Raw genomic sequence first — 115,343 nt, forward strand, 5'->3', positions numbered from 1 at the left:
ATCTACAAATCGTATAGATCCGATTACTTCTTCCTCTAACAGCTTCTTTACTTTTATAAAAGCTGGTAATCTTCTTCTATAATGGGCAAGTGTCAGTTTAACTGAACTATTTTTAAGGGCTTCTAAAATAATTTTGGCTTCATCCTGATTAAGAGCCATAGGCTTTTCTAAATAAATATTCTTACCTGCTTTTATTGCCTTAAGAGTAAGTTCAAGATGAGAAGCTGGAGGACTGGCTATGTAAACCGCATTGATCTTTGGATCCTTTAAAAGATCCTCAGCTTTATCATACCAAAATGGAACGTGATGTCTTTTAGCAAAATCTTTTGCTTTTTTCGAATTCCTTCGCATTACCGCTCTTAATTCCGAACATGTAGTTGTTTGAAAAGCAGGTCCACTTTTTATTTCCGCAACATTTCCACAGCCTAATATCCCCCAGATAACTTTTGACATCTGACCCATATTACATAGTCCGAATTATCCCAACTTCTAAGCCCCTTAATTCTGCAAGCCCCCTCAATCTGCCAATTGCAGAATAGCCTGGATTTGTTTTTTTTTTGAGATCATCCAACATTTGATGCCCATGATCTGGTCGCATTGGCAATCTATGATGCTTGACCCCTTTTGAAATTCGTTTTCTTTGTTCAAGAACCAAAGCTTTCATGACAGAATACATATCAACATCTCCATCTAAATGATCAGCTTCATGAAAATTACCTTTTTCATCGCGTTTTGTACTCCGAAGGTGAATAAAATTAATACGATCTCCTAACCTTTCCACCATGCCAGGCAAGTCATTTTTTTCTAAAACCCCATAGGAACCTGTACAAAAACACAACCCATTATAAGGACTATCTACAGCGTCTAATAGTTGCTTTGCATCTTCTTCTGTACTTACAACCCTTGGCAAACCCAAAATTGGATACGGAGGATCATCTGGGTGAATGGCCATTAGAACTTCTGCCTGTTCTGCAGCTGGAATTATTTCTTTTAAAAATGAATAGAGATTATTTCTAAGCTCGTGCTCTCCAATGTTTTTGTACTCATCCAAAACTGTCTGAAATTGATCTACCGTATAACCTTCTTCTGCCCCAGGTAAACCAGCAATGATGTTATTGACAAGCAACTCTTTTCCTTCATCTGATAGGTTTTCCAAAGCCGCTTTCGCTGCCTGTTTTTGTTCTCTAGAATAAGCATTTTCTGCTCCAGGTCTTTTCAAGAGATACAATTCAAAAGCAGCAAATTGATCTGCATCAAATCGCAAGGCTTTCGAACCATCGGGCATTTCAAAAGCAAGATCTGTACGTGTCCAATCTAGCACAGGCATAAAATTATAACAGATTGTATCTATACCGCAACTACCTAAATTAGCAATACTTTTTTTGTAATTGTTTATATATTCTTTATAATTTCCTGTGTGTTTCTTGATATCCTCATGAACAGGAATACTTTCTACCACAGACCACGTTAAACCTAAAGATTCTACGTCTTGTTTTCGTTTTTGTATTTCTTCTACACTCCATACGTCCCCATTTGGAATATGATGTAATGCTGAAACTACTCCTGTAGCACCTGCTTGTTTTATATCTTGAAGACTGACTGGGTCTTTAGGCCCGTACCATCTCCATGTTTGCTCTAATGCCATTGATTTTATTTTTTTAAATTATACACCGCTAAAACTACTAAAGCCACCATCTATAGGTACTACAACTCCAGTAACAAATTTGGAACCGTTGCTGCAAAGCCATAGTAAAGTACCTTCTAAGTCTTCGGGCTCTCCAAATCTTCCCATAGGAGTATGGTCAATAATCACATTGCCTCTAGCGGTTAATTCGCCATTTTCGTTGGTTAATAAACTTCTGTTTTGTTCTGTGAGAAAAAATCCAGGTGCCAGGGCGTTCACTCTAATATCTACCTTGGAAAAATGAACGGCTAACCATTGGGTAAAATTGCTTACTGCAGCTTTTGCTCCACTGTAAGCTGGAATTTTAGTTAAAGGTGTAAAGGCATTCATAGATGAAATATTAATTATAGAACAGCCTTTTTTTCCTATCATATCTTTCGCGAAAATCTGTGTAGGTAGCAATGTACCAAGAAAGTTAAGGTTAAATACGAATTGAATACTGTCGTAATCCAAATCAAAAAAAGTTTTTAGGTCCTCTCCTGCTTTTAAATCTTCTTCAAATAGATGGGTCTTAGATGTTGTACCTTTAGGATGATTCCCACCAGCACCGTTAATCAATATATCGCAAGAGCCAAGTTTTTCAAAAATCTCTCGGTGTGCTTCCTGCAAACTTTCTTTTTTTAGAACATTGGCTTTTACACCTATTGCGTTTCCACCATTTTCAATAATTTTAGTCGCTACAGCTTTTGCAGCATCTAAATTAAGGTCCATTATGGCTAGTTTTGCCCCTTGTCTTGCAAGGGATTCAGCAAGTGCACTGCATAGTACACCGCCGCCGCCAGTCACAACGATAACCTTATCTTTTAATTCTGTAAATTTAGGTTCCATAATTTCACGTTTATATATGTCTTTTTGAAATTAAAATTATAATTCTCCTTCCTTATCGAGTTTTTGAAGTTTGGTATTTAAATCTTTTACAAACTCTTCTTTTGAAGTTATTCCGTTTATCTCCTGCTCCCAGGCCGCCAAAAAATAATAGGTTATACTCTCAATAGGATTAAAAATGACCAAGTGGTCGTGAGGGCCCTTAAAAGTTTTTTCTACTTCTGATATCTTATAAAAGATTGCCATACCCAGTTTATCATCATCCTTAACTAGAGTTTGGTTTCCGTAGGTAGCGATATAACCCCAAGATCCATCCTGGGTTTCTTTCTGAATTAAAGGAATATCTTCAAACTTTACAATCCCAGTACTTAATCCCGAGATTTTAACAGATGGCGATAATTCGACTTTGGTAAATCTATCTTCAGGATAAATACTCAAGATGGCAGAAAGATCAATAGTTTCATCTCTAGTGGTCCATCCAGTGTATTCAATTTTAACGGCTGAGGATGAGTTTGAATTATTAATTTTTACTAAAGTATTATCGACTTCACGAAAATGAACAACGGAATCATTAATATATCTTCCAAAACCTCCCAATCCAAGAGATTTTCCAGCCTTGAGGATATCTAAACCCCAACCTGCTTCGTCATGATAAGATCCTGAATAAGGTTGACCAACATTTGCTAAAACCAATGTGTCTACTTTTTTCCCGAAAACATCTATAGCATTTCTCCAATCAAGATAAAGCCTATAACCAACTTGGGAATTCTCCCATCCAGGTCCCTCATATCTTATGTAACCTGAATGATCAGTATGATTTTCTGGGACTTCAAGCTTAGGTACGTTTATAAAACTTCCATCTTTATAAGTGTTCTCCACCCACTGCCCTCCTTCTTTAACAGAAATTTCTGCATAAGTCTGAGGTTTCGGAACTTCTTTCTCATATTGTAATCCCTCTTGCTGATCTTTCTTACTTTCTCCGCAAGAAATCAGAGAAATAGTTGCGAACGTTCCTAAAATAATATAACGGTATAAATTCATTTTATATTTTTTATCGATAACAGTAAAATAACCAAATCACTATTTCCATAGAAGATAATATTGATTTATAATCAAAGTGAACTGTATTTTCTTAAATATCTCTTCTGTGTAAAGCTTCTAGGTAATAATAATCAGCATAATTTAGTGGTACATCCACCTCGCTATTATGAGGCTTATGTCCTGTACTATTTTGTAGAATAAAACCTTTGTTATCACCTTTTGGCGAAGTATATTTTGTGGAAAGACTAGAAAGAATACGGTCTGCAGCTTGTCTGTATTTTTTCTTGCCACTGCTAAAAGTGCTTAATTCATATAAAGCTGAAGCAATAATTGCAGCGGCCGAAACATCACGTGGCTCGTTCTCAAGATCAGGAGCATCAAAATCCCAGTACGGCACCATATCTTTTGGCAATTTTGGATGATTAAGAATAAAATCTGCAATATTCTCTGCCTGTGCCAGATACCTTTTATTATGAGTTTCCCGGTAGCTAAAGACGTAACCATACAATCCCCAGGCCTGACCTCTGGCCCATGCCGATTCATCACTGTATCCCTGGTGAGTATTTCTATTTTCTACCTCCCCTGTTTCGGGGTTGTAGTCTATTACATGAAATGAACTATAATCCTTCCTGAAATGATTTTTAAGTGTTGTATTAGCATGATCAACTGCGATATCATAATACGTAGAATCTCCGCTAAATCTAGTTGCAGCGAAAAGCAACTCCAGGTTCATCATGTTATCTATAATTACCGGATAATCCCATTTGTCTGTATTATGATCCCAAGAACGAATTGCGCCCACTTCCGGATTATATCGTTTGCTAAGAGTCTTTGCTGTTTGAACAATAACCTTCTTATATTCTTCTTTATTGGTGATCCTATAACCATTCCCGAAGCTACAGTAGATCTTGAATCCTGTATCATGGGTGCCCACATCAAATTTTTCCTGCTCAATTTTAGCGGTATATTTCTGAGCTTGTTCTAGCCAATACTGATCTCCGGTATTTTCATATATATACCATAGGGTGCCGGGAAAAAATCCACTGGTCCAATCTTTTGATTTTACCAGATGGAGATCTCCCGATTCGGTAAGTGTTCGAGGAACAACAGCTTCTTCAGGAGCGGTTTTTTTTGCCTTTCCAATTTCCTTCAACATTATACGCGTTTGTTCTTCAGCATGTTGAAACGCCATCGGTTTATCAACATTCTGAGCAGCAGTGCCACAGGAAAATATCGACCAGGCTATTGTTAATAACAAGAAAGATGCTTTTTTCATATTTAATTTGTTTAAGTTAATAAAGAGTTGCTTCCAGATATTTTGATTCACCAGACTATAACCAAATTATTGGATTTCGTATGGGTAAGTTTCGTATGACTTCTCTTGTTGAAGGATAATGTTCAAGCTCTTTCCAAGTATTGAACCATTGAAAATTTTCATACTTTTCAGCTCCAAATAAGAGAAAAGGTTGAGCGACAGGCCAATTGTTCCAATACATTACATCTTGCCGATATGGCCACTTTCCTTTGTCAGCCACGTATGGATAAAGAAACTTAATACCTTTTCTGATGGATTTTCCAGATTCGGTCTCATATTCCCATAAATTATGATCATCGTCTGATAGAATATGAACTACAGCAGTCATAGCATCAAGGTTGAATAACGAATATCCATACGGTTTAGTTCTTTCCAGTTCCAGAGGGAAACTTCCATCCATCGCCATTTGTTTAGGAAGTAGAACATCCCTATACCTGTCTCGACAAAATTCTAACAAGTCTTCATTCTCTGTGAGTCGGGAAAAACTGGCCACCTGCATAACCCAAGAAGTGCTATGATTATTTTTCCAATTCATTTCTTCTATTCCATAAGGATGAGTTGTCAACCATTCCAAATAATCTCTAAACCACTTTTTAACACCGGAAACAATTAAAGGATCTGCTTCAGAAAAATTTCGCATAACAAGAAGCCCCTGAGCCACCTCCATGAGGTGAATGGTATCAATTATTCCTATCCCCCTTCCTGTGACTCTGCCTTTTATGGCTTGAGCATAGTTCAGGGAAGGATTCATCTTAGTTTCATTGTTCATAAACCAGGCCTGTAGATGTTTAAAAGCGTGTTCAACATACTTCGCTTCTCCCGTGACTTCATAAGCTGAAGCAAGTGCACCTATAATCTGACTAAACCTAATCATCGCCTTCCTATGCGCAGTAAAATTTTCAGGATTTGTTTCTCCGTCTCTTTGAATATAAGGTCCATCAGGATCTTTCGGATCAGGCCACCAATAATCTCCTTCAGAATAAAAATCATGAATACCTCCTGCGCTTCTCTCAGCCTTACTTGTAGTAATCGTAATCGGCTCTTGCTCTAGTGCCCAAGCTGCCTTGGATAAAACTTTATCCCGGAGCACCTCTATTACTTCCTGCTTATAAGTTTCTGATTGATTCACCTGAGCCCAGGAAAAAGTATTTCCAAATGATAAAGCAAGAAAAAGTAGAATATTTACTGTTATTAATTTCATTTCAGGAATTGTATATTTTATCAACTTTAATACTAATCACATTAATCTATGTTTGCACCGGTTTTAATATTCAGGAAGACGCTAGGTATACCATCAGAACTCACTCCCACAATGTTTTTTCCATTTTTTGTTTCTAGACGGATGATGGCCCTACCATTATAGAGCTGCACCAAGCTCGAACCGGTCGAGGTGCCCAGGTTTTCAAGAAGTTTTCCGTCTCCTACATGAGAAAACCTTACATAATTTACAGCATCCAAAACCTGCACCTCATTTTTATCATACATTTTAACTTCCACGGTTGCAATGCCATTTTCTTCTTTAATTTTTTCCAGCTCCATTTTGGCTGGTTCACCCCATTTTTCAGTCTGGTATTTAAAGTTAATGTTATCCCGCACTTGCTTTCCGTCTTTGTAGGCTACTACCTCAACGGTATTGTTTCCGGCGTTAGGCGTAACCATCCATCTGAGTCCTGCCGCTGGGAAATTCTGGCTATCTCTTTTTTTCACGCCCAAACTTTTTCCGTTGAAAAACAATTCCGCTCGGTCTGCATTTGAATAGACCTTAATCATTTTTTGCTCTCCCTTATCACCCCATCTTACAGGCCAGGAGCGACCATAAATATGAGCCATAAGATCTTCTGTCCAATAAGATTTGAACACATAAAAGGATTCTTTACGAGTAAAATCTCTTTCCACAATTCCTTTTTGGTTAACATATGGCACTGGATTCTCAGGTCTCAATGGAGTAGAAAAATCTTTAAACGGCCAATAAGCCGTTCCGGTAAGCCAGTCCATGGTTTCCTGTTCTTTTAAATGCCAGTCTATTAAATTCACTATATAACTCTCACTCCAATCTCCATCTTTAGACACTCTGGTAGAGCCTCCGTAGAGAGAAGCATCTCCTGTTCTTTCATCCGCACCTTCTCCGGTTTCCACCTGGGCCAGAATTTTATCAGGATTTTCTGAATGCCGTCTCGCATGACTATCTCCTCCCCATTCCACATGAAGAAAATGATCTACATCTTCAAATTCAGCTTTTGAAACCTGTTTATATTCCTTGTAATTTCCTCGATACCAGCCTGCCCATATCGAGGGAGAATAAACATCTATAATATCTTTACAAAAATCACAGCGACGAATAGCAGTCTTACGGTTGGGATCCAATTCATGGGAAAGATCATTAAGTTCGGACATGAATGTCCGGATCTTTTCCCGATCAAATTCCGCAAAATCTCCAGGCCAGTCATTTTCGTTTCCCATTCCCCATATAATAATAGAGGGATGATTATAATGCTGTTCAATCATATTGGTAAGCATACGTCGCGCCTGGTCCTTATAAACATCTCCTCCAAGACCTCCCCGATTCCATGGAATTTCTTCCCAAACCAATATACCCAGTTTATCACAGAGATCCAGCACTATTCTCGACTGCTGGTAATGTCCCAGTCTTATGAAATTGACACCGATCTCCTTCATCATTTTAATTTCAGTGATGATCTGCTCCTCGGTCATAGCACTACCTACCCCGGCATGATCCTCATGTCGGTGTGTTCCTCTTAACATTAGGCGCTCCCCGTTCAAATGAAAGGGGCCTTTTTTCACAAATTCAAAATGCCTGAAACCTATCTTCTGATCAATTTGATGAGTACCTGCAGCGGAGGTAATTTTAACCTTTAAAGTATATAAAGCAGGATCATCCGGAGACCATAAGCTTGGCTGTCTGATATCCATATTCCACATATTCTGATCCTCTGTTAGAACTTCAACTTCCTTTTTATGATTTTTTACAACTTCACCCTCGGGATCGATTAAGGTCATTTCTACCTCAGACTTTTCTACTTCACCAGGGTTATACCATCTCAGGTCTACAGAAAGGTTTCCTTTACGTCCGGTCTGGTCAACTTCAGGAGTCACAAAGACCTTATCCACAGAAAGTTCTGGTACATAAACTAGGTTAAGATAACGATGAATTCCCCCGTAAATATTATGATCAGCCATATCTGAAGGAATCATCTCAAGATCCCTGGAATTATCAGTCCGAATCGAAAGCGGCACCTCACCATTAAATCTCTTAACTAATTCTTCCTTCTTTTTAAATTCCCTTACTGCTTCGGTAATATCCACAGTCCATTCGTCATAACCACCAACGTGACTTCCGACAAGAGTGGTGTCTATATAAACCTGTGTTTTCTGTGCTGATCCTTCAAAATGAAGTAAAGTTCTACCTCCATCAAATGGATTTTCTATTTCAATTGCTCTACGGTACCATGCAGGGCCTTGATAATAATTTTTGGCAGGATCCACAGCGTCATAACGGTTATAGGTATGAGGTAAGGTCACTTCCTCCCAAAGAGGAACACTTTCAGGACGCCCTAATTCAGTAGGACGTAAAGCTTCCCAAATTCCACCAAGGTCACTTTTAAGAAATTCCCAATTCTCATTGAGCCTAGTAGAATTTTCTTGAGAATAACTATTTGGTAAATTAAGAACTAAGAAATAAAAAATAATTAGATAAAAATTATGTCGCATTCTTTAAAATTTAATTTTACGATTTTCTTGATTAAATTAAATCCAGCAAAGGTTAAAACACTTTGCTGGATCAACTTAATGGTGCTAACTATCACCATATTAAACAGCTAATCAATATCCATCATTTTGTGTAAGATTAGGGCTTCTACTAATTTCCTCTTGAGGAATCGGCAGTAAGGTATGGTAGGGTTGAATATCAGGATGAGGCTCAAATGAATCCGGTTCTGTGAATGCTTCCTCAACAATACCCCAACGTTTCAAATCATACCAACGTTTCCATTCAAACGCAAGTTCTAAAGTTCGTTCTTTACGTACAGCTTCACGAAACTCTTCCTGGGATAAGCCCTCTTGTACATCCTCAGGAAACTCACTTACTTCTCCACCCTGATTTCGGGCTCTTTCCCTTACTTTATTGATATATTCATATGCTTTAGCAGTAGGCCCACCGTTGGCTTCATTAAGGGCCTCTGCGGCAATTAATAATACTTCCGCGTAACGAAAAATCACAAGATTATGATCAGAGTTTGCAGCATTTGAATCTGCATTCTGCCCAGCATTAATATTCCATTTTCCAATATGAATTCGAGGCCAAAGCCATTCATTAAACGAAGTTAATTCACCTCCTACTAGCGCTTCTGTTAAAAAACTAACCTCTTTTCGATAATCAGTGTCAGGAAAATAAGGATACATTCCAGGAGAAGCTACCATTACACTCCATCCTTGCATATCAGCACCTCGAACCCCTGTCATTGGTCCAATATAATCCACATTAGTACTATTCCCATTGGAATAATCCGAAACTCCACCAAGAAAATCGACAGTCCATATATGTTCCTCTTGATCACCTAAGTCAGCATCCCATAACTGTTTATAATCAGACACCAAATCATATCCGTAATTTCCAGCATTATTAATAACTAATTCTGCTTGTTCAGCTGCTAAATCCCATTCTCCGAGAATAAGATATACTTTAGATAACATTGTATGGGCTGTTCCTTTTGTAACTCGGGACCGAGCATTGTTAGGCTGAACTTCCGGTAATACTGTAACAGCAAATTTCAAATCTTCAATAATATTGTTATACACCTCATTAACAGGAGTCCGCGTTACGTCTTCAAGTGAATTCGGGTCTGTGACAAATTCATCAACATACGGTACTGCCCCGAACAACTGAACTAAATGATAATAGGACAAGGCTCTAATCATAGAAGCTTCTCCAATTAAGCTATTCTTACGATCTTCTTCCATTTCAATCCCTGGTATACCATCTATTGCCGAATTAGCGGATCCGATAGCAAGATAAGCCGAATTCCATATAGAGGAATAATCATCATTAAATGGATCCATTTGAAAATCGTTCGTTTGTACTCGTGTAGATCGAGTGCCAATATCCCCTATATCTACTTGATCACCCAATAATTGTAAAGTCATAGTAAGCCTTCTACCGTAAAAGAGATTTCGAGCGAGCATACTATAGCCGCCCATTACAGCAGCTTCTGCATCTGAGGAAGTGTTAAAAAAGGACTCTGGTGCCAAAAGACCTACGGGTTCTTCTTCAAGATTAGTACACGATTGAAAAAAGCATACCATGAAGAAAAAAATTACTATTTTATTTATTTTTGTTGTCATTTTATATAATTTTTAGTAAAAATTAAAATATAATTATTTCTTTTTCACTTCTAAATCAAAAACTAATATCAAGTCCACATGTAATAGATTTGATATTGGGATAACTTGCATAATCTAATCCAATGTTTCTATTTGAATCTTGATAGCTAACTTCAGGGTCATATCCCGTATAATCAGTTATAGTAAAAACATTTTGAGCACTCACATATAATCTTAAATTATTAATTTTCAACATTTCAGAAGTAGATTCAGGTAAATTATATCCAAGAACTATATTTTTAAGACGAACATAACTACCGTCCTCCACGAACCTAGTGGAGACCTGGGGTGAATGACTCCCGCTGGCTCGTGGAATATCTGTAGAGGTATTGTTCGGCGTCCATCGATTTAAAGCATCTGTGGTTGCATTACTTTTGCCTGCCATCCAGTCCAATTCCATTCTAGTAAAATTCATCATATCATTTCCCTCACTACCCTGAATAAAAACTGTTAGATCAAAATTTTTGTAAGCAAAATCATTATTAAACCCATATACAAAATCAGGATGAGGATTTCCAATTATTGTTCTATCTTCTCCATTTACAGTTCCATCATTATTTATATCTACAAACTTAACATCTCCAGGAACTTTATCGGGTTCAGCGCTAAAATCATCACCCTCTTGATAGATTCCGTCGAAAATTCTACCATAAAAAGCTCCAACTACTTCACCCTCTCGCAGCAATTGTGATTCTGGACCTAAAAGATGTGCTGGAACATTACTATATCTTATTTCTCCACCAGGCAAACTAATTATCTCATTTCTGTTAAAAGAAATATTGAAATCTGTTCTCCAAGAAAAATCTCCATCCCAGTTTATTGTGTTCAGTGCGAACTCCCATCCCTTATTTTCAAGACTTCCCACATTTTGGAGCGAAGAAGAATAACCCGAGTATTGAGGAAGAGGAACTGAATATAGAAGATCTTCGGTAAGTTTGTAATAATAATCAGCAGTAAAATTTAATCTATTATTCCAAAAGCCAATATCTAAACCGATATTTGTTTGTTGAGTACTTTCCCAACTAAGGTTTTGGTTTGCTACAGCTGTAGGTCTAACGGCATTAACTTGGTTTCCACCAATAACTGCTAGAGTTGGTGAAAATCTTGCCAATGATTGGTATGATCCTATCTCTGTGTTACCCGTAACACCGTAACTTGTTCTGATTTTGAATTGACTCAAATCATCCCAGTTTTCCATGAAAGATTCCCTACCAATATTCCAAGCAAAGGCACCAGAAGGAAAGAAAGCCCATTTGTTATTCGCTCCAAAGCGCGAAGAGCCATCATTACGTCCTGTAAAAGTGAGAAGGTAGCGATCCATCAAACTATAATTAATCCTACCATAAAAAGAGGATAAAGCCCATTCATTTAAAGCAGAGGAGGGGCTTTGGAAGTTAGAACCACCTCCAAGATTCCAAAATGAAAATCCATCTGAAATAAATTGCCTATTAGATGCAGTCCAAGATTCAGCCCGATAAGCCTGATAAGAATACCCCCCCATTAAGTTAAATGAATGTATTTCATTAAATTCCTTACTATATGTTAAGTAATTTTCTGTTATTGCATTAGTATATTTACCAGAAGCTATGGAGCCACTACCTCCTGTATTTCTACCCGCTACCAGGGTAGTTGGCACATAGTTACCATTTCTACTATTATTTATTTGAACACCCAGTGAGGTGCGGAATTGAAAATCATTTAACAAATCAATTTCTACGAAGGAATTTCCTTGAAACAAATCATTTATTGTATTATTTTCCCGTTCACGAGCAACAGCTATTGGATTATCATGTGGATCTCCAATCTGAGAAATAGTATAATTACCATTCTCATCAAAGATTCCCTGAGTGGGTTCAAATTTTAGGGCCGCGCCAATAACTCCCGCATCTGCAGTTCCGCCAGAAGACTCTTGAGTTCTGATTCCATCCCTCTCTGTACGAGTTACAAGCATCTTTGCACCAGCTCGAATATTCTCATTAATATCAAAACTAAGATTTAAAAGACCTGAAATTCGTTCATATTCCGAATTAATAACAACTCCTTCTTGACCAAAATAATTCAGTGAGGTATAAAAGCGCATATTCTCCATTCCACCTGAAGCCGAAAGCTGATAATTTTGCAACTTACCTGATCTAAAAATTTCATTTTGCCAATCAGTTCCTTGACCATATGAAGATGGATTTTCAAATGGAATATTAGAAGAACCATCATTTTGATAAACCTCGTTAATATATTCTGCAAATTGTTCTCCATTTAACATATCCAATCGATTTCCAACCTCCTGAAAGGAGTAAGATGTATTCAATTCAATTTGAGTTTTTCCAGAACTACCTCTCTTTGTGGTAACGAGAACAACACCATTTGCACCACGAGAACCATAAATAGCTGTAGCAGAAGCATCCTTTAGTACTTCTATAGAAGCGATATCTCCAGGTTGCGGAGGAGTTGCTCCAGCAAAACCATCTACAACATATAGTGGATCACTACTAGCATTTATTGAGGTACCTCCTCTAATACGAATTCGCGCAGCCGCTCCTGGTTCTCCGTTGCTCGAAGTAACCGAAACACCGGGGGCGCGTCCCTGTAATGCCTGAGTAGCATCAATAGCAGGATATTGATTTAACTCATCAGTAGATACTGAGGATACTGATCCAGTTAAATCACTTTTTTTCTGAGTTCCATATCCAACAACAACTATTTCGTTCAATGCGGAAGCATCAGGAGCCATTTCCACATCAAGATTAGCCCTACCATCGACAGGAAATTCTACCGTGGCATATCCTATAAAACTAAATTGAAGATAGGCATCTGTAGGAACGTCTATTGAGAATTGTCCGTCAAAATTAGTTACTGTACCATTATCTGTTCCTTTTTCAATAACATTTACTCCAGGTATCGGCATCCCGCTATTATCTGTGACTGTACCCCTTACTAAAGCTGTACTACCCTGAGCAAAAATGCCACCTTGGTAAATGAGAATTATTAGCAAAAAAAATAATGTTTTTTTCATAATTAGTTAATTAAACTGGTTAGATATTTATTTAATCTTAATTGAAAACGTTTAAGAATAACAATAGTAACAAAATATTATTATATATACAATCGATTGTATATATATTTTATTTTTTTAATTATTCAAATAAGGCCGGTAACCATAAACTGATTGCCGGGATAAAAGTGATTAGTAAAAGGACAATCGCCATTACAACATAAAGAGGCATTAACGGTTTTATAATTTTCTGAATTGATGTTTTGGCTACACTAACTCCAATAAACAGAACCGATCCAACCGGTGGGGTACAAAGGCCTACACAAAGATTCATTACCATTATAATCCCAAAATGTACCGGATCTATACCAAGACTTTCCATTACCGGTAAGAATATTGGGGTGAAAATTAGAATTGCAGGGGTCATATCCATAAAAGTTCCTACAAATAATAGCAACAGGTTTATTATTAATAAAATCACAAATTTATTATCGCTTAAACCAAGTAATACCTCGCTAACCGATTGAGGAATATTTTCAAAAGACATCACCCAGGACATACTCATAGAAGTCGCAATTAGCAACATTACAATAGCTGTTGTTCCTACTGAACTGAGAAATATATTATAAAGCTTTTTTAAATTCAATTGTCGATAAATTCCTGAAAGGATTAGAGTATACAGCACAGCTATAGCTGAAGCTTCTGTAGCTGTAAATATTCCGGAAACAATTCCTCCAATTACTACTATGAGCAAGAATAAACTTGGGAAAGCATCTAAAAAAGTAAATAAGATTCTTTTTAAACTACTGGTTTCACCTGCAGGATATTTCTTCTTTTTAATCCAAAAGGCAGCAGTAAGCATAAGAGCCAATCCCATTAAAATACCGGGAATATAACCTGCAAGGAAAAGCGAAGCTATAGAAACCCCTCCACTTGCCAAAGAATATACAATCAGTACATTGGAAGGCGGAATTACCAAACCGGTAGTAGATGCCGTAACGTTAATAGCTGCACCAAATTCTTTGGAATAATTTTCTTTTTCCATTCTTGGTCCCAAAATTCCACCAATTGCTGAAGTAGCAGCCACAGCAGAACCTGAAATCGCACCAAAAAGCATTGCTGCAATTACATTTACATAGATCAAGCCACCAGGCAGTGAACCAATTAGAGCTTTGGCAAAATCTATGAGTTTTGTTGCGATACCACCCTGATTCATGATTTGTCCCGCGAGAATAAAAAAGGGAATTGCCAATAGGGAGAAACTATCTAATCCCGTTGCCATTCTTTGGGCTACCGTGGTATAGGCTGCCATAGAATCTATAGAAACCAACATAGTTAGTACACAAGATATACCTATAGACCAGGCTACCGGTACTCCAATACTTAGTAGGATTATAAAAGAAATAACCAGTATTAATACTTCTAACATCATACTAAATACTGTTTAGGGTTTAGTAGTTCATTTACCTTGTAAATAATTACCAGCACGCCACTTATAGGAATAACAGTATATACTGCTCCTAATGGAATATTAAGTGCCGCAGATGTTTGCCCCAGTAAATAATTTAAATACACCAGGTTACTACCTCCAATTACAAGCACTAAAAGACAAAAAAGGATAATAAGCAGATTAATCCCCATTCGGAGTTTTATCCGGTTTTTCTCACTTAGCTTAGGCGCTAAAATATCTATGGAAAGGTGTTGTTGTTGCCCAGCGATATACGCAGCACCTAAAATTCCAATCCATATTAATAAATACCGAGCAATCTCTTCAGTAAACGAACTGGAAGCCTGCAATATATACCTGGAAAATACCTGCCAGGAAACCGCGGTTACCATCCCTGCCATTAAAAACACCAGCAGCGAGCCTAGGATTTTATCTAGAATAAGTTTCATAATTTTTACTTTACTGCCTGTATGGCGTCAATAATTTTTTTCATTTCCGGATCTTTTGAAAATTCTTCATACATAGGCTGAACCATCTCTCTGAAATTTTCCTTATCAGGATAAGTTACTTTTACCCCTGCTTTTTGAATTTCTTCCAAAGCTTCTAATTCGGCTTCCCGCCATAATTTCTTTTCATATTCCGAAGATTCCATAGCAGCTTCTTTTAGCCATATTTGTTCTTCTTCCGAAAGCTTATCCCAAACCATAGTACTAATAAGCAACTCGTCCGGAAGTGCGGTATGCTCATCAACCATATAATATTTACACACTTCGTAATGTCGGGATAAATAAAAACTGGGCAGATTGTTTTCGGCTCCATCCACAATTCCTTGTTGCAAGGCGGTATACAGTTCGCCCCACGAAATTGGAGTTGGTGATCCGCCAAGCATTTTAACCATATTCATTGCCGTATTACTCTCCATAACCCGCAATTTAAGCCCTTCCAGGTCTTCAGGGCTTTCCATAGGTTCTTTACCATAGAAACTTCTACTTCCTGCGTCATAAAAGGTTAAACCCTTTAAACGTTTCCCTAAACCATCATTAAGAAGTTTTTCACCTAATTCACTTTCTAAAACTTCAAAACGATGTTCTCGATCCCTAAATAGAAATGGCAGTCCAAAAACCTTTAAACTGGGAACAAAATTTTCCAAAACTCCAGTGGAAACCTTCGTCATTCCCAGGCTGCCAATTTGCAAAAGTTCTAAAGATTCCCGCTCTGAGCCAAGTTGTTGATTTGGATAAATATCAATTTCTATACTACCGTTAGATTTTTCTTTAACACGTTCCCCCATATAAAGCATGGCTTCATGGACGGGATGTGAAGTATCCAGGCCGTGTCCAAGTTTGATAACAGTAACATCACGCTTTATTGCATCACATCCGCTAAGACTGAAAATCAGTACAAAACAGAAACTAGTTTTTAAAGCACGAAAAAATTGTAAATTTCTCATGCTTTCAGTTTTTTAATGATTTCCAGAGCCGACTTTACCTTGTTGGTTATTTCTGTATAATCAAAAGTTCCATCAGTATGCTGTTGAAATAATTTTGATCCTATTCCCACACAATGCACTCCGGAGTCGAACCACTCTTTTAAATTTTCCTTAGAAGGACTAACCCCACCCGTGGGCATAATGCTACTCCAGGGCAATGGACCTTTAACAGCTTTTACAAACGAAGGGCCGCCAACTTGAGCGCCGGGAAAGATTTTTACTACTTCTGCACCCAATTCCTGGGCGAAAGATATTTCGGTAACGCTGCCGCAACCCGGCATCCAGGCTACTTTTCTACGGTTACAGGTTCTGGCCATTTCTACGTGCACAATTGGAGATACTATAAAATTAGCCCCCAGCTGAAGGTATAAAGAAGTAGTTCCTGCATCGATTACTGAGCCTACCCCAAGGATCATCCCGTCCAATTCCTGAGAAACATATTTATTTAATTCTCCAAAAACCTCGTGCGCGAAATCGCCCCGGTTGGTGAATTCAAAAACACGGGCGCCACCATCATAACAAGCTTTTATCACTTCTTTACAAACCTCCAGGTTCTTATGATAGAAAACGGGGACAATACCCGTTTCTTTCATCACCTGTACTGTATCTATTCTTGTATATTTTGCCATATTTTTTCTGAATATTATCTTTTTATTCTTCCGCCGGTATTTCCACGGGTAACTTCCATTACTTCTTCTACACTAACCAGGTTCGCATCGCCTAAAATAGTATGTTTGAGTGCACAGGCCGCATTGGCAAACTCCAGTGTTTTTTGATCATCAAAATGTTGCAAACCATATAAAATTCCGGCAGCATAAGCATCTCCTGTACCAATTCTATCTACAACATCCGTAATTTCCAGTTCCCCCGTAGTAAGGTATTGGGTGCCCGTCCAGGCCTGCCCATAGATTTTCTGCCAGGATGCACTAAGACCCGTACGAACCTTATCGAAAACCTTATCGATTGAAGGATACGTTTGCATTAGCTTCTTACTTGCGCTGATAAAGCCTTCTTCGTTAAATTCAAAATCGGTTTTTAGAATTTCATTGATCTCGTTTACGCCACCAATAAAAATATTAGAAAGCCCGGTAAGTTCTGCAAGAACTTCGCGGCCTTCTCTTCCGTACTTCCAAAGGTTACTGCGATATGCGGGATCTGCCGTAACGATAACGCCTTGTCTTTTTGCTTCCTTAAGTCCAGCTTTTAAAGTTTCATAGGCACTTTGCGAAATACCGGGAGTAATGCCCGTCCAATGAAAATAAGCGGCATCTTTAAAAATGTTCGCCCAATCTACATCCTCAGGAGTGATATTGGCAAATGCGGCATGTAAACGGTTATAGGCAATTTGGCTTGCCCGCATTGCTGCCCCAACTTCTAAAAAATAAAGGCCTAAGGGATGCTCTACTTTATTTATCGAAGAAACATCAATTCCAAACTGACGGATAAAAGCCAAAGCTGCATCACCAACCACATCATTGGATACATTGGAAACATGGCTTACGTTCAATCCAAAATAAGAAAGAGATTCTGCTACATTGAGTTCAGTACCACCAAAGAAAAAATCCAGACTGTTAGATTGTTGCAATTTTCTATTGCCCGAGGGAGATAAACGCATCAGCACTTCCCCAAACGTTACTACCTTCCCTTTATTTTCGGCTGATCCTCCCATTAAAAATTGAAATATTCTTTAGCATTATGATAACTAATATCGGCTACTGTTTTACCAACAAGCTCGATATCACCCGGTAATTCTCCGCTTGCCATTTCCTGACCAAATAAATTACAAACCACCCTTCTAAAATATTCGTGTCTCGGGTAAGAAAGAAAACTTCTGGAATCTGTAAGCATTCCTATAAAACAACTTACCATTCCCATATTTGAAAGCGCATTAAGTTGCTTAATAATTCCATCCTTTTGGTCTAAAAACCACCAACCAGAGCCAAGTTGTACTTTACCTTTTATGCTACCATCGTTGAAATTTCCTATCATTGTGGCGAAAATTTCATTATCTGCAGGGTTTAGATTGTACAGAATAGTTTTTGTCAATTTATCTTTTCCATCCAGGGTATCAAGGAATGCAGATAGATTTTCGGCCTGCTTATAATCACCAATAGAATCCCAGCCGGTATCCGGGCCAAGCTGGCGTAGCATTCTTTTGTTGTTATTACGTAAAGCACCTAAGTGGAACTGTTGCACCCAACCAAACTCGTGATAGGTTTCCCCCAGGAACAATAAAATTGCACTTTTGAATTTTTCGGCTTCTAATTCAGAAATATCTTCACCTTCCCGCTTTTTACTGAAAATTTGGTTTACTTCCTTTTCAGTAAAACGCTCTGAAGAAATGAAATTCAAACCGTGGTCACATAATTTACATCCATTTTCATCAAAATGTTCAATACGTTTTCTAAGTGCATTTCTTAGATCTTCATAAGAATCTATTGAAATTTCAGCTACCTGGCCCAGTTTATCAAGGTAATCGTTATATCCATCGGCATCAATAAGTATAGATTTATCAGGACGAAATGCCGTACTCACCTTTATTTCAAAATCACTTTCTGCTAACTGTTGGTGATACTTTAAAGTATCTATAGGGTCTTCAGTAGTACAAACAGTTTCAACATTCATTTGCTTTAAAAGTCCGCGACATGAGTTTTTGGGCTGTTGCAATTGCTTGTTTACTTCTTCATAAATTCGCTCGGCAGAGTCTTCATTTAACAATTCATCTATTCCGAAGTATCGTTTCAACTCTAAATGCGTCCAATGGTATAAAGGATTTCTTAAGGTGTGGGGAACAGTTTTGGCCCAGGCCATAAATTTTTCCTTATCAGAAGCATCGCCTGTAATATATTTCTCATCTATCCCAAGAGTTCTCATTGCTCGCCATTTGTAATGGTCTCCGGCAATCCATACCTGGGTTATATTTTCATACACCCTGTCTTCCGCGATTTCTTTGGGCGGCAAATGGCAGTGATAATCTATAATTGGCTGCTTTGAAGCATAATTTGTATAAAGCTCTTCTGCATATTTATTATCCAGGAGAAAATTGTCTTTAATGTATTCTTTTGAAATCATATAAAATTATTAATTAGATGATGAATATTTATCGAAATCCTTATTCCATTTCACTACTTTTCCAGAATTCAAAGTATCTAAGCCCATCTGAACTGCGATTGCAGTTTTTGAGCCAGTTACAATATCTGAACTAGGGTTACGGTTATTTAAAATATTTTCAGCAAAATCTACTAAAGCCTGTTCTGATGGTTCAGTATGAGGAATAGTTATTGGAATTCCTTTTCCTTCTTCCCATTGGACTGTTGCTCCAGAAACTCCATCAACATTACCAAATTCTTTTAAGTCGTTATTCTCTAGGGGATAAAACCAGGCTCTTTGGAAATCCAAGATAATAGTTCCTTTATCCCCCATTACTTTAATCTGATAGTTATTATAAGCATTACTAGTTAAACAAGTAAATTTAGCCTCTACGCCATTCGGATAGCTATATATGAGATGAATATTATCATATGTTTCACGACCATCTTTCCAATAATCTATACCCCCAGTACCCATTACCTGGTTGGGAGAAGCTTCCAATACCCAGTTTACGAAATCAATTTGATGAGAGCACAATTCGGCTACCAAACCTCCAGAATATTCTTTGTACATTCTCCAGTTTACAAGACGCTCCAGCTCCTCACTTGGCACCTCTCTTCTCCAATCTCCATACCGGTTCCATTGGCACTCAAAAGCTGTTATATTACCTATTTTCCCTTTTTTAATCAGATCTACCACATGGGTATATAATCGCGAACTATGATATTGATGACCAGTTTGAAAAATTTTAGAACTCTGACACGTCCGTTTATAAAGCGCCTTAATTTCCTCATATCCTTTTGCCAGGGTTTTTTCTCCATACACATGTTTCCCGGCATCAAGAGCATCTATTGCTATTGATGAGTGAGTACTAAACGGTGTGGCTATAATAACGGCATCGATATCACTATCATCTAACAATTTCCTGTAATCGCTATAACCAATTACCTTATTCTCAGCTTCGTTCAATCCACTTTTCAATCTAAACGGAAGAATATCGCAACAACCAGAGAGTCTTAGGTTTGGAATTTTATCAATGAGGGGGATTAATCCTGATCCACGATTACCTGTTCCAATCACACCAATGTTAACAATATCATTTTTAGAAAATGAGATATTACTAAATGAAGATAACGAAACTAATGAAGCAATAGCTCCAGCACTCCCTTTTAATACAAAACTTCTTCTGTTCATACTCAAAACTTTAAACCTTTAGTTCCCATCCCGGGGCATATTCACGACCCCAAAGTTTCATGGCATCCCTGTCAAAAATTCTTCCTGTTTTATCGTCTATATCAAAGCCTCTACCCAATTGATCGGCAATATTGGTGTAATGAACCATGGTCATACTTATATTTGCATCATCTATGGGCGCATTTAGTTTAGCTGTGCCGCGTATTCCATCTAAGAAATTAAGCATATGCGCTGTAGACATATCTCCTCCACCCCCTAAAGCTGTCCCGGCTTCATCAGATGCTGAATTGTATTCTTTAATTACTTCTCCATTTCTGTTGGTAAGTATATATTTCTCACGGTCTACAAATACGCCACCATCAGTGCCATAAATTATGGTGCCGCGGCCACCACCGTAGGTATCGTAGGCATTTCGGCTTTTACCATCCCACTGAATAACCTTATTGTCTGCAAACTTAAAAGTAGCCTCCATGGTATCGTACATTTCCCAGCCGTCATCTTTAAAATGTCGTTTTCCTGATTGTACATCGGTGCGTAGCGGGATTCCAACCTGTAATGCCCAACGTGCTACATCCATTTCGTGGGTTCCGTTATTCCCGGATTCGGCTGTACCATAATTATAACCATACCAGTGCCAGTTATAATCCCAGGTCTCTTCGGTGTATTCTCTTCTTGGTGCCGGTCCCTGCCATAAATCCCAATCTAATCCCTGCGGAACAGGTGCTTTTTTCTGATTTGGAACTTCACCACGTGCATTAGTATAAAATGCCACTGCTTTATAAACTTCACCAATCGCCCCGTCGTGAATATCCTTTATAATTTCAATCGTATGATTTGAAGAGCGTTGCTGATTCCCCATTTGCACCACTTTTCCATATTTCTTAGTAGCTTCTACCAGCAGTTCATTTTCAAACATATTATGGCTGGAAGGTTTTTCAACATACACATGCTTCCCAGCTTTCATCGCCATAATAGAGCCCGGAGTGTGCCAATGATCTGGTGTAGCGTTAATAATGGCATCTACTTTTTTATCTTCAAAAACCTTACGAATATCGTTTTCAAGTTTTGGTTTGTAATCTATATGTTCTGAAAAGCGCTCTAATGCATTTACCCGCTGACTTTCCATCACGTCGCATAAATACAGAAGTTCTACATTGGACTCCTTGCGCGCAATGGGATCAAAATAAGCACCTAACCTTCTTCCCAAGCCTGCTATAGCTACATTAATCCTATCGTTAGAACCTATAATTTTGCGATAGCTTTTAGCGCTCATTGCCATTGCCGAACTTCCAACTGCAAGAGCAGTTCCGCCTAAAGCTGTTTTTTTTATAAAATCTCTTCTTGAATTCATATTTATTCTGCTTTGATCTTAATGTTTTTAAAACTCACTTTATTACCATGATCCTGAAGCAGAATATGACCCTCCTCGGCTTCTCCAAAATTTGGCCAGTCTACATACTTGCTTTCAGAAACCAGCTGGCGGTACTCTTCACTTTTTCGTTCATATTCCAGCACTTTCTCGCCATTTAACCAATGTTCTACTTTATTATCTTTTGAAACAATACGGGCGGTGTTCCATTCTCCTATTGGATTAACCGGTTTATCCGGATCGGCTTGAATTAAATCATATAAAGAAGCCATTGTTCTGCTTCCCTCGTGGTTACCCAATTTGGCATCAGGATGACGTTCATCGTCAAGAATCTGGTATTCCAAACCTATTGAAGAACCGGGACCTTTATTGAGATCGGTATCTACAAAATATTTAATGCCCGAGTTGGCACCTTCGGTAATTTTAAAATCAACTTTTAATTCAAAATCGCCATAAAGTTCTTTGGTAACGATATCACCACCGGCTTCAGATTCTCCGCCACCGCTTGCAAACACTGTAAGTACTCCATCTTCTATTTTCCATCCTTCTTCCGGAAATTCATCTAAACGTGCACCACGCCAACCTTCGGTGGTTTCACCATCCCATAACATTTCCCAGCCGTTATCTTTTTCAGCTGTAGTTAAACTGTTTTTAGTTTTTACAGGTTCCAGAGGAGTTTCTTTGCTATATTTCTCTAAATCTTCGGTAAGAATTTTAATATTTTTCCACATTATTTCGGTACCTGCTTCTGCATCTTCACCAATACTGTGTACCTGTAGGGCGATAAACCCTTCTGAAGTTTTATCATCTATTAAATGCGAAGCGGGAACCCCGTTTATCCAGGTTTTAATAGTGTCGCCAATGGCCTCAATTCTATAGGTATTCCATTCGTTTTGTTTAAAAGCCTGCTGAGCTTTAGAATTTTTGCCTAAGTCTACCAACCAGCCACGGCGCGCTTCATCATAAATTCCACCGCTCCATGCACGGTCTGAGGGATCAATTTCTACCTGATACCCATGCACCCGGCCATCCATATAATTGCCTAAACTATTGCTTCTAATTTGAATCCCGGAATTCATACTGGGATGGACTTTAAAATCCAGCTCCAGAATAAAATCTTCATAATCTTTATTGGTGGCAAGAAAAGTATTGGGCGTGTTATGTTGGGTAGTACCAATTACTGCTGAATTTTCAACCCGGTATTCGGCATCACCACCTTTTTTAGTCCATCCATCCAGATTTTTTTCGTTAAATAATTGAGTCCATGGTGTCTCATTATCATCTGTATGCTCCCCGCAGGAAACGATTAGAAAAATTAGGAAGATTGAAAATAAAAATTGTATAATATTTTTGTACATGAAGACTTATATTTAATTAATTAATAAACTTTTTAATAGCGTTTACCTTCCCATCCAGCCACCATCAACTAACATAACCGATCCGTTCATATAATTTCCAGCGGCTGAAGCCAGTAAGAGCGTTGGCCCTTTAAAATCTTCTGGCTTTCCCCAACGTCCGGCAGGAATGCGGGAAAGTATAGATTCGCTACGATCTTCATCTTCTCTTAAAGCCTGAGTATTATCTGTAGCAATATATCCGGGTGCTATAGCATTTACCTGAATACCTTTTGAGGCCCATTCGTTGGCAAAAGCTTTTGTTAGCTGACCAATAGCGCCTTTTGAAGCCGCATAGCCAGGCACAGTAATACCGCCCTGAAATGTTAGTAATGATGCGGTAAAAATCACCTTTCCACTTCCACGCTTTAACATTTCTTTTCCGATTTCCCGGGTAAGGATAAACTGTGCATTTTGATTAACTTCTATCACCTTATCCCAATATTCATCGGGATGTTCTGCAGCGGGTTTTCGCATAATCGTCCCTGCATTATTTACTAAAATATCAATCTGACTATTCTCTGATTTGACTTTTTCAATAAACTTGTAGAGAGATTTTCTATCAGAAAAATCACACTGGTAGCCTTTAAAACTTCTACCTATTTCTTTAATTCGTTTCTCTATTTTAGAACCTTCCGGATCTAAGGAAGCCGAAACTCCTAAAATATCTGCGCCTGCTTCAGCCAAAGCCTCCGCCATTGCAAATCCAATTCCGCGCTTACAACCTGTTACTAAAGCTGTTTTTCCTTTTAAACTAAATAATTCTTCTATCATCTCGCCTTATTTTAATTCTTCAGGAGTCACTTTATCCATATCTCCATAATCCAGGTTTTCCCCGGCCATTCCCCAAATAAAAGTATAGTTAGAAGTTCCTGCTCCTGCGTGAATAGACCATTCTGGAGAAATTATCGCCTGATGATTCTTCATAAAAATGTGACGGGTCTCGTGCGGTTGTCCCATAAAATGACTGATGGTTTGTCCTTCTTCCAAATTGAAGTAGAAGTACACTTCCATTCTACGGGTGTGCGTATGGGGTGGCATGGTATTCCATACACTTCCTTCTTTAAGCTCAGTCATCCCCATTTGCAACTGGCAGGTGTCTACGATACTATTCACCAATAATTTATTGATTCTTCGCTTATTGGAAGTTTTACTATCGCCAAGTTCCACCACCTCAGCTTCGGCCAGGGTAACTTTCTTTGAAGGATATTCCTTGTGTGCCGGGGCAGAGTTTAAATAGAAATAAGGTTGCTCCCCGTCGGCTGCCTCAAAGAAAACTTCTTTATTTCCACGGCCTACGTAAAGAGCTTCTTTGTGCCCCAGTTCATAAACTTCACCATCTACGGTCACTTTTCCTTTTCCTCCTACATTGATCACTCCCAGTTCACGGCGTTCCAGAAAGTAATCAGCCTTAAGGTCGTCTATTGTATCTAGTTTTATCTTTTTACTTACTGGAAAAGCACCTCCCGCAATATAACGGTCATACATAGTATAAGTGAGATTGATCTCATCTTTTTTAAATAATTCAGGGATTAAAAAATGTTCCCGTAGCTCTTCTGTGGTATACTTTTTCACATCGTCTGGGTGATGTGCAAATCTGAATTCTGAATTGGTCATATTTAAATTTTTTTATCATTTTAAAAATTAATACAGAATACCTTCTATATCATAATATTCAAATATAATAAAAAAAATACAATCGATTGTAATTTGAAAATTAATTTTTAATTAACACTACCTTCTTCCTAAATGTTAATTAAAAATATTAATAAAAAGTAGATATTTGCACTTAAAGGTTTTTAGATGAAAAAAACAACCATATATGAAATTGCTAAATCCTTGGGTATTGATAGCTCTACTGTTTCCCGAGCTTTAAATGATAGCCCTCGTGTATCAAAGAAAACAAAAGTAAAAGTTTTAGATAAAGCAAAAGAACTGGGCTATAGCGCCAACTTATTAGCCTCTAACTTAAGAAATAAAAAGAGTAATACCATTGGAGTAGTTGTTCCCAGAATTTCAAGATATTTTTTTTCTACCACAATTGCGGGGATTGAAGAAGCAGCTTTTTCTCACGGATATAATGTTATTATTTCCCAATCTCTTGAACAGCTCGAACGGGAAAAAAAAATAATTGATAATTTTGTATCAAATCGAGTTGATGGTGTTTTAATATCTATCTCCTGGGAAACCCAAGAATGTGACCATTTAAAAAAGCTACAAAATTTAAATATGCCTTTGGTTTTTTTTGACCGTCATTGTAGCGATATTCCTAACAGTAATAAAGTTCTTACAGGTGATTTCCAAGGGGCATATCAGGCAACTGAACATCTGATAAAAAAAGGATGTAAAAAAATCGCACATTTCTCTGGACCTCAAACTCTTGAGCTCTACAAAAATCGTTTAAAGGGTTATAAACTTGCCCTTGAAGACAACAACATGAAGTTTGATCCCATTCTGGTACATGAATCTAGCCTCCTTAAAAATTTTGGGTATGACAGTATGAAGATATTAATGAAAAATAATAATGGTATTGATGGCGTTTTTTCTGCAAATGATGCAGCAGCGGTTGGAGCTATAAAATTTTTAACAACAATTGGCAAAAAAGTTCCTGAAGATATTGCATTTGTTGGTTTTAGTAATGATCCTCTTTCAGAAGTAGTTGAACCATCCTTAACCACCGTAGATCAATTTGGTTTTGAGATGGGAAAAAAAGCCTGTGAACTACTCATTGAAAATATAAATTCAAAGAATCTTAAACCTCAAGAATTCAAAACTATTGAATTGCAACCTACCTTAATAGAAAGGTTATCCAGCCAAAAACAGAGATAAAACATTTTTAAGATTTTTATTGTTGAACTTTTTTGGATTCTTTCTAAACTTGAGTTTAAAGTTAAATGTGTAATGATGTAAGATTATAACTTGAGAATTATCAAAATATCAAATATTTGAATCCTTAGTAATCCACCCAGTATATTCCCCTTCCGTACCTCCAGGGAAAAGAACTTCGTTCAATCACGAACGGACACAAGTAGAAAACCGCCACCTTCCAATTCGCTTCTTCCGCAAAAAGGCGATAATGCTTCATTCTCGGTTCTGGTTTTCCACTTAAGTTCTCAGATTGGATTTCATAATTAATTTAATTCCGCTTCCTGCTCCTTCCTTACTCTTCCATTTCCCTATTTGATGTATTCCCGGCCTTCACTGCCACTACCTTTTTCTGTAATGCAAAATACCAAGATTTAGAAGTTAGTCCAGACTGCATAAAGCCGGTCCCTGCGCTCCCTTTTTATAAGTCCTCCCTAATTCTAAATCTTGAAAGTGTATCAGCATCAAAAAAAGGTAACAGTGAAGGCGCTACGGGAAGTAAATCGAATAACGGAAAAAATGAAATCATATAAAATCCACAAAAAGGAAGCGAAATTAAAAATATCAAAAAAGAAAAACGCTCAGGATACAATAAGTAAATCTTTTAAAATCAATTATAAACCTTTAAATCTTTTAGTTATGAAAACGCTTAGAAACACAGTGCAATTAATTGGAAACGTAGGGGAAGATCCTAAATCTCACAGGTTTGAAAATGAGATGTTGGTTTGTCGATTCTCTCTGGCTACCAATGAACAATTTTTTAAAGATGGAGAAAAAATCCAGAAAACACAATGGCATCAGCTTGTAGCCTGGAGTAAACAGGCAGAACTTGCCAGTAAGTATATCTCTAAGGGAAAGGAAATTGCTATTAAAGGCAAATTAACCTATCGCTCTTATAACAATGAAGCTGGAGAAAAACAGTACATCACCGAAATTCTGGTAAATGAGATCCTTTTATTGAGCAGCTCAAAACAGGATAATAATTAATTAAAAGCAAAGAGGGCGTCATCAAGTTACAGCGGAAGTATTAAAACAAAATTACTTCCAAAAATATCTTCTTCCCGTGATGCTGCTAACCTTCTATTTGAGCATTAGGATAAACAAAATATTGAACTTTTTGAAAGTTTTAAAATGCTGCTCCTTAATAATTCTAATAAGGTAAAAGGTATTTGCACGCTCTCTACGGGAGGCATCACCGGAACTTTAGTAGATATAAGAATCGTATTCGCAGTAGTCCTAAAGTCCGTTTCTACTTCTATAATTTTAGCCCATAACCATCCCTCGGGAACGCTGCAACCCAGCCAACCCGATAAACTCTTAACGGAAAAGATCAAAAAAGCAGGGGAACTTTTTGATATTAAGGTACTGGATCATTTAATACTAACTCCCGATGGGGATTACTTCAGCTTTGCCGATGAAGGCATTTTATAACAGGAAATAATTAGTTTCTAAAACGGGATATAATTTTCATAATCCCGTTTTTCATTTTACAGAATTCTCAATTATTCTTCCAATTTCCTACAGTTAATTTCAAAAAATTTCTTTTCCAATCATAAAAAATGGGATTCAGTTTCTCATTAATTAAAGCGCTATTAAATTCAATTTAATAGTTGAAATTTTTGTCCCTGCGGGACGAAAAGGTAGAGCAAGAGGGTAACGGGCAGAGCCACGTTAGGAATTACCTTTTAAAATACAAATAACTGTTTATTAGATATTTAAATAATTTTATTCAAGGGTGAAAATTAAAAAGAAGTTGTTTTATTACTAAAAACTCTTGAAATCCATTGAAAAATGGTAGAAATTTTACTAAAAAAATGGATGAAGAATATAAAAAAGAAAAGTTCGAGACTCTTAAGATCAAGACTTCAGTAGCCAAAAAATTTAGACGGTTCAGCCGGGTGTCCATTTTTTGTTTGACTTCGAAGACATAAGCATATAAATAATAAAAACGTTTTTGGGTTTTTTACCGGATTAACCACTTGTTGGTTAAGCTAAGCTTTTATAAAATTTTTGCCTCCTAGAACAATTTTCTGAAAAAAGAAAGCTGCCAGAAGGTAAAAAAATTAAGTAATGGTGATTTTTAAAATAATAACAGATCATAAACTAATGAAATTATGAAAGAAAGCATCCATCCATTTATGGTCAGTATGCATTCCCTGGAAGCTAAAATAGAACAGCTCACTAGGGAATTCAGGATCAGGCAGATTAAAGATCCCTGTCTCATCCTTCTGGATAATGCTGATTTTATCCAGCTATTTAAAATAAGTACGAAAACAGCTCAAACCTGGCGGGAAGAAGGGCTGATTGAATACGCACAGGTGAAAGGAAAGATCTACTACAGTCTCAAGGATATCCAGGCATTTATAAATCGTCACCGAAAAAATAGGAAAGATGCTAACTCTTAAGTAAGATGACTCCGGAGATTTCAGTTCCCATTCAGCTATTTATTGATGCACAGCAAAAAGGCTATGCTAAAAAGCTGCAATTCTTTTTATCCTTGAAGCTGCTCTATAAATGCGGAAAGGCAAAACTGGATGATGGGGGAACTCTTATTTCTTGAACTCACCGAGGAGATCAGTTCCCGGAAAACTACTTTGAAGTATGTACACTTTTTGCTGAAAAAGGGATGGCTGCGATACAATGCAAGAACAGGCTATTATATCATTAAATCCTTTGAAAGGTTACGAGAAGAGAACAATTGGGAAGCAAGAAATTCCTTTCCGGTGGATTTTGATTCCTATAGAAACATTAAGGCAATTACAGGAGCAATTATTTATGGATATCTACATAAAGATTTCTGGAGAAAAGTAAGGAGAAAGAAAAGCGTACAGATAAAAGGCAGTACCTATCATTTTCTATCCCCTCACTTTAATTATAGAGAAGCACCTGCTCCCTTTCTGTGTTAGGCATTGGTAATATTTTTCGAATCTCACCGGCTACGGCTTCCAGGCTTAAAAACTCTGCCCTAAAGCATAAGCTGCTAGAGGTCCAAAAGAATTACGGGGCGTTAATACCCAACAAAAAAGCCATGGAAGTATGCTTAGACTACAATGATAAGCCGAACAATATTGTGTTTGTAGAAGGAGGCTACCGATTCCAGTTAATTGATACTATTTTACCCCTTTTTCTTTTTAAAAAACGACAAAAACTGAAAACATAAAAGAAAGGTTTATGGAAAAAATTAAAAGTAATAAGTTTTATTGGCCAAAGTTTGATTTGTTTAAGCGCGATAGCGCCTTTGTTTCTCTTTGGGACAGAACCGGATCAAAGCTAGGTTATAGCTTGTGCCCTACTTGTTTCTAACTAGTCCATTTTTTGGAGTATTTGAATTCCAGGTTAATATCAAAAGACCATAGGAAACTGAACAGTAGCAAATCGAATTCAACTCATACATCTTCTAAATATTAGTAAATGAAAGTCTGATCTTATTATCGACTTAGTAAAAGAAATCTAGTGTTTACCTTCATGAGTTCAAGTTATCTAAGAAAATAGCAAAATTAGCATCATCCACGTTTAATTTTTTTCTAATTCTATACCGGGCGGTTTCTACCCCTCTAACCGAAATATTGAGTAATGGTGCTATTTCTTTATTGGTAAGATTCATTTTTACAAATGCACATAATCGCAAATCCCTTTGTGTTATGCCCGGATAAATTTCTTTTAGTTTTTCAAAAAAATTATGATGTACTTTCTCAAAATTCACATCAAACACCTTCATATATTCTTCCCCAATTCGGTGCTGGTTAAGATTGTTCAAAACTTTTTGAAGCCTTCTTCTGGCAGTTTGTGTTTTCAGACCCCGTTTAAATTCTTGTAAATTTTCAAAAGTATCGGTAAAAACCTCTTTCTTCTTCACTAGCATCATCGTATAATTGGCAAGTTCTTTACTTTTATAAAGAACATCCTCTTGAAGCATCATTTTATCTCGCCTAATTCGTTCCTTATCTTGTTTTAACTTTAATTGTTCTATTTCAAGTTTTAATAATCGCTGGGCTTTTTCTGAAGCCGATTTTGAACGTAAACGCTCGCTTTCGATTTTTCGTTTAATAAGAAAAAACAGCAGTATGATCAGACAAAAAAATCCAATAATATAAAAAAGGTATGCAACCCGAGTTCGATACCATACCGGGGGAATCTCAAAAGAAATGCTGGCCCAATCGCCTTCTAGTCCTAATAAATTACGACTTTTCACATTAAAAGTGTAAGAGCCCGGAGGAAGATGAGTGTATTCTTTAAAAGATTGTGAAATCCAGGGGGATTTTTGCTGTTCAATCCCTTCTAGATAATATTGATATTCTACTTCAGAAGAAGCAGGCATGTTAGGGGTTGAGAATTCAAACCTAAGAAGTTCTGTTTTTACCGGTAAAATATTATCCTCTCCACTAAGCCCTACTAGTTTTGCTTCCTGATTTTCAGTATAGGAAATTTTTGTAATTTCTGTCTGTACAGTTTTTTTAGGTGCACTATTGGGTAAATTGTAATGATAAAGTCCCGTGGTGGCACCTACTAAAACAGTAGTGTCCGATAGTGGATAAATACTTTCCATTCCACGGTTTAAACTACCTTTAAGGTTTAAAAATAATTTGGAGTTTATCTCAGGTTTCTCCTTTTCCTTATTATAATATCCAATCTCATCATCCTGCACTACAAAAACATTCTTGTCAGCAATTTGGATAGTCCTTGTATTACGGGTAGTATCCAGTATCTTGTTTAATGGCTTATAGGGCACAAACTGGTTGTCCTCCCGATTAAATTTATAAATCCCGGTATTTGTAGTAAAAACAACATTGTCTTCCCAATTTGTCACATTTACATTGAATGGTGAAATCAGCCCATTTTGATTCGTATACTGGTCTAACCCATATACCCTTGTATAATCTTCATTGAATTTAATTCGGTACACTCCCTTATAACCGTGACAAACCCAATATGTATTAGGTTCGATAGCAGGCAACAGATCCCTTGATGATTCATTAAAACCGGAAACTTTATCTTCCAAAATCCAAGTTTCATTTTCATATATAAGTGGATATACCCCGTTATAATTAGCAGCAAGATATTTATTTGGTTCTCCCGGTATAGCTGAAACTTTCCAAAATCCATTTACGTTTCCTATTTTTTTTGGCCCATCTGGCATAAGCTCAAACAAACCACGGTCATGACTAACTAAAATACTATTATGAACTTCCTGAATTTGCCACGCCTGCCCTTCCAGACCGCTGATATTTTTAAACTCGGAATTATTAGTTTCCGAAAGAGTCATTTGGTAAACTCCTTTGTTTGTGGCCAGTGTTATTTTCTCGTCACGTATCAAAATATCATAAACTGATGCCTGCGAGAAAATTTTGGAAACTGGCGATGAAAACTCAATAAAATCTAACCCATTATTGAGTAAAGCCCAAACATTTTCACCGGTTTGGTACAATCCCAAAATAGAGGAATCTGACATTTCGCTATATCGAATCGCATTATTTTCTATCTCGCCTTTTTTGTTTACGCTGATTAATTTAGAGGCAAGCGTACCTAATAAATAACTTCCCTGATGATAAATTGCAGAAATAATCTGGTCCTGCCTTGTATCTTTGAAGGCATTACTCCAAATTTCCACTTGACCGTTTTTAAGATTCCCCTTAAAAATAGTTCCGTCTTTGGCTACACATAAAATTTCATTTATTTGCTCGTGTGGTAAAAAACTCACAATCTCTTTTCCCTGTATATCTCCCTCGCTAAAGAGTTTTAAAAGCTGCATATTTTCCGGGTCAAAGCTAAAAATCCCCTGCCCGGCATCCTGTACTATAAATGTGTTTCGAACAACATCGGAATGTGTAAATGACTGATTTGAAGAAATATGAGTAGCCGTTTTCTCTGCAATCACAATTAGTTCATTGAAGGAGCGGTATATAACCCTATTCTTAAATTCATGAACCTGCCAGAGATTTTCAAGTTTCTGATCATCCAGTTTTAGTTCCTGAACCTTAGATCGAAAATGATAATTACCTGTACTATCCTTTTCAATAAAACCCAATTCGTTGTAACCTCCTGCTAACACTTGTCCATCAGAAGTAGTCATTAAGCTTCTTACTGACGAATGATTGGGGAGAATCACCCTCTTCCATTGTTCACCGTCAAAGATCAGGACCCCATCGTTGTTACCAAAATATTTAATGCCATCATTATCCTCTGTCATGGTCCAGAATTGAGTGTCAGCTTTAAAGTCACTTCGAGAAAAATGAGTGATTTTAGGTTTGTTGAGGATAGTCAAACTCTCCTGAGGATAAGTAGAAATACTAATTAAAAAAATCAATAGATATAATAACCTACACATATATGCAATTTAAAAGACTCAATACTTGATAAAAAATGAGAGATGGTAAATGTACATATTTTTAAGCTTTTGTTAAATATTTGTTATCGATTTAAATAACTGATTTATAGAGGTTAATTAATAATGAAGTAGTATTGGCGTAGAGTATTTAAGAAATTGATGTAATTCAAATGTAGCCTTTCTTTATAATAAAGCCTTATCAAATTCTAATTTAGTCCATTACAAAATTAACTAGAAAACGTTTTCGAAACTCCTAATTATATGAATATGATAAAAAGAGATCGGAACTTAAAAATTAAAGTTGAACTAAATTAATTACACACATGAAAATTAATATTATTTTTTGGGGTTTATGCCTGTTTTGTGCAGGTTTTATGCAGGCGCAAACCCAAACTATTACTGGAACAGTAATCGATGGTAGTAACAACCTTCCATTACCCGGTGCAAATGTGGTAGTGAAAGGTACTAATAACGGTAGCCAAACAGATTTTAATGGGTATTTTTCTTTCGAGGCGGATCCAAACTCCACCTTAGTGGTTTCCTTTATTGGCTTTATTACCGAAGAAGTAGAGTTGAATGGAAAAACCGCTGTAGAAGTAACTTTGAATGAAGACTCCCAATCCCTAGATCAAGTAGTTGTCGTAGGATATGGTAGTCAGCAACGTCGTGATATTACTGGTTCAATTTCTACAGTAGACGAAGAAGCCTTGGATGACAGGCCAAATACTCAGGTGGGCGCATTAATTCAAGGGAAAGCTGCTGGAGTACAAGTGGTTTCAGGATCAGGAAAGCCATCGTCTGGATTTAGTATTCGTATTAGGGGTACAAATTCTATTAATGCCAGTAGTGAACCATTATACGTGGTGGATGGAGTACCAACTACTGATACACGCTCATTAAACCCCAGTGATATTCAGGATATAACTGTATTAAAAGATGCTTCGTCTGCCGCGATATATGGAGCGCAGGGAGCTAACGGAGTGGTATTAATTACTACCAAAAAAGGAAAAAGCGGAAAGCCTCAATTAAATTTTGATACTTACATAGGGGTTTCACAAGTATGGAACACCTTACCGGTATTAAATAGCGAACAATATCGTGATTTAATGACTGAACTTGGCCGTAATACAGATTGGAGCAGGTATAATCAAAATACCGATTGGCAAAACGTGATTTTTGAGGATGGTCTTTCTTCTAATTACCAGCTGTCTATGTCTGGAAAAACCGAAGGAACTACCTATTACTTATCAGGTGGTTACACCAAACAAGAGGGTGCGGTAAGAAGTTCGGAAATGGAACGCTATAATTTTAAAGTAAATCTTTCACAACAGGTAAACGATTGGTTGGAAGTAGGTACAAACCTTACTTATACCCAGTATTCTGATGTTGATGTCGCCGATAACGCTAGTGTAAATAGTGGTGGTGTGTTGTTAGGGGTACTTTCAACTCCTCCAAATATTGGAATTTATAATGAAGACGGAACTTTTACCAGTAATCCTTTTCAGGATTGGGAAAACCCTGTAGCTTCAACAGATGGCTCACAACGTCAATATGTAAATAGAAGATTATTGGGTAACCTTTATGCTGAATTTACTCTTTTAGAAGGTCTTAAGTTTAAAACCAACTTCGGAACTGATTATAGTAGTGCAACAAATGATTATTTTCTAGATCCCTTTAGAACCAGTTATGGTCGCGCAATGAATGGTATTGGAACTTACCAAACTAATCTCTCTAATTATTATATTTTAGATAACACACTCACTTATAAAACAGAGTTAGGTAAGCACGAAATTGAAGCTCTTGCAGGATCGGTTTATCAAAAATATAAATGGGAAAATAGCTTTTTAGAACGACGCAATTTCGCCAGTGCAGAGATCACTACACCTAATGCAGGTTCAGAGCTAATCGCTGCAACTGCAGATAAAGCCGAAAAAGCTAACGCCTCTTTCCTGGCCAGGCTGAATTATGACTTTGATGACAAATATCTGCTTACTGCAAACTTTAGAGCTGATGGATCTAGTAATTTTGGTCCAGAAAATCGTTGGGGATATTTTCCTTCTTTTTCTTTGGGTTGGAGGATTTCTCAGGAAAACTTCATGGATAGCGCAAGTATTATCAATGAATTGAAACTAAGAGCTGGTTGGGGTCTTGTAGGTAATGACCAAATTGGCAACTATGCATACTTTGGAAGAGTTGGTAGTGGTGGAAATTATCCAATTGGTGGCGTAGTTATGCCCGGAACATATCCGGCATCAATAGCCAATAAAGACTTGAAATGGGAAGAGTCCGAGCAAATGAATGTTGGCTTAGACCTCTCTCTGGTTAAAAATAGAATTCAATTCACAGCTGATGCCTATATTAAAAACACCCGTGATTTACTGCTAAACGCTCCACTTCCGCGTTCTACGGGGTTTGATAATGCAATTCAAAACATAGGGCAATTGCGTAATAAAGGTCTAGAATTTCAACTATCCACTATCAATACAACAGGGGAATTTAGTTGGCAATCTGATCTAAATATTTCATTTAACAGGAATGAAGTTGTAGATATTGTGGGTCAGGAAATTTTTGCCGGTGGTATAGCCAGCCGTGGTGAAGTAAGCTTAGTAAGAGAAGGAGAAGCTCTAGGTTCATTTTATGGTTATGTATGGGGTGGTGTTGATCCTGAAACCGGGATGGCTTTTTATATAGATCAAAATGGCGAATCCACTTTTGAGCCTTCTGCAGATGATAGAAGAATAATTGGAGATGCTAATCCAGATTTCTTTTATGGATTCACTAATACTTTTTCCTATAAAGATTTTGGTTTAAGCATCTTTTTACAAGGCTCTCAGGGGAATGATATTTTTAATGCAACCCGTATAGAAACTGAAGCTATGATTGATTCTAAAAATCAATCAGCCGCAGTATTGGATCGCTGGAGGGAACCTGGAGATATCACTAACATTCCAAGGGCGGAGTCAGGAAACACCGATAATTCCAGGCTTTCTACCAGGTTTGTAGAAGATGGTTCATACTTGCGCATGAAGGCTCTTACTTTTAGCTATAATCTTCCACAGAGTCTTACAGAAAGATTACAGCTTACAAGGATGAAATTGTATGCTACCGGGGAAAACCTCTTTACAATTACCGATTATTCAGGATTTGATCCTGAGGTAAATGCCTTTGGAGCAAGTAACACAGCTGTGGGTGTAGATTACGGTACTTATCCACAAACAAGAAATCTTATCGTTGGTTTAAACCTAACTTTTTAAATCGTAAATCATGACAAAGAAAAATATAATTAATGGTATCTTAGGATTAAGCTTAGCATTTGGGCTTTTCTCCTGTGACGATCAATTAGACCTTAGACCTATTTCTCAGGAAACCACTGAGAATGCTTATTCAACAGGAACACAATTGGAAGCTGCACTAACAGGTGTTTATGAATCTTTTCAATCCAATGATTATTATGTATGGGATAAGATCATTTTCCAGGACGTTCGTTCCGATAATTATTATGCAGGTGGTGATAATCCTGAAATATTTGAATTTGATGCCGTTGATGTTTCAACCACAAACTCAAGGGTTTTTAATGCCTGGTCTTCTATTTACAATGCTATTTCTAAAGCCAACCTTGTAATAGAGCGCGCGCCACAAATTCAGGAAGGTATTACAGAAAATCAACGAGAGGAATATATTGGGCAGGCTCTTTTCCTTAGAGCTTATCACTATTATAATTTGGTGAAAAACTGGGGTGGAGTTCCACTAATTTTGGAAACCATAAAATCCACCGACCCTTCTGAAGTTAGAATTCCTAGAAATAGTGCTGAAGAAGTATATGCTCAAATTATAGCTGATCTTAATGATGCTGAATTATTGTTACCGGACACTTATGGAAATGATGCCAGTATAAATAAGGCTAGAGCAACAAAGGGGGCGGCAAATGCATTATTAGCAAAGGTACACGCTCAAAAACCTAATCCTGATTACGAAGCGGTATTAAGTCATGCAAATGCTGTAATTAATAGCCCTGCAGGATATGAACTATTAGATAACTATGACCAATTATTTGACGGGAACAATTACAACAATAAAGAATCTATCCTAGAAATTCAGTACCTGGGTAGTGACGAAGGAACCTGGGGGCCCCAAATGCATTTGCCACCATCTATTAGTGGAGATACATGGAGAAAGTTTGTAACTCCATCAAAAGACCTTGTAGAAGCATATAATGAAGAAGGTGATGAAGTTCGAAAAAATGCGACCATTCTCTTTGAAGCAGTGCCTTGGATTGATGAATACTGGGGTAATGAAATTAATAGCGAGGTTCCATTTGCATACAAATGGCGGAATGCTAGCGGTTGGGCAAGTGCAGACAATGATTATATCTTAAGATTAGCCGATATAATTTTAATGAAGGCCGAAGCACTGAACGAGCTAGGGCAACTTGATGCCGCCGCAGCCGAAGTAAATAGCATCAGAGAGCGGGTAGATCTTCCAGAGCTTACCGCTGATGATATGCAAAATGGAGATGCCTTAAGACGAGCTATTTTAGAAGAACGTAGGCTGGAACTTGCCCAGGAAGCCAACAGATGGGATGATTTAGTTCGTTATGATCTTATGGTTCAAATTATGAAGAATGTTGATGATTTAGACCTAAGGAATAATCAACCGGTAGATTATAATGTTTCAGAAACTGATGCATTATTACCAATCCCACAAAATGAGATTAATCGTAATCCACAATTGGAACAAAACCCAGGTTACTAAAGCTAAAAAAATGAGAAAAATAATAATCCTCCTTGTACTTGTTAGCCTATTGGCTTGCAGTAGTGATAGTGAGCCAGATTATAAACCACCAGCTCCTCCTGAAACTGAAGGAGAAGTTGTAGGAAGCGTAGAAGTCTGGCAAACTACCGGGGACCAATCTCTACTATTAAATCAGAAAGAAGATATAGAGCTATATGATATTGAGCAAGAGGCGAACTATTCCATTTCAATAAATCTTGATAATCAATTTCAGGAAATTGAAGGTTTTGGAGCCGCACTTACCGGTTCATCAGCGTATCTAATTGACAATCTTTCTAATGCTACAAAAAATGAATTACTAAGAGATTTGTTTGATCCAGAAGATGGAATTGGCCTTAGTTACATGCGAATGACCATTGGAGCGTCAGATTTTTCATTGGAAGATTTTACGTATAACGATCTTCAGCCCGGAGAAGAAGATCCTGAATTGAACCAGTTTTCTATTGAAAAAGATGAAAAACACGTAATTCCAGTTTTTAAGGATATTCTTTCTGTTTATCCAGAACTTAAGATAATGGGCAGTCCCTGGAGTGCGCCAGCCTGGATGAAGGATAATTCATCTTTATATGGTGGTAGCTTGAAGACGGAATGGTATGAGACCTATGCTAATTATTTTGTGAAATTTATTGATGCTTATGCTGAAAATGGGATTGCCATAACTGCCATAACTCCACAAAATGAGCCACTCCACGAGGCAGGTTATCCTACTATGCGTATGGAAGCCGATGCACAAGCCGATTTTATAGGAGATTACCTTGGACCTTTTTTCGAAGCAAATTCCATTGAAACGAAAATCATAGCTTACGATCATAATTTTGATCGTCTTGATTACCCCCGAACAGTTCTGGAAGATGATAAAGCTGCACAATATATAGCAGGAACTGCCTTCCACGCATATGCTGGAGATGTTTCAGTTATGAGTACTATCCATAATGAATTTCCGGATAAAGGCCTTTATTTTACTGAAATCTCGGGTGGCCAGTGGGCAACAGATTTTTCAGATAATTTGATGTGGAATATTAAAAACATCTTTATTGGTACTACAAAGAACTGGTCTAAAAATGCCTTACTATGGAATTTGGCTTTAGACGAAAATTTTGGCCCTACTAATAATGGATGTGGAGATTGCCGGGGCGTTGTTACTGTTTCCTCTTCTGGAAATATAACTAAGAATGTAGAATATTATGCACTGGCACATTTTTCAAAATTTGTACGTCCTGGAGCCAAAAGAATCGGTTCTTCTGAAGCGCAATCAGACTCAGGGATATCCAATGTTGCCTTCCAAAATGAAGATGGTAGCATCGCACTAATAGTCTTAAATGAATCAGATAGCTCACGCGAATTATCGGTAAATATTTCCGGAGAGAGCTTTAAACTTAATATGCAATCAAAATCTGTTACGAGTTTAACCTGGATTTAAACTAAAAAACTTTCAATAATGAAAAAAATAAAATTACTTTTTACCGCTTTTACGGCATTCGCATTAATGATTTCCTGCGAGGAAGAAGACAACCTTGCTCCTCTTGGAGAATGGGAATTAAGTGAACCTTTACTCGAAAGCCCAGGCTCCATTAGTCTGGACGAAGATGCCCCTATCGAAGAATATGAATTCACCTGGGAACCTGCAGTTTCTAGCGAACGCTATCAGGTAAGGTATGATGTTATAATAGACTCAACCGGGAGTGGAATTGATGAAAATCCAATTCTAAGTAAAGTCTCTGAAAATGGAGGGAAATCAACTCGTGTAGTTTTCAATGCTGCAGAACTGGATCTTGCTTTGTCCTATGCTGGTTTTGAAGCGGGAAATAATGTAGAGGTAGAAATGACAGTTATCGCTAAAAGTATCGATAAGCAATCTTTGGACACCCAAAAAATAAGTATTTCACGTTTTGAAACGGAATATAAACCAGAGCAACTATTTATAAGTGGTTCGGCTACAGAAGTTGGAACTAACCTTTCGGGAGCACTTCCCACCCGCTCCTTAACCGATAGCGAGGGTAACCTCACCTATATTTTTGAGGCCTATACGCACTTGGAAGCTGGGGAAACCTTTAGGGTATTCAGTAATAACGAGCTTCCTGCCCATGTTTATGGCGGAAGCGAGGGTAACCTGGTAAAGAATGGTTCTGGAATTAGTGTTGATGAAAGTGGAGAATACCGCTTAAGTTTTGATTTTGAAAATAACACCTACGATCTTATGCAGATTGAAAAATTAAGTATAGTAGGAGCTGTTATCCCGAATGGTTGGGGTGGTGATGAACCTCTGGATTATATAGGAAATGGCGAATGGCAGAAGGAAATTTATTTACCTGCAGCCGGTGGTTTTCTTTTTAGATTAAATGAAGACTGGGGTTATCTTTTTAAACAGGTCCAGGGAACAAGTGATCAACTATATATGGAATCTCAGGCTGAGACAGCTGGAATTAATGTTGAAGATTTAGCTCTGGCAGTACCGGGAAATTACACGGTTAACGTAAACCTACAAAGCAATACTTACACTTATAGCCTAATAGGTGAAGAGCCTGATACCACTCCCCCATCAGAAACACCTGAAAGCCTTTATTTACTTTCTAGCGGAGAGCCTATAATTCAATTTGAAAAAGATGAAAATACGTTCAATGCTCCTAATTATCTGTCATTACAAGCTGGAATAACTTATCAGTTAAATAGTGCAGAAGATGGCTCGGGAACTGTTTATTCACTTGAAGGCTTAGTCGGTGAAACTTCAAACCCTGACGGCGATTCTGCTTTTGGAAACGTTAATCTTGTAGAAGGTGGTGAAGGGTTTACCGTGGCTCGTGATCAGGCTTACGATCTAGCATTAAATTTTGAAAGCGGTAGTGCGACCTGGAAATATTATAATATTAAACTTTTTCATTGGGACGAAGCAAATGGTGCCTGGGATGATCGGGATGAATTCCTAATGACTTACGTACACCCATATCAATTTACTCTGACGGAAGATTTGGAAGCCGGTTATCATATGAAGTTCAATTCCCCATGGGATATTCAGTTTGGAGCCGATGATCCGGAAGCTATGTCCGGGACTATGACCAATAACGGCGGTGAAAATTTTGTAAACATCACCAATTCTGGTTCCTATGAGGTCAATATTGAAGTGACCGATGATTATGCTACCGGAACCTACGAATTTATAAGTCAGTAATTAGCCATATTTTAATATCGGGCCGGAGTTTTCCGGCCTTTTTACTCTACATCATATGAAATATCTATATTCAGCAAAAAGAATTTTCTTTTGTGCTTTAGTGATTTCAATTCTTACGAGTTGTAATCAGAATGACAAATCTGAAAAAAAAATTGAAGCTTGGGTAACCAGCTTGGATAAACAAAACTTACTTAAAAAAAGAGACCTGTCGGTCGAAATAAAGGAGGCTGACGCTACTATTACAATAGATTCCTCACAAACTTATCAGGAAATAGATGGATTTGGCTATACTCTTACCGGTGGAAGTGCTTTGCACCTTAATAACATGACCGATTCCTCAAGAGCAGATTTGTTACAGGAACTTTTTGGAACTGGCGAAGACGAAATTGGAGTAAGTTATTTAAGATTAAGTATTGGCGCATCAGATTTGGATGAAGCTCCTTTTTCCTATAATGATCTACCGGAAGGAGAAACCGATGAGCAGCTGGAACAATTTAGTTTGGCCAACGATACCCTCAACTTAATTCCGGTTTTAAAAGAAATTCTTGAAATAACTCCGGAAATAAAAATTTTAGGCTCTCCCTGGTCACCACCAGTATGGATGAAGGATAATGGCGATACTCGAGGTGGAAGCCTTAAAGAAGAATATTACCCGGCTTACGCCAAGTATTTTGTAAAATACATTGAAGCTATGGCAGCGGAAGGAATAACTATTAATGCCATTACTATTCAGAATGAACCTTTACACCCCGGGAATAATCCGAGTCTATTGATGAAGGCCGAAGCCCAGAAAGAATTTATAAAGAATCATCTAGGGCCCATTTTTGAAGAAAATAATATTAAAACCAAGATTATTCTTTATGATCATAATGCCGATCGTCCTGATTACCCTATTTCTATTTTAGACGATCCTGAAGCTGCCAAATATATAGACGGTTCTGCTTTTCACTTATATGGAGGAGAGATTGAAGCCCTTTCTAAAGTACACGAGGCCCATCCAGATAAGAACCTTTATTTTACTGAGCAATGGGTTGGTGCTCCCGGCGATTTTGCTCAAGAAATGGATTGGCATACTGAAAACCTAATTATTGGAGCAACCAGGAATTGGAGTCGCAATGTTTTGGAATGGAACCTTGCCGCTGATGAAAACCAGAAACCGCATACAGATAGAGGTGGCTGTGACCGGTGTTTGGGAGCACTTACTATTTCTGGCGATTCGGTTACGAGGGAACCAGCCTATTATATAATAGCTCAAGCATCAAAATTTGTACGACCGGGATCTATAAGGATTTCTTCAAATGAAATTGAGGAATTACCAAATGTAGCATTCAAAACGCCAGAAGGAAAGATTGTGCTAATTGTACAAAATAAAGCAGAAAAGGAAAAAATCCTTGAGTTGAAAATTGGTAATGAATCAAAAACTGTAAAGCTTCCGGCAGAAGCCGTAGTAACCTTAAAATTATAATTATGACCAAAAGTTATATTCTATCCCTTGTAATTCTATTCGCAACTGCTGCAACTTCCTTTGGCCAGGAAAAAGATGTCTCTGATAAAGTTGAAAAACTTCTTTCTAAGATGAGTCTAAAGGAGAAAGTTGGACAGATGACCCAGGTAACCCTTGATGTAATTGGGGAGGGAGAAAACAGATATTCCAGTTTTGAACCCTTTAATTTAGATAGAGAATTAGTGAGAAAAGCAGTTTCTGAATACAAAGTTGGCTCGTTCTTAAATACAGCCAATAATCGTGCTTTGACTCGTCAAAAATGGTATGAAGTAATCAATGAAATTCAGGATATCAACAAAGCTGAAAATGAACTTTATATTCCAATAATTTACGGAGTAGATCAAATTCATGGGGCAACTTACACAGCGGGTGCCACCATGTTTCCGCAGCAAATAGCTCAGGCAGCAAGCCGTAATCCGGAACTTGTGGAAAAAGGAGCAGCGATTACTGCTTATGAGACACGTGCAAGTGGTATTTCCTGGAATTTTTCCCCAGTATTAGATCTGGGAATGGACCCCCGATTTTCGAGAATGTGGGAATCTTTTGGGGAAGATCCTTATTTGACCTCCGTTCTGGGAGTTGCCATGATCAACGGCTATGAAGGAAAAGATAATAATATTGGCAATCCTGAACATCTAGCTTCAACACTAAAACATTTCTTAGGCTATCACGCGGTAACATCTGGCAAAGATCGAACTCCATCCTATATTCCTGAAGATGCTTTACGCGAATATCATTTACCTCCATTTAAAGCGGCTATTGAAGCTGGAGCCCATACAATAATGGTGAATTCGGGAATTATTAATGGAGTCCCTGTACACGCTAATTATGACCTTCTTACAAACCTTCTAAAAGAAGAACTCGGATTTGAAGGATTGGTCGTTACTGACTGGGCTGATATCGAAAACTTACACCGCAGGGATCGCGTAGCTTCCAGTGACCGGGAAGCTATCAAAATGGCTATTAATGCCGGGGTAGATATGTCGATGGTTCCTTATGAATACGAGCGTTTTTTTGATAATTTAGTAGACTTAGTAAAGGATGGAGAAGTAAAAGAAGAACGAATCAATGATGCCGTAAGGCGAATATTGAAGGTGAAATTTGCACTTAATTTATTCGAAACCCCGGTTACTCATTATAAAAATTATCCAAAATTTGGAAGTGAAGAATTTGAACAGGCCGCTTATGACATGGCTGCGGAATCAATTACACTTTTGAAAAACAAAGAAGAGGTTTTACCTCTGGATAAAAACTCAAAGGTTCTTGTTACAGGACCTAATGCAAACTCGATGCGTACCTTAAACGGCGCGTGGACCTACTCGTGGCAGGGAGAGAAAACAGAGGAATTCGCCACTCAATATAACACCATTCTCGAGGCTGTTCAAAATGAAATTGGAAAAGATAAAGTAGCTTATTTTCCTGGAGTCAATTATGTAATGGACGGGAATTATTATGAAGATGAAAAAGATCAATTTAAAGAAGCAATAGCAGCTGCACAAGAGGTTGATTATATTTTGCTATGCGTTGGCGAAAACAGCTATACTGAAAAACCAGGAGATTTAAATGATCTATATCTTTCCGATAACCAAACTGAACTAGCAAAAGAACTTGCAGCAACTGGAAAACCAGTGATCCTAATTCTAAATGAAGGTAGACCACGTATTATTAGCAAGTTTGAGCAAAATGTAAATGGAATTATTCAAACCTATCTCCCCGGGAATTATGGAGGAGATGCCCTGGCTGATATCCTTTTTGGAGATGTGAATCCTTCTGGAAAACTTCCTTATAATTATCCAAGATATCCAAATGCCCTTATCCCCTACATCCATAAACCCTCGGAAGAACAAACTGCTGCTGAAGGAGTTTATAATTATGAGGCTGATTATAATCCACAATTTTCTTTTGGAGACGGTTTAAGTTATACCCATTTTGAAGTAAAAGATCTAGAATTAGATAAAACTTCTATCAATAAGACAGGAAAAATTAATATTAAAGTCCAAATAACCAATAAAGGTAAGAGAAAGGGGAAGGAAGTAATTGAAGTCTATACTTCCGATCTTTATGCTACGGGTATTACACCTGATGTGAAACGTTTGAGAATGTTTACCAAATTAGAATTAAACCCTGGAGAAACCAAAACTGTTTCATTCACTATTAAAGCCGAAGATTTAGCTTATTTCAATAAAAACAGAGAGCCTATAATTGAACCTGGTGAATTTGAATTAATGATTAAAGATTTAAAACAGACTTTTAAAATAGTGGAATAGATCAAACTAGATAATTCAAAAAAATTAACCGCTATAAAAATGCTTTTCAAAATCATCTTTATAGCGGTTTTATTTGCTCTAATTTTAGTTACCAAATGCCCCATTTAAGACATATACAAAATGTACTAAAATCTAATTCTTATCCCACCACCTACTCTCCCTGGTAATATCCCCTATTTTTCACAGTTGCAATTTTAGCTAACCAAAATTAACTTACTTAATATTTAATTTAATCTTCTTATGAAAGGCTTACTAATCTTATTTTTGATTTTTTCAGGCCTTTCTTTAATCCTGTATTCGCAGCAGGATTTAGAGGGCAGTTCAGATCATCCTATGATAACCAGATACCCCGGAGCCTATATTGCAGGTTACGAGGTAGAGAAATTTAGAGAATATGGCCTGGCCACAGGACCGGTCACCGGATACCGCTATATCGCTGAAAGAGATACAGTTTCAGGCAAACTTACCCGCATAACCTATTACCTTCCAATGTCTAAAGAAGAACTTTCTATCACTGAAGTATATCAGGATAATTTACAGGCTTTAGAAAAAGCAAGAATAAATATCCTGGCAAAAGGGTCTCATCCACAATCTAAACCACAAGGGGAAGTAGGAATGGGAGGTTGGATTGGAACAGCCTTAAGCCCAAATAGTTTTGGGAGCAATTCGGCTGCAAATCTATTATTTAAAGGCACCAGTAGTTCTGGAGGCACATTTGGCATCGTAGGTCAAATCCAAAATCCTGAAGGAAATGTTTACATAGCTCAATATGGGGAGCGACATAGCAACGAATTAATACTGTATCATATAGACATCATTGAAGAGAAAACAGCAGAAACCGGTAAAGTTTCAGCAAATCCGGATTTTATCAAAAAGGAGATAGAAATGCAAGGAAGCGCCACTATCTATGGAATTAATTTTGATTCTAACAGTTCTAATCTTAAAGAACAATCCCAGCCGGTAATCGCTGAAATTGCCAAATATTTAGAACAAAATCCTGAAATCTCTCTTTATGTAGTGGGACATACAGATATGGATGGAAGCCCGGAATATAATCTTAAACTATCTAAAGAAAGAGCCCGCGCTGTAGTAAACGAATTAACCGAAAACTATGGAATTTCAATCTCAAGATTAACCAGCGATGGAGTTGGTTTTCTATCTCCAAAAGCTTCAAATATCACCGATGAAGGCAAGGCTCTTAATAGACGCACAGAACTCGTAAAAAAATTAAATTAATTGACGAATATTCCAACAAGGCAGATATTTTGAAAATTTGAAATGAAATGGGATTATTACCTACTCCGCTCGCTACTCTTCAATCCTCGACTCTCTTTTGGCTTCACCTTCATTTTGGTCCTGTAAAAGCCAAATTGCTCCTGTAACTTTTCCATATCCTTTTCTATCTTCTCATCTAAAATCTTGGCATAGAGGAATAGCTTGTCGTCTATCTGTTTACTATTAGTTCATTTTTTGGACTAGTTGAATTTATCCTTACTATGCTTTATAATTTGTTTTGATGACAATTTTCTATTGATTATTCAGCAAATGGAAATCCTATAGGGCTTAGCACCATAAAGAGTTTTAAAAAATCTATTTTTTTATTTTATCCATCTATATTTGAAAGGTAAGACTTCAAATCAAACTTGCCAGGAAGTAATAAAGCATAAAGTGGACTATGAATAAATATTTTAAATTTAGTTTTATCATATTGTTTGTAGTCTGTACCATTTTAACAGTAGCACTATGGCAAGGTCTTTATTCCTTCATTTTCGCCTGGGTATTAAATTTTATGCTAATGATGGGCGTTGCCTACATTATTCAGATCTTGAAACCAATATTAAGTTCTACATATTTCAATGCGAAGGAATGGGAGAACGAGGGAAAGACTTATAAATGGTTTGGGATTCATGGATTTAGAAAAATACTGGTATGGATTGGATGGGAAAAACTCAACAAAGCTTCTAATCCCGTAAAGAGGAATTTAGATGCATTAAAATATTTGGAATACAACACTCGACAATCTGAATTTGGACATTTGATTATCTTTTTTATTGTATTGGCGTTTACTATTGTTGTAATTATATATTACGGGTTTCAGCAATCTCTGTGGCTAATCATTTTAAATATTCTACTTAATGTTTACCCAATCGGAGTTCAGCGTTACAACCGGCCTCGACTGCAGAAAGCTATAAATAAGTTTAAGAAATTCTCAGTGGTTACTAATAATTAGAACTTTTTCATTTCTCTATAAAAGTCGGCTTAACACTTCTCTAAATGCATAGATGTACCTGATTATATATTCTTCAATTAGCGTGATTATTCTATTTTTTTCTGTTAACTTTAATAATCCTATGAAGTTGTGATGTTAGATAACAAACCACCAGAGCAATCTCCAAAAAATGAAGCGGTTCTTCATTCAGGTGGGAAAAAATTATTTTTCAATAAGGAATATATAGGTGAATTTGTCTATGGAGGTATAGATGGAGCAATTACAACCTTCGCTGTCGTAGCCGGAGCCGAAGGTGCTAGCCTTGGGATTTCAGTAGTGATCATCCTGGGGTTAGCTAATTTAATTGCTGATGGCTTTTCTATGTCTGTAGGTAATTTTTTCTCTACCAAGGCCGAGAAAGATAACTTTGATAAACACAGGCAGTTAGAATATTGGGAGATTGAAAATTTAAGAGAAAAGGAAGTTCAGGAAATAAGGGAGATCTATAGCGCGAAGGGCTTTAGTGGTGAGTTACTGGAGCAGGTTGTAGAAGTAATAACAGCTGACAAGGATGTGTGGGTAGATACTATGATGAAAGAGGAGCTTGATATGGTAAGAGGTGAAAAAACTCCGTATAAAACAGCTGGAGTCACCTTTATAAGTTTTATAGTAGTGGGAGCCGTTCCTCTACTTTCTTATGTATTTATGAGTGATGATACCTCCAACATAAATTCTCAACTTTTTATTTATTCATGTATTCTTACCGCAGTTGCACTTTCAATTGTAGGAGCACTAAAAAGTTTGGTAACCGAAAAAAATGTAATTATAGGAATTCTCGAAACCTTATTATTAGGCGGAATTGCAGCTTTTCTTGCCTATTACGTAGGAGATGTACTGGAAAAGATGTTTTTATAGGAGCTCTATTTAATCCGGTTAGAATAAAATATTATTCCTATATTGCTTATTTCAAAAAATTAAAGATTGCTCGATCATTGTATTAAAATTCATTCCTCACCTGGCTTCTCTTTATTTTTCTTCTTTTCTTGCTCCTTTCTAAGTTGCTCCTGCAACTTTTCCATATCTTTTTCTACCTTCTCATCTAAAACTTTGGCATAAATCTGTGTGGTCTTAAGAGACCTATGTCCTAACATCTTGCTTACAGACTCTATAGGAACACCTTTAGATAGTGTTACGGTCGTGGCAAATGTATGACGGGCTAAATGTGTGGTAAGGTTCTTTTTAATACCGCAAACGCTGGCTATTTCCTTCAAATAAGCATTATATTTTTGATTGGAATAAACCGGCAAAACTACTTTCCCCATTTTTACCTTGGGATGGTCTGCATATTTCTCAAGTATTGCTTTTGGAATATCAAGCAAAGGTACACTGCTTAGTGATTTGGTTTTTTGTCTTTTGGTTTTTATCCATTGCTTACCTTTTGAATCCAAAACGATATCATTTGCGCTCAATTTTTCTACATCAGAGAATGATAGACCGGTATAGCAGCAAAAGACGAAAATATCCCTCATCCTATCCAGGCGCGGAATTTCAAAATACTGTTCCACCAAATTCTGAACTTCAATATCCGTAAGAAATTTTCGTTCGGAAGGTTTCCAACTCCCTTTCCAATGGAAAAAGGGATCTTTTTCTATCCATTGATTCGCATAAGCGATACGGATGATCTTTTTAAAATTTACGATATACTTTTGGGCCGTATTGTGAGCACAGTCTTTTTCCGATTTTAAATAATGATTAAACCCAACAATAAATTGGTGGTCCACATCTTCTACGGGTATGTCTTTTACTTTATAACGATACTTAATGTAATCTTCAATATGCTTTTTACAGGCATTATATCTTTGCAAAGTTCCTTTGGTATATCCTTTTCCGATTAGTTTTTCCATATCATCATTATGATCCTGAAAAATTTCAACCAGCATATACTGCTTCTCCTCCTTGCCCATATAGATATCCTTTATAATCTTCGCAGAAACTCTTTTCCCCTCTCTTAAAAGGCGATCGTGAATATCATATAAGGAAGCTCGCATATCGTCAAGGTATCTTTTTAATGCTTTTGCCTCCGTCGAATTCCCACGGGTGCTATTCGTATGGCTATTCCATTTACCTGCATCAATTTTTCTTGATGTTGTAAAATCTGTGCGCTTACTGTTATATGTAAGACGTGCGTAAATAACGGCTTTCGTGTTTTGATTGGAAGTCGTTTTTTTCGGATAAAAAGTAATAAATAGTGAGTTGATCATCGGTGCTTGTTTTAAATATGCACCTCAAGGTATAAAATTTAAGTGTTAAAAAAACGTCGCAACTATTTTATTAACAGGTCATTAGGAGTTTCAAGGTGCATATATTTTCATAAAAAAATATGCCCCGAATTCAGCACCAATCACTTAGCATTTTTTGTGATATTTTGAAAGGTTTGGGAATAAAAAAAGCCTCTAAATCATTGATTTTGAGGCTTTTTAGGATATTTTGATACTTTAAAAGCGGTCTGGACGAGACTCGAACTCGCGACCCCCTGCGTGACAGGCAGGTATTCTAACCAACTGAACTACCAGACCGTTGCTTTATTGCGAGTGCAAATATACATCTGTTTTATTATTACACAAACCTTTTTTTAAAGTTTTTTCAGCATTATTTTTATACCATTAGGCAAACTTTTGTCTTTCAACAAAATAGGTTGTCAAAATTTTATCGAAGTTTTTATTAATATCGGCTTCTACATAGTTAATCTTATATTTAGCGCATTCCAATTTCAGGTCAGCAACATATTTTTGTACCGCCTTTTGGTAATTTTCTCGAATATTTTCAGAATAAAGATCTATTTCGGCCCCGGTTTCCACATCGGTAAAGCGTTTCGGAATATTCTCAAAGTCAAAATCTAATTCCCGCTTTTTATCCATCACATGAAACAAAACAACTTCGTGCCTGTTATATTTTAAATGCCGCAAAGCTTCAAAAAGTGCTGCTTCTTCAGTATCGGCCTGGAACATATCGGTAAACAAAAACACCAGAGAACGGCGTTTTAACCTTTCAGCAATTTGATGCAGAAAAGTGTAAGTTTTAGTTGCTTTATGAGTTGTTTTCTTCTCCAGGCTTTTATTTAACGCGCCCAGTAACATATGCTGATGCCGATCACTGCCTTTTTCAGGCGCGTAAAACTCAAATTCATCGCTATATATGCTAAGGCCTACCGCATCGCGCTGCCGCTTTAAAATCTGCATTATACTGGCTATAGATAATACCGAAAAACCAACCTTATTAAGAGAGTTTACCGAAAATTTCTTCACTTCAGGATAATGCATCGAAGCCGAATTATCCATAATAAAATGACAGCGCAAATTGGTTTCCTCTTCGTAGCGTTTAGTGTAGAGCTTATCGGTTTTAGCAAAAAGCTTCCAATCTATATGCTTGGTACTTTCGCCGTTATTGTAAATCTTATGCTCGGCAAATTCTGCAGAAAACCCGTGAAACGGACTCTTATGAATTCCCGAAATATAACCTTCTACCACCTGTTTCGCCAAAAGTTCTAACTGGGTAAACCCCGCCGCCGAACTATATATTTCTTCCTTTAAATCCATTCCGTACTAAGATAAATAAAAGCTGGTGTTTTAAAACTAAAAAGCCGGCAATAAAAAACCCGGTACAAGACCGGGTTTTCAAATTATATAAAATGCTAAAAATTATAGCAATTCGTCTAAAGCCTCAGCGTAAGTATTTTTTGGTGCAACACCTACCTGGCGGCCTACTACTTCTCCATTTTGAAAAATAAGCACAGTTGGAATATTTCTCACTCCGTATTTCGCAGCAAACTCCTGGTTAGCATCAACATCTAGTTTTCCTACAACAGCTTTCCCGTCATATTCAGTACTAATTTCCTCAATAATTGGTCCTACCATTCTACAAGGTCCACACCATGCAGCCCAAAAGTCTACCATTACAGGTTTGTCACTTTTTAGTACCTGCTCTTCAAAATTCGCATCAGTTATTTCAATAGCCATAATTATCTATTTTTAATTTCTGTTATTATCATTAAAGTGTAAAATTAGTCAAATATTTTTGCTTTCCTTACACAAGCGATATTGTATTTAATTATACGCTTATTCAACTCGTTTATTTGGCGGTTTCCCCGCGCTCGTAGCGCGGGGTCGGGCTTTCAGCGCTACACGGTAGCTTGCTTCAATCCCTAACCGGAAAAATCAGTTTCCAGTTGGCAGTGAGCAGTGAGCAGTGAAAAATAAATATTCGTGCATTCGTGGCCTTAAAAAACATATTACTGCATACTGCAACTGCTTACTGAATACTGAAATCAATTCAACTTATACATCACCTGTTCATCTTCCAAAGTATGTAAAAGCTCTTGCGAAATTTTCACTTTTTGTTTCTTACTTGGCATATGTAATTTTACCTGTTCTTTCATTTCATACACCACAAAATTCAGTTTATGGTCACCTCTATGGGTTCTAAAAACATCTTTAAACCAGTTGATTTTTTCCTCATGGAGATCCGCAATATCCAATTGAATTGTGAGTTTTTTCGCAAATTGATCCATCACATCGTGTAACAAATAAATGTTGTTAAACTGAATTCTTGGTTCTCCCTTTTTACCGGTTTCTTTATTGGTCCAGCCTTCTTTTACAAAGATCTTGATATGCACAAATGAATTTGGAACCAGAAAGTGCCTGAATTTTAAATATTCCTCACCAAACATCCTAAACTCATAAGTATCGGTATAATCTTCTACACTAAACATCGCCCAGCCTTTACCCATTTTTGAAACCCGATGCTGCACATCGCTTATCACCCCACCAAACGTAAGGTCTCGGTTTACGCATCTTTCCAGATCATTGAATTCTCCCAACTTGGAGTTACAGAAATAATCCATCTCATACCTAAAATCGTCCAGTGGGTGACCCGAAATGTAGATTCCTACCACCTCCCGTTCTCTTCTCAGTTTTTCCATAGTGCCCCACTCTTCACAAGGCGGCACCACAGGTTCCGGAATTTGGACTTCACTGGCTTCCCCAAACAGACTCACTTGTGAGGAATTCTCATTTTCCTGGAATTTTGCTGCGTATTTAATCACTTTTTCCAGAAAGGTAATTCCGTCGCCATCATCGTGAAAATATTGCGCGCGGTGTGTATCGCCGAAGCCGTCGAAACCACCCGCTAAGGCCAGGTTTTCAAAAGCTTTTTTATTAGCCGAACGCAAATCAATACGTTTCGCCATATCAAAAATAGATTTATACGGCCCGGCTTCTGTTTTTCGGTTTTCCACAATAGTAGCAACCGCACCCGATCCTACTCCTTTAATAGCTCCCATTCCAAACCGAACCGCATAATCTTTATTTACCGAAAATTTATAAAATGATTCATTTACATCTGGCCCAAGTACATCAAGCTTCATTCTCTTACATTCTTCCATAAAGAAAGTAACCTGCTTAATATCATTCATATTATTAGAAAGCACCGCAGCCATGTATTCCGCAGGATAATGCGCTTTTAAATAAGCGGTTTGATAAGCAATCCAGGCATAACAGGTAGAGTGAGACTTATTAAAAGCATAGGCCGCAAAAGCCTCCCAGTCTTTCCAAATCTTCTCTAAAACGTCTCTTGGATGCCCTTTAGATTCACCACCATCCAAAAATTTTGGTTTTAATTGTTCCAGTAAAGCGAAGATCTTTTTACCCATCGCTTTACGTAAAACATCAGCTTCACCTTTACTAAAGCCTGCCAGCTTTTGCGAAAGTAACATCACCTGCTCCTGGTAAACGGTAATTCCGTAGGTTTCCTGGAGATATTCTTCCATTTCGGGTAAATCGTATGCTATTTCCTCATCGCCGTGCTTACGTGCAATAAAACTCGGAATATACTCCATTGGCCCGGGACGGTACAATGCATTCATGGCAATAAGATCATCAAAAACCGTTGGCTTAAGATCTTTCATATGCTTCTGCATTCCCGGCGATTCATATTGAAAAATCCCTACCGTTTCCCCACGTTGGAAAAGTTTGTAAGTTTCTTCATCATCTAGCGGAAATTCATCGGGCACCAAATCTATATTATGCCTGCCTTTTACAATTTGAACCGTATCTTTAATTAGGGTTAGCGTTTTCAACCCCAAAAAGTCCATTTTTAGTAGTCCGGCGCTTTCTACAACCGAGTTATCAAACTGCGTAACATAAAGATCGGAATCCTTTGCTACTGAAACCGGCACATAATTGGTAATATCTCCTGGAGTAATAATTACCCCACAAGCGTGAATCCCGGTATTTCTAACCGAGCCTTCAAGAATCCTCGCCTGGTTAACGGTTTGCGCTTCCAGGTCATCCCCTTCAGCAATATTTAAAAGTTCGTTTACTTTTTCCAGGTCTTCACTCCTGAATTTCTTTTTGAGTTCCTTCTCATCCATTCCGAAGATCTTCCCGAGCTTGGACATGGTTGGAATCAATTTCGAAATCCTATCGGCATCTCCTAAAGGAAGATCCAGAACCCTGGCGGTATCCCGAATGGAAGATTTGGCAGCCATCGTTCCGTAGGTGATAATCTGCGCAACCTGGTTGGCACCGTATTTTTGAATTACATAATCCATAACCCGGCTTCGACCTTCATCATCAAAGTCAATATCAATATCGGGCATACTCACACGATCGGGATTCAGGAAACGCTCAAAAAGCAGATCGTATTTAATGGGGTCTATATTGGTAATTCCCAAACAGTAGGCAACCGCACTTCCCGCCGCTGAACCACGCCCGGGCCCAACCGAAACATCAAGATTTCGAGCTTCGCGAATAAAGTCTTCAACAATAAGGAAATATCCCGGATAACCAGTATTCTCAATAACGGAAAGCTCAAAATTAAGTCGGTCTTCAATATCGGGAGTGAGTTCCCCGTAACGCTCTTTAGCACCAACAAAAGTAATATGTTTCAGGTAGGCATTCTCTCCACGTTTACCACCATCGTTTTTATCTTCCTCAACTAAAAATTCTTCAGGAATGGTAAAAGCAGGTAAAAGTACATCACGAGCCAGCTCAAAAGGCTCAATCTTATCTACAACCTCCTGCACATTACTAATGGCTTGAGGCAGGTCTTTAAAGAGATTTTTCATCTCTTCGCCACTCTTAAAATAATATTCCTGGTTTGGCAAACCATAACGGTAACCACGACCACGACCTATTGGCGTCGCCTGTTTCTCCCCATCTTTTATACACAATAAAATATCGTGGGCATTAGCATCTTCTTTCGCGCAATAATAGGTGTTATTACTAGCCACCAGTTTTACATTATGCTTTTTTGCAAAATCTACCAGCACCGTATTTACACGGTTTTCATCTTCCTGGTCGTGACGCATGATTTCTATGTAAAGATCGTCACCAAATTCTTCTTTCCACCAAAGTAAAGCTTCTTCAGCCTGGTGTTCTCCAACATTTAAAACCTTACTCGGCACTTCGCCGTAAAGGTTACCGGTAAGCACAATAATATCTTCTTTGTACTCCTTTATAATTTCCTTATCAATTCGCGGTACATAATAAAACCCATCGGTATAGGCTTTAGAAGACATTTTTGCCAGGTTATGATAACCTTTTTTGTTCTTGGCCAGCATCACCACCTGGTAGCCATTATCCTTTCGGGATTTATCGGCGTGATTTTCACATACAAAAAATTCACAACCTACAATAGCTTTTAATTCCCTGGCTTCTGCCGGTTCGTTATTGGCAATTGCCTCTTCATTTTTTGCTCTAATTGCTTTATTATAATCGCCAATTTCTTTTACAAAATGAAAAGCGCCCATCATATTTGCATGATCTGTAAGCGCTACAGCAGGCATATTATTTTCGGCAGCAACATTTACGAGATCTTTTATACTAATTGTAGACTGTAAAACCGAAAACTGGGAATGGTTGTGTAAATGAGAGAACGGAACCTCATCAAGCTTTTCGAGGTTTTCCTCGATTTCTTCAGTAGTGATTTCTGAAGTAGGTTGTTGCTTTTGAAGCCTTTTTCTTATTTCTTCAGAAGCCTTTTTAAGGTTAATGTGTTTTAATCCAATAAGCTCTATAGGCTGCGGATTAGCTTCTGAAAAATTCTCAAAATAATCTGCAGGTACATCAAGCTGTTCCTTTGTAAAAGCTCTTTGACGCACTAATTCTAAAAAACACCTTGTAGTTGCTTCCACATCGGCAGTAGCGTTGTGGGCTTCGCCAAAAGGCTCATCGAATAAGAATTCGTGTAATTCGGTTAGGGTGGGTAATTTAAATTTACCGCCACGTCCACCGGGAATTTTACACATTTGAGCGGTTACTTCAGTACAGGTATCCAAAACCGGTAACTCCTGAAGGTTATTTTCCATCGCTTCCCTATGGAATTCGGCCCCCATAATATTCAGGTCAAAACCTACATTTTGCCCTACTACAAATTTGGTTTTATTCAGCGCTTCCTGGAATTTTTCCAGCATTTCAGTTAAGGAAATACCTTCTTCCGCAGCAAGCTCGGTAGAAATTCCGTGGACTTTTTCAGCATCGTATGGAATATTGAAACCTTCGGGCTTTACCAGGTAATCCTGACTTTCTACAAGCCGCCCCATTTCATCATGCAACTGCCAGGCAATTTGTATACATCTTGGCCAGTTATCAGAATCAGTTAAAGGAGCGTCCCAACGTTTGGGAAGACCGGTAGTTTCGGTATCAAAAATAAGGTACATGTGCGGCGAAAATTAGGAATTCAGCTGAATATGAGATGTTTATTTCAGAAGAAAAAACACCTGCTTCGAGGCTAAAATTACATATAATTTAGCGCAGCCTCAAGTTAATTTTTCAGGATTTATTAACGATATTTTTTAGCTTAAAAGAAGTTCCTATTTTGTATAAATAAAAAAACCTCACAAGCACCGTTTCCGGTAAGTTGTGAGGTCTATACGAACACTAAAAACTACTACTTCAATCAAACATCTGTTCGTACACTTTTACGTTATTAATGCTGCTTTGTATATTTTGTTGCTGCCTGTTAAGTTTAGAACTTAAACTTGGCGGTAAATCTTTTTCCTTAGTTATGTCTTTATAATCTTCTAAAGCGGCCTTTTCCCCACGCAAGCTTTCTTCCAGCATAGCTTCATCATTGTCACTCTCTACAGAAGATTTTAACTTCATCCATGTGCGGTGTATATCTCCTTTTGCACTACCATCTTCTTTGGGTATTTGGCCATAGCCTGTAATCTCTTCCCTTAATTCTTTAATAAAGATTTCCCGCTCCTGTGACTTTTGTTTAAAAAACTCCTGAAGCTTCCTGTTTTTTGCATTTTTAGACGCAGCGTTAAAGCCTTCTCGTGCATCATAACTCTTCTCAAGTAATTCGTTGAGCTTATTGCCCATTTCTTCTTTGGTTCTCATAGTTGATTAATTTTTTATTGACGATTAGGCTTCTAATTCCAGACTCTTTAATTTATTGAGTGCGGCTACAATCCCATTCTTTTGTTTTAATAATAGATTTGCCGTTGTTGGTGGTATTTCGGGATCTTTTAAAACCTCTTCATACTCATCTACAGCTACCTTCTCGCCTCTTATTGCTTCTTCAAGCGCAGCTTCATCTTTATTTCCTGAAAAATTAGTTTTAAGGTTCATCCACGTGCGATGGGCATCACCGGCTAAACTGGAACCTTTCTCGGGATTCTCCCCAAAATCACGGATTTCAGTTTTAAGCTCGTGGCCAAAATCGTATCGTTCCTGAGCCCTTTCAGAAAAAAAAGCTTTAAGCTGTGGGTTTTGAGAATTTTCAGAAGCATATTTATAGCCTTTCTCGGCATCATAATTCTTTTCAAGTAAGGCGTTCAATTTTTTTGAAACTTTTTCAGAATATCTCATCTTCACTTCGCTTTTTTAATAAATTCAGTTATAAAGATAAAGCGCCCAATCTACAGCAACAACCTGTTTAACAGGGTTTAGCACTAATTAACTGCTTTTAACAACAGCCGCTTATTTTAACCTAAAAACTTCCCAAATTCGGTTATTTATAGCCTTCCGGCATCTAAAATTTATTTTAAGTCCAACTCCTTGTGAATTAGAAAAATGTAGTATCTTTGCAGCCTTATTAATAATCGGGGTCGGGAACCCCACAAATTAATTTTTATGCCAGTAAAATTAAGATTACAAAGACACGGTAAAAAAGGAAAACCTTTTTTCTGGATCGTAGCCGCAGATGCGCGCTCAAAAAGAGATGGTAAATTCTTAGACAAATTAGGAATCTACAATCCAAACACCAACCCTGCTACAATCGAGTTAGATGTAGACGGAGCGGTAAAATGGTTAGAAAACGGTGCGCAGCCAACAGATACTGCTCGTGCTATACTTTCTTACAAAGGAGTTTTACTTAAAAAACACCTTGCGGGTGGCGTTAAAAAAGGCGCTTTAACTGAAGAAGAAGCTGAGAAGAAATTCGAAGCCTGGTTGGAAGAAAAAGAAGCTAAAATTGCTGCTAAGAAAGACAACCTAACCAAAGAACAACAAGAAGCTAGAAAGAAAGCTCTTGATGCTGAAAAAGAGGTGAACGCTAAGCGTGAAGCTGAAGCAAAAGAAGCCGAAGCGGCAGCTGCTGCTGAAGCCGAAGGTGCTGCAGTAACCGAAGAAGGTGAACCTGAGGCTAATGTGGAAAAGGAAGTTGATCAAGAGACTGCCGAAGAAGCAAAAACCGAAGAAAAAAAAGGCTAAAACCTTAACTGGCGATGACTAAAGACGAATGTTTCTTTTTAGGTAAAATCGTTGGTAAATTTAGCTTTAAGGGCGAGGTGCTTATTAAATTAGACACCGATGTTCCCGAAATGTATTTAGAAATGGAATCAGTGCTCATTGAATATAATGAGAACCTGGTTCCATTTTTTATTGAAAGAAGTTCGCTACAAAAAAGCACCTTACTTCGCGTTAAATTTGAAGATATTGAAACCGAGCAGGATGCCGAAGACCTTGTAGGCGCTCTTACCTATCTTCCACTTACTATGCTTCCAGATCTGGAAGACGACCAGTTCTACTTTCACGAAATTATTGGTTTTGACGTAATAGATGCCACCCACGGTAATATTGGCAAGATCACTTCTATAAACGACAGTACCGCACAAGCTCTTTTTGAAATTCAAAAAGGCGAAAAGCAAATTCTTATCCCTATGAACGATGAGTTTATAGATAAAATAGATAAGGAAAATAACACCATCTATCTAACTACTCCCGAAGGTTTGGTGGAGTTGTATCTTGGGTAGCAGTTTTTAGTTGGCAGTTTGCAAAAGTTTTAATCGTCATTGCGAGGAAGGCGATAGCCTGACGTGGCAATCTCCTCTGTTCGAAATAGACCAAAATCAAAATCTACATTACTTCAATTCAAAAGATTGCTTCAGCTGAAATAAATCAGCTTCGCAATGACAAAAGGATTAGTGATTAACCACAAAGATGCCTTTGCTTTCCCTTCAACAGATTGCTTCAGTAGTACCTCCTTCGCAATGACGTTAAGCAACAAGAATCCGTCATTGCGAGCGACGAAGGAGCGCGGCAATCTTATGTAATCTATCCTAAAATCATATCTCTCGAAAGATCAATCCAGTCTGGATTCTGAGCGTTTATAAGCTTTTCTTTTCGGGCTCGGTTTCCACCTTTGATTTTCTTTTCAAATTCAATCGCCTGATTCATTTCGGTAAACTCCTGAACATAAACTAGTTTCTCGCAGTTATATTTAGCAGCAAAACCTTTGTTCACTTTACTCTTGTGCTCAAACATCCTTTTTTGAAGGTTGGAAGTAACTCCGGTATAAAGAACAGTATTGTTTTTATTGGTTAGAATATATACCCAGGAATATTTCATTTTATAAAATTAAAAACCTGCTGTGGTTAGAGTAATAAGGGAATTCACTAAAAATCAGGATGAGATTGCTTCAGCTGCAAAAAAGCAGCTTCGCAATGACGTTTCAAGTTACAATCGTCATTGCGAGCGACGAAGGAGCGCAGCAATCTGTTCTTTTTAAACTAAAGCACACTCCAGCTCACTCTTTTCAATTCAAATGATTGCTTCAGTTGCAAAAAGCAACTTCGCACTGACGTACTTCAAGCGAGGAAGGCAACAGCCTGACGTGGCAATCTGTTCTATTTAAACTGGACCAAGTTCAAAGCGACCATTGTTTTCAATTCAAAAGATTGCTTCCGTCGTACCTCCTTCGCAATGACGGCAATAAAAAAATCCGTTCCCCAATACCAGGAAACGGATTCTTCAGATTATATAATCTTCAAACTTTTAACCTACAATATTTACAATTTTTCCGGGTATCACAATTATTTTTTTAGGTGTTCTTCCGTCTAATTGTTTCTGAGTTCTTTCATCTGCCATTACGGTTTTTTCGATTTCATCTTTTGGCATATCCAGTGGCAATTCCATTGTAAAACGCATTTTCCCATTGAAAGAAACCGGGTAGTTTTTAGTGCTTTCTACCAAATATTTTTCTTCAAAAATCGGATATTCAGCAGTTACTACAGATTCTGAGTTTCCTAATTTATTCCAAAGTTCTTCTGAAATATGAGGCGCATAAGGCGCAAGTAAAATAACAAGTGGCTCCAGGACTTCCCTACTGTTGCATTTCTGTGCCGAAAGCTCATTTACACAAATCATAAAAGTAGAAACCGAAGTATTAAAACTGAATTCTTCGATATCTTCAGTAACCTTTTTAATGGTTTTATGCAGACTTTTTAAAGAATCGGCTGAAGCTTTTTCTTCTGAAACTTCAAATTGCTCGCCGTTGTGATAGAGTTTCCAAAGCTTCTTAAGGAAGTTATGCACTCCTGTAATTCCTGCAGTATTCCAGGGCTTTGCCTGTTCTAGAGGCCCGAGGAACATTTCGTACATTCTCAACGTATCGGCTCCATAATCTTCACAAATATCATCGGGGTTAACCACGTTGTATTTGGATTTAGACATTTTTTCGACTTCGCGAGAAACTTTTACTACTCCATTTGAGTCAACAAATGGAGGCTTGTTATCATCATTAGACTGCCATTCCTGAAATTGCTCTACATCTAATTCATCTTGAAGATTAACAAATTCCACAGGGGCATGAATTTTATTAATAGTAAATTTTATTTTATTTATATCAAAACCTACTTTTTTAAATTCGTTCTCAAGATCAGCAGAAACGTTATTAATTGTTTCAGGAAGTTTATAAATATCACCTGTTATCGAGTTATAAGAAATCCTATTTTCAATGAGATCAAATGAAATAATTCTATTTTTGAAAAAATATTCAAATAAATCATCAAATACCGCAATTTGGTAGTTCAATTTTTCCTCTTCTAATTTTTCGTCGAAATCATAGAATCCTTCATTTATTCTATGTGTAAAAGCACTCTGTCCCAAAATCATTCCCTGGTTGATCAACTTTTTAAAAGGCTCTTCAACCGAAAGATAACCACGGTCTCGCAAAAACTTAGTCCAGAAACGGGAATACAATAAATGCCCGGTGGCGTGTTCGCTTCCGCCTATATATAAATCTACATTTTCCCAGTAGTTTTGAGCTTCTTCAGAAACAAATTCCTCAGTATTTCCAGCATCCATATAACGGAAAAGATACCAGCTGCTTCCAGCCCAACCCGGCATGGTATTCAGCTCTAATGGAAAAAACGTTTCATCGTCAATTTTCTCATTACAAACCACCTCGTTAGATTTTGTATCCCAGGCCCAGGTAGTGGCGTTGCCTAATGGGGGTTCGCCGGTTTCGGTTGGCAGGTATTTTTCAACTTCGGGAAGTCGCAAGGGTAAATGCTTAGAGTCGATCATCTGCGGCATTCCGTTTACGTAATAAACAGGAAATGGCTCTCCCCAATAGCGCTGGCGGCTAAATACCGCATCGCGCAATCTATAATTTGTTTTTCCGTAACCGTGACCGGTTTTTTCCAGTTCCAGAATCACTTTTTGCAGCGCTTCTTTATATTCCAATCCGCTAAGGAAATCGGAATTTGCGATTACCGTTCCTTCTTTTCCGGAGAAAGCAGCCTCAGAAATATCGGCGTTTTCAAAAATATTTGGAATTGGAATTTCAAAATGCTTAGCGAAATCGTAATCCCGCTGGTCCCCACAAGGTACGGCCATTACAGCCCCGGTTCCATAACCGGCAAGCACATAATCCCCAATCCAGATTGGTACCGGTTCTTTGGTGAAAGGATGCTCGGCATAAGCGCCCGTAAACACACCGGTTATGCTTTTTACATCGGCCATACGTTCACGCTCACTTCTTTTTGCACTGGCAGCGATATAGGCTTCAACTTCTTCTTTTTGCTGTGGCGTAGTGATCTTTTTAACCAAATCGTGTTCCGGCGCCAAAGTCATAAAACTTACGCCAAAAATAGTATCAGGTCGGGTAGTAAAAACTGAAATCCTTTTTTGATGTTCAGCGAGGCTTCCATCATCTTTTACTTTTTTCAGGGTCTCACCATATAAATTGAAATGCACCATTGCCCCAACCGATTTCCCGATCCAGTTACGCTGACTCTCCTTCAAGCTTTCGGTCCAGTCCAGTTGATCTAAACCTTGTAACAAACGTTCTGAAAATGCTGAAATTCGCATACTCCATTGGGTCATTTTTTTTCGCACTACGGGATAGCCACCACGCTCTGAAACTCCGTTTACAATCTCGTCGTTAGCTAAAACGGTTCCCAGTTGAGGGCACCAGTTTACTTCGGTTTCAGCTAAATAGGTAAGTCTGTATTTTAATAATATTCTTTGCTTTTCTTCAGAAGAAAAATTATTCCAGCTATCTGCAGAAAAATCTTCTATATCATCATCGCAGGCAGCATTTACCCGGGAATTCCCTTCCGAAGCAAAAATTTCTTCTAATTCTGAAATTGCCCTGGACTTTTCAGCTTCCATATCATACCAGGATTCAAAAAGCTGGATAAATATCCACTGTGTCCATTTGTAATATTCGGGGTCACTGGTGCGCACTTCCCTACTCCAATCAAAAGAAAAACCTATTTTATCGAGTTGCTCGCGGTATCTTTTAATGTTCTTCGCCGTGGTAAGCGCAGGATGTTGCCCGGTTTGAATTGCATATTGCTCGGCAGGCAAGCCAAAACTATCGTAACCCTGTGGGTGCAAAACATTAAAACCTTTGTGACGTTTGTAGCGCGCATAGATATCACTGGCAATATAACCTAAAGGATGCCCAACATGAAGTCCGGCACCAGAAGGATATGGAAACATATCCAGCACGTAATATTTTGGTTTATCTGATGAATTGCTGGCACGAAAAGTTTGATTCTCGGCCCAGTAGTTTTGCCATTTGGCTTCAATTTCGTTAAAGTTGTAACTCATTGTTATATTTTTCTTACCTGCTAATTACGCGCAACGCGACTTTTTATTAATGCCTGCAAATTTACAATTTTAAACCACTTATGGGAATTTAGGTGTAATGGATTAGAAGATAAGTTTCTATCGGAAACAAATCTTATAATAACAAACAGAAACAGTTTTAAGACTTCCTTAATGCAGCTTATCCTATTATTTCAGTAGATTTATAGGGAAATGGTGATTTCAAGGGCTATGATTTTAAATTTTCATAAAAAAATCATCCTAAAATTCACTAAAAAACAACCTGGTTAAATCAATAATCTTTCAAAGATTTTTATATGAACGTAATACACGTAAGCGCTGAATGCTACCCAATTGCAAAGGTTGGTGGTTTGGGAGATGTAGTTGGTTCTTTACCAAAATACCAGTCTGAAGCTGGTGTTGACGCTAAGGTAATTATGCCATTTTATAATAATAAATTTAGTGCAGCTCACAGTTTTAAAAGTATTTATGAATCAGAATTGGTTTTGGGCGAAGAGATTTATCCATATAAAATTCTGAAATTAAAAGAAGAGGTTTTAGATATTAACGTGCTGTTTGTAGATATCCCAAAGCTCTTATTTAAAAATTTCGTGTATTCCGATGATGACACCGCCCGTTTTACCGCTTTCCAAATTGCGGTAATGGATTGGTTACTTACTTTAAAAGAAAAACCGTCTATAATTCACTGTCACGACCATCATACGGGATTAATTCCGTTTATGGCGCAGGAATGTTTTAAATATGAATCCCTGAATCAAATTCCGGTTATTATCACAATTCATAACGCCCAATATCAGGGTTGGTTTTCGCACGATAAAGTGCATTACCTCCCGGCTTTTGATATTTCTAATAACGGTTTACTAGATTGGGATGGCGTAATAAACCCTTTAGCGGCAGGCATAAAATGCGCATGGCGGGTAACTACGGTTTCCCCGAGTTATATGGAAGAATTGCAACAGGCTGCGAATGGATTGGAAAGTTTATTGAGTCACGAAAATAAAAAATGTGTTGGAATTCTAAACGGAATTGATACTGAAGTTTGGAATCCTGAAACCGACGAGTTTATCGAAAAAAATTATTCGGCTAAAAATATTCAAACCGGAAAAACAGCTAATAAAAAATGGCTGTGTAAAGAATTTGGTTTTTCGGCTTCAAAGCCCTTATTCGCTTTTATTGGAAGACTGGTTTACGAAAAAGGAGCCGATTTACTACCCACAGTTTTAGAGGAAATTCTTTCAAAAAAAGAATGCAACATTCTCATTTTAGGTTCTGGAAACTCTGAAGTAGAAAGGGATTTAGAAAATTTGAAGAAAAAATATAAAGGGGTTTATAATGTTTTTATTGGTTACGATGAAAAGCTTTCGCACCTCATCTACGCCGGGGCAGATTTCTTATTAATGCCTTCCCGCGTAGAACCCTGCGGACTCAATCAATTATACTCCCTTCGCTACGGAACCATTCCCTTAGTGCGAAGTATTGGTGGCTTAAAAGACACTGTAATAGATATTGAAGATGGCGGATTTGGATTTTCTCACGCTGAAGCTTCAGAAATAGATATTTCTAAAACCATAAATAGGGCCGTACAATTCTACAAGGAAGAGCGTACCTTTAAGAAAACCAGGAAATACATAATGAGCATTGACCATTCCTGGAATGTTTCGGCTAAACAATATATTGATTTGTATAACTCCTTAAAAAGCGGCTAATTATGTTAAACGACAAAGTATTATCGGTTATTCTTGGAGGCGGCCAGGGCACCAGGCTTCACCCATTAACAGAAAGTAGATCTAAACCCGCCGTGCCAATTGCGGGTAAATACCGCCTGGTAGATATTCCAATTTCCAACTGTATTAACTCCAACATTAAAAGAATGTATGTGTTAACTCAGTTTAATTCGGCGTCGTTAAATAAGCATATTAAAAACACGTTTCACTTCAGCTTTTTTAGTTCGGCTTTTGTAGATGTTTTAGCGGCAGAGCAAACACCACACAACAAAACCTGGTACCAGGGCACGGCAGATGCGGTTAGACAGGGAATGCATCATTTTAAAAAGCATAAATTCGATTATTTCCTAATCCTTTCCGGCGATCAATTATATCATATGGATTATAATTTAATGGTTCAGCAGCATATAGATACTGGCGCCGATATTACTATTGGTACTGTACCCGTAAATGCAAAAGAAGCCCCGAGCTTTGGGATTATGAAAACCGACCAGGATAACAATATCACTTCATTTATAGAAAAACCGAAATCTGATCTTTTACCCGACTGGACTTCCCCGGTAGGCCCCGAAATGGAAGCTGAAGGCAGAAATTATCTCGGCTCTATGGGAATTTACGTGTTTAACCGGGAATTGTTGGTAAAATTAATGGACGATGAGAGTACGGTAGATTTTGGTAAAGAAATAATTCCGCAGGCTATAGGAAATAAAAAGGTTTGCGGTTATCAATTTGAAGGTTACTGGACCGATATTGGAAACATAGAATCTTTTTTTGAAGCAAATATCGGCCTGACGGACGATATCCCTAAATTCAATCTATATGATATGGAAAACAGGGTTTATACGCGAGCACGGATTCTTCCCACTTCAAAAATTTCTGGTACTAATTTGAAAAAAGCGGTTATTGCTGAAGGCTGTATTATTCACGCTAAAGAAATTGAATCTTCGGTAATTGGAGTGAGATCCAGAATTGGAAAAGGTTCAGTTATAAAAAATTGTTATATGATGGGAACCGATTTTTATGAATCTTTAGAAGAAATTGAAGGGAATAATATTGAAATCCTGGCCGGGATAGGGGAAAATTGCAACATTCAAAATGCAATAATCGATAAAAATTGTAGAGTTGGAGACAATACTACCATAAACGGTGGCCCACATTTAGAAGATGATGAAACCGATGCTTACGTAATTAAAGAAGGAATTGTAGTGCTTAAAAAAGAAGCAGTACTTCCCCCTGGAACAACCATAGGATAGTATGACAAAAGTTATAACGCACAGTTTATTTTCAGAATTTGATATTAACCTGTTTAAATCGGGTAAGCATTTTCGTCTTTACGAGAAATTTGGATCGCATCCCATTACGCTTAATAAGCTTAAAGGAACTTATTTTTCGGTTTGGGCACCCGGCGCCAAAAAGGTTTCAGTAATTGGCGATTTTAATTCCTGGAAAGATGGCGAACATCTACTAAACGTGCGTTGGGACGGTAGCGGTATTTGGGAAGGTTTTATTCCCAATGTCGAAAAAGGGAATTTATATAAATATAAAATCCATAGTCACCATAATAGCATTATTACTGAAAAGGCCGATCCTTATGCCAGGCGCTGTGAACATCCGCCAAATACAGCTTCGGTAGTTTGGGAAGACAGTTATGAGTGGAAAGATAAATCCTGGCTTGAAAAACGAAAAAAACATAATTCATTAAACGCTCCTTTTTCGGTTTACGAAGTACATTTATCTTCCTGGAAGAAAAAAACTGAAGAAAACCGGTCACTTTCTTACTGGGAACTCGCCACCGATTTAGTTTCCTATGTAAAGGAAATGGGATTTACGCACGTAGAGTTTATGCCTATTATGGAATATCCATACGACCCAAGTTGGGGATATCAAATCACCGGATATTTCGCGCCAACCTCGCGATTCGGCTATCCCGATGAATTTAAATATTTAGTAGACAAACTTCACGAAAATGATATTGGAGTGATCCTGGATTGGGTACCTTCTCATTTTCCGGAAGACAGCCACGGACTCGGTTATTTTGACGGAACACACCTTTATGAACATCCCGATCCAAAAAGAGGTTACCATCCCGATTGGAAAAGTTTGATCTTTAATTATAACCGAAACGAGGTACGGGCATTTTTGATTAGTAACGCTTTATACTGGCTAGAGCAATTTCATATTGACGGGATTCGGGTAGATGCCGTGGCTTCTATCTTGTACCTGGATTATTCCCGGGAAGAAGGCGAATGGGAACCCAATCAATATGGGGGAAATCAAAACCTGGAGGCGATATCGTTTTTAGAAGAATTAAACAAAGAAGTTTACGCCTCTTATCCAGACGTACAAACTATTGCCGAAGAATCTACTGCTTATAGCGGAGTTTCAAAACCGGTATTTCTCGGCGGACTCGGTTTTGGGATGAAATGGATGATGGGCTGGATGCACGATACGCTTCAGTATTTTGCTAAAGAACCCATTTACAGAAAACATCACCAAAACAACATTACTTTTTCCCTCACCTACGCATTTACCGAAAATTTTATGCTTCCGCTATCTCACGATGAAGTGGTGTATGGCAAGCATTCAATTTTAGGAAGAATGCCGGGAGATGAATGGCAACGTTTTGCCAATTTACGCTTGCTGTATGCGTATATGTTTATGCATCCGGGAACAAAATTACTGTTCCAGGGTTGTGAATTTGCACAAAGCGAAGAATGGAATTTTCAAAAGAGTTTAGACTGGCATTTACTGGAATATGATTCGCACAAAGGAATGCAGGAATTGATAAAAGCTTTAAATCAATTTTATAAATCCCAGCCTGCTTTATATGATAAGCAATTTGTGCAAGATGGTTTTGAGTGGATAGATTATAGCGATGCCGAGAATTCGGTAATTAGTTTTATTAGAAAAGGAAATACGCCGAAAGATAATTTGATTATTGTTTGTAATCTCACTCCAATTCCGCGAGAAAATTATCAAATTGGCTTACCTGAAGCAGGTGAACTTGAGGAAATCTTCAACAGCGATAAAAAAGAATATCACGGTACAGGGAAATATAAGAATCCAAGGAAAACCGTAACCTCAAAAGAATGGCAGGGTAAAAAACATTCTGCCACTATCAAACTTCCACCACTGGCGATGCTTGCTTTTAAGTATTTGGCTTAGTTAAATGAAAAACAACGATATAGTTAATAAACGCTCATAAATATTTTGTGAATACTAACTTATATATCAAAACAATTCAGTTCTTTTATTGCCCAGTAATCCATTATAAAATATGATCACCAATACCGAGTTAGAACAAAAAGGAAATGCTTTTCCATCTAGTGTAGTTTCCTTCCGTAAAGATGTGGATACACTTTATTTTACCACAGAAAATGATGTTGCATTGCAAATTACTATCCTTCGGGATGGCTTGCTTCGCTTTAGATATTCTACCACCGGGATGTTTGCTAAAGATTTTTCTTATGCAATTACCAAACACGCAAGCATAGGCTATAATCAATTAGATATTGAAGAAAAGGAGGATAATTATAACATTACCACTACCAAAATTATTTGTGAAGTTTCAAAAAAGGGTTTAAGAGTTAAGATTTATGATCGGGCAGACGGTACATTAATCAATGAAGATGAGCTGGGCTTCCATTGGGAAGAAAGTTACGAATTTGGGGGTGACATCGTAAAAATGAGTAAAGTTTCTCACGATGGAGAAAGCTATTTTGGACTTGGCGATAAACCGGGACATCTTAATTTAAAAGGAAAGCGCTTTGAAAATTGGGTAACCGATTCTTATGCTTACGGAAAAGATACCGATCCTATTTACAAAACCATTCCTTTCTACACCGGGCTTCATAATAAAAAGGCCTACGGAATTTTCTTTGACAACACCTTTAGATCTTATTTTGATTTCGCACAGGAACGGCGTTTTGTAACCAGTTTTTGGGCACAGGGAGGCGAGATGAATTATTATTTTATCTACGGCCCTAAAATGACCGATGTTGTAGAATACTATACCGATCTTACCGGAAAACCAGATTTACCACCACTTTGGGCACTTGGTTTTCATCAATGCAAATGGAGCTATTATCCTGAAAGTAAAGTAAAAGAAATCACGTCTAGATTCAGGGAATTGCAAATTCCCTGCGATGCTATTTACCTGGATATTGATTATATGGAAGGTTTCCGCTGCTTTACCTGGAACAAAGAATATTTTCCAGATCCAAAACGAATGGTAAAGGAACTTGAAGCCGATGGTTTTAAAACCGTGGCGATTATAGATCCCGGGATTAAAATTGATAAAAATTACTGGGTTTATAAAGAGGGATTGGAAAACGATTATTTCTGCAAACGTGCCGATGGCCCTTATATAAAAGGAAAAGTTTGGCCGGGAGAGTGTTACTTCCCCGATTTCACCAATCCTAAAGTTAGGGAATGGTGGTCAGGGCTTTTCAAGGAGTTAATTGAAGATATTGGAGTAAAAGGCATCTGGAACGATATGAACGAGCCCGCGGTGATGGAAGTGCCGAATAAGACTTTTCCGCACGATGTAAGGCACGATTATGATGCAAATCCCTGCAGCCATAGGAAAGCGCATAATATCTACGGAATGCAAATGGCACGGGCCACTTACCACGGCGTGAAGAAATTTTCACATCCTAAACGCCCATTTGTAATTACAAGAGCAGCATATTCGGGAACGCAAAGATATACCTCAACCTGGACCGGAGATAATATCGCCAACTGGGAACATTTGTGGATTGCCAATGTGCAGGTACAACGCCTAGCAATGTCCGGATTTTCTTTTGCAGGAAGTGATATTGGCGGTTTCGCAGAACAACCTCACGGTGAACTTTTCACAAGATGGATTCAATTAGCAACCTTTCACCCATTTTTCAGAGTGCATTCTTCCGGAGATCACGGCGACCAGGAACCCTGGACTTTTGATGAAGATATTACCGATATTGTTCGAAAATTTATTGAATTGCGTTACCAATTACTTCCTTATCTCTACACCGCGTTTTGGGATTATACCGAAAAAGGCGTTCCGTTGATAAAATCTTTGGTGATGTTTGACCAGGAAGATGTGAACACGCACTATAGAATAGATGAATTTATTTTTGGGGATAGTATTCTTGCCTGTCCCGTAATAGAGCCAAATGCCAAAGGAAGACGTATGTATGTACCACGTGGAAATTGGTATAACTACTGGAGCGACGAATTAGTAAAAGGCGGCAAGGAAATGTGGGTAGATGCCGATATAGACAGTATGCCGGTTTTTATTAAAGAAGGTGCTATTATTCCCAAATATCCTGTTCAACAGTACGTATCAGAGAAAAAAATAGAAGAAATAACTCTTGAAGTTTATTACAAAAAAGGTAAGGAAGATTCTCAATTCTTTGAAGATGCGCACGATGGATACGATTATACTAAAGGGCGTTTCTGCTTAAGGAGTTTTAAACTTACCGGAAGGAAAAACCAGTTAATTATTCAGCAGCATAAAGAAGGCTCTTTTGAAAGCGATTGCAAAAATTTCAAATTAAAAATCCACGGATTGCCGTTTGAAATAAAAACTATTCAGCTGGATAATGAAACTAAATCATTGGAGCATTTACAGGTTAACGGGTGTCTCACAATGATTATTGATGAAAACTTTACAGAATTAGATTTCAATGGAGAAAACGGGGAATAGCTAATTATTTCGCGCTTCCATTTCCATAGGCAATAAACACTCGTAGATCATTTTATTTACGGGTGTTGCAAGGCCTAATTTTTCGGCTTCTTTTACTATAAATCCGTTGAAATTTTCTAATTCTGAAGGCCGGCCCGCCATGATATCACGTTGCGTGGAAGCGGTAGTTCCCGGGGGCTGATTTTGAATAATTTCAAAAGCTTTTTCCAGGTGTTCGTCTGCTAACGGTATTCCTTTAGCATTAGCAACTAACTTAATTTCCTGAGCGGTTTTTTGTAAAAGTTCATATAAATATTCGCTTTCCCTTATTTTATCTATGGAAACCCGTGTTAATCCGCCAAGACCACTTACGGTAGCTATGAAGAGGAATTTTTTCCAAATTTCCAGCTGAATATTTTCAGGAATAAAACTGGTGATTTCAGCCTTATCCAATACCTTTTTTAATTGCTGAATTCTTTCTGAATTTGAATTATCAATCTCACCAAAAGTGATTCGGGGTTCAAAAGAAACGTGTTTTATTTTTCCGGGGTTTTCTACAAAACTCACAATATGGCAGAGGCCAGCAAGTATATTTTTCTTCGGAAGAATTTCCTGTAATTTTTCAACATTATTTGCACCGTTTTGTAGCGGTAACACCATCGTTTCAGTTGAAATTATGGGTTTCAATTGGCTCGCCACTTCAGGAATTTGCCAGGATTTCACACCTAAAATCACCAAATCTGGAGTAGAAACTTCGGCTAAATTATCGGTTGCCAAATCAGTCTTTACTTTAAAATTCCCATTGATACTTTCAACTTCGAGCCCGTTTTTCTTAATTGCTTCCAAATGTTTTCCGCGGGCAATCATCGTTACATCATAACCAGCCTGGGCGAGCTTTCCGCCAAAATAACCACCAACACCACCAATTCCGAAGATTAAAATTTTCATATTATTTGTGCTTTTTCATTGCAAAATAGAATTAACCTACCTTTCCTGCAAGGATGTAAAATTTGGTCTTTTAAAATAAGCCAGGATTTTAAACTTATTATAATCTCTAAGTTATTAAACATGTTAGAAGGTAAAACAAGTTCAGCTTGACGAAATTAGGTTTTTTAGAGACAACTTATAGATATTTCTGGGATTCCTGACTAAAATATTTTTTGTACTTGCTAATTTTTTCAAACTTTAAACGTTTTAAAGATATTGCAAGCTTATCTTTTTTATTTTTACAAAAAATCTAAGGTCACCTATGAGCACATCTTTTGAAAAGTACCAAAGACGTCGATTAATTTCGTCTTATTTTTCGGTAGTGATTAGTATTGCTTTAGTACTTTTTTTATTGGGAATGTTGGGATTACTGGTTTTAAACACCAAAAAAGTAGCCGATCATTTTAAAGAGCAAATTGCGCTCACCGTATATTTAAAAGATACCGCCAAAGAGGTTGAGATAGAACAACTCAAGAAAAGCCTGGCAATGGCAGATTATACAAAATCTACCACTTATGTTTCTAAAGAGGAAGCCGCCGAGGCCCATAGTAAGGAAATAGGCGAAGATTTTATGGAGTTTTTAGGCTATAATCCTTTACAAAATTCTATTGATGTATATATGAATGCCGATTTTGTTTCTGGTGAACAGGTAGATGAAATAGCAGCCGATCTTACTTCTAAAAACTTTGTTGATGAAGTAATTTATGATAAACCCCTTATTGCACTTTTAAACGAAAATGTAAAGAAAATTAGTTTCTGGGTGCTAATTGCCAGCGGAGTTTTCACCTTTATCGCGGTATTGCTTATAAACAGTTCTATTAGACTTTCTGTTTATTCTAAACGATTTATTATTAAAACCATGCAAATGGTAGGCGCTACCAAAGGTTTTATTCGCAGGCCATTTATTTGGCAAAGTGTAAAACTGGGAATAATTGGCGCCATAATAGCACTTATTGGTATGGCCGGGGCACTCTATTATCTTAACAATAGCTTCCCACAACTCTCATTAACTTCAGATGTAAAATTACTCGCCGCTTTGTTTGTAGGCGTTTTCGTTATGGGAATCCTTATTACCTGGCTAAGTACATTTTTTGCTACTTCACGGTTCTTAAACCTAAAAACCGACGAGCTTTATTACTAATAAGCTTGCTTTAGACTTCTTTTTTCTCAGAAATAGGACTAATTCAGAATAATTTTCTAATTTTTTTCGGCTAAAATATCTTTATATATTTGATAATCGCAAACGTTTTAGTAAGCGAAACCCCTTGTAAACACTATAAAGTTCCTTATCGTGTCTCCTAAAAATCATTTAAATAAACATTCTCAAAACTGACTCTCGTCATAGATTCTGCTGCATTTCTGCCCCAACTTTGTATCAAACTTAAAAACCTAATATCATGAAAGTTTTAAAATCATATCAAGTAATTCTTACAGGCGTATTTTTTATGTTGCTAACCGCAGGCAGCATGTTCGGACAAAATTTCAAAATGGATAATTCTTCTGAAATTATTGTTGAAGGAACCTCTAATATCCACGATTGGGAAATGAAGGCAACCTCAAAACAAGGAGGTGCAACCATTACCACTGAAGATGGGAAATTAACAGGCATTTCAAAACTTCAGGTAAGCGTTCCTGCTGAAAGCCTGGAAAGTGGAAAGGGCGGAATGGACAAAAATGCTTACAAAGCACTTAATACCAATAAACATAAAAACATCGAATTTAAGTTAGACGAGGTTAAGAAGATTGAAGCCAACGGCAGCAACTCTTACAAAGTAAATGGCCTTGCAACTTTAAAAATTTCGGGAGTTTCTAAACAAGTACCGGTAGAATTCACTGCTAAGCTTAACGGAAACAAATTGGAAATAAACGGCGAAGAAAGCCTTAATATGACCAATTACAAAATTGACCCTCCTACTGCTATGTTTGGAACAATTACCACCGGCGAGGAAGTAACTATTAAATTCAAATCTACATTTTCTAAATAACTATTCAATTTTAAAAATTATCACAATGAAAAATTCAATCAAATACTTCGGCTTAATTGCATTCGTTCTTTTTGGCTTGCAAATGCAGGCACAGGACAGAGACCTGGATAACTATAGAGCTCCAGATAAAAGAGGAATCAACGTTTTTGAGGCTCCTAAAGATACCATCACAGATTTTGATGGTGTAAAAGTAAGAGTTGGTGGAGCATCTACCATGCAGTTCCAGGCACTTGATCACGAATCTTCAGGACAATGGTCTAATGAAGATGGCAGTGTAGGAAGATTACCAGAAATAGGCGCAAACTTTAACCTGCCTACTGCTAACCTTGACCTTGATGTTGCACTTTACGATGGAGTTAGAATGCACCTTAGAACATACCTATCTTCTCGTAACCACCCAGATACATACGTGAAAGACGGGTATATCCAAATTGACAAACTGGAGTTTGTACGTCCAGGCTTTATGGAAGACCTAATGAACAAAGTGACTATTAAAATTGGTCATATGGAGAACAACTATGGTGATGCTCACTTTAGAAGAACCGATAACGCACAAGCTATTTACAACCCATTTGTAGGTAACCTTATTATGGATGCTTTCACTACCGAAGTTGGTGCTGAAGTTTACTACCGAAGCAATGGATTTATTGGAATGGTTGGAGCTACCAACGGTAAATTAAATCAATCTGTTGTGAATCCCGATGCTAATGGAGTATCATGGTTAGCTAAATTAGGATACGACAACCAGCAATTTGTTGGTGCAGATGATCTAAGATTTAGATTAACAGGTTCTGTATACCACACTAACCGTGTAGCAAGCTCTTACCTTTATGGTGGAGACCGTGCAGGATCTAGATACTACGATGTTATGGGAGAAGGTTTTGCCTCTGGTAGATACAACCCTCGCTATGGAAATGAAATTACTGCCTTTATGGTAAACCCATTCTTAAAGTATGGCGGACTTGAATTCTTCGGAACTTTTGAAAGATCTAGCGGAAAACAACTATCTCAAACTGAAGACCGTACTTTCACTCAACTTGCAGGAGAGCTTATCTACAGATTTGGACAGAACGAGAACTTCTACGTAGCTGGACGTTATAACACTGTAAATGGTGACCACGCAAGCGGTGATGAAATTGACATCAATAGAGTTCAGGCCTCTGCTGGATGGTTTATGACTAAAAACATTCTTGCTAAGGTTGAATATGTAAACCAACAGTATGATGGGTACAATACAAGTTCACCTTTACACGGAGGACAATTCAACGGACTTATGCTAGAAGCAGCGATTAGTTTTTAAGTTGAATGTTGAGCCCCGGTTGCTTTCTCACACGAGATTCACCGGGGCTTTTTATCTCCTGTTGCCAACCATTTCTTAACCAGAATTCAATTACTTATCTTTATAGAAATGCCCTAAATTAAACCAGGATGAAAACTTATATTTCTTTACTTTTTATATTATTTTTTACTATTACGGGAGTAGCGCAAACCGGTTTGGAAACCAAAAAAATTGATATTCTTCCAGATAGTCACTTAAGCATTAAAGGCACCACCAATATCAACGATTTTGAATGTGATTTTAATACCCTTAGGTTTAAAAATGAAACTTTTAAAGTGCATTATACAGAGAAAGGTGAAATTCTTCATTTTAAGAATAGTGTTTTACCCCTGGAAAATGTAAATTTTGATTGTGGCAACCGAAAAATAAATAAAGACTTTCACGAACTTCTAAAATCTAAAGAACATCCTGAAATCCTCCTTAAACTAAAGAAAATAGATATGAGCGAGGAAGGAAACTCTATTGTAACCATAGGCTTCACCATTGCAGGAGTTAATAAAGATTATAAGTTTCCGGTAGAGATTACAAGAGATAAACAACTATGTTTTGATGGGAAATTGAAGCTTAATATTAAAGATTTTAACCTGGAAGCACCCAGTAAAATCTTTGGGCTAATCGTCCTGGATGAAGTAATAGAAATTAATTTCAATTTAAACGTTAAAACCTAAAATGCTGAATCATCTAAAAATATTATCAGCTCAGGATGCGGTTGCCAAAGTAAAATCTGGTGACCGCATTTTTATTCAGGGTGCCGCAATGACGCCGGTAACCCTAATTGATGCATTATGCGATCGTTATAATGAATTGACCGATGTTGAAATAATACAAATTCATACCGAGGGAAAAGCAAAATACACCGAAGAACCTTACGCCGGTTCTTTTAGCATAAACACGTGTTTTGCTGCCGGCAACGTTAGAAATGCGGTCAATTCTAATAAAGGAACCTATATCCCCATATTTCTAAGTGAAATTCATAACCTTTTCCGCAGGGATATCTTGCCTTTAGATGTTGCTTTTATACAGGTTTCCCCACCCGATAAACACGGATATTGTTCGCTGGGAGTTTCAGTAGATATCACCTTACCCGCTATTCAAAAGGCTAAGAAAGTAATTGCGCAAATAAACCCAAATGTACCAAGAACCCACGGGGACGGAATTATTCACAGCAGCCAGATTGATGCTGCCATAGAAGTGAATCAACCTATTTTTGCTACCAGTGTTACTGCTCCTACCGAAATTGAAAGACAAATTGGTAAACATGTAGCCGAACTAATTGATGATGGCGCTACCCTCCAAATGGGAATTGGTGGTATTCCCAATGTAGTTTTAAATAATCTTCAAAACCACAAAAACCTGGGAATCCATACTGAAATGTTTTCTGACGGAATTTTGCCATTGGTAAAATCGGGAGTAATTACCGGGGCAAATAAGGAAATAAAAACCGGAAAACTGGTGACCTGTTTTGCCATAGGTTCACCTGATTTATATGATTTTATTGATGATAATCCTATTGTGCATTTTAAGGAAGCGGCTTATACAAACGATACGGCTATAATTAGACAAAATCCTAAAGTAACCGCTATAAATTCGGCTATAGAAATAGATCTTACCGGCCAGGTTTGTGCCGATACTATTGGGAAATATCAATTCTCTGGAGTTGGCGGGCAAATGGATTTTATAAGAGGAGCAGCACTTTCTGAAGGTGGCAAACCTATTATTGCAATGCCATCTATCACCAAAAACGGTATTTCCAAGATTGTGCCTTTTCTAAAAGAAGGAGCCGGCGTAACCACAACCAGGGCACACGTGCATTATATTGCCACAGAATATGGTGTTGTAAATCTCTATGGAAAAAACCTGAAACAAAGAGCTAAAGAACTTATTTCTATAGCGCATCCAGACCATAGGGAGCAATTAGAGAAAGAATCACATAATCAATTTAGATAGAAGTACTTAAAATGATTTTAAAGCCTGGAGAAATTCAATTTTTCCAGGCTTTTTTAATTCAATTATGATTATGCTCATAAGATTCCAGCAGCTTCAACCTTAATTTTACCTCACATTTAAAATTAAAAACTATGAAACTTTACAAAACTTTGCTGGCCGATTTTGAGGAAATGAGTTTAGGATATTCTGCAATTGGTATTATCGCATCCAGTTGTTTAGGATCCGTGGCTGCAATGCTAATTTTAATGAATGGGCATTCATTTCTGGATATGCTTCAGCTTTTTATAGTAGTGGTGGTTTGTATGGGGTTTAATACCGTAATTTTAGCCCAGTTTAAATCAAAAATTATATTTAATGCACTTTTGATAAGTCTTGCAATATCCTCTATCTTTATTCTAATAAATATTTTCTAAAAGCTTTTTATGAAAAATGATATTAAAACCCGGGATGATGTGTTTCTACTGGTTTCCGGATTTTATAAAAAAGTAAGGAAAAATCCTGAAATTGGCCATTTTTTCAATGAGGTAATAAAAGACTGGGATGCCCATCTCGAAAAGTTAACCGATTTTTGGGAAAGCAATCTCTTTTTTAAAGCAACCTATAAAGGCAATCCCCAAAAAGCGCACATAAAAGTAGACCAGGAAAACAATCAGGAGATTTCCAATTACCATTTTGGGATCTGGCTAAACTTATGGTTTGAGACTATAGACGAATTACATGAAGGTGAGCTCGCTAACCGCGCAAAAAATAACGCCAGGAAGATGTCTTCACATTTATATTTAAAGATGTTTCAGGCTAGAAAATAGGTTATATAAAAACTGTCTAAAAAAGTTTTAAACCGCCATTCTCCCAAAACCCCCGGAATATTTCAAAATTTAGGTCGTTTTAATCCACACATTTTAGATTCCCGAAGCGAATTGGGGATAAAGACTGAAATCAAATCAGCTGGACGAAATTAGAACTTTCCAGGTTCCAATTTTAGAAATCTGGACATAAAAAAAGCCCTAAAAGCTAATGCCTTTAGGGCTTTTAAAATATATTTTGATTTATAGAAAATCTACTTTCCCGGAATCTAAATTATAATAAGCCGGAACGATTTTAACTTTTCCACTGTCTGCAGCATCTTTAATGATGGTAGAACGTGTTTTAAGCTCTTCAGCAGTTAGCTGTGCATTTTTCTTCACAACATCATTAACAGGAGCGTCTTTACCTGAAGCAGCTATTGCAGGTGCAATGTGAGAAACAAGATGGTTTAAGTTATAACCATTATCACCTCCGTTCATAGCAGCAGTAACAGCACCACAACTTTCGTGGCCCATTACCACAATAATTTCGGTTCCAAGGTTGGCAACCGCGTATTCCATACTGGCAATTGAACTACTGTTAGCAATATTTCCTGCTACACGTACGGTAAATAATTCACCCAGGCCGGTATCAAAAGCAAGCTCAGGTACTACCCGGCTATCGGCACAACTTAGAACAATTGCATAAGGTTCCTGGCCTCTGGTTAATTCTTCCCTGCGAGATTTATCCTGTAGTTTTCCCTCTTTTTTATCGGCGGTAAAACGTTGATTACCATCTTTCAGTCTATTTAATACTTCGTCTTTAGTCATAATTTCTATTTAGAATTAATTTTTTATAAAAAAGAAGACTGGCTGAAAAAATAAAAACATCATTCTGTCCCGAATCGTCGGGAATTTTCAGAATCTAAGTTAGATTATCAAAACCTGTAAAAATACCGAAGCAAATTCGGGATAAAGACTGAAACAAGTTCAGCTTTACGGTAATTAATCTTTTCAGATATCCTCTTTAAATTGAAGTATAAACATAAGGTTTTCTGTTATCTTTAGCAAGATCACAGCGGGCTAAGGGCCTAACTTTAATAGCCTAAGGCTAAACTTTAACCAAATTTTAGAAATTTAGCCGTGAAGAATAAGCACCGGAAGGTTTTGTTTCCTTGTTTCGGTAGCCGAAAGCCTGTTTAAAAGCTTTTCAGTAATATGAAGCTGGCGGGCAAAAAACACTATAATATTGGCCTTTACATTGGCTTCTGGCCAGAACTTCCCAAAAAAATCTGATTCTTTATTTAAGGTTTTTCGGTTAAGTTTATAATTAGGCAGGTGAAGATCTTCAATTTGTGCTTCAGAATTTTTCAAATTAAATTCCCACACATCCAGGCTTACATTAGGAGAAACGGGCAAATTTTGCAATAATTGTAAAGCTTCAGTATGAACCGGAAAACGTAAATCTAAAGGAAGATACAATCTTTCCCATTGCTTAAAGCCACAATTAGGCACTACCAAGACCGGGCATTTTACTTTTTTTACCACATTACATGTATTACCGCCCAAACCCTGGAAATTAGAAGTATTTTTTCCAGATGCACCCATCACAATTAGGTCTATCCTTTTTTCGGTTACTGCCTTTCGGGTTGCGTTTATAAGATTATCGGAAAAAGGAAGAGTATAAAATGAATGGCCAGTTGCAGCAGGCTCTTTTTTAAGCCTGGCAACAAAATCTAAAAGCGCCTCATCTATTTTTGATGCCACGCCGGTAGAAGAGGCATGAAGCACATAAAATTTTGATGAGCCTGAATTTGAATTCAAGGCATAGCGTGCAGCATTATAAGCCTGGGGAGAAAAATCTGTAAGTATTAAAATATTCATAGGCTTGACCTTTCAGCACTAATTTTGGCCAAAAATAGCGTGAAAGATCAATCCTAAATATGATTCCGGTCAGTTCTGTAAAAATTAACTAATTGCCTCTAACTTTTCTGCATTTAAAAGTTTCACATTTCTGCCTTCAATTTCTATAAGTCCTTCTTTTTTAAAATCGGAAAGTGTTCTAATTAATGTTTCTGAAGCTATACCAGCAACCCCCGCAAGATCTGCCCGGGAAATTCTAATACTATGAAGCGGGTTTTTCTTTATTTTATGAGCAAAAAGTAAAATGGTTCTGGCGGTTTTTCTTCTCACTGAAGCATAGGCAATTTCCATTAGTTGCTCTTTTACGCCCATAAGATGATCGCCCATTTCTTGCAGCAATTCCATACTAATATTGCTATTGCTCTTAAGGATTTCCCTTAATTCGTCTTTAGAAACCACGTAAAGTACACTGTCTTCTAAAGCCGTGGCATATTCGCCATAAGCCGAATTCTTATTAAAGCTAAGATTCCCGAAGAAATCTCCTTCTTTGTAAAGTTCGGTAATCATTTCTTTACCGCGGCTATCATATTTGTGGGCCTTTACAACCCCGCGTTCTACCATATAAAAATGCAGGGAAGATTTTCCTTCTTCATAAATATTTTCACCGGCTTTGAAACTAATCTGCTCGCGGTTTCTCATCATTTCGCGAAAAGCCGAAAGATTTTGAACGGTTTCTCCATTATTATTATTCCTTTTCTGAGCTTGCAAAATCTCTACTTTTGCCAGCCTACTTTCTATAGCGCTCAAAAGGTCTTCTTCTTCAAAAGGCTTGGTTAGATAATCGTCTGCGCCAAGGTCCATTCCTCTTCTTACATCTTTATGTTCGGTTTTTGCCGAAAGGAAAATAAAAGGAATGCCTTTGGTTTCTGAATCTTCTGAAAGGCGCGTAAGTACATCGTAGCCATCCAGTTCTGGCATCATGATATCACACACTATTATATCAGGAACTTCTTCTTTTGCTTTATCTACACCTTTCTTCCCGTCTGGTGCGGTTACTACTTCATAATTTGAGAGCTCCAGCAATTCTGCAGTATTCTCCCTAACGGTTACATCGTCTTCAATTAAAAGTATTTTTTTCATCTTAAATTATTTTCAATGTCCGCTCAAGTAACATAAGCGGTTATCTATTTTGGTTAGGTAATGTTACGGTAAATTTAGTGCCTTTATTTTCTATGCTTTCAAATTTAATATTGCCTCCCATATTTTCAAGATGAACTTTAACAATATTAAGTCCTATGCCGGTACCCTGGTTAAGCAAAGCATTTTCGGCCCTAAAATAACGTGTAAAAATATGCTTTTGGTCTTTCTCCGGAATTCCCATTCCTTCATCTTCCACCTCAAAGATAATTTTTTCTTCAGTAGGAAATATTCTGAAATAGATAGTGGAATCTTCGGGAGAGTATTTAATAGAATTTCCAATTAAATTTGAAAGAATAAGCTCCAGGATTTTTTCATCCTGATAAAGGGTTACATCTCCCATTTCACTGTCATATTCTATCTCCTGACCGTATTTTAAAGTCACATTGGCATTGTAAATTACCTCGTTAATTAGTTTGTTTAGGCTAAAAGCGGTGTATTTATAATTCACGTTCCCAGATTCCAGGCGTTCTAACGAAAGGAAATCATTTAAAATATTATTTAAATAATGCACCTTGTTTTTTATGGTAGTAAGGTGTTTTGTTCTTTTTTCCTGCTGTTCGGTTTGTGTATATTTTTCGGCCAAAGTAGCCGAAGTAAGAATTCCGCTTAACGGAGTTTTAAATTCGTGACTCACCAGAGAAAGAAATTTTGTTTTTAGCTCATTGAGCTCTTTTTCCTGTTTTAGTGCAAGTTTAATACGTTTTTCGGCTTCTTTTCGCTTGGTGATTTCCTTTTCAAGGTCATCTACCGTATTTCTAAGTTCCTGGGTACGAATTTTAATTTTGTCTTCCAGCTCGGCATTGAGTTCTCTAATGCGCTGCTGATTTTCTTTTCTAATGGTAATATCTACAATTAAAGACATTACAAAACGCTCCCCATCTACCTGAAACGGATTTAATCCTGCTTCTACCGGAAATTGTGTTCCATCTTTTTTTACCCCGAACAAATCCCTGCCATGACCCATTTGTCTTTTCTCACTATCTTTCATAAACCTATCAAAATGCTGATGGTGATTAGATTTATAGCGTACAGGAATTAAAATATTGAGATGTTCACCTAAAAGCTCCTCTTTGTCGTAACCAAACATAATTAAGGCCGCCTGATTGGCGGTAACTATTGTTTGCTGGCTGTTTACCACGATAACGCCTTCTGAAGCCGCCTCGAATAATGTATTGAATATTTGTTCGTTTTCTCTAAAAAATTCTAAAGCCACAATTTATAGGTTAGGTATTTAAGGAAACTAAATTACAAAGTGTTTAATGATTTATTAAGCAAACAGAGTTTTAATTTTTGAATATAAGAAAGAATAAAATCGGTTTTTGAATAAGGTAATCAATACTTTTTATCTTTGTTTTGCCAAAAACTTTTAATGCACTGGAGATCCCTTTTATTATTTCTACTTCTACCCTTTTTGGGGCAGGCACAACTGGTTAATATTGAAACCAAACGCCTTCAAACCGATTCTACCCGATTTGTATTAAATGCCGATTTTGCTTTTAACCATTCCAACAACGACGGGGTTTCGGTAAACCAGGTAAACGGAACGCTAACTACCCAGTTAAAATCAAAAGATTTAAAAAGAACCTATCTCTTTTTAGGAAATTACCGCTTAATAGATGCTGATGAAGGAAATTTGCAAAATTCCTGGTTTCTACATACCCGATTTAACTATAAATTTAATCAACTTTTAAGGTTTGAAGCTTTTCTGCAAGGCCAATACAATCAACTGCTTGTAGTTGAACAAAGAAATCTTGTAGGTGCAGGTTTAAGACTAAAATGGATGAACCGCGAGAATTTCTCAGGTTATCTTGGCAATAGCTATATGTATGAAGTTGAATATAGCGACAGGGCCGGGACTACAGAATACAACCATAGAAACAGCACTTATCTTTCTGTTTCCTATTTATCGAAATCAAAAAATTTCTCGGTCACCAATACGGTTTACTACCAGCCGCTTTATAAAAACCTTAAAGATTACAGGCTCTTAGAACAATTTAGACTGGACATCCCGCTGGCAGAATGGTTTAAAGTTTTTACTATTTACGATTATTACTTTGATAGTAAAACACCTTTAAATACCCGGGAATACACCTCGCAATTACAAATTGGCGTGGGCTTTAGTTTTTAGGGATAAAAAAAGTTTCTATTGTGGAGATGTCATTGGGCAAAAAGCTGAAGCTAAAATTTTTACAGCGCTTTAAAAACAAAAAAACCGAACTCTTTTCAGAATTCGGTTAATTTTCGTTGGCCTACTAGGGCTCGAACCTAGACTCTTCTGGACCAAAACCAGACGTGTTGCCAGTTACACCATAGGCCATTGCTGTAATGCGGATGCAAATTTAAAACAAACTTTCTATTGCGCAAACTTTTTCTGCAAAAAATAAACCTATTTTTTTCGAGTTCAATTTAAACGGAAATATCTACAAATATAAAAACCCAAAAACAGCTTTATTTTCAGTCCTTTTAGGAAATATTTCGCATTAAAATGCGTTAGTAAGCTACACTGGAGTAAAGCTTAAAACAGGTACCACCTGGAAAGTATTTCCAGACTTCGAGGCAAGCCTTAAAGCATTTAATTCCCGATTACAGAGCATTCACAATTTTATTATTAAATTCGCCACATACTACTCAACTTTACTCAATAATGACAGATTTTAGCTTCAGGAAGTGGAATAAAATACTAGGATGGCTGGTATTTGTAATTGCGCTCACCACTTATACCCTTACCTTAGAACCCACCGCAAGTTTTTGGGATGCAGGTGAATACATTGCAACCTCGGCAAATCTTGAAGTAGGCCACCCACCGGGGGCGCCTTTCTACCAGATGCTGGGAGCATTCTTTTCAACATTTGCACCAGATAATTCCCAGGTGGCGCTTATGGTGAATTTTATGTCGGCCGCAGCAAGTGCATTTGCTATTTTATTTATGTTCTGGTCTATTAGTTTATTGGTTTTAAAAGTAGCCGGACCTATAGAAAAATTAAAACCTGCCAATAAAATGGCTGTCTTAGGTAGTGCGCTGGTTGGCTCTTTAGCTTTTACTTTTACCGATAGTTTTTGGTTTAGCGCAGTAGAAGCCGAAGTTTATGCCATGGCCGCCTGCCTAATGGCGCTTATGTTTTATTTAGGTTTGTTATGGGAACGGGATATGTTTAAACCCCGCGGAAATAGATGGCTAATTCTTATTTCCCTGGTTGTGGGTTTATCTTTTGGGGTTCACTTTATGGGATTACTTACCATTCCCGCCATAGGCTTTCTATATTTCTTTAAAAATTATAAAAAGGTTACTGTAAAGAATTTTATTATCGCCAATATTGTGGTGGTCGCTGTATTGATGTTTATTTTTAAACTACTTCTACCCTACACGCTTACTTTCTTTGCTGCTTCAGAATTATTCTTTACCAACTCGCTGGGGCTTCCGTTTAATACAGGAACCGTAATTGCACTCCTGGTGATTGTTGCTGCTTTTTACTTCGGAATCAATTATACCCGAAAGAAAAATTATTTTCAGCTTAATACATTATTCCTGTGCATTCTTTTTATCCTTATTGGATTTTCCAGCTGGGTAATGCTTCCTATAAGATCTAATGCTCCTACGGTTATTAATGAAAACAGTCCCGATAATGCGCGGGAGTTACTCGCTTATTATAACCGGGAACAATACGGGGAAACACATTTATTTTACGGCCCGCAGTTTTCTGAAATGTATGCCGGTTTAGATGAAGATAATCCATATACCGATGCTAAACCAAAGTATGAAAAAGATGAAGAAGCCGGGGAGTATATTATTGTAAACGATTATAAAAATGCAAAACAAAACCTAGACGATTCGCATAAAGCAATCCTGCCCAGGATGTGGAGTACGCAGCACGCTGCTAATTACATGGATTTTACCGGCCCCTTAGATTTTACCATAAAACCAGAATACCAGGGGGAAGAAAGGCTGGTAAGTGCAGTAAACGAGTTCCAGAATCGTTTTTCCCAGGGCGAACTGGATAATAACGATTATCACAACTTCTTAAGACAGTTTGGTGATTATTTAAATATTGAGAAACCTTCTTTCGCTTCAAATATTGGCTATCTATTAGAATACCAGATTGGCTATATGTACTGGCGATATTTTATGTGGAATTTTGTTGGAAGACAGGACGATATACAGGGAAAATATACCGATGTTCACGGAAACTGGATTAGCGGGATAGATTTTATAGACGAGATGCACGTTGGCCCACAAGACAATCTTCCCAGCGATGTAAAAAATAACAAAGCCAGAAATACCTATTATTTTCTTCCACTAATTTTAGGATTAATAGGACTCGTTTTTCAATTTAAACGAGATAAAAATAATTTTTGGGTCTTACTGGTGTTTTTCCTTTTTACGGGAATTGCACTCAAAATTTACTTAAATGAAAGACCTTTTGAACCCCGGGAACGCGATTATGCTTTAGTTGGTTCGTTTTACGTTTTTGCCATCTGGATTGGCTTTGGAGCCTACGCCCTCTTTGACTGGGCTAAAAAATTCCTGAAACCAAAATTGGCTGCACCAATTGTAATTGCAGCATCAATTTTAGCGGTTCCTGTACTTTTGGCTTCAGAAAACTGGGACGATCACGATCGCAGCGGTAGGGATTCTACACTTACCATGGCCAAAATGTACCTGGATTCTGTAGATGAAAATGGTATTATTTTCACCATTGGAGATAACGATACTTTTGCGCTCTGGTATGTACAGCAAATTGAACGCTACCGTACCGATGTGAGAGTGGTAAACACAAGCCTTTTTGCCACCGACTGGTATATAGACCAAATGAAGCGTAAGGCTTTTGAAAGTGATCCTATTCCATCACAATTTGAAAATGAGGATTACAATGGAGTTAACGATGTGGTTTTTGCTAAAGAAGTTACCCGCGACACTATTCCTATCAAAACCTGGTTGAATTATATACAAAACGATGACCCAAGAACAAAAGCCGAATTACAAAGCGGCCAAACAATAAACACCTTCCCTACTCGAAATATAAGTGTTCCTGTAGATAAACAAGCTGTTTTAGAAAACGGAATCGTAGAAGAACGTTTTGCAGATCAAATTGTAGATGAAATTGTAATTAATATTGAGTCGCAGGCTATTTACAAGAATACATTGTTAATGCTGGATATTATTGCCAACAATAATTGGGAAAGACCAATTTATTTTTCTGGGGGAAGCTTTAGCGACGAAGATTATCTTTGGATGAAAGAATACCTGCAGCTTGAAGGTGTAGCATATAAACTTGTTCCTATTAAAACGCCAATAGACCAAAGAAATCCTTACGATATGGGACGCATCAACACCGATAAGATGTACGATATTGTAATGAATTGGGATTGGGGTAATATGGGATCAGACGATATTTATCACGATACTGAAACGCGCCGAAATTCCATTACCTACAGAAGTAATCTTGCCAGGTTGGTAGAAAACCTGTTAAACGAACAAGACACTACACGGGCTAACAAAGTGCTTGACCTTGCAATGGAACATATGCCGGTAGAACATTTTCAATATTATGCGCTTTTAGAACCTTATGTTAGCGGTTATTATGAAGTTGGCGAACCCGAAAAGGCAAGGGAAATTTGGGCGAAAATTGCTAAAAACTACCAGGAAAACCTTGAATATTACAGCAGCTGGGATATAGACAGGCAGTATAGAAATTTCAATGAAATTGTATCTGATATCGAGCGTTACCGCGCGCTGGTAGATTTACTCGTAGTTCACCAGGATGAAGAAATTCTCGAAGAAAAAGCCGATGAATTTAATGAACATCTGGAAATGTTTCGTCATTTTTATGGTGAGGAAGAAGAAATAGATCCGCAAGATCCCCAGGAAAGTGCCATTGAGGAAGGCTTAAATCCTGAATTGAACCAGGGAAATAATTCACTTAGAATAGATTCTGCGGTAGAAGAATAAAAAAATTAAAAATATTCCTGCAAGGTTTATAAATCTGGCAGGAATATTTTTTCAAAATACGGAGTGGCAGCATTTGGATTTCAGGTCGCAACCCGATTCAACTTTTCTCTGAACCACTTTTCTAATATGAACCCGTTTTTTATAAAATATCCTTCAATTTTAAGGAAACTCTATCCCAACCGAATTACGCAAATTCAGGATAAAAAAAGTATTTATCTCACGTTTGATGATGGCCCTATTCCTGAAATTACGCCCTGGGTTTTAGAGCAATTAAAGCAGTATAATGCAAAAGCTACCTTTTTTTGTATTAGTGACAACATTAGGAAAAACCCTGAAATCTTTCAGCAATTATTAAAAGAAGAACACAGCATTGGCAACCATACTTTTAATCATTTAAACGGCTGGAAAACCAAAACCGAGGTCTATGTGGAGAACGTAATTAAGGCCCAGGAAATACTTTTAGAAAATAGAAAACAGAAGAGAGAATATAGAGAAGAGAAAAGAGATAATAATAACCCGAAACCCGCAACTTCAGCGCAAAAATTCTTTCGTCCTCCTTACGGTAAGATCAAAAATTCCCAGGCTACAGAACTTGTAAAACTGAATTATAAAATAGTGATGTGGGAAGTTTTAAGTGGAGATTTTGAAAACAGAATTTCTAAAGAAAAATGCTTTAAAAATGTGATAAATAATGCTTCAGGTGGAAGTACTATTGTTTTTCACGACAGCCAAAAAGCCTTTAAAAATTTGGAGTATACACTACCTAAAGTTTTGGAATATTATGCTGAAAAAGGCTTCAGTTTTAAAGCGCTTTAAATATATTCCTTAAGAATACCTACCAGCGTTGCAGCGTCCTGTTCCCCGGTTTGGCGCCATTTCATCTCACCAGATTTATAGATCATTAAGGTTGGCAAAGCTTTCACCCTAAGCGCTTCGGCAAGTTGAGCATTTTTATCTACATCAATTTTTATCACTTTTGCCTTATTGCCCATAGAAGCAGCAACTTCCCGTAAAACAGGACTCATAGCCTTTGAATCTTCATTCCATTCAGTATAGAAATCTAACAAGACCGGAATATTGAGATCTATTAATTCTCCAAATTTTGACATGTAGTTTTTCTTTTAATTAGACTCACTAAGTGAGATTCAAAATGGGAAACGCACTTCATACTTTTTTTCGGAGCAAATACTAATTCAAATATAGCAAATTCTCCAGATTATGCAGGTTTTGAGCCTTTTTTGAGTTCAATTACACTTATTTCTGGCCAAATTCCCACACGCCCGGGAAAAGCCAAATAGCCAAATCCGCGGTTTACGTTAATATAACGGCCAAATTCTTCATATATTCCTGCCCAGTTTTGGTAACGATATTGCACCGGGCTCCATCTAAACCAGCCTGGAATTTCAATACCAAACTGCATTCCATGCGTGTGGCCACTAAGCGTTAAATGGTAATGTTTAGGATCTTTCTTTATCTTTTCCTGCCAGTAAGAAGGATCGTGACTTAATAAAACTTTGAAATCTTTCTCGGTGAGTCCTTCCCCAGCCCTATCTAGATCTCCTTCTTTTTTAAATCCGCCGGCGCCCCAGTTTTCTACACCTATTAAAGCGATTTTTTCACCGTTTCGTTCAATAATTTTATGCTCATTCAGTAAAAGTTGCCAACCCATTTTGGCGTGGGTTTCCTTCAAAGTATCCAGGTTTTGTTTTTTTTCTTCAGAAGAATTCCAGTCTTTATAATCTCCATAATCGTGATTTCCCAGGATAGAGTAAACCCCATCTTTCGCCTTTATTTGACTGAACATTTCTTTCCAGGGCTCCATTTCTGAAGCCTCGTTATTAACAAGATCCCCGGTAAAAACCACCATATCACTTTCCTGCTCGTTGAGTAAGTCTACGCCGTATTTAATTTTCTTTTCATTATCAAAACTACCACTGTGAACATCGCTAATTTGGCTTAATCGGTAACCATCAAAAGCGTCAGGTAGATCTTCAAAGTATAATGTATAACGTAAAACTCTAAAATTATATTTTCCCTGGTACATTCCATATAAAACCGAGGCCAAAGGAATGGCAGCAAGTCCCAGGGCTAACTGACTCAAAAATTTTCTACGTGAAGGGAGCGCAAAATTTCCTTTAGAAGAAGATAATTTTTCATATCCTGCGATACCCATTCTGTAAATATCTTCCCCAAACATAATTAGGGTGAGAATAAGTTTAAAAAGTAATACCGAAAGTAGAAACCCAAAGGCATAACCCCGCGCCCCGGTGAGGACACTACCTTCTACAGGGCTAAGCCATTGGTATAGGAAATTACCCAAAACCGCAGCGGTAATAACAAAATATAAAATTATCACCCAGTAATTACGGGTAAGTGTTTTTAAAGCCTGGTAGGCATAAATCTCTATTAAAAGGAAGAAAACTATAAATATAATCCAGCGCATGAGTACTCTTAAATTTTTGCGAATATACTTTTAATCATTACTTTATAAATTTCGTTTGGGTTTATTTTAACGCCTGTTTTAGTTATAATAACCCGACAAATTTTTATCCTAAATAGTGCCATAAATGTCGTACAGCATAAAATTTGACTATACCACTAATTGCAAAATAATAGTTAGCAGGTTACTTCAAGTTTTTAAGACCCACTAAAGCCAGTATGATAATATCTTTGTAGTTTTGGGATATTTAGAAAAACAATATTCCAAAATATATGTCTGCTCAAAAACGCTTATTCTTACTGGACGCTTACGCGCTTATTTTCCGTGGTTATTACGCTTTTATAAAAAACCCCAGGATAAATTCTAAAGGCTTTGATACCTCGGCAATTATGGGTTTTATGAATTCTCTTTTTGATGTTATTAGACGGGAAAAGCCAGATCATCTAGCCGTTTGTTTTGATAAAGAAGGTAGCCAGGTTAGAACCGAGATGTTTGCTGAATATAAAGCGAACCGCGATGCTACTCCAGAACCAATAAAAGAAGCTATTCCAATTATCCAGGATATTTTAAATGCGATGCACATCCCGGTGGTAGTGCTTCCCGGTTGTGAAGCCGATGATATTATTGGCACCCTCGCCCTACAAGCTGAAAAAGAAAACTACCAGGTTTTTATGGTAACTCCAGATAAGGATTTTGCCCAATTGGTGAGCGAAAATATTTTTATGTATCGTCCTGCAAGAATGGGTAATGGCATAGAAATTTGGGGCATTCCTGAAGTACAAAAGAAATTTGGGGTTGAGCGGCCGGAGCAAGTGATAGATTTTCTTGGAATGATGGGTGACGCGGTAGATAATATACCCGGACTTCCCGGCGTAGGCGAAAAAACCGCTAAAAAATTCCTGAAGCAATTTGGAAGTATGGAAGAATTACTGGCGAATACTAACCAGTTGAAAGGTAAAATGAAAGAAAAAGTTGAAAGTCACGCCGAACAGGGAATTCTTTCTAAAAAACTTGCCGCGATTCTTACCGATTGTGATGTTAAATTTCACGCTGAAGATTACGAACTTTCCCAACCTGATGCCGAAAAAGTGCAGGAGATCTTTGAAGAACTTGAATTTAGAAGGTTAAGAGATCAATTTATAAAATTATTTAGCGGCGAAGAAGACCAACCACAAACCCAGCTCACTAATTCTCCTTCAGCTAAAAAAGTTTCCAAAACTGCAGGCGAAGGCCAGTTTTCTTTGTTTGGAGGTGATAATTCAGAAAAAATTGAGACTAGCACTGGTGGAAGAAAATCTTTAAAAGATACGGCTCACGTCTACCAAAGTTTAAAGACTGAATTGTCCAGGAAATTATTCCTTCAAAATTTAATGAAGCAAACAAGCGTTTGCTTAGATACTGAAACCACAAGTTTAAATGCGCTGGAAGCAGAGCTGGTTGGTATTGCGTTTTCCTGGGAACCCGGTAAAGGTTTTTACCTGCCTTTCCCCGAAGAACGAGAAAAAGCCCAGGAACTTAGTGAGGAGTTAAGACCGTTTTTTGAAGACGAAAAAATTGAAAAAATTGGACAAAACCTTAAATATGATATCAAGGTTTTAGCAAAATATAATATTGAAATAAAAGGAAAGCTTTTCGATACTATGATCGCGCATTACCTGATCAATCCAGATATGCGCCATAATATGGATGTACTGGCCGAAACTTACCTTAATTATACGCCGCAACCTATTTCAGAATTAATAGGAAAAAAAGGAAAGAATCAAAAGTCGATGCGGGAGGTTCCGGTTGAAGAGCAAACCGAATATGGCGTAGAAGATGCCGATGTTACCCTTCAGCTTAAAAAATTCTTTGAGCAGGAATTAAAAGAAGCAGAAACCCGAAAGCTTTTTGATGAAATTGAAATTCCGCTGGTTAGAGTGCTTGCCGCAATGGAATTGGAAGGCATAAAATTAGACGAGAATTTCCTAAAATCCCTTTCTGACGCACTGGATAGTGATATTAAAGATTTGGAGCAAAGCATTTATAAAGAAGCCGGGGAAGAATTTAAAATAAGCTCCCCAAAACAATTAGGGCTTATCCTTTTTGAAAAAATGGAATTGGTTAAAAAACCCAAAAAGACCAAAACAGGCCAATATTCAACCAGCGAAGATGTGCTCTCAGTTTTAGTTAAAGAACATAAGATCGTAGAGGATGTTTTAATGTATCGTGCGCTGGTAAAACTCCAAAATACCTATGTAGATTCTTTACCAAACCAGGTACAGAAAGCTACCGGCAGAATTCATACCGATTATGTGCAAACTATTGCAGCTACGGGAAGATTGAGCTCCAACAATCCTAACCTTCAAAATATACCGATAAGAACCGAGCGTGGTCGCCAGGTGAGAAAAGCTTTTGTTCCGCGAGACGAAAATCATATTCTACTCGCTGCCGATTATTCTCAAATTGAATTGCGCATTATCGCGGCGCTTAGCGAAGAAGATAATATGATCAAAGCCTTTAAAGAAGGCAAAGATATTCACGCTTCTACCGCCGCCCAGGTTTTTAACGTAAATATAGATGAAGTAACCCGTGAGCAAAGAAGCAACGCTAAAACTGTGAATTTTGGAATTATTTATGGCGTTTCAGCCTTCGGTTTAAGCAATCAAACCAATTTATCACGTGCCGAATCAAAAGAACTTATTGACACCTATTATAAAACCTATCCAAAACTTACCGGATACATTGCAGACCAGGTAGCTTTTGCCAGGGAAAATGGTTATGTGCAAACCATTTTAGGAAGGAGACGATATTTAAAAGATATTAATTCACAAAATGCGGTAGTGCGTGGCGCTGCAGAAAGAAATGCGGTAAACGCCCCAATACAGGGTAGCGCAGCAGATATTATAAAACTGGCAATGATTAATATTTACCGAAAACTTACAGAAGGAAAATTCAAAACCAAAATGTTACTTCAGGTTCATGATGAATTGGTTTTTGATGCCCATAAAGATGAAATTGAAGAAGTAAAGAAAATGATTCAGTTTGAAATGGAAAACGCTTACAAACTGGATGTTCCTTTAGACGTAGAATTAGGAGAAGGCAATAACTGGCTGGAAGCACATTAGAATTTCTCCGTCATTGCGAGGGAGGCACGACTGAAGCAATCTTTAGGAAAAACAAAAAACCTCGCAACCAAAGCTGCGAGGTTTTTCTATCTAACACTAAAATTTATTGGTTAGGTTACTAATTCACTCTAGTGTATTCTAAAGATAATACATCTACATTCTCGGCATCGGTCCCATCTGGGCTACCGTTTAAATATTGTTGAGATTCTAATTTGTTTACTTCAAATGCAAAGGTATTTGTGGTTCTTTCTAATATACGTTTATGAGTATAGGTTTCTCCATTAATAGTCATGGTAATCACTAACCTTTCCTGGTCGTTTTCATTTTCAACATCCCAAAGCCCGGTATCTGTTCTGCCGGAAAGACATTCAAAATCATTATTATTTACCCCGGCTCTAAAATCCAACCTGGAGTTTGTAGTGGTCATATCACCACCGGCATAAAATACAACCCCCATATCCTGGAAACAATCGGTTTCCAACAAAATATTAGAATTAAATACTTGATCGTTGTTAAGATCTACAGCGGTATCGGTATTCATTGCAGAAAGTTTCCATTCTCCTTCAAGATCTTCAGGAGTAATAGTTGCCATTGCATTAGTTGCGGTAATTTCAGTTTCGGCTACGTGATCTTGGTTTGGCTCACAAGAAGCTAAAACAAGCACCAACCCGAACACTGCGTAAAGGTTTCTAAACATAAATAGGTTTTTCATAGCAAATAAATTTGGGGCTACAAATATATGGTGCATTAGAAGATATTTATGACTTTATTAACATAAATATTACCGTTTAACGTTCATTACGTGCTTTTTACCGATTCAGATTAGGTGAATAATGTAGGATTAAAGCTGTAATGGTTTTATATAGCTTCAAAAACTTTCTGAAAAAGCGCAATCTTAAAATTCTGAAGTACAGCTATCTTCCTCAAAACAAATTAATTAATTTCGGATTTGCTATATGAATTTATAATTGTACATTTGCACCCCGATTTCCCGACATGAATTATGCTGGGAATGGGAATGGAATGTTTAATAATAAGTAAATTTAATTAGTGTGGACACATTAAGCTACAAAACAGTATCAGCCAACAAGGCTACCGTGACCAAAGAATGGGTACACGTAGATGCTGAAGGACAGACGTTGGGCCGCCTATCATCTAAAGTAGCCAAGCTACTAAGAGGTAAGCACAAACCTAACTTCACCCCGCACGTTGATTGTGGTGATAACGTAATTGTTACCAACGCAGAAAAGATCAACTTAACCGGTAAGAAATGGGATTCGAAAGAATACATTCGTCATACTGGCTACCCGGGTGGACAAAAAAGTCTAACAGCAGCTGAATTATTCGAAAAGAATCCAGAGAGATTAATCGAAAAATCAGTAAAAGGAATGCTACCAAAGAACAAACTTGGAGCAGACCTATTTAGAAATTTAAAGGTTTACGCAGGATCAGAACACGATCACACTGCACAAAAGCCTAAAACTATTAACTTAAACGATCTTAAGTAATGGAGGTTATTCACAAAATTGGCCGTAGAAAAACGGCGGTTGCGCGTGTTTATGTTTCTGAAGGAAGCGGAAAATTTAGCGTAAACAAAAAAGACCTTAAAGACTACTTTACCACAGGTCCTTTACTTTACAAAGTAAACCAGGCCCTTAACCTTACCGGTAATGACGATAACTTTGACGTAAGAGCAAATGTTTACGGTGGTGGTATTACAGGACAGGCAGAAGCTATTCGTCTTGCACTTGCAAGAGCAATGGTAGAACTGGATGCAGAGAACAGAGCGGTGTTAAAGCCAGAAGGTTTAATGACCAGAGACCCAAGAATGGTAGAGCGTAAGAAGTTTGGACAGAAGAAAGCTCGTAAGAAATTTCAGTTCTCTAAACGTTAATTTTTATTGGAATTTATATTCCAAAGTTCATTTAATATTAAAAAGATTTTTGTTGTTATTCCGCTGCCAGCGGAAGTTAGTTTAGCATCTAAACAGGTAAGGCCGTGTTTTTAAAACAGCCACTTACTTGTTGCTATCTTCAACAGAACGTAAACTATTACAAAAATGGCAAACAAAGTAGAAGTAAAAGAATTACTTGATGCAGGTGTACATTTTGGACACCTTACAAGAAGATGGAACCCAAATATGGCCCCATATATCTATATGGAGCGTAATGGGATTCACATCATCAACTTATATAAGAGTGCTGCTAAAATGCAGGAGGCAGGTGATGCCCTTGCAAAAATTGCAGCCAGCGGAAGAAAAATACTTTTCGTAGCTACCAAGAAACAAGCTAAAGAAATAGTAGCCGAACAAGCTGAAAAAGCAAATATGCCATACATTACCGAGCGTTGGCCCGGTGGTATGCTTACCAACTTTGTAACTATTCGTAGAGCTGTTAAGAAAATGGCCTCTATTGATAGAATGAAGAAAGATGGTACTTTTAATACACTTTCTAAAAAAGAACGTCTTCAGGTAGATCGTTTAAGAGCTAAATTAGAAAAGAACCTTGGTTCTATTTCTGATATGAGCAGACTTCCAGGAGCGCTTTTTGTTGTTGATATTACTCGTGAACACATTGCTATTAAAGAAGCTCAAAAATTAAACATTCCAATTTTCGCTATGGTTGATACGAACTCAGATCCTCGTGAGGTTGAGTACGTAATTCCATCTAATGACGATGCTTCAAAGTCTATCAACAAAGTGGTTTCTTATGTTGCAGATTCTATTGTAGACGGCCTTTCTGAAAGAAAAGCTTCTAAAGAATCTAAAAAAGAGAAAGCTGACAAAGAAGAAAAAGAGCCAAAAGCACCAAAGGCTGCTGTAAAGCAACCAGAGGCTGAAGCTCCTTCTAAAGATGCCGAAGACAAAAAGGCAATGAAAGAAGCTAAGAAAGATGTAAAACTTGAGTCTAAGAAAGAAACTTTAGACAAAGCTTCATCTAACGAAGAAGAATAAAATAACATTTTATAACATTCAAAAAGTCGTTTAGTTTCTTTCCTAACAGTTGGTCTCTAAGCGACTTTTTTAAATAAAAAACAATACTATGGCTAAGATAACCGCCGCAGAAGTAAACAAATTAAGAAAAGCTACCGGTGCCGGTATGATGGATTGTAAAAAGGCACTTGTAGAGGCAGATGGTGATTTTGACAAGGCTATTGAAGTACTTCGTAAAAAAGGTCAGAAAGTTGCTGCTAAGAGAGCCGATAGAGATTCAGCCGAAGGTGCTGCAATTGCTAAGGTAAACGACGATAACACCAAAGGTATTATCATCTCTCTTAACTGTGAAACCGACTTTGTTGCTAAAAACGATGATTTCGTAAAAATGGCTAACAATTTCGCAGATATCGCACTTACTGTTTCTTCAAAAGAAGAATTGCTTAAAGCAGATTACAATGGCATTTCAGTTGAAGATAAATTAACTGAGCAAACTGGTGTAATCGGTGAGAAAATAGAAATTGGTGCTTTTAAAACTTTAGAAGCTCCGTTTGTAGGTTCTTATATTCACGCAGGAAACAAAATTGCTGTAATCACCGGTCTTTCTAAAAATGTTGAAGGTGCAGATGAAGCTGCAAAAAACGTTTCTATGCAAGCTGCCGCTATGAACCCTATCGCACTTAACGAAGAAGGTGTAGACCAGGAAACCATAGATAAAGAAGTAGAAATCGCTAAAGATACACTTCGTCAGGAAGGTAAACCTGAAGAAATGCTAGACAAAATAGCAAAAGGAAAAATTCAGCGTTACTTTAAAGACAACACTTTGGTTAACCAGGCTTTTATCAAAGACGGAAAACAAAGTGTTGCAGACTACGTAAAATCTGTAGATTCAGATCTTACTGTTGTAGGTTTCGAAAGAGTTGCTTTAGGAGAGTAATTATAATTTGTCATTTCCGCGCAGGCGGAAATCCTAATAAATCTAAAACCGCTTCACTTATCTGGAGCGGTTTTTTTAATTTTATCAAATGTCAGAAAAAGCATTTCAGTTTAAAGAATTCAAGATAGAGCAAGATCGCTGCGCCATGAAAATTGGCACCGACGGGGTTTTACTGGGCGCCTGGGCTTCCCTGGAGCACCAACCAGACAGCATACTTGATATTGGCACAGGAACAGGTTTAATTGCATTAATGCTAGCACAACGCTCTCCTGCCCTTCTTATTGATGCTTTAGAAATTGACGAAGATGCTTACGAACAAGCTGTGGACAATTTTGAACAAAGCAATTGGGGAGACAGGCTATTTTGCTATCACGCCGCATTTGACGAGTTTATTGAAGAAATGCAGGATGAAGAGAAATATGAACTTATAATTTCCAATCCGCCATTTTATGCGGAAGATTATACTTCAGAAAGCGCAAGTAGAAATAAAGCACGTTTTGCTGAAGCCCTGCCTTTTTCAGAATTACTTGAAGGTGTTTCGCAATTGCTTCATCCAGAAGGGGAATTCAATACAATTATTCCCTATAAAGAGGAAACAGAGTTTATAAGCCTGGCTAGTGAATTTGGCCTTTTTCCGAAGAAAATCACCAGGGTACGCGGCAATGAAACATCAGCAATAAAAAGAAATTTATTGAGTTTTAGCTTTAAAGAAATTGAGCTGCAAGAGAATGAACTTATTATTGAAATTTCACGACATAATTATACAGAAACTTACAAAAAGCTTGTAAAAGACTTCTATCTTAAATTATAATCTTAAAATTGTTTGCTTTCAAAAGCTTGGTTACATTTGTGTAAAACACCACACAAATGAGAACAGATAACTTCCAGGCCCCAGATTATTATAATATTGATGAGCTATTAACCGATGAACATAAAATAGTTCGCGATGCCGCCAGAGAATGGGTGAAACGCGAAGTTTCCCCCATAATTGAAGATGCTGCTCAAAAAGCAGAATTCCCTAAATCTATAATTAGCGGTTTAGCTGAAATTGGAGCTTTTGGCCCATATATTCCTGAAGAATACGGCGGAGCCGGCCTGGATCAAATCTCCTACGGACTAATCATGCAGGAGATTGAACGAGGTGACAGTGGGGTTCGCTCTACCGCATCCGTTCAAAGTTCTCTGGTAATGTTCCCTATTTATAAATACGGTACCGAGGAACAACGCAAAAAATACTTACCAAAATTAGCCTCGGGAGAATTTATGGGTTGTTTTGGCCTTACCGAGCCAGATCACGGTTCTAATCCCGGCGGGATGACTACGAATTTTAAAGATAAAGGCGATCATTATTTACTAAATGGCGCCAAAATGTGGATCTCTAATGCACCTTTTGCAGATATTGCAGTGGTGTGGGCAAAAGATGAAAACGGCCGTATTCACGGACTTATCGTAGAAAGAGGAATGGAAGGTTTTTCTACTCCTGAAACTCATAACAAATGGTCACTTCGCGCCAGCGCAACAGGTGAACTTATTTTTGACAATGTAAAAGTGCCAAAAGAAAATCTAATGCCAAATAAAAGCGGACTTGGTGCTCCATTGGGTTGTCTTGATTCTGCCCGCTACGGAATTGCCTGGGGAGCTATAGGCGCCGCAATGGACTGCTATGATACCGCTTTGCGTTATGCAAAAGAGCGAGTGCAATTTGACAAACCAATTGCCGGCACGCAACTTCAGCAGAAAAAATTAGCAGAAATGATCACCGAGATCACAAAAGCTCAGCTTATGGCATGGAGACTGGGCGTTCTTAAAAACGAAAGAAAAGCAACTTCGGCTCAAATCTCTATGGCTAAAAGAAATAATGTGGAAATGGCTATAAAAATAGCCCGGGAAGCGCGCCAAATTTTAGGCGGAATGGGAATTACCGGCGAGTACAGCATTATGCGCCATATGATGAACCTGGAAAGTGTAATTACATATGAAGGCACACACGATATTCACCTATTAATTACGGGAATGGATATTACCGGGATTCCTGCTTTTCAGTAAAAGTAATTCTAAATAAGTATGCTAACATCGTCACGCTGAATTCATTTCAGCATCTCAGCTTTGTTAAAAACACAATATATTAGATCCTGAAACAAGTTCAGGATGACGCGAATTAATCTAAATCATTACAGCAAATCAAAACAAGGGCAGCGTTTACAACGTTTGCCCTTTTTATATTTTTCACAGCATTCTTTTTTAAGCGGTTTGGGATTTTTAGCCACCACACCGTCTATTTGCAAATAATCTTTTGATTTATTTGAATAAAAAACAATGACATTATATGAATTTGAAATCTGTTTCGTCATATTTTGAATATACTTTAAAAAGCTGAAATTGAGCGTTAATTCAGTTTTAAATGAATGTTTAAATTTTATAAATACTAAAGAGAATCTTATTTTTGCAAAATGGGAGAAAAAAATAGGATAAAAGAGGTAAATAAAGCGCTAGAGCCTAAAATAAATCAACTTTTAGATCATTCCTTATATCAAAAAATAACGACTCCAGAGCATCTTCAAATCTTTATGGAGCATCACGTTTTTGCTGTGTGGGATTTTATGTCTTTACTTACCGCCTTACAGGAAAAACTTACCAAAACCACCAATCCCTGGGTGCCTGTAGGCAATCCTGAAACTCGTTATTTAATCAATGAAATAGTACTTGCTGAAGAAACCGATGTGAATTACTTCGGAAAACATCAAAGCCATTTTGAAATGTATCTGGATGCAATGGAAAAAAGTGGCGCAGATACCGGCAGGATAAAAGATTTTTTGCTCCAGGTGACCCACGGCACCGATATTTTTTTATTGATTGCAGCCACAAAACTCCCGCTTAATATTAAGATATTTCTAAAGAATACCTTTGAAGTAATTTCAGAAGAAAAACCTCATAAAATTGCCTCAGTCTTTACCTTTGGACGCGAAGGACTTATTCCCGGGATGTTCACTTCTATTATAGAAAATGTGCAACAGAATTTCCCGAAAGAAGATTTAAGTCTATTTAAATACTATTTTGATCGTCATATAGAACTAGATGGTGATGAGCACGGGCCTATGGCCTTTAAAATGGTAGAAGAACTCTGTGGAAATGATGAGGAGAAATGGGAAGAAGTAAAAATTACCGCAGAAGAAGCACTTGATGCCCGCTTAGAGCTTTGGAAAGGCATTGAAGAAGAGATTTCAGAAAATATAGATTCTAAAAACCTGCAAACGATTTAAAGAGATTTTTTCTATAAAAATAAACCTCAAAGGTTTTCAAAACCTTTGAGGTTTATTTAATATTTCTAATCCCCAATCCTGAGCTAGAAGCTCAAAAAATTTCAGATCTTTCCTAGAATGAATTCAGGATGACGATCACTATCTACTCGATAGAAGAATTAAGGTGCTTCAGGAGCAAGCTTTACTTCCAAACCATCTAATTCTTCAGTAATGGGAATTTGGCAGCTTAAACGACTATTATCTTCCACAAAAAATGCCTGATCCAGCATGTCTTCCTCTTCAATGCTTTGTTCGGGCAGCATATGCTCAAAATTGAGAATATAACACTGGCAGGAAGCACACATTGCCATACCGCCACAAATACCAATGGTTCCTTCGGCAGCAAGTTCGTAAGAGCGAACCACTTCCATAAGGTTCATATTCATATCTGTTGGAGCGTCTACCACGTGGGCTTCACCTTCCCTGTCTATAATGGTTATTTTAATATCAGACATATCTTCTAATAAAAGAATATTCAAGATGGAGGTCATTCTGTCCCGAAGTGTCGGGATTGTTTCAGAATCTAAGCTCTTAGAACCTGAATCAGGTTGACGACACTACCACTGAATTTTTCTGTTTTAATTTATACTTTTTACAACTTCTTTTTTTGCTTCTTTCTTAGTGCCGTCAAATCCGCTTACGCCACTTACGGTAGTATATTTCATCACATATTTCTTACCTGGGAAAATGCGTTGGTAAGCGCTCTGGCACATAATTGCTGCTTCGTGAAAACCACAAAGAATCAGCTTTAATTTGCCCGGATATGTATTCACATCTCCAATGGCGTAAACTCCGGGAATATTGGTTTGATAATCGTAAGCATTATCAACCTTAATCGCATTTTTTTCAATTTCCAGACCCCAATCTGCAATAGGTCCTAATTTAGGCGAAAGCCCGAATAAAGGAATAAAATAATCGGTTTCTTTAATTTCTTTTTCTCTTGCGGAATCCTTGTGAGTTATCACTACACTATCCAGTTCTTCCTCTCCTTTAAGATCGGTAACCTCAGCATTGGTAATAAGATTGATCTTTCCAATTTTTGAAAGCTCTTCTACTTTTTCTACTGAATCTAAAGCTCCACGAAAATCATTTCTTCGGTGTACCAGCGAAACTTCGGAAGCTACATCGGCTAAATAAATAGCCCAATCTAATGCTGAATCACCCCCACCGGCAATTACTACTTTTTTATCGCGATAATCTTCTGGCTCCCGAATAATATAAGCTACGCCTTTGTCTTCAAAATCGGTGATATTGGCAATAGGTGGTTTTCTTGGTTCAAAACTTCCAAGACCACCGGCAATTACTACCACCGGGGCGTGGTGTTTTGTTCCTTTATTAGTGGTAACTATAAAGCTACCATCTTCTTGTTTATCTATGGTTTGGGCTCTTTCTCCCAGAGTAAATCCCGGCTCAAAAGGCTTTATTTGCTCCATTAGATTAGTTACCAGGTCTCCTGCTAATACTTCGGGAAAGCCCGGGATATCATAGATAGGTTTTTTAGGATAAATTTCGGAACATTGCCCGCCAGGTTGCGGCAGTGCATCTATTAAATGACATTTTAGTTTTAATAATCCTGCTTCAAAAACCGCAAAAAGGCCCGTTGGCCCTGCGCCAATTATAAGTATATCGGTTTTAATCATTCTACTGGTAAATTTGGTAGTAAGCCAGGTGCTTACCTTTGAATATTGATCACACTTTCTATTTGTGGAACATATTTTTTAATAGTCATTTCTACCCCAGATTTTAGCGTCATCTGGTTTACTGTGCAATCTACACATGCGCCTTCCAGACGAACCTTAACCAGGCGATCGTTCTCAATAGCGATTAGGGAAATATTGCCCCCGTCACTCTCCAAAAAAGGTCTGATTTCAGCCAGGGCCTTTTCTACATTTAATTTAACTTCTTCGCTCGTCATCTATTTTTTATTAACTGCACTGCATCCTGCCATTGTGGTGATCTTAATCGCTTCAGTTGGAGGCAGACTTTGGTTTCTATTCACTGTTTCCTGAACCATCCCGCGGGTAATTTCTTCAAAAGCTTCTTCCAGGGGTGTTGACTCCTGCATAGCAGCAGGACGGCCAATATCACCAGATTCTCTTAAGCTTTGTACCAGCGGAATTTCGCCTAAAAATGGGGCCTCAATATCTTTTGCGAGATTTTTAGCACCTTCTCTTCCGAAGATATAATATTTATTTTCAGGAAGTTCTTCTGGAGTAAAATACGCCATATTCTCTATTATTCCCAGTACCGGCACATTTATACTTTCCTGGCGGAACATGGCAACTCCTTTTTTAGCATCGGCTAAAGCCACGTTTTGTGGAGTACTTACAATCACAGATCCTGTTACAGGAAGAGACTGCATAATTGAAAGATGAATATCTCCCGTTCCCGGTGGTAGATCTACTAAAAGAAAATCTAACTCGCCCCAGGCCGCATCAAAAATCATTTGATTTAAAGCTTTAGAAGCCATTGGTCCACGCCAAATAACTGCCTGATTTGGTTGGGTAAAGAACCCGATAGAAAGAATTTTTACCCCGTAGTTTTCTACAGGTTTCATTTTAGATTTCCCATCTACATTTACTGAAAGTGGTCTTGAAGCTTCAACATCAAACATCATAGGGATAGACGGCCCATAAATATCGGCATCTAAAATCCCAACTTTAAAGCCCATCTTTGATAAAGTTACCGCAAGGTTAGCGGTTACTGTAGATTTACCTACGCCTCCTTTTCCGGAAGCCACGGCTATAATATTGGAAATCCCGGGAATTGCTTTCCCTTTTATTTCTGGTTTTTTAGAGGTAGACTCTATTTTAATATTTACTTTAACTTTGGCTTTTTGTTCTACATGTTCGTGAATTGCTTTCATCACATCTACTTCTGCCCGCTTTTTAATATGCAAGGCAGGGGTTTGTAAAACCAGGTCTACAACCACCTCATCACCAAAAGTCATTACATTTTGAACAGCCCCGCTTTCTACCATATTTTTGCCTTCTCCGGCTACAGAAATAGTTTCCAGCGATTTTAATATTTCTTTTCTGTCTAACTTCATTTAAAAGATATTTATAATCCCAAAAAAATCAGGACAATTTTAAGCTGAAATAGCGAGTTTTACCTAAAATCTCATCAGCTTATATAGATTCATTCTAAACGCAAATATAGGGGGAAAAGCTAAGAAAACGAAGTATTTACCCATAATTGATCTATGGAATAATAAAGCCCCATTATAGTAAAACTTCAGAAGAAAAAATTATCTCAAATCTTCCTGCGGATCCCAAAAGTGCTTTTTAAAATCCTGAACTTTATTGTCTTTTACCGTAACCCCTTCAGAAGTTAGCATTTGCTGCATCGCGCTATGATCTCCAAAATGACTTTTGCCGGTAAGGAGTCCGTTTCTATTAACCACCCGGTGCGCAGGCACATCGTCAAGATCTTTAGCCGAATTCATTGCATAACCAACCATTCTTGCACTTTTTGCGGCACCTACGCTTTTTGCGATAGCCCCGTAAGAAGTCACTTTCCCTTTTGGAATTTGTCTCACTACTTTATAAACCCTTTCAAAAAAGTTCTTTTCTTCCAAACCTAAGAGTAATAAATTCTTAAAAGTGTTACAATTACCAAAATAAGCATTAGGGCGGTCATAAAATAATTGGAGTATTTTGAAAATGCTTCAGCTTGTTTTTCAATTCTAATAAAGGAGAGTACGTAAACATATAGTGTAGTAAAACTTCCCATAGATGCAGCCAGAATAAAGGCTATAATTCGGGACCAATCGTAAGTGGCACCAACGCCAATATGCAGGGCTCCTGCAATAGCTACAAAATAAGGAACGGGAAAAATATTTAGGGCCGCCACAAGCATTCCTTTAAAAATACTGTTGGAATTTGCTTTGCGGGATTTATGTTCTATGCCGCCACGTTTCTTTGCCTGAATAAAAAAGTAAACAGCAAGCAGAATAAATATTACCAGGCCGGCACGTAATAAAATATTCTGAACAAATTCATTTCCGAATATATATTTAGCGAGTAGCACGGCCACCGTTGCCTGAATAATCACCACAATTGTGGCACCCAACGCAACATAAAGCCCATTTTTCTTTCCTTTTTCAACACAGGTTTTAGCCACGGTCATATTCACCAAACCGGGAGGAATCACCCCAAGCAAGGCCGCGAAATAAGTAATTAGAAAAAGTTTTGTTTCCTCCAAAGAGACTTATTTTATCCTAAACTGAATGTAAGTTATAGGTTTTCCCTGGTCAAGATACTGTTTTTCGTAGAAAGTTTGAATTTCCCTAACTGCTTTGGGCGAATATTCATTTTTATAAATATCGTGATGCGCATAAAGAATTTCGTGACCTTCGCCGTGAAGCAAACCAAGCGTGTAACCGTGCATAAATTCGCTGTCGGTTTTAAGATTCACCAGGCCTTCAGGTTTTAAAATATGCTTATACTTCTGAAGGAATTCAGCATTGGTTAAGCGGTGCTTGGTACGCTTATATTTAATTTGAGGATCGGGAAAAGTGATCCAAATCTCATCTACTTCATTTTCGGCGAAAACGCGATCTATCAATTCAATTTGAGTTCTTAAAAAAGCTACGTTTTCCAGATTTTCTTCTATAGCAGTTTTTGCTCCTCTCCAAAACCTGGCGCCTTTTATATCTATTCCTATAAAATTCTTTGTAGCATCCTGCTTAGAAAGGCCAATGGTATATTCTCCTTTTCCGCAGCCTAATTCCAGTACTATAGGGTTATCATTTTTAAAAAAATCTTTATTCCAATTTCCTTTTAAACTGAATTGATCTTTCTCCAGCTCTTCCCGGGAGGGTTGTATCACATTTTCAAATGTTTCGTTCTCCCTGAATCGTCTTAATTTATTCTTACTTCCCACGCCTTAATTTAATATTTTGGTAAAATTAAAGAAAATAGCGCACAGGCACTTAATATTATATTTGATATATGCAGAAGAAAAGAATTTTAGTGGCTGTTTTAAACTGGGGGCTTGGCCATGCTACACGTTCTATTCCAATTATCAATGAATTACTGAATCATAATTTTGAAGTTTTTATCGCCTCAGATGGAGGGGCGTTACAGTTATTACATAAAGAATTCCCAGATATTAAATGCCTGGAACTTCCCTCCTATAATATTTCCTATAGCAAATCTGCGAGTTCTTTTAAATGGAAATTATTTACTGAAACTCCAGGTATTCTAAATGCGATAAGACTTGAAAAAAAAGCGATTAAAAAATTTATTGATGAATATAATTTAAACGGAATAATCTCTGATAACCGATTTGGATGCCGGCATAAAAAAATCACTTCTGTTTTTATCACACACCAGTTAAATGTGCTAAGCGGAAATACTACTTATTTAAGCAGTAAAATACATCAAAAATATATTTCGAAATTTGATGAATGCTGGATTCCCGATACCCCCGGCAATAATAATTTAAGCGGAATAATGGGCCATTTAAAAGAAATGCCCGAAAATGTAAAATACATTGGTCCACTGAGCCGGTTTAATAAATTACCAGGACAAAAAAAATATGACTTCGCTGTAGTTTTATCTGGTCCAGAACCTCAGCGAACAATGTTGGAAGAAAAATTACTTGTGACCTTTCAAAATTCAGACGAAAAAATTGTTTTTGTAAGAGGAATAATAGGCGGGGAAAGTATTACTTCTTTAAACAAAAGTCTGGAAATTATAAACTATCTAACTTCTAAAGAACTGGAAGAAGTAATTCTAAGTAGTGAAATTATTATATGCAGGTCTGGTTATACCAGTATAATGGATTTAGCTAAACTGGAAAAAAAAGCATTTTTTATTCCCACTCCCGGCCAGTACGAACAGGAATATTTAGCTGAACGTTTTATGAAGTTAGGAATAGCTCCTTTTTGCAAACAGGAGGATTTTGACATTTCAAAACTTGAGGATTTAAGAGATTTTTCAGGCTTTAGCAACCTAAAGTTCAGTGGTAATTTCGGGGATATTTTTGCTCTTTTCCAGGGTAAATGAAAATTCACTACCTACTCCAAATACACTTTCTACATATATTTTTTCATCGTGCGCTTCAATAATATGCTTTACTATAGAAAGTCCTAAGCCAGAGCCGCCTTCCTTCCTGGAGCCGCTTTTATCTACACGATAAAAACGTTCAAAAACACGCGGTAGATTTTCTTTTTCTATTCCTTCACCATTATCGGTTACACGAACAATCACCTTGTTTTTAATTAGATTTTCTATGCTAACTTCAGTAGTACCATCTTCCTTTCCGTATTTAATAGAATTCACGATTAAATTGGTTAATACCTGCTGAATTCTATCCCTATCGGCATTTACCCAAATAGGTTCGTCGTAATCAATATCAAAAGTTAGGGTGATGTTCTTTTTGGCAGCCTTCATTTCTAAAAGATCAAACGAGCCCTGCACAAGTTCTACAATATTAAAATCTTCCTCTTCTAAATGTAGATCCCCGGCCTCCAGTTTGGTGATCATATCTAAATCCCGCACTATATAAATAAGGCGTTCTACACCTTTACTGGCGCGCTGCAGGTATTTTTTTCGCACCGCTTTATCTTTCATTGCGCCATCAAGTAGCGTAAGAATATATCCCTGAACGGTAAAAAGTGGTGTTTTAAGCTCGTGCGAAACATTCCCCATAAATTCTTTTCTATAGGCTTCACGCACTTTAAGGGTATCTATCTCCAGCTTTTTGTCTTTGGTGAATTTTTCAACTTCACGGGTAAGGGTAGCCATATCTGTAGTAACCTGGCTGGGATTTAAAGTAGTAGAATCTAAAAGCGAAACATTATCATAGATCTTCTTAATTCGCTTGTAAATAAAGTGCTCTACCCTGTATTGAATAATAAAAAAGGAAGCGAAATAGGTAATAAGGACAAAAGCGAAAAATGGTTTCAATATAAGACCGGAAGTAAAATGAGCAAAACCTGCCAATACCACGCTTAAGAAGACGGTGATATAGAGCGCAGTCTTTATTGCAAACTTATATGAACGTTTAAATTTTTTTGCCATTAAACAACAAACTTGTAGCCTACACCTTTTACAGTTTTAAAACATTCGTCTCCAATTTTTTCCCGCAGTTTTCTAATATGTACATCTATGGTACGCCCACCAACTACAACCTCTGCGCCCCAAACATTATCTAGAATATCTTCTCTTTTAAAAACTTTTCCAGGTTTTGAAGCCAGTAATGAGAGTAATTCAAATTCCTTTCTGGGTAAAATTATTTCCTCTCCGTTTTTAATCACCTTATACTCATCGCGATTAATAATAAGGTCTTTAATTTTCACCACATTAGAAGTTGCCGTATCATCTTTAAATCTTCTTAATAAAGCTTTTACTTTACTTACCAAAACTTTCGGTTTAATAGGTTTGGTAATATAATCATCTGCACCCGCATCAAAACCGGCCATTTGAGAATAATCTTCACCACGCGCGGTAAGGAAAGCTATAATAGTTTCTTCCAGTTCCGGCAGCTTTCTAATTTGTGCACAAGCTTCAATCCCATCCATTTCGGGCATCATTACATCTAAGATAATAAGCTGGGGTTTCTTCTTTTTTGCAAGCTTTACAGCATCGGCACCATTATCTGTGGTGATTACCTGATATCCTTCAGCAGAAAGGTTATACCCTACGATTTCCAGGATATCTGGTTCATCGTCTACCAGTAAGATTTTAATGTCTTTCTTTTTCATTTTGGTTTAGTTGATTTGGTATAATGTGAGGTAAAAGTAACCATAAATTTGAACTTACGTAAGCTCTACCCCTTTGGTAACCTTAAGCTAACATTATAATCATAAACACATAATTTCAGCTTAACAGAGGCTTTACAATGCTGCCGTTAATTTGCGCCAGAGAACTAAACACAGTAATGAAGAAGTATTTATCTATCCTGAGCTTACTTATTTCAAGTATAGCCATGCAAGCGCAAAATGATACAACCGGTAGTATTGCCGGAAAATTATCTGACAATGAAGTGGAGGGACAACCTCTGCCTTTTGCGAATGTAATTATTAAAGAAACAAATAAAGGAACCACTTCAGATTTTGACGGGCTATACTCCCTAAAAAATATTGAACCCGGAACCTACACGGTAGAATTTAGTTTTATAGGTTACGAAACTTTGCAAATTCCAAATGTTGAAGTTGCCGCAGGAAAAGTTACCGAAGTAAACACTGGCCTTGGAGCAAGTGCTGCAGCTTTAGACGAAGTTGTAATTTCTACCGTATCAAGACAGGATTCTGAAGTAGCTTTACTTCTGGAACAAAAAAGTGCGATACAAATAAAGGAAAGTATTGGCGCCCAGGAACTAGCAAAAATAGGCGTTTCTGATGCCGGTACCGCTACCACTAAAATTTCCGGAGTTACCAGCAGTGAAGCTTCCGGAGATATTTTTGTGAGAGGATTAGGCGATCGTTACCTATATACTACCTTAAACGGTTTACCAATTCCATCTGACGATGTAGAACGCAAGAATATAGATTTAGGTCTTTTCCCAACTCGGGTTATTAAGAGTGTGGGAATAAGCAAGACTTATTCACCTTCTTATTCTGCAGACCAGGCTTCAGGAAATATCGATATTGAATCCAGAGAGTTGGTAGGCAGCGAAGAATTTGACCTGGGAATAAGAGTTGGCGTAAACACCAATGCAGTAGGACAATTTTCAAATTTTAAAGTAAGCCCTAATCAAGACAATGCTTATTTCGGTTTTCATCAGCAAAATATTCCTATTGAATATACTCTTTATAACCAAAGCTGGGATCCACAAACTGCTGATGCCCCTATTAACAGAAGGTATGCTTTAACAGCTGGAAAAAAATTCGGTGAAAAACTAAAAGTCCTTTTAACGGCTTCACAATCTCGCAAATTTGAGTATCGTGAGGGTGAATTTACCGAATACCGAAACAACAACCGCTACGATTATTTTACCGATGTAGAGAATTTCACTCAAACCGATAATACTACCGGGATGTTAGACGTGCTCTACGAGTTTAACGATGATCACGAAATAAAAGCAACCAGTCTTTTTATCAATAAACTTACTGATGAAGTTTATGAAAGCGGTAGAAATGGTGAAGGTGTTGTCTTTGAAGAAACCGGACCTGCCGAAGGTCTTAACCAGTTTGTACGGGACCAGAATATTAAACAAACTCGTTTATGGATAAACCAGTTACACGGTACACACAATATTTCAGATAAAAATGAATTGAATTGGGGCTTGGGTTACAACCTTGTTAATGCCGATGAACCTAACCGTATAAGAAATGAAGTGAACTACGATGGTGAAGATTTTATTCAATTAGGAAGAATGGGCGGCTACCAGCAAAGAAAGTCTTCTCAAAAAATTGAGGATAACGAAATCAATGCTTATGTTGAAGACAAGATCATTTTCGCTAATTCCGAAGAAAATGAAGAGGACACCAAAAACATCTTCGTAGACTTTGGCGGAAGTTACCGAAATAAACAAAGAGATTTTGTTTCTCGCTTCTTTGGAGTTATAGAGCGCCCAACGAACACTTATAACCCAACTTCTTTAGACAATTTATCCAGCGTTTTTACCATAGATAATTTTAGAAGCGGAAACTTGCAAATTAACGAGCTTACACCCGATTTTTATAATGCAGAATTACAATCTTACGGTGGTTTTGTAAACTTTAATTATGGGAAAGATAATTGGAATGTTAACCTTGGAGCACGTTTCCAGGAAGACGAACTTAATGTAGATTTTGACGTTAATAACTACCCTGCGAACCTTCCACAGTTCTCCAATCAATCATACAACAATATTTACCCGAGTGTAAATGTAAAATTCTCTCCAAACGAGAATTCAAACTTTAGGTTCTCGGCAAGTAAAACTATTACACTCCCTGAATTTAAAGAAATTGCTCCTTTTGAGTATGTTTCTCAAACAGGACAGGTTACCAGAGGTAATCCAGATCTTGATGCTTCAAACAACCTGAATTTCGATTTAAAATATGAACTATTTCCATCTTCGGGTCAGTTAATTTCCCTAACCGGATTCTATAAGAATATTGAAGATCCTATAAATAAAGTTCAGGATAGAGGTGCGGCAGGTGTTTTCTCTTATTTCAATGCTGGGGAAGAAGCAAATATCTACGGATTAGAACTTGAAACTAGACTTGATGTAATTGACAATGAAACTCCGGAAGGTTTAAACCTGGAAGTAGCATTTAACGCTTCAAGAATGTGGCACAAACAGGATCTAAAAGAAGTATTTGATGGTGAAACCTTCATTAGAACTTTTAGATATAACAATAAAAGCGAGATCGGTTTACAGGGAGCTTCAGATTGGATCTTTAACGGTTCGATAAATGTTTCTACAGAGTCTGAAAATCCATTTAGAGCTTCTTTAGTAGGAAATTACGCTTCAGATAAAATATATGCGCTTGGCGCTCCAGAAGCCCAGAACCAGGGTGATGTTTTTTACAACGACGAAATTGTAGAAAAGGGTTTTGTAACCCTGGATCTTATAGTAAGCAAAAATTTAGGCGATCATTGGGATTTCCAGTTCCGTGGTCAAAACCTTTTAAATCCTGAAATAGAAAGAGTACAGGATATTAGACCAAGTTCTACCGGCATTGAAACCACTCAAACGGTAAGATCTTATACTAGAGGCGCAGTCTTGAGCCTTGGAGTAAACTATTCATTTTAACCACTTAATAACCATTCAATCATAAATATTAACCATTCAATTTTATTAAAACCTAAATTATGAAAATGTTTAAAAGCAGATTTTTACCAACTTTAGCCCTGGCACTAGGTGTGTCAATCACGAGCTGTAGCTCTGATGATGAATTTGAAAAGCTGGACGACGACAATCCAACCCCAACCCCTGAAGGAACCGTTCTTAACGGTAGTGTTGAGGAAGATCGCACCTTAGATGGAAGCGAAACCTACAATCTTACAGGTGTTTATTCGGTAGAACCGGGAGTTACCTTAACCATCCCTGCAGGAACCGAGATTATTGCAGATACCGATGAAGATGCTACAGGTGTTTACATCGTAGTTCAAAAAGGGGGAATGATAGATATCCAGGGAACATCTTCTGCCCCGGTAATTATGAGATCTTCTAACAGCCAGCGAGGCAGCTGGGGGGGACTTGTAATTGCAGGTGATGCTGAAACTACCGCTGGTGTTGATGCGACTGCAGAAGTAGGTGGAATTATCTACGGTGGAAGCAATCCTGAAGATAATTCTGGTTCTATAGAGTATCTTGTACTTTCTGATGCAGGTGCACAAATCAACTCAGAATCACAATACAACGGGCTTTCCCTTTATGCAGTTGGCTCTGAAACAACTATTGAAAACATTGCGATCTTAAACGGTTCTGATGACGGAGTTGAATTCTTTGGAGGTTCTGTTTCAGCTACAAATCTTTATTTAGAAAATAACGAAGATGATGCTGTAGACTGGACAGAAGGTTGGAACGGTACAGTTACCAATACTTATGTACTGCACAGTATCGAAAACTTCTCTACTGCAATTGAAGCTGATGGTGTGGATGGAAATCCAACTATCGAGAACTTTACCGCAGTTTCTTCTACCGGTGGAGTTGCTTTACAATTTAAAGCGCAATCTGGCGCAACTATTAATGGCCTTTCCCTTTCAGGATATGATACCGCTTTGGATATCGCTGAAGAAAGCAGAACAGATCTTTCTGGAATTCAATTAAACGGTGCTACCGCAGAGTTGGATATGGATTATTCTGAAGCTCAAACCGTAGATCCTTCTATGTTTGACTGGGTTGATAATCGTGGGAATGTATCTGTACTTCCAGGTACTATTGATACAGATCTTGCTTTAGACGCAAATTCAGAATATATAATTAACGGTGTGGTTTCTGTTGAGGAAGGTGCTACTTTAACAATTCCTGCAGGAACTAAAATTACTGCAAGAAGTGATAATAACACAGAGGGAACTAGCATTTATATTGTGGTTCAAAAAGGAGCGATGATAGATATTGAAGGAACTGAAGATAACCCAGTTGTAATGTCTTCTACCTCTGGTGTTGCAGGAAGCTGGGGCGGACTTGTAATTGCAGGTAATGCCGAAACTACTGCCGGAATTGATGCTACTGCAGAAGTAGGTGGAATTATCTATGGAGGGAATAATCCTGAAGATAATTCGGGATCAATAGAATACCTTATACTATCTGATGCTGGAGCTCAAATTAATTCAGAATCACAATACAACGGCCTTTCACTTTATGCAGTTGGATCTGAAACAAACATTCAAAATATTGCGATCTTAAACGGTTCTGATGATGGCGTTGAATTTTTTGGAGGTTCTGTATCAGCTACCAATCTTTATTTAGAAAATAATGAAGATGATGCCGTAGATTGGACAGAAGGCTGGAATGGCGCAGTAACCAATACTTACGTTTACCATACTATTGAAAATTTTTCTACTGCAATTGAAGCTGACGGAGTAAATGGAAATCCTACCATTGAAAATTTCACAGCAGTTTCAGAAACCGGAGGAATTGCATTGCAATTTAAAGCACAATCTGGAGCTACCATAACAGGTCTTTCTCTTACAGGTTATGACACTGCAATTGATATTGCCGAGGAGGGAAGAACAGATCTTTCTGGAATCCAAATTGAAGGAAATAATGCTACCCTGGAAGATACCTACGAAACTGAAGCTACCGTAGATCTAGAGATGTTTAGTTGGGTAGAATAGTGCATTTTCATTATTGAAGAAATTATTTATTAGCCAAAACAAAAGGTTGTCCTAACAGACAGCCTTTTTTAATATAATATTAAGATCAAATACACAATAAATCTGGCATCGTTTTTGAAATTTTATTGTAGTTTTGTATAAACCTCGATATTAAAGAATGAAGCAATACTACTTCTATAGTTTCATATTAGCTATTTTCCTCACATTCTCTGCACCAAATGCAGCGTATGCGCAGGATACTACCAGCTCGGGGAATAAAACCGAAATTCCTATAGAAGGTTTATCTATATACCCTAACCCGGTTACTAACGGGAAAGTTTATATTAGTACTTCCCAAAATAAAGAAAAGGAAATCCAGATTTACAATGTTTTGGGTAAACCTGTACAACGCATCAAATTAAGAGGAAAAGAACTTGACGTTTCTTCACTTAGTGCAGGAATTTATATTCTAAAAATCAAGGAAGAAGAAGCCTCTGCCACAAGAAAATTGGTGGTGCGATAATTCAAACTTCAGGCATTTCCTAGAATTCTTAACTTCGCCTCTCTAAATTTAACCACGAGAATGTTATCTGAAAGAATTTTTAATATTTCTAATCAGAAAGATTTTAATGAAATTGCTCTTGAAGTATTTTCTTATCAATTTCAGCATAATAAGGTTTACCGGGTGTTTTGCGAGTTATTAAATCGGAATCCCAAAAATGTTGAAACCATTGAACAGATCCCTTTTTTACCCATAGAATTTTTCAAAAAGAAAAAGGTAGTTTCTGGTTTAGCTTCAGAAGAAATAATTTTCATCAGTAGCGGAACTACGGGTTTAACCACCAGTAAACATTACGTAACCAATTTAAAGGTTTACGAGAAAAGTTTTTTAAAAGCTTTTGAACTTTTCTACGGGAAACCCGAAGAAATGGTAGTTTTAGCGCTTTTACCTTCTTATTTAGAACGCCGGGGCTCTTCGTTAATCTATATGGCCGATAGCCTTATAAAACGCAGCAAACATCCTGAAAGCGGATTTTACCTGGACGAACTTGAGAACCTTCAAAAGAAACTTTCAGCACTAGACAAAAGCGGAAAAAAAATTCTTCTTCTGGGCGTATCTTTTGCACTACTCAATTTAGTTGAAAATTACGATTTCAACCTAAAGAACACTACTATTATGGAAACCGGTGGGATGAAAGGACGGCGTAAAGAAATGATTAGGGAAGAACTGCACCAAATTCTTTCTCAAGGTTTTGGAGTAGAAAAGATTCATAGTGAATACGGAATGACCGAGTTACTTTCGCAAGCTTATTCAAAAGGAGACGGAATTTTTGATACTCCACCCTGGATGAAAATCTTTATTCGTGATACCGAAGATGCGCTAAGCTACCTTCCAGCGCATAAAACAGGCGGAATCAACGTAATTGACCTGGCTAATTTTAACTCTTGTTCATTTATTGCTACCCAGGATTTAGGCAGAAAAATCCAGAAAGATCAAACTGAAATTCTTGGAAGATTTGATAATAGTGATATTCGGGGATGTAACCTTCTAATTCTATAAGCTTTCTGCTATCAACATTAGCCAATAAAAAATTAAATATCAGGACTTTATAGTTAAAGTTTATTAAAGCATGTAAATTTTAAGCAGTTCTCTCGTCTTATTAAATGTAAGATGAATTATGATTAAAATAAGTCTTACAGGCTAAGTGAAATTTTTTCATATTAGATTGGTTAGTTAGTTGCAAGCCCCATAAACGTCCTGTTTGTGGGGCTTTGTATTTTATTAAACCAACCAGCAGCTTAAATAGCCCTAATAATATAGGTATTCTTCTTTCCTTTGTTAATAATTACATATTTATCATTAATAAGATCTTGAGGAGTGATGGTATAATCTTCCTTTACTTTCTCCTTATTTACAGAAACTGAATTTTCTTTAAGCGCCCTTCTGGCTTCACCATTGGATTGCAGAAAATTAGTCTTTGCCGATAAAGCCGCGATCATGTCCAGGCCTTCTTCTATTTCAGTTTTAGCTACTTCAGCTTGTGGTACGCCTTCAAATACATCTAAAAATGTAGCTTCATTCAAAGATTTTAAATCGGCTGCGGTACTTTTTCCAAAGAGGACTTCAGAAGCTTTTACCGCGTTCTCAAAGTCTTCTCGAGAATGGACCATTACCGTAATTTCTTCGGCTAAAGTTTTTTGAAGCACACGCTTATGAGGCGCTTCTTTATGCTCGTCAACAATTTTATCTATTTCGGCCTTACTTAACAATGTAAAGATCTTGATATATTTTTCAGCATCAACATCACTGGTGTTTAACCAATATTGGTAGAATTTATAAGGAGAAGTACGATTTGGATCTAACCAAACATTTCCGCCTTCGGTTTTCCCAAATTTAGTCCCATCGGCCTTTGTAATTAGTGGGCAGGTTAAAGCGTAGCCTTTTCCATTTCCAATACGGCGAATCATCTCGGTACCGGTCGTGATATTTCCCCACTGGTCGCTACCGCCCATTTGCAGCGTACAATCTTTTTCCCTGAATAAATGCAGAAAATCGTAACCCTGAACCAACTGGTAAGTAAATTCGGTAAAAGACATTCCCTCGGCAGCATCAGAAGATAAGCGCTTTTTAACCGAATCTTTGGCCATCATATAGTTTACCGTAATATGCTTCCCCACATCGCGAATAAATTCCAGAAAACTGAAATTTTTCATCCAGTCGTAATTATTTACCATTTCGGCAGCATTTTCCTCTTCTTTTCCAAATTCAAGAAATTTAGAAAGCTGGTTTTTTATAGCCTGCTGGTTGTGCCGTAAGGTTTTTTCGTCAAGCAAATTTCGTTCTGCAGATTTCCCTGATGGATCACCAATCATTCCTGTAGCACCACCCACTAAAGCAAAAGGTTTATGCCCGCAAAGCTGAAAATGCCTAAGCATCATCACGCTCACAAGATGGCCTATATGCAGGGAATCGGCCGTTGGGTCAATTCCAACATAAGCAGCGCGCATTCCTTCTTTTAGATGGTCTTCGGTTCCAGGCATGACATCATGCACCATACCTCTCCAGGTAAGTTCTTCTACAAAGTTCTTATTCATAATTCAAATAATTTTGCTCAAAATAATAGTAAATAAGCTCGGAGCAAGTCCCCGAACCCGTTTTACGAAATAATATTTAGATTTTCTTGAAAATTTTGGAGATTTAAATCTCAACTATCGAGTAAAGATACCATAAACTCTTATTTTTCCTAAGTGGTTTTGGTATATTTACCACATGATTTTAGTTACAGGCGGCACCGGACTTGTAGGTTCACATTTATTGCTGAATTTATTAAAAGCCGGAAAAAAAGTTAGGGCCCTTTACCGAAAAAATAGCGACCTCGCAGCGGTTGAGCACGTTTTCAACTATTATACTTCTACTGAAGAAGCCAACAGCTTATTCCAACAAATTGAATGGTTTGAAGCAGATATCACCAACGTACCTCAACTAAATAAAGCTTTTGAAAATATAAAATACGTTTACCACTGTGCTGCGCTTGTTTCCTTTGATCCCGCAGACGCTAAAAAGCTGCGGAAAATAAATATTGAGGGCACAGCCAATATTGTAAACCTGTGTGTGGCCTTTAAAATTGAAAAACTTTGTTATGTAAGTAGTGTTGCGGCCCTGGGTAGAAGTTTAAACGAGAAAGAGATTACCGAGCGTGTTATGTGGAACCCCGAAGAAGACCATAGCGATTACGCAATTTCTAAATACGGTGCCGAAATTGAAACCTGGAGAGGCTCGCAAGAAGGCGTACCAACGGTAATAGTAAAACCCGGAATTATTATAGGACCAGGCTTTTGGAAAGAAGGTACGGGTCAAATTTTTTCTAAAATTGATAAGGGAATGAACTATCACTTCCCTAAAATAGCCGGTTTTGTTGGGGTAAAAGATGTAGTAAATGTGATGCAACAGCTAATGGAAGCTGAAATAAAAAATGAAGCTTATATCCTGGTTTCTGAAAATATAAGTTTTAATTCTGTTTTTGAGCAAACTGCAATTGAATTGAATAAAACTGCACCTAAAAAAGCGCTTAAAAAATGGATGCTTTGGATAGGTTGGTTTTTTCAGAAAATTGGTGGCTTTTTTGGCGCAAAAAGACAAATTACCAAAAACACGGTAAGAACCCTTTTCCAACATTCAAAATATTCAAACAAAAAAATTAAAGAAAGCCTGGGTTTTGAATTTACCCCAATAAAAAATGTAATTGCTGAAACTGCTAAATTCTACGAACAGGACAAATCTTAGTCTCGAGATCTTGGTTGAGGCAAACTGTCTAAAACTCTACTGCTAAGCGAATCTTTTTCTTTAGCTAAGGAATCAGGAATTTCTTCAATTTCCTTATCAGGGTTTAAAGAATCTTTTTCTACTCCCAGTGAATCACGTCTTACTTTTGCAATAGAATCTTTAATTCGTTGTTCTTGCTTTTGCAGTGTATCTAGCTCAATTTTTAATTTTTCAAAACGATTCTTTACACTATCGTAGATGCGCTGATAAATTTCAAAGTTATCGGCATAATAATCGTTGCTACGCTTAAACTGAACGCTATCTATATCGTATTTCTCGAAGATATATTCCTGGCCTCTAATCCCGGTATTTTCGAACATACGCTTATTAAAATTCCTGGCCGATTGCATTATGGAAACTTCGACAATTATATCTATCATTTTATCTTCAGGAATAAGATTTTCTGGCCTTTCAGATTCATCAATATTCTGGCAGGCAGCAAAT

At 37.5% G+C, this 115,343-nt stretch carries 93 protein-coding genes, 2 tRNA genes and 1 pseudogene (2 of these 96 only partly in view); 45 read left to right on the forward strand and 51 right to left on the reverse strand.

The annotated features are described in order from the left end of the window. From J0871_RS01965 to kduI, 20 genes are all read right to left on the reverse strand, one after another. Positions 1–453, reverse strand: partial view of a Gfo/Idh/MocA family oxidoreductase gene (locus J0871_RS01965; protein ID WP_208223005.1) — the beginning only. 525 nt of this gene lie to the left of the window's left edge; 453 of the gene's 978 nt are visible here — the first part of the coding sequence; its start codon is at positions 451–453; its stop codon lies off the left edge, out of view. Positions 454–463: 10 nt separating this feature from the next. Beyond that, the gene (uxuA, locus tag J0871_RS01970) at positions 464–1,645 is read right to left on the reverse strand and encodes a mannonate dehydratase (protein WP_208223007.1); all 1,182 of its coding nucleotides are present in this window, start codon (positions 1,643–1,645) and stop codon (positions 464–466) included. An 18-nt stretch (positions 1,646–1,663) separates the two neighbouring features. After that, positions 1,664–2,512: an SDR family oxidoreductase gene (locus J0871_RS01975; RefSeq protein ID WP_208223009.1), complete on the reverse strand. Its 849-nt coding sequence runs from the start codon at positions 2,510–2,512 to the stop codon at positions 1,664–1,666. Between the two features lie 36 nt (positions 2,513–2,548). Then, positions 2,549–3,550 (reverse strand): DUF4861 family protein, encoded by a 1,002-nt coding sequence (locus J0871_RS01980; protein WP_208223011.1) that lies wholly within the window; start codon positions 3,548–3,550, stop codon positions 2,549–2,551. Positions 3,551–3,641: 91 nt separating this feature from the next. Beyond that, positions 3,642–4,826, reverse strand: a complete 1,185-nt coding sequence (locus tag J0871_RS01985) for a glycoside hydrolase family 88 protein (protein WP_208223013.1) — start codon at positions 4,824–4,826, stop codon at positions 3,642–3,644. A 55-nt stretch (positions 4,827–4,881) separates the two neighbouring features. Next, positions 4,882–6,066, reverse strand: a complete 1,185-nt coding sequence (locus tag J0871_RS01990) for an alginate lyase family protein (protein ID WP_208223015.1) — start codon at positions 6,064–6,066, stop codon at positions 4,882–4,884. 41 nt (positions 6,067–6,107) lie between these two features. Continuing rightward, the gene (locus J0871_RS01995) at positions 6,108–8,594 is read right to left on the reverse strand and encodes a glycoside hydrolase family 2 TIM barrel-domain containing protein (RefSeq protein ID WP_208223017.1); all 2,487 of its coding nucleotides are present in this window, start codon (positions 8,592–8,594) and stop codon (positions 6,108–6,110) included. A gap of 111 nt (positions 8,595–8,705) precedes the next feature. After that, positions 8,706–10,223 carry a RagB/SusD family nutrient uptake outer membrane protein gene (locus J0871_RS02000; RefSeq protein WP_208223018.1) on the reverse strand — a complete coding sequence of 506 codons (1,518 nt, stop codon included), beginning with the start codon at positions 10,221–10,223 and terminating at the stop codon, positions 8,706–8,708. A gap of 55 nt (positions 10,224–10,278) precedes the next feature. Next, positions 10,279–13,272 carry a TonB-dependent receptor gene (locus J0871_RS02005; protein ID WP_208223019.1) on the reverse strand — a complete coding sequence of 998 codons (2,994 nt, stop codon included), beginning with the start codon at positions 13,270–13,272 and terminating at the stop codon, positions 10,279–10,281. 121 nt (positions 13,273–13,393) lie between these two features. Continuing rightward, positions 13,394–14,683, reverse strand: a complete 1,290-nt coding sequence (locus J0871_RS02010) for a TRAP transporter large permease subunit (RefSeq protein WP_208223020.1) — start codon at positions 14,681–14,683, stop codon at positions 13,394–13,396. Continuing rightward, positions 14,680–15,147 carry a TRAP transporter small permease gene (locus J0871_RS02015; RefSeq protein ID WP_208223021.1) on the reverse strand — a complete coding sequence of 156 codons (468 nt, stop codon included), beginning with the start codon at positions 15,145–15,147 and terminating at the stop codon, positions 14,680–14,682. The genes J0871_RS02010 and J0871_RS02015 overlap by 4 nt, the downstream gene beginning before the upstream one ends. A gap of 5 nt (positions 15,148–15,152) precedes the next feature. Then, entirely contained in the window at positions 15,153–16,148 is a 996-nt protein-coding gene (locus J0871_RS02020) for a TRAP transporter substrate-binding protein (protein WP_208223023.1), read from the reverse strand. After that, a complete protein-coding gene (locus J0871_RS02025; RefSeq protein WP_208223024.1) occupies positions 16,145–16,816 on the reverse strand; it encodes a bifunctional 4-hydroxy-2-oxoglutarate aldolase/2-dehydro-3-deoxy-phosphogluconate aldolase in 672 nt (223 codons plus the stop codon). The genes J0871_RS02020 and J0871_RS02025 overlap by 4 nt, the downstream gene beginning before the upstream one ends. A 14-nt stretch (positions 16,817–16,830) precedes the next feature. Next, the gene (locus J0871_RS02030; RefSeq protein ID WP_208223025.1) at positions 16,831–17,856 is read right to left on the reverse strand and encodes a sugar kinase; all 1,026 of its coding nucleotides are present in this window, start codon (positions 17,854–17,856) and stop codon (positions 16,831–16,833) included. Next, positions 17,856–19,259: a glucuronate isomerase gene (uxaC, locus tag J0871_RS02035; protein WP_208223026.1), complete on the reverse strand. Its 1,404-nt coding sequence runs from the start codon at positions 19,257–19,259 to the stop codon at positions 17,856–17,858. The genes J0871_RS02030 and uxaC overlap by 1 nt, the downstream gene beginning before the upstream one ends. 9 nt (positions 19,260–19,268) lie before the next feature. After that, on the reverse strand, positions 19,269–20,471 hold the full coding sequence (locus J0871_RS02040) for a Gfo/Idh/MocA family oxidoreductase (protein WP_208223027.1): 1,203 nt from the start codon (positions 20,469–20,471) through the stop codon (positions 19,269–19,271). Positions 20,472–20,481: 10 nt separating this feature from the next. Next, positions 20,482–21,822 carry a Gfo/Idh/MocA family oxidoreductase gene (locus J0871_RS02045; RefSeq protein ID WP_208223028.1) on the reverse strand — a complete coding sequence of 447 codons (1,341 nt, stop codon included), beginning with the start codon at positions 21,820–21,822 and terminating at the stop codon, positions 20,482–20,484. Positions 21,823–21,824: 2 nt separating this feature from the next. Next, entirely contained in the window at positions 21,825–23,198 is a 1,374-nt protein-coding gene (locus J0871_RS02050) for a DUF1080 domain-containing protein (protein WP_208223029.1), read from the reverse strand. A gap of 42 nt (positions 23,199–23,240) precedes the next feature. Continuing rightward, positions 23,241–24,008, reverse strand: a complete 768-nt coding sequence (locus J0871_RS02055) for an SDR family NAD(P)-dependent oxidoreductase (RefSeq protein WP_208223030.1) — start codon at positions 24,006–24,008, stop codon at positions 23,241–23,243. A gap of 6 nt (positions 24,009–24,014) precedes the next feature. Continuing rightward, positions 24,015–24,851, reverse strand: a complete 837-nt coding sequence (gene kduI / locus J0871_RS02060) for a 5-dehydro-4-deoxy-D-glucuronate isomerase (protein WP_208223032.1) — start codon at positions 24,849–24,851, stop codon at positions 24,015–24,017. A gap of 186 nt (positions 24,852–25,037) precedes the next feature. Here kduI and J0871_RS02065 point away from each other — a divergent pair, with 186 nt between their 5' ends. The 6 genes and pseudogenes from J0871_RS02065 to J0871_RS02090 all read left to right on the forward strand — a co-directional run bounded on the left by J0871_RS02065 (position 25,038) and on the right by J0871_RS02090 (position 29,005). Beyond that, positions 25,038–26,063, forward strand: a complete 1,026-nt coding sequence (locus J0871_RS02065) for a LacI family DNA-binding transcriptional regulator (protein ID WP_208223034.1) — start codon at positions 25,038–25,040, stop codon at positions 26,061–26,063. Between the two features lie 675 nt (positions 26,064–26,738). After that, entirely contained in the window at positions 26,739–27,086 is a 348-nt protein-coding gene (locus tag J0871_RS02070) for a single-stranded DNA-binding protein (protein ID WP_208223035.1), read from the forward strand. 39 nt (positions 27,087–27,125) lie between these two features. Beyond that, a pseudogene (locus J0871_RS02075) lies at positions 27,126–27,530 on the forward strand (JAB domain-containing protein). A 683-nt stretch (positions 27,531–28,213) separates the two neighbouring features. Then, positions 28,214–28,504, forward strand: a complete 291-nt coding sequence (locus tag J0871_RS02080) for a helix-turn-helix domain-containing protein (RefSeq protein ID WP_243870365.1) — start codon at positions 28,214–28,216, stop codon at positions 28,502–28,504. Between the two features lie 5 nt (positions 28,505–28,509). Next, positions 28,510–28,659 carry a hypothetical protein gene (locus J0871_RS02085; protein ID WP_208223037.1) on the forward strand — a complete coding sequence of 50 codons (150 nt, stop codon included), beginning with the start codon at positions 28,510–28,512 and terminating at the stop codon, positions 28,657–28,659. Beyond that, a complete protein-coding gene (locus J0871_RS02090) occupies positions 28,637–29,005 on the forward strand; it encodes a hypothetical protein (protein ID WP_208223038.1) in 369 nt (122 codons plus the stop codon). The genes J0871_RS02085 and J0871_RS02090 overlap by 23 nt, the downstream gene beginning before the upstream one ends. A 557-nt stretch (positions 29,006–29,562) precedes the next feature. Here J0871_RS02090 and J0871_RS02095 read toward each other — a convergent pair. Then, the gene (locus J0871_RS02095) at positions 29,563–32,424 is read right to left on the reverse strand and encodes a triple tyrosine motif-containing protein (RefSeq protein WP_208223039.1); all 2,862 of its coding nucleotides are present in this window, start codon (positions 32,422–32,424) and stop codon (positions 29,563–29,565) included. A gap of 323 nt (positions 32,425–32,747) precedes the next feature. Between J0871_RS02095 and J0871_RS02100 the strand changes: the two genes are divergently transcribed. The 9 genes from J0871_RS02100 to J0871_RS02140 all read left to right on the forward strand — a co-directional run bounded on the left by J0871_RS02100 (position 32,748) and on the right by J0871_RS02140 (position 47,276). Continuing rightward, on the forward strand, positions 32,748–35,678 hold the full coding sequence (locus J0871_RS02100) for a TonB-dependent receptor (protein WP_208223040.1): 2,931 nt from the start codon (positions 32,748–32,750) through the stop codon (positions 35,676–35,678). Positions 35,679–35,688: 10 nt separating this feature from the next. Further along, positions 35,689–37,176, forward strand: coding sequence for a RagB/SusD family nutrient uptake outer membrane protein (locus J0871_RS02105; protein ID WP_208223042.1), 1,488 nt, complete (start codon positions 35,689–35,691; stop codon positions 37,174–37,176). 10 nt (positions 37,177–37,186) lie between these two features. After that, positions 37,187–38,635, forward strand: coding sequence for a glycoside hydrolase family 30 beta sandwich domain-containing protein (locus J0871_RS02110; protein ID WP_208223043.1), 1,449 nt, complete (start codon positions 37,187–37,189; stop codon positions 38,633–38,635). Positions 38,636–38,653: 18 nt separating this feature from the next. Then, positions 38,654–40,381, forward strand: coding sequence for a SusE domain-containing protein (locus tag J0871_RS02115; protein WP_208223044.1), 1,728 nt, complete (start codon positions 38,654–38,656; stop codon positions 40,379–40,381). A gap of 172 nt (positions 40,382–40,553) precedes the next feature. After that, positions 40,554–41,846: a glycoside hydrolase family 30 beta sandwich domain-containing protein gene (locus J0871_RS02120; protein ID WP_243870366.1), complete on the forward strand. Its 1,293-nt coding sequence runs from the start codon at positions 40,554–40,556 to the stop codon at positions 41,844–41,846. A 2-nt stretch (positions 41,847–41,848) separates the two neighbouring features. After that, positions 41,849–44,152: a glycoside hydrolase family 3 N-terminal domain-containing protein gene (locus J0871_RS02125; protein ID WP_208223046.1), complete on the forward strand. Its 2,304-nt coding sequence runs from the start codon at positions 41,849–41,851 to the stop codon at positions 44,150–44,152. Positions 44,153–44,392: 240 nt separating this feature from the next. After that, complete coding sequence (locus J0871_RS02130; RefSeq protein WP_208223047.1) at positions 44,393–45,388, forward strand: OmpA family protein; 996 nt, start codon at positions 44,393–44,395, stop codon at positions 45,386–45,388. A 439-nt stretch (positions 45,389–45,827) separates the two neighbouring features. Beyond that, entirely contained in the window at positions 45,828–46,382 is a 555-nt protein-coding gene (locus J0871_RS02135; protein ID WP_208223048.1) for a hypothetical protein, read from the forward strand. A gap of 132 nt (positions 46,383–46,514) precedes the next feature. Further along, positions 46,515–47,276, forward strand: coding sequence for a VIT1/CCC1 transporter family protein (locus J0871_RS02140; RefSeq protein WP_208223174.1), 762 nt, complete (start codon positions 46,515–46,517; stop codon positions 47,274–47,276). Between the two features lie 89 nt (positions 47,277–47,365). On the opposite strand, the gene J0871_RS02145 is transcribed toward J0871_RS02140, so the two are convergent. The 7 genes from J0871_RS02145 to J0871_RS02175 all read right to left on the reverse strand — a co-directional run bounded on the left by J0871_RS02145 (position 47,366) and on the right by J0871_RS02175 (position 56,233). Next, positions 47,366–48,622, reverse strand: a complete 1,257-nt coding sequence (locus tag J0871_RS02145; protein WP_208223050.1) for a site-specific integrase — start codon at positions 48,620–48,622, stop codon at positions 47,366–47,368. Between the two features lie 241 nt (positions 48,623–48,863). After that, positions 48,864–48,937 (reverse strand) — tRNA-Asp (locus tag J0871_RS02150). An 87-nt stretch (positions 48,938–49,024) separates the two neighbouring features. Continuing rightward, a complete protein-coding gene (locus J0871_RS02155) occupies positions 49,025–49,957 on the reverse strand; it encodes a DUF58 domain-containing protein (protein ID WP_208223052.1) in 933 nt (310 codons plus the stop codon). A gap of 102 nt (positions 49,958–50,059) precedes the next feature. Beyond that, positions 50,060–50,377, reverse strand: a complete 318-nt coding sequence (trxA, locus tag J0871_RS02160) for a thioredoxin (protein ID WP_075325050.1) — start codon at positions 50,375–50,377, stop codon at positions 50,060–50,062. A gap of 308 nt (positions 50,378–50,685) precedes the next feature. Then, entirely contained in the window at positions 50,686–55,077 is a 4,392-nt protein-coding gene (dnaE, locus tag J0871_RS02165) for a DNA polymerase III subunit alpha (RefSeq protein ID WP_208223054.1), read from the reverse strand. 235 nt (positions 55,078–55,312) lie between these two features. Further along, a complete protein-coding gene (locus J0871_RS02170) occupies positions 55,313–55,762 on the reverse strand; it encodes a PA2169 family four-helix-bundle protein (protein ID WP_208223056.1) in 450 nt (149 codons plus the stop codon). Positions 55,763–55,786: 24 nt separating this feature from the next. After that, a complete protein-coding gene (locus tag J0871_RS02175; RefSeq protein WP_208223058.1) occupies positions 55,787–56,233 on the reverse strand; it encodes a PA2169 family four-helix-bundle protein in 447 nt (148 codons plus the stop codon). Positions 56,234–56,497: 264 nt separating this feature from the next. Between J0871_RS02175 and J0871_RS02180 the strand changes: the two genes are divergently transcribed. Next, complete coding sequence (locus J0871_RS02180; protein WP_075325054.1) at positions 56,498–57,076, forward strand: 30S ribosomal protein S16; 579 nt, start codon at positions 56,498–56,500, stop codon at positions 57,074–57,076. A 14-nt stretch (positions 57,077–57,090) separates the two neighbouring features. Then, a complete protein-coding gene (gene rimM, locus J0871_RS02185) occupies positions 57,091–57,618 on the forward strand; it encodes a ribosome maturation factor RimM (protein ID WP_208223060.1) in 528 nt (175 codons plus the stop codon). A 301-nt stretch (positions 57,619–57,919) separates the two neighbouring features. Here the strand turns inward: rimM and J0871_RS02190 are convergent, their stop codons facing one another. Both J0871_RS02190 and J0871_RS02195 read right to left on the reverse strand, forming a co-directional pair. Beyond that, positions 57,920–58,213, reverse strand: coding sequence for a GIY-YIG nuclease family protein (locus J0871_RS02190; RefSeq protein WP_208223062.1), 294 nt, complete (start codon positions 58,211–58,213; stop codon positions 57,920–57,922). Between the two features lie 426 nt (positions 58,214–58,639). Next, positions 58,640–61,705, reverse strand: a complete 3,066-nt coding sequence (locus J0871_RS02195; protein ID WP_208223064.1) for a class I tRNA ligase family protein — start codon at positions 61,703–61,705, stop codon at positions 58,640–58,642. Between the two features lie 314 nt (positions 61,706–62,019). Here J0871_RS02195 and J0871_RS02200 point away from each other — a divergent pair, with 314 nt between their 5' ends. The 4 genes from J0871_RS02200 (at position 62,020) to J0871_RS02215 (ending at position 69,136) form a co-directional block, all read left to right on the forward strand. After that, on the forward strand, positions 62,020–63,429 hold the full coding sequence (locus J0871_RS02200) for a glycogen/starch synthase (protein WP_208223066.1): 1,410 nt from the start codon (positions 62,020–62,022) through the stop codon (positions 63,427–63,429). Positions 63,430–63,431: 2 nt separating this feature from the next. Next, on the forward strand, positions 63,432–64,700 hold the full coding sequence (locus J0871_RS02205; protein ID WP_208223068.1) for a glucose-1-phosphate adenylyltransferase: 1,269 nt from the start codon (positions 63,432–63,434) through the stop codon (positions 64,698–64,700). A 1-nt stretch (position 64,701) separates the two neighbouring features. Further along, positions 64,702–66,612 carry a 1,4-alpha-glucan branching protein GlgB gene (glgB, locus tag J0871_RS02210; RefSeq protein ID WP_208223070.1) on the forward strand — a complete coding sequence of 637 codons (1,911 nt, stop codon included), beginning with the start codon at positions 64,702–64,704 and terminating at the stop codon, positions 66,610–66,612. Between the two features lie 112 nt (positions 66,613–66,724). Beyond that, positions 66,725–69,136, forward strand: a complete 2,412-nt coding sequence (locus J0871_RS02215) for a glycoside hydrolase family 31 protein (RefSeq protein WP_208223072.1) — start codon at positions 66,725–66,727, stop codon at positions 69,134–69,136. Here J0871_RS02215 and J0871_RS02220 read toward each other — a convergent pair whose 3' ends face one another. Beyond that, the gene (locus tag J0871_RS02220) at positions 69,137–70,063 is read right to left on the reverse strand and encodes a 2-dehydropantoate 2-reductase (RefSeq protein WP_208223074.1); all 927 of its coding nucleotides are present in this window, start codon (positions 70,061–70,063) and stop codon (positions 69,137–69,139) included. Between the two features lie 301 nt (positions 70,064–70,364). Between J0871_RS02220 and J0871_RS02225 the strand changes: the two genes are divergently transcribed. The 7 genes from J0871_RS02225 to J0871_RS02255 all read left to right on the forward strand — a co-directional run bounded on the left by J0871_RS02225 (position 70,365) and on the right by J0871_RS02255 (position 76,179). Beyond that, complete coding sequence (locus J0871_RS02225) at positions 70,365–71,243, forward strand: permease-like cell division protein FtsX (protein WP_208223076.1); 879 nt, start codon at positions 70,365–70,367, stop codon at positions 71,241–71,243. 256 nt (positions 71,244–71,499) lie between these two features. Next, positions 71,500–72,087, forward strand: coding sequence for a YceI family protein (locus J0871_RS02230; protein ID WP_208223078.1), 588 nt, complete (start codon positions 71,500–71,502; stop codon positions 72,085–72,087). Between the two features lie 25 nt (positions 72,088–72,112). Next, complete coding sequence (locus J0871_RS02235; RefSeq protein ID WP_208223080.1) at positions 72,113–73,387, forward strand: hypothetical protein; 1,275 nt, start codon at positions 72,113–72,115, stop codon at positions 73,385–73,387. Positions 73,388–73,515: 128 nt separating this feature from the next. Then, positions 73,516–74,094, forward strand: a complete 579-nt coding sequence (locus J0871_RS02240) for a YceI family protein (protein WP_208223081.1) — start codon at positions 73,516–73,518, stop codon at positions 74,092–74,094. Position 74,095: 1 nt separating this feature from the next. Next, positions 74,096–75,373: an acetyl-CoA hydrolase/transferase family protein gene (locus J0871_RS02245; RefSeq protein WP_208223083.1), complete on the forward strand. Its 1,278-nt coding sequence runs from the start codon at positions 74,096–74,098 to the stop codon at positions 75,371–75,373. Positions 75,374–75,504: 131 nt separating this feature from the next. Continuing rightward, positions 75,505–75,786 carry a hypothetical protein gene (locus J0871_RS02250; RefSeq protein ID WP_208223085.1) on the forward strand — a complete coding sequence of 94 codons (282 nt, stop codon included), beginning with the start codon at positions 75,505–75,507 and terminating at the stop codon, positions 75,784–75,786. 9 nt (positions 75,787–75,795) lie between these two features. Next, positions 75,796–76,179, forward strand: a complete 384-nt coding sequence (locus J0871_RS02255) for a group III truncated hemoglobin (protein ID WP_208223087.1) — start codon at positions 75,796–75,798, stop codon at positions 76,177–76,179. Between the two features lie 240 nt (positions 76,180–76,419). Here the strand turns inward: J0871_RS02255 and J0871_RS02260 are convergent, their stop codons facing one another. From J0871_RS02260 to J0871_RS02275, 4 genes are all read right to left on the reverse strand, one after another. Beyond that, positions 76,420–76,986 (reverse strand): carbonic anhydrase, encoded by a 567-nt coding sequence (locus J0871_RS02260; protein WP_208223089.1) that lies wholly within the window; start codon positions 76,984–76,986, stop codon positions 76,420–76,422. Positions 76,987–77,292: 306 nt separating this feature from the next. Then, complete coding sequence (locus J0871_RS02265; protein WP_208223090.1) at positions 77,293–78,039, reverse strand: universal stress protein; 747 nt, start codon at positions 78,037–78,039, stop codon at positions 77,293–77,295. An 84-nt stretch (positions 78,040–78,123) separates the two neighbouring features. Then, entirely contained in the window at positions 78,124–79,158 is a 1,035-nt protein-coding gene (locus J0871_RS02270) for a response regulator (protein ID WP_208223092.1), read from the reverse strand. Between the two features lie 40 nt (positions 79,159–79,198). Then, positions 79,199–80,431, reverse strand: coding sequence for a PAS domain-containing sensor histidine kinase (locus J0871_RS02275; RefSeq protein ID WP_208223094.1), 1,233 nt, complete (start codon positions 80,429–80,431; stop codon positions 79,199–79,201). Between the two features lie 156 nt (positions 80,432–80,587). Between J0871_RS02275 and J0871_RS02280 the strand changes: the two genes are divergently transcribed. Then, entirely contained in the window at positions 80,588–81,346 is a 759-nt protein-coding gene (locus J0871_RS02280; RefSeq protein WP_208223096.1) for a DUF481 domain-containing protein, read from the forward strand. Positions 81,347–81,462: 116 nt separating this feature from the next. Here J0871_RS02280 and J0871_RS02285 read toward each other — a convergent pair. Then, positions 81,463–81,535 (reverse strand) — tRNA-Gln (locus J0871_RS02285). Positions 81,536–81,862: 327 nt separating this feature from the next. On the opposite strand from J0871_RS02285, the gene J0871_RS02290 reads away from it, so the two are divergent. Together J0871_RS02290 and J0871_RS02295 are read left to right on the forward strand one after the other, a co-directional pair. Continuing rightward, on the forward strand, positions 81,863–85,165 hold the full coding sequence (locus tag J0871_RS02290) for a DUF2723 domain-containing protein (protein WP_208223097.1): 3,303 nt from the start codon (positions 81,863–81,865) through the stop codon (positions 85,163–85,165). A gap of 126 nt (positions 85,166–85,291) precedes the next feature. Further along, positions 85,292–85,981, forward strand: a complete 690-nt coding sequence (locus J0871_RS02295; protein WP_208223099.1) for a polysaccharide deacetylase family protein — start codon at positions 85,292–85,294, stop codon at positions 85,979–85,981. Here the strand turns inward: J0871_RS02295 and J0871_RS02300 are convergent. Further along, a complete protein-coding gene (locus J0871_RS02300; RefSeq protein WP_075325076.1) occupies positions 85,978–86,274 on the reverse strand; it encodes a thioredoxin family protein in 297 nt (98 codons plus the stop codon). The two genes, J0871_RS02295 and J0871_RS02300, sit on opposite strands and share 4 nt — an antisense overlap. A 107-nt stretch (positions 86,275–86,381) precedes the next feature. Continuing rightward, positions 86,382–87,608 carry a metallophosphoesterase gene (locus J0871_RS02305; RefSeq protein WP_208223101.1) on the reverse strand — a complete coding sequence of 409 codons (1,227 nt, stop codon included), beginning with the start codon at positions 87,606–87,608 and terminating at the stop codon, positions 86,382–86,384. Between the two features lie 269 nt (positions 87,609–87,877). Between J0871_RS02305 and polA the strand changes: the two genes are divergently transcribed. Further along, the gene (gene polA, locus J0871_RS02310) at positions 87,878–90,709 is read left to right on the forward strand and encodes a DNA polymerase I (RefSeq protein ID WP_208223103.1); all 2,832 of its coding nucleotides are present in this window, start codon (positions 87,878–87,880) and stop codon (positions 90,707–90,709) included. 118 nt (positions 90,710–90,827) lie between these two features. Here polA and J0871_RS02315 read toward each other — a convergent pair whose 3' ends face one another. Then, complete coding sequence (locus J0871_RS02315; protein WP_208223105.1) at positions 90,828–91,421, reverse strand: hypothetical protein; 594 nt, start codon at positions 91,419–91,421, stop codon at positions 90,828–90,830. Between the two features lie 340 nt (positions 91,422–91,761). On the opposite strand from J0871_RS02315, the gene rplM reads away from it, so the two are divergent. The 6 genes from rplM (at position 91,762) to J0871_RS02345 (ending at position 96,624) form a co-directional block, all read left to right on the forward strand. Then, on the forward strand, positions 91,762–92,217 hold the full coding sequence (gene rplM, locus J0871_RS02320; protein ID WP_079720668.1) for a 50S ribosomal protein L13: 456 nt from the start codon (positions 91,762–91,764) through the stop codon (positions 92,215–92,217). Further along, a complete protein-coding gene (gene rpsI, locus J0871_RS02325) occupies positions 92,217–92,603 on the forward strand; it encodes a 30S ribosomal protein S9 (protein WP_057482614.1) in 387 nt (128 codons plus the stop codon). Before rplM ends, rpsI begins: the two co-directional genes overlap by 1 nt. Positions 92,604–92,768: 165 nt before the next feature. Further along, positions 92,769–93,662 carry a 30S ribosomal protein S2 gene (gene rpsB / locus J0871_RS02330; protein ID WP_057482613.1) on the forward strand — a complete coding sequence of 298 codons (894 nt, stop codon included), beginning with the start codon at positions 92,769–92,771 and terminating at the stop codon, positions 93,660–93,662. Between the two features lie 88 nt (positions 93,663–93,750). Beyond that, a complete protein-coding gene (gene tsf, locus J0871_RS02335; RefSeq protein ID WP_057482612.1) occupies positions 93,751–94,578 on the forward strand; it encodes a translation elongation factor Ts in 828 nt (275 codons plus the stop codon). Between the two features lie 88 nt (positions 94,579–94,666). Beyond that, entirely contained in the window at positions 94,667–95,389 is a 723-nt protein-coding gene (locus J0871_RS02340; protein WP_208223107.1) for a methyltransferase, read from the forward strand. Positions 95,390–95,445: 56 nt separating this feature from the next. Further along, positions 95,446–96,624 (forward strand): acyl-CoA dehydrogenase family protein, encoded by a 1,179-nt coding sequence (locus tag J0871_RS02345; protein ID WP_208223109.1) that lies wholly within the window; start codon positions 95,446–95,448, stop codon positions 96,622–96,624. Between the two features lie 125 nt (positions 96,625–96,749). On the opposite strand, the gene J0871_RS02350 is transcribed toward J0871_RS02345, so the two are convergent. Then, the gene (locus J0871_RS02350; protein ID WP_208223111.1) at positions 96,750–96,929 is read right to left on the reverse strand and encodes a hypothetical protein; all 180 of its coding nucleotides are present in this window, start codon (positions 96,927–96,929) and stop codon (positions 96,750–96,752) included. Positions 96,930–97,028: 99 nt separating this feature from the next. Between J0871_RS02350 and J0871_RS02355 the strand changes: the two genes are divergently transcribed. Continuing rightward, positions 97,029–97,838: a DUF3050 domain-containing protein gene (locus tag J0871_RS02355; RefSeq protein ID WP_208223114.1), complete on the forward strand. Its 810-nt coding sequence runs from the start codon at positions 97,029–97,031 to the stop codon at positions 97,836–97,838. A 158-nt stretch (positions 97,839–97,996) separates the two neighbouring features. Here the strand turns inward: J0871_RS02355 and J0871_RS02360 are convergent, their stop codons facing one another. From J0871_RS02360 to trmB, 7 genes are all read right to left on the reverse strand, one after another. Beyond that, positions 97,997–98,332, reverse strand: a complete 336-nt coding sequence (locus J0871_RS02360) for a 2Fe-2S iron-sulfur cluster-binding protein (RefSeq protein WP_075325088.1) — start codon at positions 98,330–98,332, stop codon at positions 97,997–97,999. Between the two features lie 123 nt (positions 98,333–98,455). Next, positions 98,456–99,517, reverse strand: coding sequence for an NAD(P)/FAD-dependent oxidoreductase (locus J0871_RS02365; protein ID WP_208223115.1), 1,062 nt, complete (start codon positions 99,515–99,517; stop codon positions 98,456–98,458). Between the two features lie 32 nt (positions 99,518–99,549). Next, on the reverse strand, positions 99,550–99,792 hold the full coding sequence (locus tag J0871_RS02370; protein WP_075325090.1) for a NifU family protein: 243 nt from the start codon (positions 99,790–99,792) through the stop codon (positions 99,550–99,552). Further along, positions 99,793–100,926 (reverse strand): Mrp/NBP35 family ATP-binding protein, encoded by a 1,134-nt coding sequence (locus J0871_RS02375; protein ID WP_075325091.1) that lies wholly within the window; start codon positions 100,924–100,926, stop codon positions 99,793–99,795. Positions 100,927–101,124: 198 nt separating this feature from the next. Continuing rightward, positions 101,125–101,454, reverse strand: a complete 330-nt coding sequence (locus J0871_RS02380; protein WP_208223117.1) for an MGMT family protein — start codon at positions 101,452–101,454, stop codon at positions 101,125–101,127. Between the two features lie 2 nt (positions 101,455–101,456). After that, entirely contained in the window at positions 101,457–102,080 is a 624-nt protein-coding gene (locus J0871_RS02385) for a LysE family transporter (protein ID WP_079735149.1), read from the reverse strand. 6 nt (positions 102,081–102,086) lie between these two features. Continuing rightward, positions 102,087–102,761, reverse strand: coding sequence for a tRNA (guanosine(46)-N7)-methyltransferase TrmB (trmB, locus tag J0871_RS02390; RefSeq protein ID WP_208223119.1), 675 nt, complete (start codon positions 102,759–102,761; stop codon positions 102,087–102,089). 68 nt (positions 102,762–102,829) lie between these two features. Here trmB and J0871_RS02395 point away from each other — a divergent pair, with 68 nt between their 5' ends. Then, complete coding sequence (locus J0871_RS02395) at positions 102,830–103,888, forward strand: glycosyltransferase (protein ID WP_208223121.1); 1,059 nt, start codon at positions 102,830–102,832, stop codon at positions 103,886–103,888. On the opposite strand, the gene J0871_RS02400 is transcribed toward J0871_RS02395, so the two are convergent. Both J0871_RS02400 and J0871_RS02405 read right to left on the reverse strand, forming a co-directional pair. Next, the gene (locus J0871_RS02400) at positions 103,835–104,905 is read right to left on the reverse strand and encodes an ATP-binding protein (protein ID WP_208223123.1); all 1,071 of its coding nucleotides are present in this window, start codon (positions 104,903–104,905) and stop codon (positions 103,835–103,837) included. The two genes, J0871_RS02395 and J0871_RS02400, sit on opposite strands and share 54 nt — an antisense overlap. Beyond that, complete coding sequence (locus J0871_RS02405) at positions 104,905–105,588, reverse strand: response regulator transcription factor (protein ID WP_208223125.1); 684 nt, start codon at positions 105,586–105,588, stop codon at positions 104,905–104,907. Before J0871_RS02405 ends, J0871_RS02400 begins: the two co-directional genes overlap by 1 nt. A gap of 176 nt (positions 105,589–105,764) precedes the next feature. Here J0871_RS02405 and J0871_RS02410 point away from each other — a divergent pair, with 176 nt between their 5' ends. From J0871_RS02410 to J0871_RS02425, 4 genes are all read left to right on the forward strand, one after another. After that, a complete protein-coding gene (locus tag J0871_RS02410; RefSeq protein ID WP_208223127.1) occupies positions 105,765–108,566 on the forward strand; it encodes a TonB-dependent receptor in 2,802 nt (933 codons plus the stop codon). A 65-nt stretch (positions 108,567–108,631) separates the two neighbouring features. Further along, positions 108,632–110,596 (forward strand): hypothetical protein, encoded by a 1,965-nt coding sequence (locus tag J0871_RS02415; protein ID WP_346014323.1) that lies wholly within the window; start codon positions 108,632–108,634, stop codon positions 110,594–110,596. Between the two features lie 157 nt (positions 110,597–110,753). Further along, positions 110,754–111,098, forward strand: a complete 345-nt coding sequence (locus J0871_RS02420; RefSeq protein ID WP_208223131.1) for a T9SS type A sorting domain-containing protein — start codon at positions 110,754–110,756, stop codon at positions 111,096–111,098. Between the two features lie 60 nt (positions 111,099–111,158). Then, on the forward strand, positions 111,159–112,136 hold the full coding sequence (locus J0871_RS02425) for an acyl transferase (protein ID WP_208223133.1): 978 nt from the start codon (positions 111,159–111,161) through the stop codon (positions 112,134–112,136). A 239-nt stretch (positions 112,137–112,375) separates the two neighbouring features. On the opposite strand, the gene tyrS is transcribed toward J0871_RS02425, so the two are convergent. Beyond that, positions 112,376–113,671 (reverse strand): tyrosine--tRNA ligase, encoded by a 1,296-nt coding sequence (gene tyrS / locus J0871_RS02430; RefSeq protein WP_208223135.1) that lies wholly within the window; start codon positions 113,669–113,671, stop codon positions 112,376–112,378. 175 nt (positions 113,672–113,846) lie between these two features. On the opposite strand from tyrS, the gene J0871_RS02435 reads away from it, so the two are divergent. Next, the gene (locus tag J0871_RS02435; RefSeq protein WP_208223137.1) at positions 113,847–114,860 is read left to right on the forward strand and encodes an NAD-dependent epimerase/dehydratase family protein; all 1,014 of its coding nucleotides are present in this window, start codon (positions 113,847–113,849) and stop codon (positions 114,858–114,860) included. Here the strand turns inward: J0871_RS02435 and J0871_RS02440 are convergent. Next, on the reverse strand, positions 114,857–115,343 hold the 3' portion of the coding sequence (locus J0871_RS02440; RefSeq protein WP_208223139.1) for a DUF4296 domain-containing protein. Its footprint extends 41 nt past the window's final position; 487 of the gene's 528 nt are visible here — the last part of the coding sequence; its start codon lies beyond the right edge, outside the window; the stop codon is at positions 114,857–114,859. The genes J0871_RS02435 and J0871_RS02440 overlap by 4 nt on opposite strands.

The organism is Salegentibacter sp. BDJ18, from assembly GCF_017579965.1.
In the GTDB taxonomy this organism is placed as follows: domain Bacteria; phylum Bacteroidota; class Bacteroidia; order Flavobacteriales; family Flavobacteriaceae; genus Salegentibacter.

Excerpts from the sequence above, each read along its gene's own strand:
- tyrS (WP_208223135.1), bottom strand. The coding sequence starts at position 113,671 with ATGAATAAGAACTTTGTAGAAGAACTTACCTGGAGAGGTATGGTGCAT.
- J0871_RS02015 (WP_208223021.1), bottom strand. The coding sequence starts at position 15,147 with ATGAAACTTATTCTAGATAAAATCCTAGGCTCGCTGCTGGTGTTTTTA.
- J0871_RS02300 (WP_075325076.1), bottom strand. The coding sequence starts at position 86,274 with ATGTCAAAATTTGGAGAATTAATAGATCTCAATATTCCGGTCTTGTTA.
- rpsB (WP_057482613.1), top strand. The coding sequence starts at position 92,769 with ATGGCAAACAAAGTAGAAGTAAAAGAATTACTTGATGCAGGTGTACAT.
- J0871_RS02025 (WP_208223024.1), bottom strand. The coding sequence starts at position 16,816 with ATGGCAAAATATACAAGAATAGATACAGTACAGGTGATGAAAGAAACG.
- dnaE (WP_208223054.1), bottom strand. The coding sequence starts at position 55,077 with ATGTACCTTATTTTTGATACCGAAACTACCGGTCTTCCCAAACGTTGG.
- J0871_RS02350 (WP_208223111.1), bottom strand. The coding sequence starts at position 96,929 with ATGACGAAACAGATTTCAAATTCATATAATGTCATTGTTTTTTATTCA.
- J0871_RS02250 (WP_208223085.1), top strand. The coding sequence starts at position 75,505 with ATGAAACTTTACAAAACTTTGCTGGCCGATTTTGAGGAAATGAGTTTA.
- J0871_RS02290 (WP_208223097.1), top strand. The coding sequence starts at position 81,863 with ATGACAGATTTTAGCTTCAGGAAGTGGAATAAAATACTAGGATGGCTG.
- J0871_RS02030 (WP_208223025.1), bottom strand. The coding sequence starts at position 17,856 with ATGGGAGGATCAGCCGAAAATAAAGGGAAGGTAGTAACGTTTGGGGAA.
- J0871_RS02020 (WP_208223023.1), bottom strand. The coding sequence starts at position 16,148 with ATGAGAAATTTACAATTTTTTCGTGCTTTAAAAACTAGTTTCTGTTTT.
- J0871_RS02425 (WP_208223133.1), top strand. The coding sequence starts at position 111,159 with ATGTTATCTGAAAGAATTTTTAATATTTCTAATCAGAAAGATTTTAAT.
- J0871_RS02195 (WP_208223064.1), bottom strand. The coding sequence starts at position 61,705 with ATGAGTTACAACTTTAACGAAATTGAAGCCAAATGGCAAAACTACTGG.
- J0871_RS02135 (WP_208223048.1), top strand. The coding sequence starts at position 45,828 with ATGAATAAATATTTTAAATTTAGTTTTATCATATTGTTTGTAGTCTGT.
- J0871_RS02370 (WP_075325090.1), bottom strand. The coding sequence starts at position 99,792 with ATGACGAGCGAAGAAGTTAAATTAAATGTAGAAAAGGCCCTGGCTGAA.
- J0871_RS02010 (WP_208223020.1), bottom strand. The coding sequence starts at position 14,683 with ATGATGTTAGAAGTATTAATACTGGTTATTTCTTTTATAATCCTACTA.
- J0871_RS02175 (WP_208223058.1), bottom strand. The coding sequence starts at position 56,233 with ATGAGATATTCTGAAAAAGTTTCAAAAAAATTGAACGCCTTACTTGAA.
- J0871_RS02005 (WP_208223019.1), bottom strand. The coding sequence starts at position 13,272 with ATGAAAAAAACATTATTTTTTTTGCTAATAATTCTCATTTACCAAGGT.
- J0871_RS02205 (WP_208223068.1), top strand. The coding sequence starts at position 63,432 with ATGTTAAACGACAAAGTATTATCGGTTATTCTTGGAGGCGGCCAGGGC.
- rpsI (WP_057482614.1), top strand. The coding sequence starts at position 92,217 with ATGGAGGTTATTCACAAAATTGGCCGTAGAAAAACGGCGGTTGCGCGT.
- J0871_RS02130 (WP_208223047.1), top strand. The coding sequence starts at position 44,393 with ATGAAAGGCTTACTAATCTTATTTTTGATTTTTTCAGGCCTTTCTTTA.
- J0871_RS01985 (WP_208223013.1), bottom strand. The coding sequence starts at position 4,826 with ATGAAAAAAGCATCTTTCTTGTTATTAACAATAGCCTGGTCGATATTT.
- J0871_RS02140 (WP_208223174.1), top strand. The coding sequence starts at position 46,515 with ATGTTAGATAACAAACCACCAGAGCAATCTCCAAAAAATGAAGCGGTT.
- J0871_RS01980 (WP_208223011.1), bottom strand. The coding sequence starts at position 3,550 with ATGAATTTATACCGTTATATTATTTTAGGAACGTTCGCAACTATTTCT.
- J0871_RS02220 (WP_208223074.1), bottom strand. The coding sequence starts at position 70,063 with ATGAAAATTTTAATCTTCGGAATTGGTGGTGTTGGTGGTTATTTTGGC.
- J0871_RS02040 (WP_208223027.1), bottom strand. The coding sequence starts at position 20,471 with ATGAACAGAAGAAGTTTTGTATTAAAAGGGAGTGCTGGAGCTATTGCT.
- J0871_RS02095 (WP_208223039.1), bottom strand. The coding sequence starts at position 32,424 with ATGTGTAGGTTATTATATCTATTGATTTTTTTAATTAGTATTTCTACT.
- J0871_RS02410 (WP_208223127.1), top strand. The coding sequence starts at position 105,765 with ATGAAGAAGTATTTATCTATCCTGAGCTTACTTATTTCAAGTATAGCC.
- J0871_RS02395 (WP_208223121.1), top strand. The coding sequence starts at position 102,830 with ATGCAGAAGAAAAGAATTTTAGTGGCTGTTTTAAACTGGGGGCTTGGC.
- J0871_RS02225 (WP_208223076.1), top strand. The coding sequence starts at position 70,365 with ATGAGCACATCTTTTGAAAAGTACCAAAGACGTCGATTAATTTCGTCT.
- J0871_RS02315 (WP_208223105.1), bottom strand. The coding sequence starts at position 91,421 with ATGAAAAACCTATTTATGTTTAGAAACCTTTACGCAGTGTTCGGGTTG.
- J0871_RS02155 (WP_208223052.1), bottom strand. The coding sequence starts at position 49,957 with ATGGATTTAAAGGAAGAAATATATAGTTCGGCGGCGGGGTTTACCCAG.
- tsf (WP_057482612.1), top strand. The coding sequence starts at position 93,751 with ATGGCTAAGATAACCGCCGCAGAAGTAAACAAATTAAGAAAAGCTACC.
- J0871_RS02170 (WP_208223056.1), bottom strand. The coding sequence starts at position 55,762 with ATGAGAACCAAAGAAGAAATGGGCAATAAGCTCAACGAATTACTTGAG.
- J0871_RS02190 (WP_208223062.1), bottom strand. The coding sequence starts at position 58,213 with ATGAAATATTCCTGGGTATATATTCTAACCAATAAAAACAATACTGTT.
- J0871_RS02110 (WP_208223043.1), top strand. The coding sequence starts at position 37,187 with ATGAGAAAAATAATAATCCTCCTTGTACTTGTTAGCCTATTGGCTTGC.
- J0871_RS02255 (WP_208223087.1), top strand. The coding sequence starts at position 75,796 with ATGAAAAATGATATTAAAACCCGGGATGATGTGTTTCTACTGGTTTCC.
- J0871_RS02355 (WP_208223114.1), top strand. The coding sequence starts at position 97,029 with ATGGGAGAAAAAAATAGGATAAAAGAGGTAAATAAAGCGCTAGAGCCT.
- polA (WP_208223103.1), top strand. The coding sequence starts at position 87,878 with ATGTCTGCTCAAAAACGCTTATTCTTACTGGACGCTTACGCGCTTATT.
- J0871_RS01990 (WP_208223015.1), bottom strand. The coding sequence starts at position 6,066 with ATGAAATTAATAACAGTAAATATTCTACTTTTTCTTGCTTTATCATTT.
- J0871_RS02260 (WP_208223089.1), bottom strand. The coding sequence starts at position 76,986 with ATGACTAAAGACGAAGTATTAAATAGACTGAAAGATGGTAATCAACGT.
- J0871_RS02090 (WP_208223038.1), top strand. The coding sequence starts at position 28,637 with ATGGGGGAACTCTTATTTCTTGAACTCACCGAGGAGATCAGTTCCCGG.
- J0871_RS02045 (WP_208223028.1), bottom strand. The coding sequence starts at position 21,822 with ATGAATTCAAGAAGAGATTTTATAAAAAAAACAGCTTTAGGCGGAACT.
- J0871_RS02345 (WP_208223109.1), top strand. The coding sequence starts at position 95,446 with ATGAGAACAGATAACTTCCAGGCCCCAGATTATTATAATATTGATGAG.
- J0871_RS02080 (WP_243870365.1), top strand. The coding sequence starts at position 28,214 with ATGAAAGAAAGCATCCATCCATTTATGGTCAGTATGCATTCCCTGGAA.
- J0871_RS02420 (WP_208223131.1), top strand. The coding sequence starts at position 110,754 with ATGAAGCAATACTACTTCTATAGTTTCATATTAGCTATTTTCCTCACA.
- J0871_RS02230 (WP_208223078.1), top strand. The coding sequence starts at position 71,500 with ATGAAAGTTTTAAAATCATATCAAGTAATTCTTACAGGCGTATTTTTT.
- trxA (WP_075325050.1), bottom strand. The coding sequence starts at position 50,377 with ATGGCTATTGAAATAACTGATGCGAATTTTGAAGAGCAGGTACTAAAA.
- J0871_RS02265 (WP_208223090.1), bottom strand. The coding sequence starts at position 78,039 with ATGAATATTTTAATACTTACAGATTTTTCTCCCCAGGCTTATAATGCT.
- J0871_RS01995 (WP_208223017.1), bottom strand. The coding sequence starts at position 8,594 with ATGCGACATAATTTTTATCTAATTATTTTTTATTTCTTAGTTCTTAAT.
- J0871_RS02215 (WP_208223072.1), top strand. The coding sequence starts at position 66,725 with ATGATCACCAATACCGAGTTAGAACAAAAAGGAAATGCTTTTCCATCT.
- J0871_RS02115 (WP_208223044.1), top strand. The coding sequence starts at position 38,654 with ATGAAAAAAATAAAATTACTTTTTACCGCTTTTACGGCATTCGCATTA.
- J0871_RS02280 (WP_208223096.1), top strand. The coding sequence starts at position 80,588 with ATGCACTGGAGATCCCTTTTATTATTTCTACTTCTACCCTTTTTGGGG.
- J0871_RS02270 (WP_208223092.1), bottom strand. The coding sequence starts at position 79,158 with ATGAAAAAAATACTTTTAATTGAAGACGATGTAACCGTTAGGGAGAAT.
- J0871_RS02100 (WP_208223040.1), top strand. The coding sequence starts at position 32,748 with ATGAAAATTAATATTATTTTTTGGGGTTTATGCCTGTTTTGTGCAGGT.
- J0871_RS01975 (WP_208223009.1), bottom strand. The coding sequence starts at position 2,512 with ATGGAACCTAAATTTACAGAATTAAAAGATAAGGTTATCGTTGTGACT.
- uxaC (WP_208223026.1), bottom strand. The coding sequence starts at position 19,259 with ATGATTTCAAAAGAATACATTAAAGACAATTTTCTCCTGGATAATAAA.
- J0871_RS02000 (WP_208223018.1), bottom strand. The coding sequence starts at position 10,223 with ATGACAACAAAAATAAATAAAATAGTAATTTTTTTCTTCATGGTATGC.
- J0871_RS02050 (WP_208223029.1), bottom strand. The coding sequence starts at position 23,198 with ATGTACAAAAATATTATACAATTTTTATTTTCAATCTTCCTAATTTTT.
- J0871_RS02070 (WP_208223035.1), top strand. The coding sequence starts at position 26,739 with ATGAAAACGCTTAGAAACACAGTGCAATTAATTGGAAACGTAGGGGAA.
- J0871_RS02295 (WP_208223099.1), top strand. The coding sequence starts at position 85,292 with ATGAACCCGTTTTTTATAAAATATCCTTCAATTTTAAGGAAACTCTAT.
- J0871_RS02360 (WP_075325088.1), bottom strand. The coding sequence starts at position 98,332 with ATGTCTGATATTAAAATAACCATTATAGACAGGGAAGGTGAAGCCCAC.
- J0871_RS02085 (WP_208223037.1), top strand. The coding sequence starts at position 28,510 with ATGACTCCGGAGATTTCAGTTCCCATTCAGCTATTTATTGATGCACAG.
- J0871_RS02415 (WP_346014323.1), top strand. The coding sequence starts at position 108,632 with ATGTTTAAAAGCAGATTTTTACCAACTTTAGCCCTGGCACTAGGTGTG.
- J0871_RS02245 (WP_208223083.1), top strand. The coding sequence starts at position 74,096 with ATGCTGAATCATCTAAAAATATTATCAGCTCAGGATGCGGTTGCCAAA.
- J0871_RS02200 (WP_208223066.1), top strand. The coding sequence starts at position 62,020 with ATGAACGTAATACACGTAAGCGCTGAATGCTACCCAATTGCAAAGGTT.
- J0871_RS02365 (WP_208223115.1), bottom strand. The coding sequence starts at position 99,517 with ATGATTAAAACCGATATACTTATAATTGGCGCAGGGCCAACGGGCCTT.
- J0871_RS02340 (WP_208223107.1), top strand. The coding sequence starts at position 94,667 with ATGTCAGAAAAAGCATTTCAGTTTAAAGAATTCAAGATAGAGCAAGAT.
- J0871_RS02180 (WP_075325054.1), top strand. The coding sequence starts at position 56,498 with ATGCCAGTAAAATTAAGATTACAAAGACACGGTAAAAAAGGAAAACCT.
- J0871_RS02435 (WP_208223137.1), top strand. The coding sequence starts at position 113,847 with ATGATTTTAGTTACAGGCGGCACCGGACTTGTAGGTTCACATTTATTG.
- J0871_RS02400 (WP_208223123.1), bottom strand. The coding sequence starts at position 104,905 with ATGGCAAAAAAATTTAAACGTTCATATAAGTTTGCAATAAAGACTGCG.
- J0871_RS02405 (WP_208223125.1), bottom strand. The coding sequence starts at position 105,588 with ATGAAAAAGAAAGACATTAAAATCTTACTGGTAGACGATGAACCAGAT.
- J0871_RS02235 (WP_208223080.1), top strand. The coding sequence starts at position 72,113 with ATGAAAAATTCAATCAAATACTTCGGCTTAATTGCATTCGTTCTTTTT.
- J0871_RS02240 (WP_208223081.1), top strand. The coding sequence starts at position 73,516 with ATGAAAACTTATATTTCTTTACTTTTTATATTATTTTTTACTATTACG.
- kduI (WP_208223032.1), bottom strand. The coding sequence starts at position 24,851 with ATGACCAATTCAGAATTCAGATTTGCACATCACCCAGACGATGTGAAA.
- J0871_RS02145 (WP_208223050.1), bottom strand. The coding sequence starts at position 48,622 with ATGATCAACTCACTATTTATTACTTTTTATCCGAAAAAAACGACTTCC.
- rimM (WP_208223060.1), top strand. The coding sequence starts at position 57,091 with ATGACTAAAGACGAATGTTTCTTTTTAGGTAAAATCGTTGGTAAATTT.
- J0871_RS02065 (WP_208223034.1), top strand. The coding sequence starts at position 25,038 with ATGAAAAAAACAACCATATATGAAATTGCTAAATCCTTGGGTATTGAT.
- J0871_RS02375 (WP_075325091.1), bottom strand. The coding sequence starts at position 100,926 with ATGAAGTTAGACAGAAAAGAAATATTAAAATCGCTGGAAACTATTTCT.
- J0871_RS02125 (WP_208223046.1), top strand. The coding sequence starts at position 41,849 with ATGACCAAAAGTTATATTCTATCCCTTGTAATTCTATTCGCAACTGCT.
- uxuA (WP_208223007.1), bottom strand. The coding sequence starts at position 1,645 with ATGGCATTAGAGCAAACATGGAGATGGTACGGGCCTAAAGACCCAGTC.
- J0871_RS02105 (WP_208223042.1), top strand. The coding sequence starts at position 35,689 with ATGACAAAGAAAAATATAATTAATGGTATCTTAGGATTAAGCTTAGCA.
- J0871_RS02055 (WP_208223030.1), bottom strand. The coding sequence starts at position 24,008 with ATGATAGAAGAATTATTTAGTTTAAAAGGAAAAACAGCTTTAGTAACA.
- glgB (WP_208223070.1), top strand. The coding sequence starts at position 64,702 with ATGACAAAAGTTATAACGCACAGTTTATTTTCAGAATTTGATATTAAC.
- J0871_RS02305 (WP_208223101.1), bottom strand. The coding sequence starts at position 87,608 with ATGCGCTGGATTATATTTATAGTTTTCTTCCTTTTAATAGAGATTTAT.